This is a genomic window from Pseudomonas sp. M2(2023) (assembly GCF_030263955.1).
In the GTDB taxonomy this organism is placed as follows: domain Bacteria; phylum Pseudomonadota; class Gammaproteobacteria; order Pseudomonadales; family Pseudomonadaceae; genus Aquipseudomonas; species Aquipseudomonas asiatica.
Map to the genome: position 1 here is coordinate 4491374 of NZ_CP127114.1, position 113806 is coordinate 4605179.

Consider the following 113806-nt stretch of genomic DNA (forward strand, 5'->3'; position numbering starts at 1 on the left):
CGAACACACCAAACGCATCTGGAGAATCATTAAATGCCATCTGCACCCAGCACCGAAAAAGTTGACGCCACCGAACTTCCACCTATCAAGGTAAAGGCACTCCCGAGAAGTTCCTTGCGGTTCCATGAAAGTTGCAACATGGACTGGAGCGCGATACTGCCGCGCGGCACCACAAAGGAAACGGCCGTCTTGTCAGCCCTATGGTCCGTAAATAGCGACCAGTTCCACAGTTTTGACCACATCCATTGTATTTGGGAGGATCGCTCCGCCTACGCTGAACTCTTGGTGCTGGATGCAGGAAGAGGCTACGCCAATGTCGTCATGTTGAGTTATCACCCACTGCCAGCGCTGTTGGTAAGTGAGGCTGGCCTGCCGCCCGGATTCGAGTGCTTTTATGCAGGACCAATTGTCAACGACGAAGGCGGCTACCAAGTGAAGCGCCTGTGTGACGGCTGTTTGATCGTACGAGGCAAACCCAACAAAGAGGCCGCCATAGCCGCTTTGCTCGACCATGCGTCTTTGCGGTGACACGAAAATGAGAACTGCACTCGACGATGCCACCCAACTCATCTTACTTGCGCATATCCAGTTCGTCGCACGGTACTATTTCGCCTTAAGATGCCCACTGGACAAGTTGATCGAGTTCATCCGTTACAGCATCGGTGAAGCTGCCCCGGCAGCGGACCGTATCCGCACTTTCCTGCTGCGGGAAAGTACGCGGGAAACTCTAGAGTTGGACTACGAGACGGCACTCTGGCAATCGGCCGATAGAGCCAAGACATGGCGTCTGGTTTGTCTGGCAACGCCCGATGACCCGCAAGTTGCAGCGCGTCTGTTAAATCGACGCCCGCATTCAACGGACTGCTGCAACTTCTGCTTCCAGGACGAACGTGGCGTATACAACGCGCTGAAACCAGAATTGGACATATATGGAAACGTTGTCGCGGGCGTGAGTTTGCATCGGCAATGTTCCCGGCCGTGGAAACAACTTCGAAATCTGGTAGCGCGGAATCCGCAAACCACCGGCGAATCAGCCGGTGAAGCTAACGTCAGGGAGTCCCTGTTATGAACTCTTTCGAAATAGATGTTTACCGCCACTGCCTAACTATCGCCAAGCGCGAAGCGCGCAAGTTCACTTTCCCGCAATTTCTGCGCGCGGTGGACAAGGCCGATGCCGACATTGACGACAAGGCCGCCATTGCTTCGCTGATTAATGACGCGGATTTCCAGAAAGTTTTATATCAAGTGGGCACCAATCTGTGGGTGGGGCACGACCACTTGATCCGCGTAGTCGATACCCTTTCGGGGAATCAGGGCAGGCAGGAAGTGGGAAAGGGCATGTGTCGCCTCTGCCTGTGCGAGGAAGACGACCCCCGCGAACTGGTGCGCGTGGGCGATAAGAGTTGGGTCCACCACCTCTGCCGGGAGCGTTACGAGAAAATGCGCAACTGCCGCCGGGCATTGGCTTCCACCGGTGGAGGTCAGTTAGATGGCGAATGAACTCGATCTGTACGGCCCCGGTGACTTGGCGCCGTACTCGCCGGGCGGCCTTCAGCCCCTTGCACCGGCACCTTCAGCGGACTGGAACAGCGGCAACGACCTGTTACCCACCGACTACCATGCCCCCGGTGAAGGTCAGGTGCAGGTGTTCGGCCAGCCGTTGCCGCCCGGTGTCACGCTGGAGCAGGTGATGCAAGGCTATACCCAGCTTGGCGGGGTATTTGTCGGCGACATGATGAAGTTGCGGCATAACATCACCCATAGCCAGCTGGCGGTGAAGTGGTTCATGGACTCGATCACCAAAACGCCCGCCAGACAGGCGGCGCACCACCGCTATAACTTATACGAGCACGTTAACGACCCGATCTTTCAAGCCTTCGCCAACTATGCCCATGACCATGGCTTCAGCCAGAAACTGGTCACCGACACCGCATGGTGGGTGACGACCATGGGCCGCAAGTTGGCCGCGCAAAACCCCGGTTCCCAACATGGCACCCCGCCAAGGATGGCCCAATCAAAAGACCCCACCGACAGTTTAACGGATGCGCAATTTGAAGCCGTGGTGAAAGCCAACGACACCGCGAAAGCCAGCACGCAAACGTATCTGGAAAACCTGTGGGGCCAGAGCTACCAACAAAATATAAAACTCGTGGATTCGTACTACCAGTCACTGCCGTTAAACGAGCAGTTGGCCTTGGATAAATACACCACCGGTTGGATAAGGGGCACGAACACGCGGGAGGTGCTGTTATTTTTATTTAAACAAGCTATTGGAGCAGGAAGCCTGCCCAGCGGTGGCGGAAATATTCAGGCAGAAATTAATCAATGTGAGCTTGTCATGCGCACCAACCGTAAAGCGTGGCTGGCCGACAACCAGTTACAAGCAAGATACCGCCACCTGCTGACGCTTAGAGACGGGGGCTGATATGCAGCCTAAAAAGATCAAACGAATCGACAGCGTGCTCGCTAAAGAACGCGCACGCTGGCTTAAGAAGCAACGACGCAATAAAGCTAAAGAGGGCAAATAATCATGGCCAACGTACTAAGACCAAAGGCATCGAACCGCACCAGTGCAACGGTAACTTTAAGCACCGCTGCTGATGGTGCAAGTGAGCAAATTAACGTCACCGGACTTACCGTCGCGGGCATTTTAATGCCTGCCGCTTGGACGGATGCGCGCATCGGATTCCAGTGCAGTGTCGATGGTTCTACCTTTGCCTCGGTGTATAACACCGCTGGCGACCATTTGACATTTTTAACTAGTGCCAACCGCTATATGTCCTTCGACAATATGGATAACTTCGCCGGGCAACAGCTTATCAGGATCGTGTCCGAGACGTCGAATGGCGTGGCCGTGGCCCAGGCATCCGCCCGTACTTTGAAACTTGTACTGTCCGAGGGTTAATCAAAATGTTCGAAGATCACGCTGCAAACGGCAACATCTTGCTGAATGAAGCCCGTGAAGCCCGCAACAAAGTGGCTCTTATCGGTGGCCACGAACGCTTGCTGGCAAAGTTGGACGATCTACTTAACCGTTCCATGGGTTACCCACTGCATGGCGGCGAACAAGCCAAGCTTAAAAATCTGATTAAGCAGGTGAACGCATTATGAGTCCGAAACTTAACTTGATCGCCCGGCAGGTACACCGGCGCGAAGAGGCCCCCGCACCGGTGCCAGAAGCCTCGGGCGGTGTCGGCAATGCCATTGAGCAGATGATCGCCGCTGAAGTGGACCGGCGCGTCGGTGAAGCACTGGCTGAGCAGCGCCGCCAGCTGGAGGCCAGCCGACCACCAGCACCGACCTACACCGACTTCAAGCAGATTCCACCGGTGCCGCAGACGCGGGCGCGCAAGGCCATGCAGGGCACCGTGCAGCGCGACGGTGCCGGTGTGGCAAGGGCCATGGTCATCAACGGCAAGCGCTTGCTGCTGCAACGTGACGCGGCCGGGCAGCTGGTGGGCTTTGTCGATGAAGAGCAGGCGAGCGAAGTGAACTACAACGGCCTGCCCCCGGTGCCTGCTGACTTCAACCGGCCGCGCAAGCTGTACGGCAACGACGGGGCGGTGTAAGCCATGGCCACCCTGACGTTCTCCAGCAGCGATGACGCTGTGGTTGTAGCAGAAGCCCGCGCCCTGGCCACCACCCTGACCTTGTGGCTGCGCGAACAGGTACAGCCCGAAGCTGCACCACCGGCTGCTGCATCCTTCACCTATGGCGAGGACGGCAGTTTGAAGTCGGTCGTCGTGACCCTGGAGACCTGACCATGGCGACCCGAGGCAGAAAGCCAGGATCGCCCAAGGTGCCGGGGAGTGGCCGCGTGAAGGGTAAATCACTGGACCGTGGCGAAAGGCAGCTGGTCACGAGCCAGATGGCCGGGGATATCATGGCGGTGTACGAGGCCATGGGTGGGGTCGATTGGCTGCTCAAGTTCGCCCAGGCCAACCCCAAGGAATTTATCCAGCAAGGGCTGTCGCGTTTGTTCCCGGCTGCGCAGAAAGAAGGCGACGACACCGGTGGCGGCAACCACAACACCCAAAACAATTACTACATGACCCCGCTAGAAGCGGCACAAAGGGTGGCTTTTGCTTTATCGGTCGGTGCGCGGGAGCTAGAAAAGCAGGCTGTTACCATCGAGCACCGGCCAGCGAGCGACGACCCTGTGACTGTCGAACCCGAAATGTCGCCCCAGGAAGCCTGCCGCTGGGTGGCACCCGATCAGCCGAACCCGTCACCCCACCAAGACGACTTCCAGCGTGATATGGCACGGGACGCGGCCCGCCAGCGCTGGATTGATGAGCTGCCCCTGACCGATGAGCAGCGCGCCGACGCTGCTGTGGTGCGCGAGACGGTGGAGCGCGACATTACCAACTACCGGGGCGGATCATCTGCCGAGCAGTACGACGCGCCGCGTCGCCCTTCAGCCGACCGGCCAACCCCCGGTGATCGCCGCCGGGCCGTCATGAGCCGTCGCGGCCGCGACCTGTTATAGCGTCGTCCGACTTAATCAGCTTGGCCTAATCACATTCTTGGATCTTCCCATTGGAACTCTTCAACACCAAACTCAATACCACGCCCCAAGCCTTTTATATGCAAATCAAACTCATCATTGATGAACTCGCCCTCATCAGCTTCAAAAGACAAGTCCAGCTCGATAGAAAAATTCTTTTCCTCTTCTTCCTGGCGAGCGGTCGAGTCAAATGTATATAAAATATCATCTTCCTTGTCATAGTGGCCGGTCGTAGTGTCTGGGCCGCTAACATGCACCAGGAACTTTACATCCACGTCGAATGTGATCTGACAACTTTCATCGTCCAAATGAATTATTTGCGGCTCAAAATCTTCAATTTTAATGACTTCAAAACTATCTAATTCGGCGTCCTCCCATGTTGAAGAGTTATAGCCGTCTGCATCCTCTAGCTGAAATTTTATCTGCTGTATAATATCGTCTCTCTTGCGCTCCAAGAATTGCTCGACGAACCGAGTTCTCTCGTCGTTGTGCTTGTTGTAAATATCAAGCAATCCACTAAGCGTTTCAATATTTACGAATCGCTCATTAGCCTCGCAAAATGCTTTGTGGTCACCGTCACCCGAAACCACGTATACCTTTTCCTGCCCTTTCAAGGCAGAGCGTATTGCGAGAAGGGAGAATGCATCACGGAACTCGTTAGGTTTTTGGGCGCTGAATGGACTGGTTTGATTAAAGAACATCTCAACAATCTCATTGCCATCTACACCGGTCATGTCAACGATATTGGCGTTCGATGCATCAATAAATTCGTCAAACGCCTTTAATGCTTGCGCCTCTAAATCATCTTCATTGATTTCAGTAAAAAGGTTTTTTATATTCTCGTCATCATACTCTTTAAGAACGGCAGCTTTCCGCCGAAAATTCCTGATGCCTTTAAGCGCGTCTTTGATATGGTCAATAATTTTTCGCCGTACTTCATTCACCACAATAGTGCTTGTGATATGGTTCAGCTCATTGTTGGCGCACAGCTCCTCAAAGGCTTTAATCGTTCTAGAGCTGAAATCAAGATTTGCCTTGTAGAAGAATTCCGTGTCAATAAATACATTGCGAGTAACTAACGGCATTTTCCCTTTACCTTTTAATATTCAAGACGCTACTCTCGCACTAGAGCACAGAAAAGTCGATACCCATCAGTTATTCCCTAGCGTTTTACCGATTGTCGGCTGAAGGCCCAATGCCTGGACCGTGTGACCCTCGACGAAACCCGGCCAGAAACGATAAAGGCCTGCATCGCTGTAGGCCCACGGCCAGACGCCCGCAGCCCCACTCCCCATCACAACCGTTCGTCGGCAAATCCACCCGTCCCGCGCCAGCTTCGCCTACGCTCCAGACTCGTGGGTTTCACTTGTGACCAGATAGTCATTAGCGCAGTGGTAACTTCTAGTGGTAAGCGCGAAATGACAGACGGATGAAATCCAGCGAAATCAAAGCTTTAGGTTGATAACAACAAGGCTGCATGTGACTACCAAGTCACGACCGCAGTCGAAGACACTTTTTGCCGGCCACCCAGGGCCTCGATGCCTTGGGGCACGGCGAATTGCCCGCCAAAAACAATACCGTCGACGCACGTGCCAAGGATCGACACAGGGCCCCCCGGTTTCTCTTCAGGCAAATGCCTACCTGTCATAAAGAACGTGCACCCTAGGTGACGCGAATACCCTTTTTGCGCCAGGAGTCGATGACATGAGGCCAGAAATCGCTGTACTTGATATCCAAGGTCAGTATCGGGTTTACACGGAGTTCTATCGCGCGGATGCGGCCGAGAATACGATCATCCTGATCAATGGCTCGCTTGCCACCACGGCCTCGTTCGCCCAGACGGTACGTAACCTGCACCCGCAGTTCAACGTTGTACTGTTCGACCAGCCATACGCTGGCAAATCCAAGCCGCACAATCGCCAGGAACGCTTTATCAGCAAGGAGACCGAAGCGCATATTCTCCTCGAGCTGATCGAGCACTTCCAGGCAGACCACGTGATGTCGTTCTCGTGGGGTGGCGCAAGTACGCTGCTGGCGCTGGCGCACCAGCCGCGGGGCGTGAAGAAGGCAGTGGTGAGTTCGTTCTCACCGGTGATCAACGAACCGATGCGCGACTACCTGGACCGTGGTTGCCAATACCTGGCCGCCTGCGACCGTTATCAGGTCGGCAATTTGATCAACGACACCATCGGCAAACACCTGCCGTCACTGTTCAAGCGCTTCAACTACCGCCATGTCAGCAGCCTGGACAGCCACGAGTATGCGCAGATGCACTTCCACATCAACGAGGTGCTGCAACATGACCTGGGGCGGGCGCTGGATGGTGCACGCAATATCGACATCCCGGTACTTTTCATCAATGGTGACCGCGACGAGTACACCACGGTCGAAGATGCGCGGCAGTTCAGCAAGCACGTGGGCCGAAGCCACTTCAGCGTGATCCGCGATGCAGGCCACTTCCTGGATATGGAACACAAGGCCGCTTGCGAGGACACTCGCAGTGTCATGCTGGGGTTCCTGAAGCCAACCGTGCGTGAACCTCGTCAACGTTACCAGCCTGTAAAACAGGGGCAGCATGCATTGGCCATCTGAGCAACTCGGCGTCCTGTGGCTCAAACCCGCAAACCATGGGGCGCCGACAAGCTTTTTAATAACTTGGGCTTCTAATTCGTTGAGGGTTCTGGTAAAAAGTGCTGCGCAAACGCGGGTATAGTTTAGTGGTAAAACGAAAGCTTCCCAAGCTTTAGTTGAGGGTTCGATTCCCTCTACCCGCTCCACATCGCATTCCCGCATGGCGTTCCAGCAACGTCATCGCTGTCAAAAGGAGCCCAGGCTCCTTTTTTCGTTTCTCCCCCCTCCCTTTGACCTGCCCCATGGCCATTTGCCTGCCGATCCGCTTCAATGCGTGGATGGATTCGTGAAGCATTTCGAAAGGACGACGCATGTTTCTCTCCCGCTGGCTACCGGGCCTTGCCAACCTGCTGCACTACCGCCGCGAGTGGTTCCACGCCGACCTGCAGGCCGGCCTCTCGGTGGCGGCGATCCAGATTCCCATTGCCATCGCCTACGCGCAGATCGTCGGCCTGCCGCCGCAGTACGGCCTGTATGCCTGTGTGCTGCCGATGATGGTCTATGCCCTGATCGGAAGCTCGCGCCAGCTGATGGTCGGCCCAGACGCCGCTACCTGCGCGATGATCGCCGGCGCCGTGGCGCCGTTGGCCATGGGCGAGCCGCACCGGATTGCCGAGCTGTCGGTGATCGTCACCTTGCTGGTCGGGGTAATGCTGATCGCGGCTGGGGTAGCCCGGGCCGGGTTCATCGCCAGCTTCTTCTCGCGGCCGATCCTGATCGGTTATCTCAACGGTATCGGCCTGAGTCTGATCGCCGGGCAGTTGTCCAAGGTGGTGGGGTTCAAGATCGAGGGCGACGGTTTCATCCTCAGCCTGATCAACTTCTTCCAGCGCCTGGGCGAAATCCACTGGGTGACGCTGCTCATCGGCATCGCCGCACTGGGCCTGCTGATCTGGCTGCCACGACGCTACCCCAAGCTGCCTGCGGCGCTAACTGTAGTGGCGCTGTTCATGCTGCTGGTCGGCCTGCTCGGCCTTGACCGCTTTGGCGTCGCCATTCTCGGCCCGGTACCTGCCGGCATCCCGCAGCTGGCCTGGCCACACAGTAACCTGGCAGAAATGAAAAGCCTGCTGCGCGACGCCCTGGGTATCGCCACCGTCAGCTTCTGCAGCGCCATGCTCACCGCACGCAGCTTTGCCGCCCGGCACGGCTACGCGATCAACGCCAACCACGAATTCGTCGCCCTGGGCGTAAGCAACCTGGCTGCCGGGGTTTCCCAGGGCTTTGCCATCAGCGGCGCAGACTCGCGCACTGCGGTCAACGACATGGTCGGTGGCAAGAGCCAACTGGTGGGCATCATCGCAGCACTAGTCATCGCCCTGATCCTGTTGTTCTTCACCGCGCCGATGGCGTGGATCCCGCAGGCCGCGCTGGGTGCCGTGCTGCTGATGGCAGGCTGGGGGCTGATCGACATCAAGTCGCTGAAGCATATCCGCCGCCTGAGCCGCTTCGAGTTCTGGCTTTGCCTGCTGACCACGGTCGGTGTGCTGAGCCTGGGCGTGCTGCCCGGCATCGTGTTTGCCGTGACCCTGGCGATCCTGCGCCTGCTGTACAGCATCTATCAGCCCACCGACGCAGTGCTGGGCTGGCTGCCGGGCACCGAAGGCCAGGTGGACATCCGCAAACACAAGGATGCCCGCACCGTGCCAGGCCTGGTGGTGTACCGCTTCGACGACGCGATCCTGTTCTTCAACGCCGACTACTTCAAGATGCGCCTGCTCGAAGCGGTGCAGAGCCAGGAACGGCCCAGGGCCGTGCTGTTCGATGCCGAGGCGGTGACCAGCATCGACGTCAGCGGCATCGCCGCCCTGCGCGAAGTGCGCGACACCCTGGCCGCCCAGGGCATCTTCTTCGCCATCGCCCGTGCCCGCGGCACCTTCCTGCGCATGCTGGTGCGCTCGGGGATGGCCCGGGAGATGGAAGACAAACTGCTGTTCGGCTCGGTGCGGGCGGGCATTCGCGCCTATCGGGTTTGGCGTAACAGGAGTCGCGTTGGGCAACAGGCTGAACAAGGTTGAAGCGTTGCGTCGCTGCTACTGGCCATATCGCAGGCAAGCGGGCTCCCATAGGTACTGCACTGCTCTCAATGCCTGTGACGAACATGTGGGAGCTGGCTTGCCGGCGATAGGGCCAGTGCAGCCTGCACAAAGCAGTTGCCTGGACACCAACCCTCGCACGCCTTGCATGACATGCTAAAGTCGCCCCCGTTCCCGCTCCACCCAACGGACCCCAGCATGCCCGCACTAGACGCCACTCTCACCCCCTGGCCGGAACTCGCCGCCCGCCACCCTTGCGACGCCCTGCTGCTGGGCAACGGCGCCAGCCGCGTGCTGTGGAAGCCGTTCGGCTACTTCTCGCTGTTCGAGGAAACGCAACGTGCCGGGCGCAAGAAAGGCCTGGCCGTCAGCGACCAGGCACTGTTCAAGTCACTGGGTACGGAACTGTTCGAGCCGGTGCTCAGCGCCCTCAACACCACCGTGCGCACCAACGCCGCGCTGGCCATCAACTCCACCGCGCCGCTGAACCGCTACTACTCGATCAAGGAAGCGCTGATCCACGCCGTACGCACGGTGCACCTGCCGTGGCCACTCATGCCGGCCACGACCCTGGCAACCCTCAACCAGGCCCTGCGCGGCTACCGCAGCGTCTACACCAGCAACTACGACCTGCTGCTACCGTGGGCCGTGCAACACGCCCCGCAGGGTTTCGCCGAACTGTTCGACGAGCAAGGCTTCTTCGACGTGCGCCGCACCAACGGCGAAGGCACGCGGGTGCTGCACCTGCATGGCGGCCTGCACCTGCTCAAGCTGCCCGACGGTACCACCCGCCAACGCAGTGCCGACAGCGCCGAACTGCTTGATGGTTTTGCCGTGAACATCCCGGGCGAAGTGCCGCTGTTCGTCAACGAAGACCGCAGCGACGAGAAGCTGCGCGCCATCCGCAACTCTGACTACCTGGGCTGGTGCCTGGGGCAACTGGCGCGGGAAAGCCAGGGGCTATGCCTGTTCGGGCTGCACCTGGACAGCAGTGACCAGCATCTGCTCGAAGCCATCCGACAGGCCCGACCGACGCATCTGTCGATTGCCATAAGGCCGTTGAGCGAGGCATCGGTGATCAACCAGAAGCAGCATTTTGTCGACAGGTTCGGGGATATGCCGGGGACAATGCTGCACTTCTTTGATGCCAGTACGCATCCGTTGGGACAGGCAGAACTGGCTATCGAGGCGCCAGCTCGCACCTGATCGCTCAACGCAGTCAGTTGCAGGAGCTGCCTGGCGTCGTAACGTCAGAGCAACCCATCCGCACGCAACAACGTCTCCAGGCAATGCTCCTGCACCCCGTAAAAGGCCTTGAGCTGCCCGATCTTCTCCAGCAACGCGCCGTTGTCCCCTGCCTGGCGCCGCTTCACCGCAAGAATCATCTTGTTCTTGTTGGTGTGCTCCAGCGAGATGAACTCGAACACCTTGGTCTCGTACCCGCAGGCTTCGAGGTACAGCGCGCGCAGGCTGTCGGTCAGCATTTCGGCCTGCTGGCCCATGTGCAGGCCGTACTGCAGCATCGGTTGCAACAACCCCGGGCTGTGCAGTTGCGGGCGGATCTGCTTGTGGCAACACGGCGAGCACATGATGATCGCGGCGTTGCAGCGAATGCCGGTGTGGATGGCGTAGTCGGTGGCGATGTCGCAGGCATGCAGGGCAATCATCACTTCGATGGCCTCGGGCACCACGCTACGCACGTCACCACACTGGAACTCCAGGCCCGGGTGCTCCAGGCGCAAGGCGGCGGCGTTGCACAGGTCGACCATGTCCTGGCGCAGCTCGACGCCGGTTACCTGCGCTTCGCGGCCCAGGCTATTGCGCAGGTAGTCGTGCATGGCAAAGGTCAGGTAGCCCTTGCCTGAGCCGAAGTCGGCCACCCGTAGCGCCTGCTCCGCCGGCACCGGTGCACTGGCCAGGGCGTGGTCGAAGACTTCGATGAACTTGTTGATCTGCTTCCACTTGCGCGACATCGACGGTATCAGCGCGCCTTGTGCGTCAGTAACCCCGAGGTCACGCAGGAACGGCCGTGAAAGCTCCAGATAGCGCTTCTTCTCGCGGTCATGGCCGCTGCTGCTGGCAGCTTCGCGTGGCGCTTGTGCGCCGTGGCGCTGGAGCATGGGCTTGCCCTTCTTGCTGAAGGTCAACTGCACTTCACCGTCGGCATCGAACAGGTGCGCGTTGCGGAAGCTGTCCGGTAGCAGCTCGGCGACCAGCGCCTGGGCCTGCTCCAGCGCCAGATTGCGGGTGATGTCACGGGTCTGGTGGCGATAGACCAGCGACAGGCACGGCTGGCCCTTGACCTGCAGCGGCTTAGCAATGATCCGTTGCAAGGTCTGGTCGGCACCGACATGGCGCGCCAATACCAGTTTGACCAGGGTATTGCCATGCAGGGCGGCGTTCAGCAGGTCGAGAAACTGGGTGCGCGCATCCGGCGCGGATGGGGCAGAAGAACTGGCGGACATGGAAAAACGGTGCCTCGGGTAGCGGGGAGCGCATGGCGCAATGCACGCATTCTACAGGGTGGCTAACTTCCTGTGGGAGATCGCCCAGTCCTTTGGGCTGCGCTGTCGCGTAGGGAACCGAATTCGCAAGCGGTACGCGTACCCTGTGGGAGCGGCTTTAGCCGCGAAGAATCCAACGCGGTGCATGGCCCCGGCTGCGCCGGTGTTCGCGGCTAAAGCCGCTCCTACAGGGGGGCGCGTCAAGCCATCGGGGTTCGGCTCAATCGAGAATCACCAACCGGTTGGGCAACTCGTTACGTGCATGGGTAGGCGGCACATGTTCGCTGAGCAGTTCGCCGCATGCCTCGATGCACTCGACAAACCCCTGCAAGGTGCGGCCCTGGCGTACCTGTTCGGCAAGGCGGGCGACGATGGCCGCGCGGGCGGTGGCATCGAGATGGCGCTCAATACCGCGGTCGACCAGGATCTCCACATGCCGCTCTGCCTCGCTGACGAAGATCAGTACGCCCGTGGCACCAGCAGTGCGCTGCAGGTTCTGTTCGCGAAACTGCTGGCGGGCCAGGCGCGAAGCACGCCAGCGGCGCAGGGCCCGGGGGATCAGCCAGTCGGCCAGGCGCGGGCTGCGCAGCAGCAGGCACAAGCCTACGAACAGCAGCACATTGGCCACCAGCAAGCCACGCACTCCGGGCCAACCCAGCAGCCAGTGCAACAGGGCCGGCACGGCCAGCGCCAGCACGGCGGCCCAGAACAACGGCCAGTAGGCATAATCGTCGGCCCGGCGGGCCAGCACCGTCACCAGTTCGGCATCGGTGCGCCGTTCGGCACGGGCAATGGCTTCGGCGATCTGGCGCTGATGGTATTCGTCGAGGGGGGTCATGCCGTCGGTCTCTTGAGCGTTCTTATAGTTGTTGTCCCGGCATTCGGGGCTTCGTCCGCAGGCGACATATTCAGGCATAATCCGCCGCTGGAAGAAATGCCTGCGAATCGTACAACAATAGCCGCCTGAAAACTTCGGCCGCGCGCGTATCACCGTGGATACGGCACAGGCCTCACAACGGAATTGATGATGAAACTGTCTTTGCTGGGCCTGGCCATGGGCCTTGCCAGTCAGGCGGCACTCGCCGCCCCCTCCGCCCCGCCCCTGCAGGACAAGCAGGCGTTCATCGACCATCTGATCAGCCAGATGACCGAAGCCGAGAAGATCGGCCAACTGCGCCTGATCAGTATCGGGCCGGAAATGCCCAAGGATAAGATCCGCGAGGAAATTGCCGCCGGGCGCATCGGCGGTACCTTCAACTCACGCACGGCCCCCGAGAACCGCCCCATGCAGGACGCGGCGATGCGTAGCCGGCTGAAGATTCCGATGTTCTTCGCCTACGACACCGTCCACGGCGAACGCACCATTTTCCCGATCGGCCTGGGCATGGCCGCGACCTGGGACATGGACGCCGTCGCCAAGGTCGGCCGCACCGCCGCCATCGAAGCCGCGGCCGACGCCCTGGACATGACCTTCGCACCGATGGTCGACATCGCCCGCGACCCGCGCTGGGGCCGCACCAGTGAGGGCTTCGGCGAAGACACCTACCTGACCTCGAAGATCGGCCAGGTGATGGTCCGCTCGTTCCAGGGCAGCAGCCCGGCCAACCCCGACAGCATCATGGCCATCGTCAAGCACTTCGCCCTGTATGGCGCGGTGGAAGGCGGGCGCGACTACAACACGGTCGATATGAGCCTGCCGAAAATGTACAACGACTACCTGCCACCCTACCGCGCCGCGCTCGACGCTGGTGCCGGCGGGGTGATGGTGGCGCTGAACTCGATCAACGGCGTGCCGGCCACCTCCAATACCTGGCTGATGAACGACCTGCTACGCAAGGAGTGGAGCTTCAAGGGCGTGACCATCAGCGACCACGGTGCCATCCAGGAACTGATCCGCCATGGCGTCGCCCGCGACGGGCGCGAAGCCGCCAAACTGGCGATCAAGGCCGGCATCGACATGAGCATGAACGACACCCTGTACGGCGAAGAGCTGCCAGGCCTGCTGAAGTCTGGCGAAGTGACCCAGGCCGAACTGGACCAGGCAGTGCGCGAAGTGCTGGGTGCCAAGTACGACATGGGCCTGTTCGAGGACCCGTACGTGCGCATCGGCAAGGCCGAAACCGACCTGAAGGACTACTACGGCAACGACCGCCTACACCGCGATGCCGCGCGTGACGTGGCGCGCCGCAGCCTGGTACTGCTGGAAAACCACAACCAGACCCTGCCGCTGAAAAAGGCCGGCACCATCGCCCTGGTCGGCCCGCTGGCCGATGCGCCGATCGACATGATGGGCAGCTGGGCTGCCGACGGCAAACCGATGCACTCGGTGACCGTGCGCGAAGGCCTGCGCCGCGCCGTGGAGGGCAAGGCCAAGCTGGTCTACGCCAAAGGCTCCAATGTCACCGGCGACAAGGCGATGTTCGATTACCTGAACTTCCTCAACTTCGATGCTCCGGAAATCGTCGACGACCCGCGCCCGCCCGCGGTGCTGATCGACGAGGCGGTGAAGGCGGCGAAGCAGTCCGATGTGGTGGTGGCAGTGGTCGGCGAATCCCGCGGCATGTCCCACGAGTCGTCGAGCCGTACCACCCTGGAAATACCGGCCAGCCAGCGGGAGCTGATCAAGGCCCTGAAGGCCACCGGCAAGCCGCTGGTGCTGGTGCTGATGAACGGCCGCCCACTGTCGATTGCCTGGGAACGCGAGCAGGCCGACGCCATTCTGGAAACCTGGTTCGCCGGTACCGAAGGCGGCAACGCGATCGCCGACGTACTGTTCGGCGATTACAACCCGTCCGGCAAGCTGGCCATCACCTTCCCGCGTTCGGTCGGGCAGATCCCGATGTACTACAACCACACCCGTATTGGGCGGCCCTTCACACCGGGCAAGCCGGGCAACTACACCTCGCAGTACTTCGAGGAGCCGAATGGCCCGCTGTACCCGTTCGGCTATGGCCTGAGCTACAGCAGCTTCGAGCTGTCGGGGCTGAAGCTGTCGAACAAGGACCTCAAGCGTGGCGACACGCTGGAAGCCAAGGTGACGGTGAAGAACACCGGCAAGGTGGCAGGCGAGACCGTGGTGCAGTTGTACCTGCAGGATGTATCGGCATCGATGAGCCGCCCGGTGAAGGAACTGAAGAACTTCCAGAAGCTGATGCTCAAGCCTGGCGAGTCGCGCACGTTGAGCTTCCGCATCAGCGAAGAAGACCTGAAGTTCTACAATGGCCAACTGCAACGGGTTGCCGAGCCAGGGGAATTCAATGTCCAGGTCGGGCTGGATTCCCAGGCGGTGCAACAGCAGAGCTTTGAACTGCTGTAACTGACAGGTTTTGCCTGTACCGGCCCCTTCGCGGGCTTGCCCGCTCCCACAGGTACTCCGCAAGCAGATGGCCTGCGCGATACCTGTGGGAGCGGGTTCACCCGCGAAGAGGCCGGCCCTGATACCCCATTCATCCGGATCCGCCCCATGCCCTTTTCCGTTCGCGCCCTGCGTCTGGGGCTGATCTCCCTGCTGATCGTGCTGGGCACCGCCCTCAGCGCCGGCTGGGCCATGCACCAGGCCAAGCGCCAGGCCATGGAAGCCGACGCCCAGCGGGCCAGCCAGCAGTTGGGCCTGTACGCCAATGCCCTGCACACGCTGATCGACCGCTACCGCGCCCTGCCCGCCGTGCTGGCGCTGGACCCGGAACTGATCGCCGCCCTGCGCGGCCCGGTCAGCGAACCGATGCAGGACGCCCTGAACCGCAAGCTCGAACGCATCAACGGCGCTGCCAACTCCTCCACCCTCGAACTGCTCGACCGCACCGGCCTGGCCATCGCCGCCAGCAACTGGCGGCTGCCCAGCAGCTATGTGGGCTCCAACTACGGTTTCCGCCCCTACTTCAAGCAAACCCGCAGCCAAGGCAGTGGCCGCTTCTACGCAGTCGGTGTGACCAGTGGCGTGCCGGGCTACTTCCTCGCCAGCGCGGTGAACGACGAGCATGGCCGCTTCCTCGGCGCCATGGTGGTGAAGCTGGAGTTCCCCGAGCTGGAACGCGAGTGGCGCCAGGGCAGCGACATCCTGCTGGTCAGCGATGCCCGTGGCATCACCTTCATCGCCAACCAGGACGGCTGGCGCTACCGCGAGCTGCAGCCGCTCAATGGTGCCGACCGTGCCGAACTGGCCGAAACCCGTCAGTACGACAAGCAACCGCTGGTGCCGCTGCAGCACCAGGTGCTGACCCGCTTTGCCGCCAACAGCACCCTCAGCCGCGTGCAAGGCCCGGAGGGTAGCGCCGAGTACCTGTGGGAAAGCCTGCCGCTGGAAAGTGAAAACTGGACCTTGCATCTGCTGCGCAAGCCGCAGGTGGCCGCCGACGGTCGCAATGCCGCCCTCGGCGCCGCCGCCGTATGGCTGAGCCTGGTGTTCGCTGCGCTGTTCGTCAGCCAGCGCCTGCGCCTTGCCCGCCTGCGCCAGCGTAGCCGGGAGGAGCTCAAGCGCCAGGTCGAGGAACGCACCCGTGAGCTGCGCACCGCCCAGGAGGGGCTGGTGCAATCGGCCAAGCTGGCGGCGCTTGGGCAGATGTCGGCGGCCATGGCCCATGAAATCAACCAGCCGCTGACCACCCAGCGCATGCAGCTGGAAACCCTGCGTCTGCTGCTCGACCATGGCCGATATGACGAAGCACGCCAGGCACTGGAGCCGCTGGAGCAGATGCTCACGCGCATGGCCGCGCTCACCAGTCACCTGAAAACCTTCGCCCGCAACAGCCCGGTCGGCCTGCGCGAACGCCTCGACCTGGCCACCGTGGTCGACCAGGCACTGCACCTGCTGGAGGCGCGTATTCGCAGCGAAGAAGTGGAGGTAGCCCTGTACCTGGCGCGCCCGGCCTGGGTGCGCGGCGATGCCATTCGCCTGGAGCAGGTGCTGATCAACCTGCTGCGCAATGCCCTCGACGCCATGGCCGACAAGCGCTACAAACGCCTGGAAATCCGCATCGAGCCCGACGGCGAGCTATGGCGCCTGAGCGTGCTGGATTCGGGTGGCGGCATTGCCGAGGCCAACCTGGCCAAGGTCTTCGACCCATTCTTCACCACAAAGCCGGTGGGTGAAGGCCTTGGGCTGGGGCTAGCCATTTCCTACGGCATCGTCCACGAGGCCGGCGGCAAGCTGCAGGCCGAAAACCTGCCTGGCGGTGCGCGCCTGAGCCTTACCCTCCCCCGTGACCTGGAGCCTGCATGTTGAATTCAGTGATCGTCGTCGATGATGAAGCCAGTATCCGCACGGCGGTCGAGCAATGGCTGAGCCTGTCGGGCTTCAGCGTGCAACTGTTCGCCCGCGCCGAAGAATGCCTGGCACACCTGCCACGGCACTTTCCCGGGGTGATCATCAGCGATGTACGCATGCCGGGCATGGATGGCCTGCAGTTGCTCGAACGCCTGCTGGCGGACGACCCCGACTTGCCGGTGATCCTGCTGACCGGCCACGGCGATGTGCCCATGGCAGTGGAAGCCATGCGCAGCGGGGCCTACGACTTCCTGGAAAAACCTTTTACCCCGCAGCACCTGCTGGGCAGCCTGCGCAGGGCCCTGGAAAAGCGCCAGCTGGTCTTGGAAAACCGCCGGCTGCACGAGCAGGCCGATCTCAAGTCACGCCTGGAAGGCACACTGCTGGGTATGTCCCAGGGCCTGCAACAGCTGCGTCGGCAAGTGCTGGACCTGGCCAGCCTGCCGGTCAATGTGCTGATCCGCGGCGAAACCGGCAGTGGCAAAGAGCGCGTGGCCCGCTGCCTGCACGATTTTGGCCCACGCGCCGGCAAGCCGTTCGTCCCCCTCAACTGTGCAGCCATCCCCGAGTCGCTGTTCGAGGCCGAGCTGTTCGGCCATGAAAGCGGCGCTTTTACCGGTGCCCAAGGCAAGCGCATCGGCAAGCTGGAGTACGCCAACGGTGGCACGGTGTTCCTCGACGAAATCGAAAGCATGCCACTGGCCCAACAGGCCAAGCTGCTGCGGGTGATCCAGGAACAGAAGCTGGAACGCCTGGGGGCCAACCAGAGCATCAGCGTCGACCTGCGCATCATTGCCGCGACCAAGCCCGACCTGCTCGAAGAAGCCCGCGCCGGTCGCTTCCGCGAAGACCTTGCCTATCGCCTGAACGTGGCCGAGTTGCGCCTGGCGCCGTTGCGTGAACGGCGTGAGGACATTCCACTGCTGTTCGAGCACTTTGCCCGTGCCGCCGGCGAAAAGCTTGGTCGCGCAGCCCCGCCACTGTCGGGCGCGCAACTGGCGCAGCTGCTGTCGCATGACTGGCCGGGCAACGTGCGTGAGCTGGCCAACGCGGCGGAGCGGCATGCATTGGGGCTGGGCTCGCCGAACATCGAGGTGACGCCTGCCGGGCAGTCGTTGAGCGAACAGATGGAAGCGTTCGAGGCGCAATGCCTGCGCGCGGCGCTGCGCCAGCACGGGGGCGAAATCAAGGCGGTGATGGAGGCCTTGCAGCTGCCGCGGCGCACGCTGAACGAAAAGATGCAGCGGCATGGGTTGGTGCGCGAGGACTTCATCGAGCGGGAATGAGCGGAAATCCGCCTATCGTGCTCGCTCACTAAGCAAATAACCGCTCATTAGCAGGATTCTTTTGGGACTGCGTTGCAGCCCTTCGCGGGCACGCCCGCTCCCACAGGGAAACGCGAAGAGTCAGACGTCACGCGGTCCCTGTGGGAGCGGGTGTGCCCGCGAAGGGGCGCGCAGCGCCCCCATTTGAAGCCCAATGCACCCATTTGGCACACCTTCTGCAATCACCTGTGCAAGCTGCGCTACGGCGCGCTCCACAAAAACAACGAGAAGGTATCCCTGATGGATAATGCCACCTCCCTGCCAGCCGGGGCGTCCACCGCGCCTGCCACAGAAAAAACCACCGCCAGCCGCCTGAAGTCGATCTTCAGCGGGTCCATCGGCAACATGGTCGAATGGTACGACTGGTACGTCTACGCCGCATTCTCGCTGTACTTCGCCAAGGCCTTCTTCCCGGCTGGCGATTCCACCGCACAATTGCTCAATACCGCCGCGATCTTCGCCGTGGGCTTCCTCATGCGCCCGATCGGTGGCTGGTTGATGGGCCTGTACGCCGACCGCAAAGGCCGCAAGGCCGCATTGATGGCCTCGGTACTGCTGATGTGCGCAGGCTCGCTGGTCATCGCCCTGACCCCGGGTTACGAAACCATCGGAGTCGCCGCACCCATCCTGCTGGTCATTGCACGCCTGATGCAGGGCCTGTCGGTGGGTGGTGAATACGGCACCTCGGCCACCTACCTCAGCGAGATGGCCAGCAAGGACCGCCGTGGCTTCTTCTCCAGCTTCCAGTACGTCACCCTGATCTCCGGCCAGCTCATCGCCCTGGCGGTACTGATCGTCCTGCAACAGACCCTGACCACCGAGCAGCTGTATGCCTGGGGCTGGCGCGTACCGTTCGTGATCGGTGCGCTGTGCGCCGTGGTGGCCCTGTACCTGCGTCGCGGCATGGAAGAAACCGCCTCCTTCACCAAGAAGGAAAAGGCCAAGGAAAGCCTGATGCGCACCCTGCTGCGCCACCCCAAGGAGCTGATGACCGTGGTCGGGCTGACCATGGGCGGCACCCTGGCCTTCTACACCTACACCACCTACATGCAGAAGTACCTGGTCAACACCGTTGGCATGAGCATCAGCGACTCGACCACCATCTCGGCCGCCACGCTGTTCCTGTTCATGTGCCTGCAGCCGGTGATAGGCGGCCTGTCCGACAAGATCGGTCGACGCCCGATCCTGATCGCCTTCGGCGTGCTCGGCACCCTGTTCACCGTACCGATCCTCAGCACCCTGCACACCATCCAGACCTGGTGGGGCGCGTTCTTCCTGATCATGGCGGCGCTGATCATCGTCAGCGGCTACACCTCGATCAACGCCGTGGTCAAAGCCGAGCTGTTCCCCACCGAAATCCGCGCCCTGGGCGTGGGCCTGCCGTACGCGCTGACCGTGTCGATCTTCGGCGGCACCGCCGAGTACGTGGCCCTATGGTTCAAGAGCGCCGGCATGGAGAGTGGCTTCTACTGGTACGTGACCGCCTGCATCGCCTGCTCGCTGCTGGTTTACGCGACCATGAAGGACACCAAGCAGCACTCGCGGATTACCACTGAGTGAGTGTGAGCTTGCGGTAATGAAGAAGGGCGCCCCGTTTTCGGGGCGCCTTTTTTCATACATGCGAATGCGTCATGCAATCCAGGTGTACGGTTTGAGGGCTCCAGCGCATGCGAGACGCACCGCGCGGACGGCGCTTGGTTTCAGCAACAGCGCAAACAACAAGCCATACCTCCGAAGCCTTCTGATGAGCCGATTAGAAATCCTATTCGGCTCACAATGTGAGCCGAATAGCCCAATTAATCGGCTCACTGGTATCGGAAAGCAGGCTCAGGACATCTCCAACGCCTGACGCGGCTCACGGCGCTGGTACCAGGTGGCCATCAGCACCAGTACCAGCAACACCCCGCCCAGCACCGCCGAAGAGCCGACCGTGCCGAAGTCCAAACCGCCCTTCTCGTGGGGCTTGGTGAGGAAATCGCCCAAGGTGGCGCCGAACGGGCGGGTAAGCACGAACGCGACCCAGAACAACACCACGCCAGGGATGCGTGTCCAGTAGCGGGCCACCACTACCAAGGCGATGGCACTGCCTATCAACAGTGCGCCACCGGCAAAACCGAGCCCCGAGTCATCGGCCAGGTAATCACCCAGCGCCGTGCCGAGGGTGTTGGAAAACAGGATCGCCACCCAGTAGAACAATTCCCCCGTGCGGTTCTTGATGCGGGTGACATCCAGCGGGTTGCCGCTCAGGCGCCATACCAGGAAGGTCAGCAGCAAGATGCCGATGAGGATGGCCGAACCCGCGGCGTAGCCCAGGCCCAGGGTGCGGTCCATGAAGTCGGACATGGTGGTGCCGGCGGTGCTGGTGGAGAGGATCACCAGCCAGTACAGCATCGGGTGGTAGCGGCGCGAGTACAGCTGGCCGAGCAAGGTCAGCAGGAACACGCTGACAAGCAGCAACGAACTGAGGGCATAGCCGATGTTCAGGGTCATCGACAGCAAATCCCCCGCCGTTTCGCCAAGGGTGGTAGCGCAGATCTTCATGACCCAGAAGGCCAAGGTGATTTGCGGAAGTTTGTTCATTGTTGTGCCGCTCCGGTTTGAGGTGCGGCGATGGTGCTGAGCAGCATTTGAAAAATCGGTTGGTGATGTATGAAAAATGCGTTCAGCAGCCTTCAATGACAAATTTTTCATCCTTAACGCCCCATTAATTCCACCGCCTCAAGCTGAAATGGCTGGCAGAACGTCGGCGCATGGGCGGACACCTGAGCCAGAACCGCTGCCCGAGCCACAAGATGCATGCCAACACATATCGAACTATTCGATTTTTAAGCACTACTATTTGCGCTTTTTAATCAAATTAATCGGCGTAGGATTAAACCCATAGAAACAAAACAACCTCAAAAACCCCTGGAGCAACGACCATGAAAAACAAACTGATCCTTACCCTGGCCCTCTCGGTTTTCGCTGCTGGCGCTTTCGCCGAAGATGGCTTCAACCGCACCAACGCCCACACCTTCGCAGCGACCCAGAGCCAATCCGCTGCCTACGCTGAAGATGGTTTCGACCGTACTGGCGGCCAGCGCTTTGCTGAAGATGGCTTCGACCGCACCGGTGGCCAGCGCTTCGCTGAAGATGGCTTCGACCGCACTGGTGGTCAACGCTTCGCCGAAGACGGCTTCGACCGCACTGGTGGTCAACGCTTCGCCGAAGACGGCTTCGACCGCACTGGTGGTCAACGCTTCGCCGAAGACGGCTTCGACCGCACTGGTGGCCAGCGCTTCGCCGAAGACGGCTTCAACCGCACCAACGCCCACCGCATCAGCTGATCCCTGATGCGAGCACCCAGCCCGGCTTCGGCCGGGCTTGATCATTTTCAGGCGGGCACAGGCTTGGCACACTAGGCGCCTTGTCCACCAGGAGGTAGGGCCAGCAAGCCCAGCACAGATGTATTACTACGAACCCGCAAAAGGCCACGGCCTGCCCCACGACCCGTTCAACGCCATCGTCGGCCCCCGCCCTATCGGCTGGATCTCCTCACAGGACCGCGAAGGCCGCCTGAACCTGGCGCCCTACAGCTTCTTCAACGCCTTCAACTACATCCCGCCAATCATCGGTTTCTGCAGCGTCGGGCGCAAAGACAGCCTGAACAACATCGAGCAGACCGGCGAGTTCGTCTGGAACCTGGCCACTCGCACGTTGGCCGAGCAGATGAACCAGAGCTGCGCACCGGTTGCCGCCGAGGTAAGCGAATTCGAATTGAGCGGCCTCACCGCCACGCCATCAAGCATCGTCAATGTGCCGCGTGTTGGCGAAACCCCAGTGGCCTTCGAGTGCAAGGTCAGCCAGATCGTCCAGCTCAAGCGGGCCGACCAGGAACTGGTGCCCAGCTGGTTGATCCTGGGTGAAGTGGTGGCGGTGCACATTGCCGAGCACCTGTTGAAGAACGGTATCTACGATACCGCTGCCGCCGAGCCGATCCTGCGTGGTGGTGGCCCGGCAGACTATTTCGAGCTGGGCAACCTGTTCAAGATGGCCCGCCCACCGGCCTGATCACCAGATCAGCTCACCCTCTTCGCTGACGCCCTGCAGGCGTTGCAGCTCGGCCGTGGCCGCTTCATCGGCGGCCACGGCGCCCTGGAACACCTGGCCGTCGAGAATCTTGTGAAAGCGCGGCACACCGCCCATGCCCAGGGCCTTGACCGCGATGGCCGCGTTGTAGCCGCCACCTTCCACCGGGACCATCGCCGAAACCGCTTCGAAATACGGAAATTCCCTACGTGCCATATTGCTATCCGCTTCGTTGATCGGGGGCCGGCATTTTACCCTATTTGCCTGTACAGGCCCTATCGCCGGTACAGGCAACACCTCAATCAAAGGTATGCAGATCCAGGCTGCTGACCACCTGTTCCTGTACCAACTCACCAAACACTTCCAGTGTCGGCGAAGCAAAATAGCCACTCATCGCCTGCTGGTCCTGCCAGCTGCCACTGAGCAACCATAAATCGGCATCAGCCTGCGAACGCTGCACCGAAAAACTCAGGCAGCCCGGTGCCCGCAACGAGGGCTCGAGCAAGTCACGCAGGCGCGCGCCCAGCTCCGCCGAGCGCCCGCTGCTGGCACGGATGAAAGCAAGGTGGGTGACCTGTTGTGTCGGGGTCATTGCACAATCTCCTTGAAGCAGGCGGACGAAAAAGCCAGGCTGCCAAGGTTAGGGCCTCGCCCGCGCGACACGTTAGGCCATTACTGCACGCCGATTGCCTGATCCTGCAGCGCGGCAGGATCAGGCAATCGGCGTGCAGCTTTTGACTAGCGCCCGCCATTGCCCAAACCTATGCTGCGTCGGTCAGCAGAGGAAAGCCATCATGACCATCGCCACGTCCATCGACCCAAGCCTGGAACTGCAACGCCAGGAACTGGCCGAGCTGATCCGCCGCCACGCCGGGGAGCCTCATGGCCCGGCATCGGCCATTGATGACCTGTACCTGGTGCGCTACACCGAAAACGTGCGCTCGGTACCGACGCTGGCGCAACCCGCGCTGTGCATCCTCGCCCAGGGTAGCAAAAGCCTGTTCCTGGGTGACGAGCAGTACGCCTACGACCCGCTGCACTACATGGTGGTCTCGGTAACCTTGCCGCTTAGCGGCGTAAAGCTCGACGCCAGCCCCGAGCACCCGAGCCTTGGCCTGCGCATGGACCTGGACCCAGCCGAAATAAGCCAACTGATCGCCGAAAGCGGGCCGATGCTGGTGCCCAACCGGCCTTCCGGTCGTGGCTTGTATGTGGAGAGAACCGACGCCGCGTTGCTCGACGCCTTGCTGCGGCTGATACGCCTGCTGGACACCCCTCGCGACATCGCGATGCTGGCGCCGCTGTTCCGCCGGGAGATTCTGTACCGCCTGCTGCGCGGGCCGCAGGGCTATCGGTTGTACGAAATTGCCTTGGCCAACAGCCAGACCCACCGGGTTTGTCAGGCCATCACCTGGCTCAACCAGAACTACCAGCGGCCTTTGCGCATCGAGGATCTGGCGCGTGAAGTCAACCTCAGCACCTCGACCTTGCACCACCGGTTCAAGGCCGTGACGTCGATGAGCCCGCTGCAGTATCAGAAGCAACTGCGCCTGCAGGAGGCGCGGCGATTGATGCTCAATGACGGCCTCGAGGCAGCGGTGGCGGCCTACCGGGTGGGGTATGAAAGCCCGTCACAGTTCAGCCGTGAATACAGCCGGCTGTATGGCGCGCCGCCGATTCGTGATGTGGCCAGGTTGCGGGCGACTGCTGGCTGAGTTTGGCTTTGCCTGTGCCGGCCTCTTCGCGGGTAAACCCGCTCCCACAGGTTTTGCACAGATATTGATAACTGTGCAGTACCTGTGGGAGCGGGTTCACCCGCGAAAGGGCCGATACTGGCAATAGATTTACTTCAACCCGACACAGCTCCCTGCCACTGATTCTGGTCAACCTGGATCAAGGTCGGCCCCTTGCGCTCCACTGCCTGCCCCAACGCCACCTGCAGCTGCGCCACATCTGCCACCTGCTCCGCCGCCGCGCCCAAGGCCCGCGCCACACCGATGAAGTCTGGCGTATGGATATCCACCCCGACCGGCTCGATGGCCCGGTTGACCATGTACTTCTTTATTTCCTCGTACCCCTGGTTGTTCCACAGCAGCACGATCAACGGCACCTGCGCTTCCACCGCGCTGGCCAGCTCCGGCAAGGTGAACTGCAGACCGCCATCACCAATCAGGCACACCGCAGGGGCACGCTCACCGACCTGCTCCGCGCTGCCCAGCCAGGCGCCCATGGCCGCCGGCAATGCGTAACCCAAGGTGCCGTAGCCGGTCGAGGCATTGAACCAACGGCGTGGCTGGTCCATGTCCAGGGTCAGGTTGCCGGTGTACACCGGCTGAGTCGAATCGCCCACCAGAATGGCATTGGGCAGACGCTCAAGAATCGCACTCAGCAGACGCGTCTGGCTCAGGGTCGGCTGGTCCCAACCCGCCGCCAGTGCCTGGCGCAACTTGGCCACGCGGGTTGCCCCCCACGTGCTTTCACGCACGGGTTGCGGCAGTGGCTGCAAAGCGTCGAACAGCGCCTCGGCAGCCAATTCGGCGTCGGCCACCAGCGACAGCGTCGGCAGGTAATTGCGCACTGTCTGGTCCGCGTCGATGTCGATGCGCAACAGGGTGCCCGGGATCTCGAAACCACCTTTGAAGGTCACGTCATAGTCGGTTTCGGCCAGTTCGGTACCGATCGCCAGCACCACATCGGCCTCGGCCACCAGCGCCCGTGTGGCTGGCAGCGACTGGGTCGAGCCGATCTGCAGGGGGTGGCTGGCCGGCAGCAGCCCCTTGGCATTGATAGTCAGCGCCACCGGCGCCTGCAGGTGTTCGGCCAGGCGCGCCAGCGCAGCGCCCGCGGCCAATGCGCCGCCCCCAGCCAGGATCAATGGCCGCCGTGCATTGGCCAGGCGCTCGGCCATCTGCGCCACGGCCTGCGGCGCTGCCCCTGCCCGGCTACTGCGCACCACGCGCCCCGGCAGCAGGTGATCGGCCGGTTCGACCAGCACGTCGAGCGGGATCTCGATATGCACCGGGCGCGGTCGGGCGCCTTCGAACACGGCGAATGCCCGAGCCAGCACCTGCGGCAGGTCATCGGCACTCATCAGGGTGTGGGAAAACGCCGCCACACCCGACACCAGCGCGGCCTGGTTGGGCAACTCATGCAGCTTGCCACGGCCACCGCCCAACTGGTCGCGGGATTGCACGCTGGAAATCACCAGCATCGGGATCGAGTCGGCATAGGCCTGGCCCATGGCGGTGGTGATGTTGGTCATGCCCGGGCCGGTGATGATGAAGCACACCCCCGGTTTGCCGCGGGTCCGCGCATAGCCGTCGGCCATGAACCCGGCACCCTGCTCGTGGCGCGGGGTGACATGGCGGATGGACGAACCCGCCAGGCCGCGGTAGAGCTCCACGGTATGTACACCAGGAATGCCGAAGACATGGTCAACGCCATAGCCTTCAAGGAGTTTTACCAGTACTTCGCCGCAGGTCGCCATTGGGTTTCACCGTGAATCTTGGTTGGGTTATGCCCCTATTGGACCCAGCCACGGCTATCGCCACAATGCAAAAAAACACATACTAGCCATGTTCTGCAATCATGGCTCAGCACAATGAAACGCCTCCCGCCCCTGCCCGCCCTGCATACCTTCCTGGTCACCGCCCAGCACTGCAATTTCACCCGTGCCGGGCAGCAGCTGCATATCACCCAGGGCGCCGTCAGCCGGCAGATCGCGGCCCTCGAAGAGCATCTGGGCTATGCCTTGTTCCAGCGCCAGGCCCGTGGGTTGAGCCTGACCCGTGAAGGCCAGGACTGGCTGCCAAGGGTGCAACAGGTATTTGCGCTGATTGAACAAGGGGTGCGCGAGGTGGGTGGGCGCAGCGCTACGTTACAGCTCAAGGCACCGACCTGCGTGATGCGCTGGCTGCTGCCACGCCTGATGGAATGGCAGGCGCTACGCCCGGATGTACCGGTGGAGCTGACCACCACGGTGCAACATGGAGTGGACTTTCGCCGCGAGGGTTTCGATGCGGCGGTGGTGTATGGCGATGCGCCGAACCACGGGCTGCGCGTGCGCAAGCTGTTCGATGAGCAGTTGACGCCGGTGTGCGCGCCGTCACTGCGCGAGGGGCCGGTGCCGTTGCAGCAGGTCGAGGACCTGGCGCGACACATGCTGCTGCACCCCTCGCGGAATGAGCATGACTGGCGGTTATGGCTGCAGGCAGCCGGGGCAACGCTGGCCATTCAAGGTCCGAAGCAGCATTTCGAGACGCTGGACATGGCGATGGCCATGGCCTCGCAGGGCACCGGCGTGGCCATCGGCGACTGGTCGCTGATCGGCGATGACTTGCGCGGGGGGCGGTTGTGCATGCCGTTTGCGCTGAAGGTGATGACCGGCAAGGGGTATTACCTGGTGAGCCAGGCCAAGAGCTTGCCGCCGGGGTTGGGGGAGTTGCTGGATTGGCTGGAACACCAGGCCAGCCAGTGAGGGCCTCTTCGCGGGCACGCCCGCTCCCACAGGTACAGCACAGATTCCAAGACCTGTGCTTTACCTGTGGGAGCGGGCGTGCCCGCGAAGCAGGCGACTCAATAGCCGACAGTGAAACGCTGCCGCGAATGCGCCGGCTTTTCCAGTTCGTCGAGCATGGCAATCGCGTAATCGGCAAAGGTGATCCAGCTCTTGCCCTCCGCGCCGATCAACAGATGATCCTTGCCCAGCTTGTAATGCCCGCTGCGCTCACCTTCAACGAACTCCGCCGACGGCGACAGGAAGGTCCAGTCCAGGTTCGGCTCCCGTTGTAACGCTTCCAGGAAACGCACTCCGGCAGTGGCCTCGGCCTTGTATGCCTCGGGGAAGTCCGGGCTGTCGATCACCCGATGCCCAGACGGCAGCAAAAGGCTACCGGCCCCACCCACCACCAGCAGGCGCCTGACCCCGGCCCGTTTGACTGGCTCGATGATGGCGTGTGGCTCGATGGTCGAGAAATGCGCCGCACTCAGCACCGCATCCACACCCGCGACCGCCGCTTGCAGGGCTGCGCTGTCCTTGGCATCCAGCGCCTTGACGGTCACCCCCTCCCGCCCCTGCAACCGCGACGGGTCGCGGGCGATGGCCAGCACACTGTGGCCACGGCGCAGGGCCTCTTCCAGCAACTGGCTGCCAGCGCGGCCGGTGGCACCGATGATTGCAATCTTGCTCATGGGATACTCTCCATCAGTTGAACGGAACTACCACTTCATCTCGCCCTTGGCGACCTTGGCCCCCAGCTCCAGCGAGCTTTCATCGGCCAGGCTCGGGTAACGTCGCTTCATCGCCGCGATCAACGCACCGGCGTCTTTCGCCGGGGCGGTCTCGGCATCGAAATCACGAATGTAGTTCGCCGTGAAACGCACGGCCTGCAGCGAGCGGCTGCTGTCCCCCAGGTAATGCCCGGGTATGACCGTGCGCGGCGCCAGCGCTTCGATGTGCGCCAGGGTGCCGAGCCAGTCGGCGTGGGACTTGGCCGTTTGCGTGTCGGCCATCCATACATGAATGTTCTCCGACACCACCACGCCACCGACCACCGCCTTGATCGACGGGATCCACACAAAACTGCGGTCAGGTTGCGGGCCGTCCAGGCCGACCACCTCAAGGTCCTGCCCTTCCACCGTCAGGCGGTTGCCTTCGAGCACCTGTGGCAGCACCAGCCGCGCCGGCTTGTCCGCGCCCATCTGCGGGCCCCAGTAGGCCAGCTTGGCATCCTTGGTCTGGCGGATATGGGCAACCGTGGCGGCCGACGCCAGCACCTTGGCGTCCGGGAAGGCCTGGGTCAGGGTATCCAGGCCGAAATAGTAGTCCGGGTCGCCATGGCTGATGTAGATAGTGGTCAGCTGCTTGCCGCCTGCCCGCAGGCGCTGCACCAGTTGCTCGGCCTGGGCCTTGCCGAACTGGGCATCGACGAGGATGGCGTCGTGCTCGCCGCTGACGATCACCGAACTGACCGGGAAGATCGCCTCATGCCCGGGGTTGTAAACCTCCAGCCGCAAGGGGTCGGCAGCCAGCGCCGGGCCGGCCAGGGTCACACAGGCCAGCAGCAGGCCACGCAAGGGAGTGAAAAGAGACATCGCAAACGCCCGTCAAATGAACAATGCCCAACAGCTTAGTTGCCCAATCCGTGACAAAAAATGCGATGCTCGAACATAGTTTGTTTCTGAAACCGGGCAAATCATGGACCGTCTCAACGCCATGCGCGTTTTCGTCACCGTCGTCGACCTGGGCAGCCAGTCGGCGGCGGCGGATCATCTGCAACTGTCGCGGCCGGTGGTATCGCGCTACCTGGCAGAGCTGGAAGACTGGGTTGGCGCACGGCTGATGCAGCGCACCACACGCAAGCTCAGCCTCACCGCCGCCGGACAGGAAACCCTGCCCCGCTGCCGGCAATTGCTGGAATTGGCTGGCGACCTGCAGGCCGCGGTGCAGCAGCCGGATGACGCGCCCAAGGGCGCGCTGCGCATCAGCGTCAGCACCTCATTCGGCCAGGCCCAACTGGTGGATGCTGTGGCCGATTACGTCCGACGCTACCCTGGGGTGAAGGTGGAACTGCAGATGCTCGATCGCACGGTCAACCTGGTAGACGAGCGCATCGACCTGGCCATCCGCACCAGCAATGACCTGGACCCCAACCTTATTGCCCGGCGCCTGAGCGTATGCCGCTCGGCAGTGTGTGCGGCACCGGCCTACCTGCGCGAGCACGGCACGCCGCAACGGGTCGAGGAACTGAGCCGGCACAACTGCCTGACACATGCCTACTTCGGCCACAGCCTGTGGCATTTCGAGGTAGCCGGCCAGCAAGTCGCCGTGCCAGTGGCGGGGAACATCAGTGCCAACGAGGCGATGACACTGCAGAAGGCGGCGCTGGCCGGCGCAGGTATCGCCATGCTGCCGACCTACCAGGCAGCGCAGGCCCTGCGCCGGGGTGAACTGGTGCGCCTGCTGCCCGAAGCCAGCCCGCGCGAACTGAACCTGAATGCGGTGTACACCTCACGCAAGCACATGCCGGCGACCTTGCGCAGCATGCTGGATTTTCTTGTGCAGCGGTTCAAGGACGAACCGGAGTGGGATCAGGACTTGTAAAGCCGCTCCTACAGGAATGGCATTGTCACTCCTCGACGCTCATGTACTCCTTGGCCCAGCGGATGTAGTCCTCGGGCTGGGTGTAGGTGTGCGAGAGTTCGGTGGCGCTGAGGTTTTCCGACTTGTTCTGCTGGCCGCGCTGCAGCCGCAGGCAATCGTAGGTGGCCTTGATCGCGGCAAAGTAGGCCGCGTGACCATCGACCACGATGCGCACGCCCAGGCGTGCCAGGCGCTCGTCGTCACGCAGGTTCGGGTTGCCGTAGGTCACCAGCATCAGTGGCACCGTCAGGTGCTCGGCAATCTGCTCGAGTTGCTCGAAGTCCTTCACCCCCACCATGCAGATGCCATCGGCTCCGGCCTTCTGGTAGCTCTGGGTACGCACGATGATTTCTTCGGTGGTGAGCACGCCAGCGTTGGTCCGGGCAATGATCGACAGCGACGAATCGACCCGTGCCTCCAGCGCCGCACGGATCTTGCCGACGCCCTCTTCAACCGGGATCAGGTCGGTGGACTTGCGCCCGAACTGGGCAGGTAGCAGGGTGTCCTCGATGGTCAGGGCAGCCACGCCGGCGCGCTCCAGTTCGATGACCGTACGCATGACGTTCAGCGCGTTGCCATAGCCGTGGTCGGCGTCAGCCAGCACCGGCAGTTGTGCCACGCGACCAATACGGGTGGCCTGCTCGACGAACTCGCTGAGGGTGATCAGGGCGAAGTCCGGTGCAGCCAGTACCTGCAGCGAAGCGACGGAGCCACCGAGGATGCCGACCTCGAAGCCCAGGTCTGCGGCAATGCGTGCCGACATCGGGTCGAACACCGATGCGGTGTGATAACAGGAACCTGAAGCGAGCAGCTCGCGGAAGGCAAAACGCAGATCTTGATGGGAAGCCTTGGGCATGATCACTCCGCAAAATAAGTTGAAATTCGAACGGTAACTACCGACCCCTGTAATCGGGTCTACCTGGCCTGTTCCAACCGTCGCCATCTGGGCGGTCATGCTCGACATGCAGGCAGAGGAATAAAAGGTGTGGGAGACAGCGGCGCAAAAACCTGCGGCATAATGTTGCACCAAGCTGGTGCAAACCCCCGATTTTCGGCCTCTGTGGCATACCAACGATATCACGCAGCCATGCAGCACTGAATGAATGCGCCAATGCCGATCTTGCATAGGGGATGCAGATAGTGGATAGGAAGCTACCTAACTCAGGTTACAATTCGGGGACTTCATGCTGGCCTCTTCGCGGGTAAACCCGCTCCCACAGGGACCGCGCCGTCCTCAGGAGCGACACCGGACCTGTGGGAGCGGGTTTACCCGCGAAGAAGGCCGCCACCGTCATACAAGGTATCCCCGTGACCGCCGCCCTGCCCCCCACCACCCTGCGCAACGTGCTCACCGCCCTGATGCTGGCGATCTTCCTCGGCGCCCTGGACCAGACCATCGTTGCCGTCTCGCTGCCGGCGATCTCGGCGCAGTTCAACGATGTCGGCCTGCTGGCCTGGGTCATCTCCGGCTACATGGTGGCGATGACTGTCGCCGTGCCGATCTACGGCAAGCTGGGCGACCTGTACGGAAGGCGCCGGATGATCCTCACCGGCATCAGCCTGTTCACCCTGGCCTCGATCGCCTGCGCCCTGGCCCAGGACATGCAACAGCTGGTGCTGGCCCGGGTACTGCAGGGCATTGGTGCCGGTGGCATGGTCTCGGTGAGCCAGGCGATCATCGGCGACTTCGTCCCCCCACGGGAGCGCGGCCGCTACCAGGGATACTTCAGCAGCATGTACGCGGTGGCCAGTGTCGCCGGCCCGGTGCTGGGCGGTTGGTTGACCGAATACCTGTCATGGCGCTGGGTGTTCTGGATCAACCTGCCACTGGGGCTGGTTGCACTGTGGGCGATCCGCCGCGCCCTCGGCGGCATGCCGGTGCAGCGCCGCGAGGCGCAGGTGGATTACCTGGGTGCCGTTTTGCTGATTCTCGGCCTGGGTAGCCTGTTGCTGGGCATTACCCTGGTCGGCCAGGGCCACGCCTGGGTCGACCCGGCTGTGCTGGCCTTGTTCGCCTGCGCCGCGCTGGGCTTGATGCTGTTCATTGCCCATGAGCGCCGCTGCCCGGAGCCGCTGCTGCCGCTCGGCCTGTTCGGCAATCGCGTGGCGGTGCTGTGCTGGGGCGTGATCTTCTTCGCAAGCTTCCAGTCGATCTCCCTGACCATGCTCATGCCGTTGCGCTACCAGGGCATCACCGGTGCCGGCGCCGACAGTGCTGCCCTGCACCTCCTGCCGCTGGTGATGGGGCTGCCCATGGGTGCCTTCACCGGCGGGCGCATGACCAGCCTGACCGGGCGCTACAAGCCGCAGATCCTGGCCGGCGCACTGCTGATGCCACTGGCCATTTTCGCCATGGCGCTGACCCCGCCGCAGTCGGTCTTGCTCAGTGCACTGTTCATGCTGCTGACCGGCATCGCTTGCGGGCTGCAGTTCCCGACCTCGCTGGTAGGCACGCAAAGCGCGGTGGACAGCAAGGACATCGGCGTGGCCACCAGCACCACCAACCTGTTCCGCTCGCTGGGTGGGGCCATGGGAGTGGCGTGCATGTCCAGCCTGCTGCTGGCGCTGCTGCACCAGGGCGGGTTCGAGTCGCTGGGTAATCCGTTGCTGGGGAGCCTGAAGGCCGGAGAAGTGGACCTGGTGACACAGGGGCGGTTGCTGGAGACGTTCCAGCATTTGCTGATGGGGAGTGCCGGGGTAGCTGTGATGGGACTGTCTGCAGCGCTTGCATTGCCCGACCGGCAACTGCGTGGACGCTGAAGTCGGCCGCACCGTTGTGTGGGCTGCTGCCTCGCTGCAAACCTGCATCTTGTGCGATCCCTGTGGGAGCGGGTTCACCCGCGAAGAAGGCAGCGCGGTGAATGGCACCGGCTTCGCCGGTGTTCGCGGGTAAACCCGCTCCCACAGAGATCTCGGCGCGCCGGCAGAACCTGCACAGCTGAGCATTCCGAGAGCATTAATCCCCCCTTAACACAAAGGGGTAACACTCCCTCACAATCCTTAACAAAGTGTCATTTGCGCAGAGCCGGGCTCAAGCGCAGCATATCCAGCCCGGTGTCGACCCATTTTTCGACATCCTTCAACAAATCGACACTGTCAGGCAGCAACAGCCAGCGCCCGATCAGGCCATCGACATAGGCGAACATGGCCACCGCCGCGCGCTCGACATCAAGCTCGCCTGGCAACTGGCCCCGGCGCACGGCATTGGCCAACGCCAGGGTGATGCCCTTGTGGCAATCCAGCACAGCAGCCTGGCGCTGCTGGCGAATTTCACACATGTCATCGGTGAACTCGCACTTGTGATGCAGGATTTCGTTGATACGCCTGGTTCGGGCATCGAGCACCAGCTCGTTGAACACTTGCAGCAACAGCTTGCGCATGCAGCCAAGCGGGTCCACTTCGTCCTCGCTTTCGCTCGCCCGCGCCAGGTGGTCATGGGTTTCATGCAGGCTGTCGAGCAACGCCTGCACCAACTCGGCCTTGTTGTTGAAGTGCCAGTAGATCGCTCCTCGCGTCACACCCGCCAGTTCGGCGATGTCGGCCAGGGTGGTTCGCGCAACCCCGCGCTTGTAGAAGGCCTTTTCCGCCGCCTCGATGATCTGGGCGCGGGTTTCCTGGGCTTCTTCTTTGGTTCGACGGACCATGGCAGTACAAACCTCATCTGCCCCGAACGCGCGGCGCGTGCGGGTAACACTCCGGGGGCACCTCTGCAGGGTGCCTCGCGGGGGAGCTAATCAAGAGCTGTGGCAGTACCCGAGTACAACCCAGCGGTATTTACAAACAACCATGAATGTAAGTATATTCCTTAGCAAGCTATTTATCCACCGGATAGCAATTTTTCCAGATCAAGACTCTTCCATTACTCTTGAGCGTCTCCCAGCTCCAGCGACCCGAGGATCCTCATGCAATTCAAGCCAGCCGTTACCGCTCTGGTTTCCGCCGTCGCCCTGGCAACCCTGCTCAGTGGCTGTAAGAAAGAAGAAGCAGCGCCAGCGGCGCAGGCTCCTCAGGTCGGCGTCGTGACCATCCAGCCCCAAGCCTTCACCCTGACCTCGGAATTGCCGGGGCGTACCACTGCCTACCGCGTCGCCGAAGTGCGCCCGCAGGTCAACGGCATCATCCTCAAGCGCCTGTTCAAGGAAGGCAGTGAGGTCAAGGAAGGCCAGCAGCTGTACCAGATCGACCCTGCCGTGTACGAAGCCAACCTGGCCAATGCCCAGGCCAACCTGCAGGCCACCCGCTCGCTGGCCGAGCGCTACAAGCAGCTGATCGACGAACAGGCTGTCTCCAAGCAGGAATACGACGACGCCAATGCCAAACGATTGCAGGCCGAGGCTTCGCTCAAAAGCGCGCAGATCGACCTGCGCTACACCAAGGTCCTGGCACCGATCAGCGGCCGTATCGGCCGTTCTTCGTTCACCGAAGGTGCACTGGTGAGCAATGGCCAGGCCAACGCCATGGCCACCATCCAGCAACTCGACCCGATCTACGTCGACGTCACCCAGTCCACCGCCGAACTCCTCAAGCTGCGCCGTGACCTGGAAAGCGGCCAGCTGCAGAAGGCCGGCGACAACGCCGCCTCGGTGCAGCTGGTGCTGGAAGACGGCAGCCTGTTCAAGCAGGAAGGCCGCCTGGAGTTCTCCGAAGTCGCGGTCGACGAGACCACCGGCTCGGTCACCCTGCGCGCCCTCTTCCCCAACCCCGACCACACCCTGCTGCCAGGCATGTTCGTGCATGCGCGGCTCAAGGCCGGGGTCAACGCCAACGCCATCCTGGCCCCGCAACAGGGCGTGACCCGCGACCTGAAAGGCGCACCGACCGCGCTGGTGGTCAACCAGGAGAACAAGGTCGAACTGCGCCAGCTCAAGGCCAACCGTACCCTGGGCAGCGATTGGCTGATCGAGGAAGGCCTGAACCCGGGTGACCGCCTGATCACCGAAGGGCTGCAGTACGTGCGCCCGGGCGTCGAGGTCAAGGTCAGCGAAGCCACCAACGTCAAGAAGCCGGCCAGCCCTGTTCAGGCCAACGCGGCGAAAGCAGACGCCAAAGCGGAGTAAACCATGTCGAAGTTCTTTATCGATCGCCCGATCTTCGCCTGGGTGATCGCCTTGGTGATCATGCTGGTCGGCGCCTTGTCGATCCTGAAGCTGCCGATCAACCAGTACCCCAGCATCGCGCCGCCGGCCATCGCCATCGCCGTGACCTACCCGGGCGCCTCGGCGCAAACCGTGCAGGACACCGTGGTACAGGTGATCGAGCAGCAGCTCAACGGTATCGACAACCTGCGTTATGTGTCGTCGGAAAGTAACTCCGACGGCAGCATGACCATTACCGCCACCTTCGAGCAGGGCACCAACCCAGACACCGCGCAGGTGCAGGTGCAGAACAAGCTGAACCTGGCCACCCCGCTGCTGCCGCAGGAAGTGCAGCAGCAAGGTATCCGCGTCACCAAGGCAGTGAAGAACTTCCTGCTGGTGATCGGCCTGGTGTCCGAAGACGGCAGCATGACCAAGGACGACCTGGCCAACTACATCGTCTCCAACATGCAGGACCCGATCTCGCGTACCGCGGGTGTGGGTGACTTCCAGGTGTTCGGTGCGCAGTACGCCATGCGTATCTGGCTCGATCCGGCCAAGCTGAACAAGTTCCAGCTGACCCCGGTCGACGTCAAGACCGCCGTGGCCGCGCAGAACGTGCAGGTATCCTCCGGCCAGCTCGGTGGCCTGCCGGCCATGCCGGGTACCCAGCTGAACGCCACCATCATCGGCAAGACCCGCCTGCAGACTGCCGAGCAGTTCGAGAAGATCCTGCTCAAGGTCAACAGCGACGGTTCGCAGGTGCGTCTGGGTGATGTCGCCCAGGTTGGCCTGGGTGGTGAAAACTATGCCGTCAGCGCCCAGTTCAACGGCAAGCCGGCCTCCGGCCTGGCAGTTAAACTGGCTACCGGTGCCAACGCCCTGGACACCGCCAAGGCCCTGCGCCAGACCATCGCCGACCTGGAACCGTTCTTCCCGCCTGGGGTGAAAGCGGTATTCCCGTATGACACCACCCCGGTGGTCACCGAATCGATCAGTGGCGTTATCCACACCCTGATCGAAGCCGTGGTCCTGGTGTTCCTGGTGATGTACCTGTTCCTGCAGAACTTCCGCGCCACCATCATCACCACCATGACCGTACCGGTTGTGTTGCTGGGTACCTTCGGCATCCTTGCCGCTGCCGGCTTCAGCATCAACACCCTGACCATGTTCGCCATGGTCCTGGCCATCGGCTTGCTGGTGGACGACGCCATCGTCGTGGTGGAGAACGTCGAGCGGGTGATGTCCGAGGAAGGCTTGCCGCCCAAGGAAGCGACCAAGCGCTCGATGGAGCAGATCCAGGGTGCCCTGGTGGGTATCGCCCTGGTGCTGTCGGCAGTACTGCTGCCCATGGCGTTCTTCGGCGGCTCCACGGGTGTGATCTATCGGCAGTTCTCCATCACCATCGTCTCGGCCATGGGCCTGTCGGTGCTGGTGGCGCTCATCTTCACCCCGGCCCTGTGCGCCACCATGCTCAAGCCGCTGAAGAAGGGCGAGCACCATGTGGCCAAGCGTGGCTTCTTTGGCTGGTTCAACCGCAACTTCGACCGCAGCGTAACCGGCTACGAGCGCAGCGTGGGCACCATCCTGCGCAACAAGGTACCGTTCCTGCTGGCCTACGCGCTGATCGTGGTCGGCATGATCTGGCTGTTCGCCCGCATCCCTACCGCGTTCCTGCCGGAAGAAGACCAGGGCGTATTGTTTGCCCAGGTACAGACCCCGGCCGGCTCCAGTGCCGAGCGCACCCAAGTGGTGGTCGACCAGATGCGTGAGTACCTGCTCAGCGAAGAGGCCGACACCGTGGCTTCGGTTTTCACCGTCAACGGCTTCAACTTCGCCGGCCGTGGCCAGAGCTCGGGTATGGCATTCATCATGCTCAAGCCGTGGGATGAACGCTCCAAGGAAAACAGCGTGTTCGCCCTTGCCCAGCGTGCCCAGCAGCACTTCTTCACCTTCCGCGATGCGATGGTGTTCGCCTTTGCCCCGCCTGCGGTGCTCGAACTGGGTAACGCCACCGGCTTCGACGTGTTCCTGCAGGACCGCGGCGGTGTCGGCCATGCCAAGCTGATGGAAGCGCGCAACCAGTTCCTGGCCAAGGCCGCGCAGAGCAAGATCCTCAGCGCCGTGCGCCCGAACGGCCTGAACGACGAGCCGCAGTACCAGCTGACCATTGATGACGAGCGTGCCAGCGCCCTGGGCGTGACCATCGCTGACATCAACAACACCCTGTCGATTGCCTTGGGTGCCAGCTACGTCAACGACTTCATCGACCGTGGCCGGGTCAAGAAGGTGTACATCCAGGGCGAGCCGAACGCGCGGATGAGCCCGGAAGACCTGCAGAAGTGGTACGTGCGCAATGGCGCCGGCGAAATGGTGCCGTTCTCCTCCTTCGCCAAGGGCGAATGGACCTACGGTTCGCCGAAGCTGTCGCGTTACAACGGCGTCGAGGCAATGGAAATCCTCGGTGCTCCGGCCCCGGGCTACAGTACCGGTGAAGCCATGGCCGAGGTCGAGCGCATTGCTGGCGAATTGCCAAGCGGCATCGGCTTCTCCTGGACCGGCATGTCCTACGAGGAAAAACTCTCCGGTTCGCAGATGCCGGCACTGTTCGCCCTCTCGGTACTGTTCGTGTTCCTGTGCCTGGCAGCCCTGTACGAAAGCTGGTCGATCCCGATCGCCGTGGTACTGGTAGTACCGCTGGGTATCATCGGTGCCCTGATCGCCACCAGCATGCGCGGGTTGTCCAACGACGTATACTTCCTGGTCGGCCTGTTGACCACCATCGGCCTGGCGGCGAAAAACGCCATTCTGATCGTCGAGTTCGCCAAGGAACTGCACGAACAAGGCCGCAGCCTGTACGACGCGGCGATCGAGGCGTGCCGCATGCGTCTGCGCCCGATCATCATGACCTCGCTGGCGTTCATCCTCGGCGTGGTACCGTTGACTATCGCCAGCGGCGCCGGCGCCGGCAGCCAGCACGCCATCGGTACTGGTGTGATCGGCGGCATGATCAGTGCGACCGTGCTGGCTATCTTCTGGGTACCACTGTTCTTCGTCGCAGTGTCGTCACTGTTCGGCAGCAAAGAGCCGGAAAAAGACGTCACCCCTGAAACTCCACGTTATGAGGCTGGGCAATGACCAAGTCTTTGTTGTCCCTGGCAGTAACCGCTTTCATTCTTGGCGGCTGCTCGCTGATCCCTGACTACCAGACCCCGGAATCGCCGGTGGCTGCGCAGTGGCCGCAAGGCCCGGCTTACTCGCCGACGCAGTCGGCGGAGGTTGCCGCCGCCGAACAGGGCTGGCGTCAGTTCTTCCACGACCCGGCCCTGCAGCAGCTGATCCAGACCGCGCTGGTGAACAACCGCGACCTGCGCGTTGCCGCGTTGAACATCGACGCCTACCGTGCGCAGTACCGCATCCAGCGTGCCGACCTGTTCCCTGCGGTTTCGGCCAACGGTAGCGGCAGCCGCCAGCGCGTACCGGCGAACATGTCGCAGACGGGCGAAGCGGGCATCACCAGCCAGTACTCGGCCACCCTGGGCGTCAGCGCCTATGAGCTGGACCTGTTCGGCCGCGTGCGCAGCCTGACCGAGCAGGCCCTGGAAACCTACTTGTCCAGCGAGCAGGCGCGTCGCTCCACGCAGATCAGCCTGGTGGCCAGCGTGGCCAACGCCTACTACACCTGGCAGGCCGACCAGGCGCTGTTCAAGCTGACCGAAGAAACGCTGAAGACCTACGAGGAAAGCTACAACCTCACCCGCCGCAGCAACGAAGTCGGCGTAGCCTCGGCGCTGGACGTCAGCCAGGCGCGTACCGCCGTGGAAGGCGCCCGGGTCAAGTACTCGCAGTACCAGCGCCTGGTCGCCCAGGACGTCAACAGCCTGACCGTGCTGCTGGGCACCGGCATTCCCGCCGACCTGGCCAAGCCGCTGGAGCTCAATGCCGACCAACTGGCCGAAATACCGGCCGGCCTGCCGTCGGACATCCTCCAGCGTCGCCCGGACATCCAGGAAGCCGAGCATCTGCTCAAGGCCGCCAATGCCAACATTGGCGCGGCCCGCGCAGCGTTCTTCCCGAGCATCAGCCTGACCGCCAATGCCGGCAGTCTGAGCCCCGACATGGGCCACCTGTTCTCGGGCGGCCAGGGCACCTGGCTGTTCCAGCCGCAGATAAACCTGCCGATCTTCAACGCCGGCAGCCTGAAGGCCAGCCTGGACTACTCGAAGATTCAGAAGGACATCAACGTCGCCAAGTACGAAAAGACCATCCAGACCGCTTTCCAGGAAGTCTCCGATGGCCTGGCGGCGCGCAAGACCTTCGAAGAGCAGCTGCAGGCGCAACGCGACCTGGTGCAGGCGAACCAGGACTACTACCGCCTGGCCGAACGCCGCTATCGCATCGGTATCGACAGCAACCTGACCTTCCTCGACGCCCAGCGCAACCTGTTCAGCGCCCAGCAGGCACTGATCGGCGACCGCTTGTCGCAGCTGACCAGCGAGGTCAACCTGTACAAGGCGCTTGGCGGTGGCTGGTACGAGCAGACCGGGCAGGCCAACAACCAGCAGGCAGCTGTGGAAGCACCGAAGAGCTGATCAGCCCTGTTACAGCAAAGAGCCCACCTTTAACGGTGGGCTTTTTGTTTGTCGGTTGCCTGTACAGGCCTCTTCGCGGGTAAACCCGCTCCCACAATGTTTTGCATAAATGCTGAAGGCTGTGCAGTACCTGTGGGTGCGGGTTTACCCGCGAAGAGGCCAGTGCAGGAGAACAATTAACCAACCAGAACATTCCGTTCGATTATCGCCCGCTTCCGCTTGTGGCGAATTGCCTCACCCCCGCCACACCCCGCAACATCCTCCCACGCAACGTTGCCCCGGTTCATCCCAAAAGACCCGCACCTGCAGGCCGCATCCTGCAGCGTACCGGCTCGCCCATAAAAACAAGAGATCCACGACAGATGAGCACTTTGCAACCCGCACGCCAGCTGCTGCCCGGCCTGTTGGCCATGTCCTGCGCACTCCCAGTGTTCGCCGCCGACCAAGGTGGTTTCCTGGAGGACGCGAAGGCCACCCTCAACCTGCGAAACTTCTACATCAACCGCAACTTCGTCGACCCGGCCCATCCGCAGGCCAAGGCCGAAGAGTGGACGCAGAGCTTCATCCTCGACGCCCGCTCCGGCTTTACCCAGGGCACCGTCGGTTTCGGCGTGGACGTACTGGGCCTATATTCGGTCAAGCTCGATGGCGGCAAAGGCACCACCAATACCCACCTGCTGCCGGTGCACGACGATGGCCGCCCCGCCGATGACTTCGGCCGCCTGGGCGTGGCACTGAAAGCCAAGCTGTCCGAAACCGAGCTGAAAGTGGGCGAGTGGATGCCGGTACTGCCGATCCTGCGCTCGGACGATGGCCGCTCGCTGCCGCAGACCTTCCGCGGCGGCCAGCTGACCTCGAAGGAAATCGCCGGCCTGACCCTGTACGCCGGCCAGCTCCGCGGCAACAGCCCGCGCAACGACGCCAGCATGGAAGACATGTCGATGAACGGCAAGGCAGCGTTCACCTCCGACCGTTTCAACTTTGGCGGCGGCGAATACACCTTCAACGACAAGCGCACCATGATCGGCCTGTGGAATGCCCAGCTCAAGGATATCTACCGCCAGCAGTACCTCAACCTGGTGCACAGCCAACCCTTGGGCGACTGGACCCTGGGCGCCAACCTGGGCTACTTCATCGGCAAGGAAGACGGCGCCGAACGCGCCGGCGAACTGGACAACCGCACGGCCTCGGCCATGCTCTCCGCGCGCTATCAGGGCCACACCTTCTACGTCGGCCTGCAGAAAGTCAGCGGCGACGACGCCTGGATGCGGGTGAACGGCACCAGTGGCGGCACCCTGGCAAACGACAGCTACAACTCCAGCTTCGACAACGCCAAGGAGCGCTCCTGGCAGGTGCGCCATGACTTCAACTTCGCCACCGTCGGCGTGCCAGGCCTGACCCTGATGAACCGCTACATCAAGGGTGACAACGTCACCGCGGGCGGCGTGGACGATGGCAAGGAATGGGCGCGGGAAACCGAGTTGGCCTATGTGGTGCAGTCGGGCAGCTTCAAGGACCTGTCGGTGAAGTGGCGCAACTCCACCATGCGCCGGGACTTCAGCACCAACTCGTTCGATGAGAACCGGTTGATCGTGAGTTACCCGCTGAATCTGCTTTGAATTCTTCGCGGCTGCCCCCTGGTCGACCGCGCCAGCAAAGCCCTGCCGCCCACCCCAGAAGGCCTGGTGGTGCTGCAACATGCCCGGCGCCTGGATATACCAGTGCGGGCTGCTGCCATTCGCTGAGCTGATGATGGTGGCGGGGGCGGGCTATCCTGAGCTATATCGGTCGCCTGTACCGGCCCTTTCGCGGGTAAACCCGCTCCCACAGGTCCAGCGCAGCCCTCAGGAGTTGTGGTGACCCTGTGGGAGCGGGTTTACCCGCGAAGAGGCCGGAACAGGCAATACACCTCGATCAGGCAACCAGGGAGGCAAAACAATGAAAACCCTCGTCGACCACCTGAGCCAATACGCCAGCTACCACCGCGACCCACGCAACATCGCCACCCACTTCGTCGGCATCCCGATGATCGTGCTGGCGGTCACTATCCTGCTGTCGCGCCCTGGCTGGGAGGTAGCCGGCATGTGGCTGTCCCCTGCCCTGCCGGCGGCGGCGGCCTCGGTCTGGTTCTACCTGCGCCTGGATCTGCGCTTCGGCCTGGTGATGGGGTTGTTGCTTGGGCTATGCCTGTGGGTCGGCCAGGTGCTGGCGATGCAGACGACAGCGCTGTGGCTCGGCACCGGGCTGGGGGCGTTCGTGGTGGGCTGGATCATCCAGTTCGTCGGCCATTACTACGAAGGCCGCAAGCCGGCGTTTGTCGACGATGTCAGCGGGTTGATCATCGGGCCGTTGTTCGTGGTGGCAGAAGCGGCATTCATGCTCGGCCTGTGCCCGGCCCTGAAACGCGCCGTCGAGGCCAACGCCGGGCCCGTGGTGGCGCGCTCTATGTAGGAGCGGCCTTGTGTCGCGATAGGGCTGCGAAGCGGCCCCGGCAATATTGGCTGCGAAGCTGAAGCCTAGGGGCCGCTGCGCGGCCCATCGCGACGCAAGGCCGCTCCTACAAGGGACCGCGTAGTGGTCAGGTACGCGACTCCACACCCAGCTCATCCCACACCGACTCAGCCATGTGGAAGGTGGCATTGGCCGCCGGAATGCCGCAATAGATCGCGCTCTGCATCAGCACTTCCTTGATTTCGTCGCGGGTCACGCCGTTGTTGGCCGCCGCGCGCAGGTGCAGCTTCAGCTCGTCGTTGCGGTTCATGCCAATCAGCATGGCGATGGTGATCAGGCTACGGGTATGGCGCGGCAGGCCAGGGCGAGTCCAGATGTCACCCCAGGCGTGGCGGGTGATCATCTCCTGGAACTCGCCGTTGAAGTCGTTGAGCTTCTCCAGGCTGCGGTCCACGTGGGCATCGCCAAGCACTGCGCGGCGTACTTGCATGCCGGCGTCGTAACGTTGTTTCTCGTCCATGGCGGTATCCTCAGTGAGCCTGCAGGAAGGCGAGCACTCGGCGGCTGAACGCCTCGCCGATCTCGACGTTGGACAGGTGCGCCGCCGGGAAGTCGACGTACTCGGCACCCGCGATACCGGCCTGCATGAAGCGGCCGTGCTCCGGAGTGGTCACCACGTCCTCGGTACCAGCAACGATCAGCGCCGGCACCTGGATACGGCCCAGTTGCTCGCGGTAATCGGCATCACGCACCGCCGCGCAGTTGCCGGCATAACCTTGCGGGCTGGTTTGCGCCAGCATCTGGCAGATGCGCTGGGCCTGCGCTGGCTGGGCCTGGGCGAAGCCCGGGGTGAACCAGCGGGCGATGGAGGCATCGCGCAGGTCGACCATGGCCTGCTGGCCGCCCTTGAGCACGGTGTCGATACGTGTGTTCCACACCTCGTCGTTGGCGATCTTGGCGGCGGTATTGCACAGGGTCAGGCTGTGCAGGCGCTCGCCTGCGTTGATGCCCAGCCACTGGCCGATCAAGCCGCCCATCGACAGGCCGACGAAGTGCGCCTTGGCGATATCCAGGCCATCGAGCAGGGCCAGCACGTCACGGCCCAGCTGATCGATGCTGTAGGGGCCTTCAGTGACCAGCGACCCACCGTGGCCACGGGTGTCGTAGCGCAGCACGCGCAAGTGCTGGCTCCACAGTGGTATCTGTGTGTCCCACATGCCCAGGTCGGTGCCCAGCGAGTTGGACAGGACCAGCACCGGGGCGTTTTCCGGGCCATCGATCTGGTAATTCAAAACGCCATCGGCCAGTTGCAAGTGCGCCACAGCGGTCTCCTTCAGGCAGTGAAACGTTGATGTTCGGACACGGCGCGCGCCACCCAGACGCGGGCCTGGCCCAGGTAATGGGCAGGGTCGAGCAAGCGATCGAGTTCTTCGGCGGACAGTTCGGCACTGACCTGCGGCTCTTCACCCAGCACGGTGCGCAAGTGGCGCTGTTCGGCCACAGCGCGCTGGCAGCACTGTTCCAGCAGGTGATGGGCGTGGTCGCGGCCCAGGCGCTGGGCGAGGACGATGCTCACCGCTTCGGCCAGCACCAGGCCCTGGGTCAGGTCGAGGTTACGGCGCATGCGCGCGGCATCCACTTCCATGCCCTCGGCAATCACCTGGGCCTGGCGCAGCGCACCAGAGACCAGGCAGCAGATGTCCGGTAGGGTTTCCCATTCGGCATGCCACAGGCCGAGGCTGCGCTCATGCTCCTGGGGCATGGCGGCGAACAGCGTCGAAACCAGCCCCGGCACGCGGGTCGCGGCGCCGATCAGCACCGCGGCGCCGACAGGGTTGCGCTTGTGCGGCATGGTCGAAGACCCACCCTTGCCCGGCGCGGAAGGCTCGAACAGTTCCCCCGCCTCGGTCTGCATCAGCAAGCTGACATCGCGGCCGAACTTGCCCAGGCTACCAGCGACCAGGCCTAGTACCGAGGCAAACTCCACCAGGCGGTCGCGCTGGGTGTGCCAGGGCTGCTCGGGCAGGGTCAGCTTGAGCTGCTCGGCCAGGGCTTCGGCCACCGGCATCGCCTTGCTGCCCAACGCCGCCAGGCTACCCGAGGCGCCGCCGAACTGCAGCACCAGCAAGCGTGGGCGCAGCTCCTGCAAGCGCTGGCGATGACGGGTCAAGGCGCCCAGCACACCGGCCAGTTTCATGCCCAGGGTCACGGGGGTGGCGTGCTGCAGCCAGGTGCGCCCCACCAGCGGCGTGTCGGCGTGCTGCAAGGCCTGACGCGACAGGGTATCGGCCAGCTTGCCGAGGTCGGCTTCGATCAGGTCGAGGGCAGCACGCAGCTGCAGGACCAGGCCAGTGTCCATCGCGTCCTGGCTGGTGGCGCCCAGGTGCACATAGCGCTCGGCTTCGGGCACGCCACTGGCAATCACCTTGCCCAACGCCTTCACCAGCGGGATCGCCGAGTTGCCAGCAGTGGCGATGGCATTGGCCAGCGCGCCAACGTCATAGCGCTCGGCGTGGCACGCCGCCTCGATGGCCGCTACCGCGCTATGCGGGACCAGCCCGGCAGCCGCCTCGGCCCGCGCCAGCGCCGCTTCGAAATCGAGCATGCCCTGCAGGCGGCCACGGTCGGAGAAGATCTCGCGCATGGCCGGTGCGGTGAAGTAGGCGTCGAACAGTAGGTTGGTCATGCCACGTCCTTAATTATCGTGGTGCAGGTACGCGGCCTGCTTCGGCAGGCGCAGGCTGAACAGGAAGGCAATCGCCATCATCGCCGTCACGTACCAGTAGAAAGTGTTTTCCATGCCCAAGGTCTTCAGGCCCAGGGCCACGTACTCGGCCGAACCGCCGAACGCCGCGTTTGCCACTGCATAGGCCAGGCCCACACCCAGTGCGCGCACCTGCGGCGGGAACATCTCGGCCTTCACCAGGCCGCTGATCGAGGTGTAGAAACTGACGATACACAACGCCAGGGAAATCAGCACGAAGGCCATGAAAGGGCTGCTCACGGTCTTCAGCGCCATCAGCAACGGCACGGTGAACAGCGTACCCAGGGCACCGAACAGCATCATCGAGTTACGCCGGCCGATGCGGTCGGAGAGCATGCCGAAGAACGGCTGCAGCACCATGAACAGGAACAGCGCGCCGGTCATCACGTAGCTGGCGTTTTTTGCGGTCATGCCAGCGGTGTTGACCAGGTACTTCTGCATGTAGGTGGTGAAGGTGTAGAAGATCAGCGAACCGCCCGCGGTATAGCCGAGCACGGTGATGAAGGCCGCCGCGTGGTCGCGGAACAGGCCCTTGATGGTGCCGGCGTCCTTGTCCTGGCGGGTTTCGGCGCTGCTGGTCTCATGCAGCGAGCGGCGCAGCATCAGCGAGATCAGGGCGGCAATGGCACCGACCACGAACGGAATGCGCCAGCCCCAGGCGCGCAGCTCTTCTTCGGTGAGCAGCTGCTGCAGGATCACCACCACCAGCACCGCCAGCAACTGGCCGCCGATCAGGGTCACGTACTGGAACGAGGCGAAGAAACCGCGCTGGCCGCGCAGGGCTACTTCACTCATGTAAGTGGCAGTGGTGCCGTACTCGCCGCCTACCGACAGGCCCTGGATCAACCGGGCCAGCAAAAGCAGCGCCGGGGCCCAGGTGCCGATGCTGGCATAGGTAGGCAGGCAGGCGATCATCAGCGAGCCGAAGCACATCATCAGCACCGAGATCATCAGGGAATTCTTGCGACCATGGCGGTCAGCGAGGCGGCCGAAGATCCAGCCACCGATGGGGCGCATCAGAAAGCCCGCGGCGAACACGCCTGCCGTGTTCAACAACTGCACGGTGGGGTCGTCGGAGGGGAAGAAAGCCGGGGCAAAGTAGATCGCGCAGAAGGCATAGACGTAGAAGTCGAACCATTCCACCAGGTTGCCCGAAGAGGCACCAACGATAGCGAAGATGCGTTTGCTGCGTTCTTCGCCGGTGTAATAGGTTGAGGTCATGGTGAGTTTACTCCTGGAGGGTCGCAGGTAATTCTAGACACACCTGGTAACACACTCGTTCCGCTATCTGGCTGGCAACTGGCCTTGAGTCGCATGTGCCGGCCTCTTCGCGGGTAAACCCGCTCCCACAGGGGATGCGTGGTTCCCTGTGGGAGCGGGTTCACCCGCGAAGAGGCCGGTACAAGTCAAACCCGCTCGATGGCCAGCGCCAAACCTTGGCCTACGCCCACACACATGGTCGCCAGGCCTTTACGCCCACCGCTCTTCTCCAGCTGGTGAAGCGCAGTCAGCACCAGCCGCGCACCGCTCATGCCCAGCGGGTGGCCCAGGGCGATGGCACCGCCGTTGGGGTTCACCTGCGGTGCATCGTCGGCCACACCCAGCTCACGCAGCACCGCCAGACCTTGGCTGGCAAAGGCTTCGTTGAGCTCGATCACATCGAAATCATTCACCGCCACACCCAGGCGCTCGGTCAGCTTGCGCACTGCCGGCACCGGACCAATGCCCATCACTCGCGGTGCAACACCGGCGCTGGCCATGCCCAGTACGCGGGCACGTGGGGTCAGGCCGTGTTTCTTCACAGCCTCGGCCGAAGCCAGGATCAACGCCGCGGCACCGTCGTTCACGCCCGAGGCATTGCCGGCGGTGACGGTCTTGTCCGGGCCGTTGACCGGCTTGAGCTTGGTCAAGGCTTCCAGCGTGGTTTCCGGGCGCAGGTGTTCATCACGCTCGACGATGGTCTCGCCCTTCTTGTGCGCGATACGCACCGGCACGATCTCTTCGGCGAAGAAGCCGGCGGCCTGGGCCGCAGCTGCCTTCTGCTGGCTGCGCAGGGCGAAGGCGTCCTGGTCGGCACGCGAAACCTGGTAATCGTCAGCCACGTTGTCGGCGGTTTCCGGCATGGAGTCCACACCGTACTGGCTCTTCATCAGCGGGTTGATGAAACGCCAGCCGATGGTGGTGTCTTCGAGCTTCATGTTGCGCGAATAGCCGCTTTCGGCCTTGCCCATGACGAACGGGGCACGCGACATCGACTCGACGCCGCCGGCAATCGCCAGCTCCATTTCGCCGCTGGCAATGGCGCGGAAGGCAGTGCCGATGGCATCCATGCCCGACGCGCACAGGCGGTTCAAGGTGACACCCGGAATGCTCTCCGGCAGGCCGGCCAGCAGCAGCGCCATGCGTGCCACGTTGCGGTTGTCTTCACCAGCCTGGTTGGCGCAGCCGAAGAACACTTCGTCAACCTGATCCCACTGCACGGTCGGATTGCGCTCGATCAGCGCCTTCAGTGGCACGGCGGCCAGGTCGTCGGCCCGCACGCCGGCCAGGGCGCCACCGAAGCGGCCGATCGGGGTGCGAATGGCGTCACAGATGAATACGTCGCGCATCAGGCTTCTCCTGCGACCTGGCCATGGGCCGCGGCGGTACGGGCTTCGAGGTCACGCAGGGCGGACAGCTCGACTTCGGTCGGTTCGGCGGTGGTCTGCACATCGTCGGCAAAGCGGATCGCCCAGCCAGTGGCGGCGATGATCTGCTCGCGGGTCACACCCGGGTGGATCGCAGTGACGACGAATTCGTGGGTGCCGGCTTCCGGCTCCATGATGCACAGGTCGGTGATTATGCCGACCGGGCCGTCGCCTGGCAGGCCAAGGCGTTTGCGCGAGTCGCCGCCTTCACCGTGGCCAACCGAGGTGATGAAGTCCAGCTTGTCGACAAAGGCACGCGGCGACTGCTTGAGGATGATCAGTACCTGCTTGGCGGAACCAGCGATTTCCGGTGCGCCACCAGCACCTGGCAGGCGGGTTTTCGGGGCGTGGTAATCACCGACGACGGTAGTGTTGATGTTGCCGAAGCGGTCGACCTGGGCGGCGCCGAGGAAGCCGACGTCGATGCGCCCACCTTGCAGCCAGTAGCGGAAGATCTCGCCGGTCGGCACCACGGTGTCAGCGGTTTCGGCCAGCTCGCCGTCGCCGATAGACAGCGGCAGCACGCTTGGCTTGGCGCCGATCGGGCCGGATTCGTAGATCAGCACCACGTCTGGCGAAGATGTCAGGCGCGCCAGGTTGGCAGCCTTGGACGGCAGGCCGATGCCGACGAAGCACACAGCACCGTTGCGCAGGCGACGGGCTGCGGCGACGGTCATCATTTCGGAAGTGGAGTAGCTCATTGTGCGGCCTCCGCAGTGCTGGCCAGCTTGGCCTTGAATTCGTTGAAATCGGCAGTGCCACGGATGTAGGTGTCGATCCAGGCGGTGAACGATTCGCGGCTACGCGCGATCGGGTCCCAGGCCTGGTAGAAGCGGTTGTCACGCTCGTAGTAGCCGTGGGCATAGGACGGGTGCGCACCGCCAGGTACCAGGCATACCGCGCTCAGGGCCCAGGTCGGCAGCACACAGGCGTTCATCGGGGCCTGCAGGTCGTCGACGATTTCCTCGACGGTGACGATGCAGCGCTTGGCGGCCAGGGCGGCTTCCTTCTGCACGCCGAGGATGCCCCACAGCAGCACATTGCCTTTGCGGTCGGCCTTTTGCGCGTGGATCACGGTCACATCCGGGCGCACCGACGGCACAGCTGCCAGCACTTCCCCGGTGAACGGGCAGGTGACGCTCTTGATCAGCGGGTTGACCTTCGGCAGGTCGGAGCCGGCGTAGGCACGCAGCACGGCGAACGGCAGGCCAGAAGCACCGGCGACATAGGCGTTTGCCAGGTCGGCATGGCTGTGTTCTTCAATTTCGATGGCGTGTGGCCACTGCTTCTCGACGGCATCACGCAGGCGGTGCAGCGAACCGACACCTGGGTTACCACCCCAGGAGAAGATCAGCTTGCTGGCGCAGCCGGCGCCGATCAGCTGGTCGTAGATCAGGTCCGGAGTCATGCGCACCAGGGTCAGGTCGCGCTTGCCCTGACGGATGATCTCGTGGCCGGCGGCAGTCGGGATCAGGTGGGTGAAACCTTCGAGGGCGACGGTATCGCCATCCTGGATGAACTGCTTCACGGCTTCGTGAAGCGGGAGAATTGCAGCCATTTGGAGACTCCTGGTCAGGGTGCTTCGGTGAGCTCAGATTAAGGAGACTGGTGGGTGGCTTACAATCCGATAATCGACTATTTGTGCGATTATCGAACCAATTATTGCATCCCTACCTATCTCCCCTCACTGCCTGTACTGGCCTCATTGCGTCAGGTAGCGTCAGCGTGGCTCACCAGCCCTTTCACGATCACACCCACGGTCGCCAGCCCCGCCGGCACCAGCAACGCCGTCAGCACCTGTTCGAAGTTCCAGCCCAGCCCCAGCAGCGTCGCACCACTCCAGGCCCCGAGAATCGCACCGAAGCGGCCGATACCCAGCATCCACGATACCCCTGTGGCGCGGCCCTGTGTCGGATAGAAGCGCGCCGCCAGCGAAGGCATCGCCGATTGGGCGCCGTTCACGCACATGCCGGCAACCAGCACCAGCGTGGCCAATACGGTGATGTTGCCCAGGCTCTGCCCCACGGCGTAGGCGAACACCCCGGCCAGCAGGTAGAAAATGCCGATCACCTTGTGCGGATTGAAGCGGTCCATGGCCCAACCCACACCGACGGCGCTCAGCACGCCACCGAACTGGAACAGTGCGCCGATGAAGGCAGCCTGTTCCATGCTCGCGCCGCTGTCGCGCATCAAGGTTGGCAACCAGCTGGTCAGCAGATAGACGATCACAAGGCCCATGAAATAGGTCAGCCACAACAGCATGGTGCCCATGCCGTAGGTACCGGAGAAGATCAGCGCAAACACGTTGCGCGCAGCCACTGCCTTTTGCTCCGGCACGCTGAAGCTGCCCGCCTCGGCCACCACCTGTGGCGCGATGGGCGACAAGGTCTTGCGCACCTTGTCAGTCCCCCGGTTGCGCACCACCAGGAACCGCGCTGACTCCGGCAGCCACACCATCAGCACCAGCGCCAGCAGCAACGGCAGCACGCCACCGATCACCAGCAGACTGTGCCAGCCGTAGGCCGGGATCATCTTGGCGGAAATGAAACCACCGCCGGCCATGCCCAGGTTGAAGCCGCAGAACATGCTGGTCACCAACAGCGACTTGAGGCGCTCGGGGGTATATTCAGACAATAGCGTGGTGGCGTTGGGCATGCCTGCACCAAGGCCCAGGCCAGTCAGGAAGCGCAACACCAGCAACTGATCGACGTTGGTGGCGTAGGCCGAGGCCAGGCTGAAGCCACCGAATACCAGCACTGCGCCCACCAGCACGCCCTTGCGGCCAAAACGGTCCGCCAGCGGGCCGGAGCCGAGGGCACCGAAAACCATACCGATCAATGCAGCACTCATGACCGGGCCGAGGCTGGCGCGGTCTATCCCCCACTCCTGCGAAAGGGCCGGGGCGATGAAGCCCATGGCGGCGGTGTCCAGGCCATCGAGGAAGACGATCAGGAAGCACAGCAACACCACCCGCCATTGGTAGCGGGACAGCGGCTGCTGATTGATGAACGACTGGACGTCGAGGCTATTGCCGACGTTGGTTTGCGCTTGATTCATTATTGTTTTCCAGAATGAGGGGCACAGCCAGCCCACTGCACGCGATCAAACGGTACAGAGGACGATGATTTGGGGAATGCGGCCGGCGTCAGCCTGGATATAACGGTACTGCGCGCGGGTGCGGCCGCGGCAGCGAGGGGACAGTATTCATGTTAAGTGCCTCTTATGTTTTTCTTGTTCGGTCGGCACAGCCGACCGTTGCGAGAGACATTAATCAGCGGGCGGAGGCGGCGCAATTCACCGCGAACGACACTGTGCGTTTATCGCACAGGAAAGGGTTTTTCCTGTTCTAAATTTGAAAGTGGCGCGCTGTGCGCCCTGCGGGGCTCAGCCAAACAACTGATGGCAAAGGTCCCGGCTGGCTGCGAGCAGGATCGGCAAGAACCGCTGCTCCAGCTCACTGCGCGTCACCCGCCCGACATGGGTACTCACATTCAACGCCGCCAGCACCTGCCCCGAGGCGTCATACACCGGCACCGCAATCGAGCGCAGCCCCTGCTCCAGCTCCTGGTCTACCACGCACCAGCCCTGGGCACGCACCTGCTGGATACAGGCGAACAGCGACTCGGGGTCGTGCAAGGTACGGCTGGTACGCGCCTTCAGGTCGGCACGCTCCAGGTATTCACGCAGGCTGGTGTCGTCCATGGCCGCCAACAGGATGCGCCCCATCGATGTGCAATAGGCCGGCAGGCGCCCGCCCACCGACAGGTCGACCGAAATCAACCGCTCCACGGTCGCCGAACGGGCTATATAAAGGATGTCGTCACCTTCGAGCGTGGCCATGTTGGCCGCCTCGTGCAGCTGGTCGCTGATGCGGTCCAGGTAAGGCTGGGCGGAAATCGCCAGCGGCGTCGACGACAGGTACGCATGCCCCAGCGTCAGCACTTTGGGCAACAGCGAATAGGTGCGCCCGTCGGTGGTGGCGTAACCCAGCTTGATCAACGTGTGCAGGCAACGGCGTACCGCAGCACGGGGGATTTCGGTGCGGTGGCTGATCTGGGCGATGGTCAGGTGACGCTTGCGTTCCTGAAAGGCCTGGATGACTGCCAGGCCTCGCGCCAGGGAGGTCATGAAGTCCGGGTCGCCGGTAAAGGCCTGGATGCGCTTGGCCGGTGACGCCACGATCGGCGGTGCCAGGGCTGCCGAGGCAGGTCGCCCCTGCTCCAGGTTGACCGACTCTGGATTGACGGAATCGCTGGCCAAGGTTTCGTCACTCATCGCACACCTCAAAAAAAACGCCCACTCGTGCGATTATCGAACAAACGGCCGATAATCGCAATTGACCGCTGACACTTTTACTTATACCTTTCTCATGCCACTTGTGGCTTCTTTGGAGAGACTGGTCAGGTACCCACCGTAGAAGTCCCCAGGCAACGGCCTCGCCTTTTGGCGAGGCCGTTTTTCATTACCCTCCCGCTCGACGGTCCCGCTGCTGCACTGCAACGAACTTTTGTCCGTATTGCCTTTCAAACTTGTACGAAAGGCCCAAACTGTCATCGAATGCATTCCATTACTTGCGTCTTGTGATGTCAGGGTTGGGTAAATTACGATGTTCGGCGAATATCGATTGCTATAATCGATTGCGCAGGCCTCGACGATGCCGTGGCAATGGAACCTTCCGCTGTATCAAACCGTTGCTGCCAGCAAGGCATGTGCACGCTGCACAACGCATAACAACTGTCATCAAACTTAATTCAGGTACTACTGTGACGAAAGATGAACTGCGCGCGGAACTCGAGCGCCAGGCTGAACGTTACAAGGATGTTTATGGTGGCGAAGTCACCACTTACGCCGCACAACCGGATCCGGAACGCAAACCTTGGCGCAAGCGCGCCAGCGTGCGCGACCAGGCCTTCAGCCAGGAACTGGAACGTATGGAAAAGGAACTGCGCAGCGACACTCCCTGACCCGGGACCACGCCAGCGCGTCGTCGCCCGGCCAGCCCGGGCGCGGTCGATCTTTACTGTCCGGCCGAAGGTGAAATGGAATTACACAAATTTCATACGCCCGTTTGAAAATAAGCGAAGCGGCTTTTTATCCAGCTTTTTGCCGGTTTTCGCCAGCTTTTACGCGCTTTAGCGGATATTTCCCTGCCGGCACGTTGCACCGTGCACATCACGCTCGCGTAAGGAAGATTGCCGTCGGTCTGTCGCAAATGCATCGATTGCCAACGTTTTCTGGCATAATCCCGCCCCCCTAAGATCGCCAGACAACCTTCATGATCGAATTATTCAGCGGACTGGATGCCTGGGTGTTGGTGAGCCTGCTGCTCGCCTTGACCTTCGTGCTCGCCTTCGAGTTCATCAATGGCTTTCATGACACCGCCAACGCGGTAGCTACCGTCATCTATACCAAAGCCATGCCGCCGCACCTCGCCGTGTTCTTCTCCGGCGTGTTCAACTTCCTTGGCGTTCTGCTCGGCGGTGTCGGGGTGGCCTATGCCATCGTGCACCTGCTGCCAGTAGAGTTGCTGATCAATGTGAACACCGGACACGGCCTGGCCATGGTCTTCTCGCTGCTGGCTGCGGCCATCACCTGGAACCTGGGCACCTGGTACTTCGGTATCCCCGCCTCCAGCTCGCACACGCTGATCGGCTCCATCCTCGGCGTCGGCCTGGCCAACGCCCTGATCAACGACATCCCGCTGGGCGACGGTGTCAACTGGCAGAAGGCAATCGACATCGCCATGTCGCTGGTGGTCTCGCCGATGGCCGGCTTCGCCGTTGCCGCTATGGTGCTGATCGGCCTCAAGTGGTGGCGTCCGCTGTCGAAGATGCACAAGACCCCCGAGCAGCGCCGCAAGCTCGACGACAAAAAGCACCCACCGTTCTGGAACCGCCTGGTACTGGTGGTTTCGGCCATGGGCGTGAGCTTCGTGCATGGTTCCAACGACGGCCAGAAAGGCATCGGCCTGATCATGCTGGTGCTGATCGGTATCGTCCCGGCCAAATTCGTCCTCGACCTGAACAGCACCACCTACCAGATCGAGCGTACCCGCGACGCCACCTTGCACATGAGCCAGTTCTACCAGCGCAACGCCGCCACCCTGGGCGAGTTCCTGGCCCTGGGCAAGGCCAAGTCCAGCGACCTGCCGGAGCAGTTCAGCTGCAACCCGCAGCAGACCGAGCCGACCATTGCCGCGCTGCAGTCCTCGCTGCAGGGCGTGACCGACTACCACAGCCTGAGTGCCGACAAGCGTGTCGAAGTGCGCCGCTACCTGCTGTGCCTGGACGACACGGCGAAGAAGGTCGGCAAGCTGCCGGGTCTGGAAGCCCGTGAAAAGGCCGATCTGGAAAAACTGCGCAAAGACCTGACTGCCACTACCGAGTACGCCCCGTTCTGGGTGATCGTGGCCGTCGCCCTGGCCCTGGGCCTGGGTACCATGGTCGGCTGGAAGCGCGTGGTACTGACCGTTGGCGAGAAGATCGGCAAGCAGGGTATGACCTATGCCCAGGGCATGTCGGCACAGATCACCGCGGCTTGTGCCATCGGCATGGCCAACATCTTCGCCCTGCCGGTATCGACCACCCACGTGCTGTCGTCCGGTGTGGCCGGCACCATGGTCGCCAACAAGAGCGGCCTGCAAGGCGGCACCGTGAAGACCATCCTGCTGGCCTGGGTACTGACCCTGCCTGCGTCGATGGGCCTGGCGGCCGGCCTGTTCTGGCTGGCGTCCAAAGCCATTGGCTGAGTGATACGGTTCTGAAAGAGGCGGCCTTCGGGTCGCCTTTTTTCTGTACCGGCCTCTTCGCGGGTAAACCCGCTCCCACAGGTAATGCACAGCTCTTGATATCTGTGATGAACCTGTGGGAGCGGGTTTACCCGCGAAGGGGCCGGTACAGGCAACCTACCTTTTCTTGCCCCCCAGCAACGACCCCATCAACCCTCGCACCAACTGCCGCCCCAACTGGTTGGCCGCCTGGCGCACCGCCGACTTGATGGCCTGCCCTGCCGCACTTTGCAAGAACTCACCAGCCTTGTCGGCAAAGCTTTCTTCATCCGCCTTGGGTTGCGGCGCGGGCTCCACCGGCTCGCCCTTGCGCTGGGTCAGCATCTCATACGCCGACTCACGGTCCACCGGCTTGTCGTAACGCCCTGCCAGCGGCGAATTGGCAATCAGCACACTGCGCTCAGCCGCGCTCAACGGCCCGATACGCGACTGCGGCGGTGCAATCAGCACACGCTGCACCATCGCTGGCGTGCCCTTCTCTTCCAGTGTCCCCACCAGCGCCTCGCCAATACCCAGTTCGGTCAGCACCGCCAAGGTGTCGAACGCCGGGTTGGGGCGGAAGCCATCAGCCACCGCCCGCAGCGACTTCTGCTCCTTGGCAGTGAACGCCCGCAAGCCATGCTGAATGCGCAAGCCCAACTGGGCCAGCACCGCATCTGGCAAGTCTCCCGGCGACTGGGTGACGAAGTACACACCCACGCCCTTGGAACGAATCAGCCGCACCACCTGCTCCAGACGATCCTGCAATGCCTTGGGTGTATCGTTGAACAACAAGTGCGCTTCATCGAAGAACAACGCCAGCACCGGCTTGTCGGCATCACCACGCTCGGGCAACTGTTCGAACAACTCGGCCAGTAGCCACAACAGGAAGGTCGCGTACACCTTGGGGGCATCGTGAACCAACCGGCTGGCGTCCAGCAGGTGGATACGCCCACGGCCATCCGGGTCTGGCCGCAGGAGGTCCTCAAGCTGCAACCCCGGTTCACCGAACAACGCCTCGGCGCCCTGCTGCTCCAGGGTCGCCAACCGGCGCAACAGCGCCTGAGTGGAGGCCGTGGTCATCAGCGCGCTGTCTTCGCCCAGCAGTTGCGGGTTGTCCTTCAGGTGCGCGAGCAGCGCCTTGAGGTCCTTGAGGTCGAGCAGCAGCAGGCCTTCACGGTCGGCCACCTTGAACGCCGCGTAAAGCGCCGCCTGTTGGCTGTCGGTCAGTTCCAGCAGGTTGCCCAGTAGCAGCGGCCCCATTTCACTGAGGGTGGTACGCAGCGGGTGGCCGGACTGCCCGGCAATGTCCCACAGGCTCACCGGGTAAGCCTGGGGCCTGTGCCCCAGCCAGGGCATGCCGGCGATACGCTCGGCCACCTTCCCCTGCGGCGCACCAGCAGCGCCCAGGCCGCACAGGTCGCCTTTGACATCGGCGGCGAACACCGCAACCCCGGCGTCACTGAACGCTTCCGCCAGATGCTGCAGGGTGACGGTCTTGCCAGTACCCGTAGCGCCCGCAACCAGGCCATGGCGGTTGGCCAACCTCATGGCTTGCCCAACCGGCTGGCCATCCGGACCAGCACCTACAACGATGGTCGAAAATTCCGACATCTCTTAAATCCTCTGCTCAAGCTTTACCGTAATTCGGCCGATACCTGTGGGTGATATTCGCCTTAATAGAGAGGAACAACCGAAAAGGGACTTTTTCGGGATATTGCACTGCTTTGCGACCCCACGCGTGCAAACGCCTGATATGAAACCTTAGCGGAACCGATTACGCCATGAACAAAAGCCTTCGTTTCAGCCACAAGATTCTTTTGGCAGCATCACTGATCGTGATACTCGCCTTCAGCCTTTTCACGCTCTACAACGATTACCTCCAACGTAATGCGATCCGCGAGGACCTCGAGAACTATCTGGCTGAGATGGGCGCTTCCACTTCGACCAATATCCGCAACCTGTTCGAAGGCCGTATCAAGCTGGTGGAAAACCTGGCGCAGAATATTGCCCAGAACCCGGCCAGCGCAGAAACCCTGATGAGCCAGAATGCACTGATCTCGAGCTTTCTCACAGTTTACGTGGGCAAGGTCGACGGTGGCTTCAGCGTGCGTCCTGACACGAAGATGCCAGACGGCTACGACCCACGCATCCGCCCCTGGTACAAGGACGGCATGAACGCCGCAGGCCCGATCCTGACCGAGCCATACATCGACATGGCCACCAACAGGATGGTCATCGGCATCATCAACAAAGTGTCCGGCAGTGTCGGTGTCGTCGGTGGCGACCTGGCCCTGGACGGCCTGGTGCAGATCATCAACTCGCTGAACTTCGGCGGCATGGGCTATGCCTTCCTGGTCAACGATCAAGGCAAGATCCTGGTGCACCCGGACAAAGACCTGGTGATGAAGTCGCTGTCGGACCTGTTCCCGCAGCACACGCCGAAACTGAGCGGTGAGTTGACCGAAGTGCAGAGCGACGGCCAGGCCCGCCTGCTGACCTTCACCCCGATCACCGGCCTGCCGTCGGCCAACTGGTACATCGGCCTGTCGGTGGACAAGGACAAAGCCTTCTCGATGCTGAGCACCTTCCGCACCTCGGCGGTAATCGCCACTCTGGTGGCGGTGGTGATCATCATCGGCCTGCTCGGCCTGCTGATCCGTGTGCTGATGCAGCCGCTGCACACCATGACCCGCGCCATGGAAGACATCGCCGAAGGTGAAGGCGACCTGACCAAGCGCCTGCGTATCCACAACCATGACGAATTCGGCATTTTGGGCAGCGCCTTCAACCGTTTCGTCGAGCGTATTCACAGCTCAATCCGCGAAGTGTCCTCGGCCACCGAGCAGGTCAACGAAGTAGCCCTGCGGGTCATCAGTGCCTCGAACTCGTCGATGACCAACTCCGACGAACAGTCCAACCGCACCAACAGCGTGGCCGCCGCCATCAACGAACTGGGCGCCGCCGCCCAGGAAATTGCCGGCAACGCCGCCCAGGCCTCGCAGCACGCCAGTTCGGCGCGGTTGCTGGCCGAAGAAGGACAGCAGGTGGTGGAACGCAACATTGCAGCAATGAACCGCCTGTCCGACCTGATCGTCACTTCCAGCGCGCACATCGAGACGCTGAACAGCAAGACCGTCAACATCGGTCAGATCCTTGAGGTGATCACCAGCATTTCCCAGCAGACCAACCTGCTGGCGCTGAACGCGGCCATCGAGGCGGCACGCGCCGGTGAAGCCGGGCGTGGTTTTGCGGTTGTCGCCGATGAAGTACGCAACCTGGCGCACCGCACCCAGGAGTCGGCGCAACAGGTGCAGACCATGATCGAGGAACTGCAGGTCGGCGCGCGCGAATCGGTCGAGACCATGGACCAGAGCCAGCGCCACAGCCAGGACAGCATGCAGATTGCCAACCAGGCCGGTGAACGGCTGGACAGCGTTACCGTGCGCATCGGAGAGATCGACGGCATGAACCAGTCGGTAGCCACCGCCACCGAAGAGCAGACCGCCGTGGTCGAAGCGATCAACATGGACATCAACGAAATCAACATGCTCAACCAGGAGGGCGTGGAAAACCTGCAGGCCACCCTGCGCGCCTGCTCCGACCTGGAGCAGCAGGCCGGCCGCCTGAAGCACCTGGTGGGCAGCTTCCGCATCTGATCTCAATCCGCGTCGCCTGCTTCGCAGGCTTGCCCGTTACCACAGGAACTGCACAGACCCTGAAGCCTGTGTAATCCCTGTGGGAACGGACAAGCCCGCGAAGAAGCCCACACCGATCCCCCGCCCCACCCAACCCCGATCGAACAAACTATCCTTCTGATAGGTCAACCTTTAGGCGCGTCATCGCCGGCCCGTTAACGCCGGATGACAGACCCGAAGACGATCCCGGAGGGATGCTGATCGTGCACATCGCCGACATCACCATGTTCTACGCCCCCGCCAGTGGTGGCGTACGTACCTATCTTGATGCCAAACACCACCGCCTCGACGCCATCCAGGGCGTCCGCCACAGCTTGCTGATACCCGGTGCCAGCGCCCAGCACGCCGATGGCATATACCAGGTGCCCGCACCGCCGCTGCCGTTCGGCAATGGCTACCGCTTCCCGGTACGCCTGGCCCCTTGGTGCAATGTGCTGCGCAGGCTCAAGCCCGACCTGATCGAAGTCGGCGACCCCTACCTGACCGCCTGGGCTGCGCTGGAAGCGCGGCGCAAGCTCGATGTGCCGGTAATCGGCTTCTACCATTCCGACCTGCCGCTGCTGGTCAGCAACCGCATGGGCAACTGGTTCACCCCCAATGTAGAGGCCTATGTCAGCAAGCTGTACGGCAATTTCGACCGGGTCCTGGCCCCCAGCCAGGTCATGGCCGACAAGTTGCGCCGCCTGGGCGTGCGCGATGTGCACGTGCAGCGCCTGGGCGTCGACCTGGCCACCTTCCACCCCAACCAGCGCGACCCGCAGCTGCGTGCCGAACTGGGTATTGCCGAAACCAGTCGCCTGCTGATCTACGCCGGCCGTGGCTCGCGAGAAAAGAACCTGCCGGTGCTGCTCGACTGCATGCAGCACCTGGGCCACCCCTACCACTTGCTGTTGGTGGGTTCGAACATGCCGGCCAACGTACCGCGGAACGTCAGTGTGATCGATCACTTCTGCCCGGCACCGGAAGTCGCCCGGCTGATGGCCAGCGCCGACCTGCTGGTGCATGCCGGTGACCAGGAAACCTTCGGCCTGGTCATTCTCGAAGCGATGGCCAGCGCCACGCCGGTAGTGGCCGTGCGCGCAGGTGCTTTCGGCGAAATCGTCAACGAACAGTGCGGGCGCTTGTGCCGCCCCAACGATAGCCAAGCCATGGCGACGGCCGTACAAGAGGCGTTCGAAGCCGGTGTGTGCACGCTTGGGGTACAGGCCCGTCGCCATGCCGAGCAGCACTATTCGTGGGACAACGTGGTCACCGGCCTGCTGCAGCACTACCAGGCTGTGCTCGGTCACCAGCCACAGGTACGTGCCCATGGCTGAGCCGCTACCGGCATCGCGCAGCCTGATGCTGGTGCTGCACGATGTCGCGCCCGAGACCTGGCCCGACTACCAGCCTTTCGTCCAGGCCGTCGACGCCATCGGCGGCATCCCAATGACCTGGCTGGTGGTGCCGGACTTTCACCACCGCAACCCGCTGCAACGCTCGCCTACCTTCTGCCGCTTGCTCGAACGGCGCCTGGCCCAGGGCGACGAGCTTGCCCTGCACGGCTTCTACCATGCCGACAGCGGGCCACCACCGCGCACACCCGGCGAATACTTCATGCGCCGCATCTATACCCACGAAGGGGAATTCTACGCCCTTGACCAGCAGCAGGCCCTGCAACGACTGGAGCACGGCCTGGCACTGTTCGCCCGGCAGGGCTGGCCAGTGGCAGGCTTCGTCGCGCCTGCCTGGCTGATGAGCGAAGGCACCCGCCAGGCACTGCGCCGTCTGCCGCTGCGCTACACCAGCACGCCACAGCACCTGTATCGTTTACCGGACTTCACCGCGATCAAGGCCCCAGGGCTTGTCTGGAGTGCACGCAGCGCCTGGCGCCGTGGCCTGTCACGGGTGCTGTGCGACTGGCAATGCCGGCGCTGGCGCGACGCCCAGACCCTGCGCCTGGGCCTGCACCCGGTGGACATGCGCCATCGCGTGTCCCGCGACTATTGGCTGAACACCTTGCACACGCTACTGGCACAGGGCCGCGAGCCGCTGACCAAGTCCACCTGGCTCGACCGCCAGGCCAGCGTATGAACCGCCTGGCCTGGCTGGCCCTGGCACTGCTGAGTGCCGTGCTGGTGCCAGCCCTGCTCGGTGGCAGCGAGCTGTTACCGAGGCTGCAGCGCTTCGCCCCCAGCCTGATGCTGACTCTACTGGGCATGATCCTGCTGTGCTGGGTCATCAACGCCATTCGCCTGCGCCTGCTGCTCGGCCAGCAAGGAGCAAGGCTTGGGCGCCTGCGCAGCCTGGGTGTGGTGATGGCTACCGAGTTCGCCATCTGTACCACCCCCGGCGGCAGCGGCGGCCCCTTGACCCTGATGGCCCTGCTGGCACGCGACCGGATCGGCCCAGCGCGCAGCGGCGCGGTGTTTGCCATGGATCAGCTGAACGATCTGGTGTTCTTTTTCTGCGCGATGCTGGCGATTGCCGGCTATGCACTGTTCCATAGCCTGGGCCGCAGCCAGGAAAGCATGTTGCTGGGCAGCGCGTTGCTGCTGTGCACGGCACTGGCCGGGGTGATCGGCCTGCTGCGCTACCGGCGCACGGTGATGCGCGTGAACGGCAGGTTGCTGCGCCGCCTGGGCATGAGCCGCCAGCGCAAGCGGCGCTGGGCACGCAAACTGCTACGCTTCATCGATGCACTGGCGCAGACCTGGCGCCTGCCCAAGCGTACGCTGACCTTGGTGTTCACCCTGACCTGCGCCCACTGGGGCCTGCGCTACAGCGTGTTGTATCTGGTATTGAGGGGGTTGGGGGTAGACCTGGCGTGGATCCCCAGCTTCCTGGTGCAGATGCTGTCGCTCAGTGCTGGCCAGTTCAGCCTGTTGCCGGGTGGTGCCGGCGCCGCCGAGCTGACTTCGGCCAGCCTGCTGACGCCACTGGTAGGCAGTTCGACCGCTGCTGCGGCGATCCTGATATGGCGGGCGGTCACTTACTACTTTTATCTGCTGGCGGGTGGGCCGGTGTTTGTGTGCCTGCTGGCGCGCCCGCTGCTGGAGCGTTGGCGGCGTCAGGCGGGTTGAGCTGCTGCCAGAGTTCGGCGGCGCCGGGGAAATCGGTGCCATCGGTGTCGGCCAGGGCTTCGGGGTCGTAGCGGGCCAGGCAGCCTTCACCGAGGGTGGGTGGGGGTGAGGCGGTGGGGTTATTGCGGGTCTTGGCCATTGCGTATGCCTCAGGATTGCCGGGGGCGCCTTGCGCCCCTTTCGCGACACAAGGCCGCTCCCACATGGAACGGGGTACACCATACCCTTGTGGGAGCGGCCTTGCGTCGCGAAAGGGCTGCGCAGCAGCCCCAAGATCTCACCGCCAACCCGACTCTGTCAGTCAAACACCACAGTCTTGTTGCCATGCACCAGCACCCGGTCTTCCAGGTGATAACGCAGGCCACGGGCCAGCACCATCTTCTCCACATCACGGCCAAAGCGGACCATGTCGTCGATACTGTCGGCATGGCTGACACGCACCACGTCCTGCTCGATGATCGGGCCGGCGTCCAGCTCTTCGGTTACGTAGTGGCAAGTCGCTCCGATCAGTTTCACACCACGAAGGGCGGCCTGGTGATACGGCTTGGCGCCGACGAACGACGGCAGGAAGCTGTGGTGGATGTTGATCACCTTTTCAGCATAGTCCTGGCACAGCTGCGGCGGCAGGATCTGCATGTAGCGGGCCAGCACCACCACGTCGGCGGCGTGCTCCTGCACCAGGCGCGAAACTTCGGCAAAGGCCGGTGCCTTGTCCTTGGGGTCGACCGGTACATGGAAGAACGGAATACCGTGCCACTCGACCATGCTGCGCAGGTCGTTGTGGTTGGAGATCACGCAAGGGATCTCGCAGTCCAGTTCATCGGTGTGCCAGCGGTGCAGCAGGTCGGCCAGGCAGTGCGACTCGCGGCTGGCCATCAGCACCACGCGCTTTTTCTGCGCCGAGTCGGTAATGCGCCAGGTCATGGAGAACTCTTCGGCGATCGGCGCGAACGCTTCACGGAAGGCTTCGATACCGAACGGCAGCGATTCGGCGCGGATTTCATGGCGCATGAAGAACCAACCGCTCTGCTCATCAGAGTGGTGGCTGGCTTCGTTGATCCAGCCATTGTACAAGGCCAGGAAATTACTGACTTTCGCCACGATGCCAACACGGTCGGGGCAGGCGATCACCAGACGATAGGTGCGCATGAATGAGACTCCAGAACTTCGCAAAGGCGCTCATTCTAGCGGCCCGCCAGGAAAAACGCAGTAATGATCGTAGCGGCCGTGGCCTGTGTTCCTGACCAGATGCACAGCCGAGATTCTATGACAGACGTGACGAAATGCAGGGTTAATTGTAAATTTTTGTTCACCTAGAGAAATGGTTGTCACAGCTTAGTTAACAGTTAATTGCCCAACAATATGTTTACTTGCGAGTATTGCCTGTCTATTATTGCCCCACACATTTCTGAACACGCATTAAGGAACACTCCATGTCCCTGATCAACGAGTACCGCGCTACCGAAGAAGCCATCAAGGAACTTCAGGCCCGCTTGGCCAACCTGTCGCAGGATGACAAGCTGAAGAAAGAACTGGAGTTCGAAGGCAAACTGCGCACACTGATGGGCGAATACTCCAAGTCGCTGCGCGACGTGATTGCCCTGCTCGACCCAGAGTCGAAACTGAGCAAGGCACCTCGTGGTGCGGTCAAGACTACCGCCACCAAGCGTGCACGCAAGGTCAAGCAATACAAGAACCCGCACAACAATGAAGTGATCGAAACCAAAGGCGGCAACCACAAGACCCTGAAAGAATGGAAAGCCAAGTGGGGTGGCGATGTGGTTGAAAGCTGGGCGACCCTGCTGGACTGATTGTCCGCACACGCCTGCTGCTTATCGCAACAAGAACGCCGGCATATTGCCGGCGTTTTTGTTTGTCCGCGTTTTGTGCCAGCGCTCAGCCAACTGCATACTGTGCCTGCAATTGCCGGGCATGTACCTGCCAGGCATCCAGCACACGCCGCCCGGCATCGTCAGCGCCCTCCCAGGCTTGCTGCCGCGCCTGTTCGAAGTCGCCCAGCGTATTCGGCGCGCCCCACTGCGGGTCGCTCAGGCGTTGCTGGCAGAAGCTGAACCAGCGTTGCCGCTCTTCGCCGCTCAGGGTCTCGGGGAAGTTGCGCGCCCGATAGCGGAACAACAGTTCAGGCAGGCGCGGGTCATCGAACATCCACTGCCCACGGCTCAACTGCGCCGGCTCCAGTGCACGAACTTGCTCGCATAAGCGGCGGTCACGGTCCCCCAGAAAACCGTCATACAATTGTTGTTCCGGGTCTTCACTCGGGGCAAAGTCTTCCTTGCCGTAGATGTGTTCCAGCTTGTCTTGCCATTGCGCCTGTTGCTCGGCCAATTCTTCGCCGCGCAATTGTAACAACGTCAAGTCCAGGCCCAACCGTTGTTGATCGGCCGGGCGCAATACCGAAAGTGGCGCCAGTACCGGGCAGCGATTGATCTGCACCAATTTGAGCGGCACGGGTAATTCGCCTTCGGCCAGTTCTTCATGGCGGGTATACAAACGCTGGCGTAGAACTTCAGCACTTTCCCGTAGTAACGGTAGGGTTTCCTGATGCAGGTCGCACACAATCAGTGCATTGCGATTACGCGGGTGCCAGGCCAGTGGCAATACGACACCAAGGTAATTGCGTGCCGCCGAGAAGCGCCCGGATATATGCACCAGTGGCTGCAACAAACTGATCTGCTCCATCACTTTATGCTTGCTGCGCAACTGAAACAGCCAGTCATACAACTTGGGCTGTTTCTGTCGGATCAGGCGGGCCAGGGCGATGGTTGCCCGCACGTCGGAAAGCGCTTCGTGGGCATGCCCGTGGTCGATGCCATTGGCCTTGCTCAGCAGTTCAAGACGCAGGCTGGTGCGCCCGTCCTGTTGCGGCCACTCGATGCCGTCCGGGCGCAGTGCATAGGCCGTGCGCACGATGTCGATCAGGTCCCAGCGGCTGTTGCCGCCCTGCCACTCTCGGGCATAAGGGTCGAAAAAGTTGCGGTACAGGCTGTAACGGGTCACTTCGTCGTCGAAGCGCAGGGTGTTGTAGCCGGCACCGCAGGTACCAGGGTGCGCGAGTTGCGCATGCACCCGGGTCATGAACTCCGCTTCGCACAAACCCTGCTCGGCCAGCAGGTGCGGGGTGATGCCGGTCACCAGGCAAGCCGCCGGGTGCGGCAGGATATCGTCGGAGGGCCGACAATAAAGGCTTATCGGCTCGTCGATTTCGTTGAGGTCGAAGTCGGTGCGCACGCCGGCCACCTGCAGCGGCCGGTCGCAACGCGGGTTGATGCCGGTGGTTTCGTAGTCGTGCCAGAAAATGCTGGAGGTCACGGGGTCGTCCTGTATCGAGGTCGACCCGATTCTAGCGCGATTCCAGTAGCTGGGCCCGGGGCTCAGCAGGTTCAGGCAGATGCGTTGGCGGGGCGGAAACTGAAATAGTCGCGCAACGAACGGACGAATTCATCGTACTCGCGGGGGGCCTGCAGCAGCATGAAACCGGAATCGTAGTGCCCGGGCGTCTGGTCTTCACGACACCACAGGCAGCTGGCGGTAAGGTTGACGAATTGATGCCCGCCACCAAGCAGCGGCAGGCGTAATTGCAGATCGTAGTCGGGCCCGACCAGCACAGGTAGCTGGCTTATCAGCATCAGCCCGTCTTCAGAGGCGTTACCCAGCTGGCCGATGGCCTGGCCGGTAATGCGATTGAACACCTTGAGAACACAAGGCAGCTGATGGCGTTCGATGTGGCGCTTGTTGAACATGATCGCAAGTGCAGTCCGTATCCGATGCCAGGAATACGTGGAACTGGCGGTTGTTGTAACAACTGAGTTACAGATTAGCGCAGCGCGCGCGGCAAATCCCGTGAAATAAATCACACCTTGGTGTTAACGCCAAGGTGCGGCGGTCACCGGGTTCGCCACGGCGGCTTCGGTGCCGCGCAAATGGCCGAGTTTCTCCAGGGTCTGCAGGCGTGCCTGGGCACGATACGCGTATTCATTGCCCGGGTACTGCTGGATCAGGTACTGGTAGGTCTGCGCCGCATCCACGTACAAGGCCTGGCGCTCCAGGCACTGGCCGCGCAGCAGCGACACCTCGGGGTGGATGAACGGTCGTGCACGGCTGGTGCGGTCGACCTGCGACAGCTCGAGCATGACCCGCGCGCAATCGCCACGGTCGTAGGCACGGTAGGCATTGTTCAGGTGGTGGTCCATGGACCAGCGGGTGCAGCCGACGGCGCTGGCCGCCAGGGCTAAAACGATCAGGGCTCGCATGGGGGTCTCCTTTGATGCCAGTGTATCGGCCTTTGCCGGCAAATCTTCACACCCTTTTGCAAGGATGCCCTGCCCGTTCAAATGCCACCCTGCCTCGGTCGCAGGTAGTGCAACGGAACAATGACTACAGCGAGATTCAGGAGTAGCCTTTCGCTGCGCTTCACTATAGGAGTCTGTGCATGAGCATCCGCCGTACCAAAATCGTCGCCACCCTTGGCCCCGCCAGCAACTCGCCGGAAGTGATCGAACAGCTGATCCTCGCCGGCCTGGACGTGGCACGCCTGAACTTCTCCCACGGCACTCCGGACGAGCACAAGGCCCGCGCGCGCCTGATCCGTGACATCGCCGCCAAGAACGGCCGCCATGTTGCACTGCTGGGCGACCTGCAGGGTCCGAAGATCCGCATCGCCAAGTTCGCCAACAAGCGTATCGAATTGAAGATCGGTGACAAGTTCACCTTCTCCACCGCCCACCCGCTGACCGAAGGCAACCAGGACATCGTCGGTATCGACTACCCCGACCTGGTCAAGGACTGCGGCGTTGGTGACGAACTGCTGCTCGACGATGGCCGCGTGGTGATGCGCGTCGAGACCGCCACCGCAGATGCCCTGCACTGCGTGGTGATCATCGGTGGCCCGCTGTCCGACCACAAAGGCATCAACCGTAAAGGTGGCGGCCTCACCGCACCGGCCCTGACCGAGAAAGACAAGGCCGACATCAAGCTGGCCGCGGAAATGGACCTGGACTACCTGGCCGTGTCCTTCCCGCGTGACGCCAGCGACATGGAATACGCACGCAAGCTGCGTGACGAAGCTGGCGGCAGCGCCTGGCTGGTGGCCAAGATCGAACGCGCCGAAGCGGTGGCCGACGACGAGACCCTCGACAAGCTGATCCTCGCATCCGACGCCGTCATGGTCGCCCGTGGCGACCTGGGCGTGGAAATCGGCGACGCCGAGCTGATCGCTATCCAGAAGAAGATCATCCAGCACGCCCGCCGCAACAACAAGGCGGTGATCGTGGCGACCCAGATGATGGAGTCGATGATCCAGAACCCGATGCCGACCCGTGCCGAAGTGTCCGACGTAGCCAACGCCGTGCTGGACAACACCGACGCGGTGATGCTGTCGGCCGAGAGCGCCGCCGGTGCCTACCCGATCGAAGCTGTCCAGGCCATGGCCCGCATCTGCCTGGGTGCCGAAAAGCACCCGACCAGCCAGAAGTCCAGCCACCGCCTGCACACTACCTTCGAGCGCTGCGACGAGAGCATCGCCCTGGCGGCCATGTACACCGCCAACCACTTCCCAGGCGTGAAGGCGATCATCGCCCTGACCGAGAGTGGCTACACCCCGCTGATCATGTCGCGCCTGCGTTCGCACGTGCCGATCTTCGCCCTGTCGCCGCACCGCGCTACCCAGGCCCGTGCCAACATGTTCCGCGGCGTGTACCCGATCGCCTTCGATCCGGCCTCGCTGCCGGCCGACAAGGTGAGTCAGGCAGCGGTCGACGAACTGCTCAAGCGTGGCCTGGTGGAGCAAGGTGACTGGGTAATCCTGACCAAGGGTGACAGCTACCACACCATCGGTGGCACCAATGGCATGAAGATCCTGCATGTCGGTGATCCGCTGGTCGGTTGATCCCGCCAAGGGGCCGCGCCATGGCCCCGTTCGCGGGCACGCCCGCTCCCACAGGGTTAGCAACAAGCCTGAGGCTAGCGCTGTACCTGTGGGAGCGGGCGTGCCCGCGAATGGGCCGGCACGATCAACACAAATGCCTCAGGCATGCTCGACAAACACATCGGCCAACACCTGCCCCCGTGGCACCCCGGCAATGAACAGCCGCCGGGCAAACCGCTCGACACTCCCCGGCGCCCCGCACACCAGCGCCACCGTCTGCCGCGATGACGGCCGCAACCCGGCCAACGCTTCATCCAGCCGCTCTGCCAGTACCAACTCGACATTCACATCCGCCATCTGGCGCAACGGCTCGACCAGATAATGCCCAACGCCCTCGCGCGCCACATGCATGACCCTGATTTCCCCTTGGTGCCCCTGCCGCAGAGCCTCGCGCAAGATGCCCCACAACGGCGCCAGCCCGGTCCCCGCCGCCAGCAACCACAGCGGCCGCTGCTGCCAGTCCGGGTCGTAGTGCAAGGCCCCACCCCTGAGCTCGCCCAGGCGCAGCACATCACCCAGCTGCAAGCCACGGGCCTTGTCACAAAAGGCGCCGGGGTGCTGGCAGTCGATATGAAACTCGAGGAAATCATCTTCGCCCGGCAGGCTGGCCAAGGAGTAAGGCCGCGCCACCGCGCCATTCCACAGCACCACATGCTGCCCCGCCTGGTAACGCATTGCCCGTTCGGGCCGCAGCCGCACGCGCAGCACATCGCCGAACCAGTCCAGGGCACAGACCTGCGCCGGCAGGCCATCTTGCTGCGGGTCGAACAGCGCCACGCGCAGATCTTCGACTACCCGACACTGACAGGCCAGCCGCCAGCCCTGGGCATGCTTGTCCGGCGCCAGGGCCTCGGGCATGGCATCCAGCGGTTGCCCGCCCAGGCAGTGCACCAGGCAGGCATGGCAACTGCCGGCGCGGCAACTGTAGGGTACGTTCAGCCCGGCCTCGTTCAAGGCATCGAGCAGGTTGCTGCCGGTCGGCACCGCCCAGCGGCGCTCGCCCACGCAAAGTTCGGGCATGGTCGGTCTTTCTCCACATATCACAGTGCACTTTAAGCCAAGCACGCAACGGCAGCAAAAAGGATGCCCAACCACTGCCGACCATGGTCCAGACCGACCGCAGGTGTGCCCGGCACGGATGCGCGCTATACTGCCGCGCCTTTTTCCGTCGGCCTGACCTGCCGGCGCCTTGCAAGGCGCTTCGACACGCTGGTCGGCACCGTCGAGCGCCGTAATGAATGTTCCCGTCTTTAAGAGGAGCGCGCTGCATGACCGTGATCAAGCAAGACGACCTGATTCAGAGCGTCGCCGACGCCCTGCAATTCATCTCGTACTACCACCCCGTCGATTTCATCCAGGCCATGCACGAGGCCTATCTGCGTGAAGAATCGCCTGCTGCGCGCGATTCCATCGCCCAGATCCTGATCAACTCGCGCATGTGCGCCACTGGCCATCGCCCGATCTGCCAAGACACCGGTATCGTCACCGTGTTCATCCGCGTGGGCATGGACGTGCGCTGGGACGGCGCCACCATGAGCGTCGACGACATGATCAACGAAGGTGTGCGTCGCGCCTACAATCTGCCTGAAAACGTCCTGCGCGCTTCGATCCTGGCCGACCCGGCCGGTGCCCGCAAGAACACCAAGGACAACACCCCGGCAGTGATCCACTACTCCATCGTCCCCGGCGACAAGGTCGAGGTCGATGTCGCAGCCAAAGGCGGCGGCTCGGAGAACAAGTCGAAGATGGCCATGCTCAACCCGTCCGACTCGATCGTCGACTGGGTACTGAAGACTGTCCCGACCATGGGCGCTGGCTGGTGCCCGCCTGGCATGCTCGGCATCGGCATCGGCGGTACCGCCGAGAAGGCCGCCGTCATGGCCAAGGAAGTGTTGATGGAGTCCATCGACATCCACGAACTGAAAGCCCGTGGGCCGCAGAACCGTCTGGAAGAAATCCGCCTGGAACTGTTCGAGAAGGTCAACCAGCTGGGCATCGGCGCCCAGGGCCTGGGTGGCCTGACCACCGTGCTCGACGTCAAGATCATGGACTACCCGACCCACGCCGCTTCGCTGCCGGTGTGCATGATCCCCAACTGCGCCGCCACCCGCCACGCCCACTTCGTGCTCGATGGCTCCGGCCCGGCCGAGCTGGAAGCGCCGTCGCTGGACGCCTACCCGGAAATCGTCTGGGAAGCCGGCCCGAGCGCCCGTCGCGTCAACCTCGACGCCATCACCCCGGAAGAAGTCGCGAGCTGGAAGCCGGGCGAAACCATCCTGCTCAACGGCAAGATGCTGACCGGCCGCGATGCCGCGCACAAGCGCATGGTCGAAATGCTCAACCGTGGCGAAGAACTGCCGGTGGACCTGAAAGGCCGCTTCATCTACTACGTTGGCCCGGTCGACCCGGTCGGTGACGAAGTGGTAGGCCCAGCCGGCCCGACCACCGCTACCCGCATGGACAAGTTCACCCGCCAGATCCTCGAGCAGACCGGCCTGCTCGGCATGATCGGCAAGTCCGAGCGCGGCCCTGCCGCCATCGAAGCGATCAAGGACAACAAGGCCGTGTACCTGATGGCCGTCGGCGGTGCTGCCTACCTGGTGGCCCAGGCCATCCGCAAGTCGAAGGTCCTGGCCTTCGCCGAGCTGGGCATGGAAGCGATCTACGAGTTCGAGGTCAAGGACATGCCGGTGACCGTCGCCGTGGACAGCAACGGTGAGTCGGTACACATCACTGGCCCTGCCCTGTGGCAGAGCAAGATTGCCCAGAGCCTGGCAGTCGAAGTGAAGTAAACCTGATGTAACGGCGGCGGCCTCTTCGCGGGCTTGCCCGCTCCCACAGGTAACGCGTAGCCCTCGGGCTTGCGCTGTACCTGAGGGAGCGGGCAAGTCCGCGAAGAGGCCGCCGCTGTTTTCACAGGACTCTGTCAAACTGCTCCGGCCAATCCCTTCGGGTAAACACCTGCCCTTCCCGCCTCACCCGCCGTACTTCCTCAAGGTCCACCTCACAGACCAGCCACTGACTGGTTGCAGGGCTCGATTCTTCACTCAAGGCCACCACCCCATCCCCCGGCATCCCATGATCCGGCGGCACGAACAGCCCTGCCCGGCCGATATTCTCGTCCAGCGCCGGCGACCAGGGCGCCAGCCCGACCGTGGGGCTCTGCAACACCGCAATCTGGTTCTCCAGCGCCCGCGCCTGGGCACCGATACGCACCCGGTGGTAACCCGCCTCGGTGTCGGTACAGCTCGGGGCGAGGATCAGGTCGGCACCACCCTCCGCCAGGCGCCGCGCCAGCATCGGGAATTCGTTGTCGTAGCAGATCAGGATCCCCAGGCGCCCCAGTTCGGTGTCGAACACCTGCAACCCCTGGCCTGCGGCTATATCCCATTGCTCGCGCTCGAAGCGGGTCATCATCAGCTTGTCCTGGTAACCCAGTACACCCTTGGGGCCGAACAGCCAGGCACGGTTGCGGTAGCGCCCATCGCTGTCCAGCACCGGTACGCTACCCGGTTGCAGGTAGATACCCCAGCGCCGGGCAAGGCTCTCGCACAAGGCCCTCCAGGGTTCGATCAGCGGCTGGATACCGGCGATGGAGGCCTTCAGGTCACCCCGCTGCTCGGCACTCAGTTGCCCGCTGAGCACCAGGCCGGCGTACTCCGGCAACAGCAGCAGGAGGGCCCCCGCGTCCACCGCCTCGGCGCACAGGGCTTGCAGATGATCGGCGTAGGCCTCCCAGGTTTCATGCAGCTCGATGGCGTACTGGCAGGCCGCCAGGCGGATCATATCGGCAGTTCCTTGAGCCAGAACGACATCAGCTTGTCGGAGCTTTCCTGTTCGTCCAGGTCGCGCCAGGCGTAGCTGGTGCGCAGCGACGGGTCGTGCAGGAAGCCGCGGTTACGCCAGAAGCCATGCAACGGTTTGTAGTCCGCAGGCCGCCGCGGATGCACACCTGGCCGCTCGACCGCACAGAACGCGCAATAGTCGAACTCGGCCAGCTTGTGTGCGTAGGACTCGCGCTCGATGAAAAAGCGCACCCCCAGGCCCTGGCCACGGTACTCGGGCAGTACCACAGATTCACCGAAGTAATACACGCTGGCCGGGTCGCGCCCCTGGGCCAGGAACGGCTGCTGGAACTCGGGGGCGACGTCCACCAGCGGCAGGCCGGTGGAGGCGCCGACCACCTTGCCGTCGTCCAGCGCCAGCACCACCAGGCTGCGCCCGGAGCGGGCATAAGTGGCCAGGTAGTCGGCCTCGTACTCCGGGGTGCCGTCATAAAGGTAGGGAAACTCGCGAAACACGGTAAGGCGCAGGCGAGCGAGGTCATCGATGTAAGGCGCGATAGCGGCGCCGTGCAACAGGCGTATTTCCATGCTTGGCGGTCGTTTTGTCGATGTGGATGACGCGCTCGGCTAAGCCGGGCTTGAGGGGAAACCCTATCATCCGGAGCGACGACCCGCCTTTTCCCTCCACGACAGGTATTGTTCCATGACCGCTACCGAACTGATAAATGCTTACTACGCCGCCTTCAATGCGGGCGACATGCCGGCCTTTCTCGCCCTGCTCAGCGAGGATGTGATCCACGACATCAACCAGGGCGAGCGGCAGATGGGCAAGGCCCGGTTTGCAGCGTTCATGGACAAGATGAACCGCTGCTACCGCGAGCGCCTGGCCGATATCGTGGTGATGCAGAACGCCGACGGCAGCCGCGCGGCGGCGGAGTTCACCGTGCATGGGGAATATCTGGTCGATGACGAAGGGTTGCCGGCGGCCAACGGGCAGACCTATGTGCTGCCGGCAGGGGCGTTCTTCTATATCCACTGCGGAAAGATTGCCCGGGTGACCAACTACTACAACCTCAATGACTGGGTCGAGCAGGTGGCCTGATCAGGGTGTATTGCTTGTGCTGGCCTATTCGCGGGCTCGCCCGCTCCCACAGGGATCCCGCACGACTTGAGAGCAGTGAGGTACAGGTGGGAGCGGGCATACCCGCGAAGAGGCCCTGTCAGGCAATACGGGTACCAAGCAACTTGAGAAAAGCCGCAAGCCACGCTGGATGCGCCGGCCATGCCGGTGCCGTCACCAGGTTGCCCTCCACATGCGCCTGGTCCACCGCGATATCGATGAACGTCCCGCCCGCCAAGCGCACATCCGGGGCACACGCCGGGTACGCACTGCATTCGCGCCCTTCCAGCACGCCAGCCGCCGCCAGCAACTGGGCGCCATGGCATACCGCCGCGATCGGCTTGCCCGCCTGGTTGAATGCGCGTACCAGCTCCAGCACCTTTTCATCCAGGCGCAGGTACTCTGGCGCACGACCACCAGGGATCAGCAGCGCGTCGTAACTCTCGGGCCGTACACGCACGAAGTCATAATTCAAGGCAAAGTTGTGCCCCGGCTTTTCGCTGTAGGTCTGTTCGCCCTCGAAATCATGAATCGCGGTACGCACCGTCTGCCCCGCGACTTTTTCCGGGCATACCGCATGCACCGTGTGCCCGACCATGCTCAGCGCCTGGAACGGCACCATGACTTCGTAATCTTCGACGTAGTCGCCGACCAACATGAGAATTTTCTTTGCCGTCATCGCACCCACTCCTTCGATTGCCTTGAGCCAATCACTGCACGATAGCTGGTCTCAGTCGCGACGGTCGAGCAAGTTGACCACCAACCGGTCCAGCCACCCCCACAACCGCTGCTTCACCCGGCGCCACAGCGGCCGGGCATTCCAGTGGCCCAGGTCGACCACCTCGCTCAAGGCGAAATCACGCTCGAAACTGGCCTGCACGGCAGCCGTCAGCGGCGGGTCGAGTGCCTCGATATTGGCCTCGAGGTTGAAGCGCAGGTTCCAGTGATCGAAGTTGCATGAGCCGATACTGACCCAGTCGTCGATCAGCACCATCTTCAGGTGCAGGAAACACGGCTGGTACTCATAGATGCGCACCCCGGCGCGCAGCAGACGCGGGTAATAGCGGTGCCCGGCGTAACGTACCGAGGGGTGATCGGTGCGCGGCCCGGTCAGCAGCAGCCGCACATCGACCCCCTTGCCGGCAGCCCGGCGCAGCGACCGGCGCACGCTCCAGGTCGGCAGGAAGTAAGGCGTGGCCAGCCACACTCGCTGCTTGCCGCTGTTGATCGCGCGCACCAGCGAATGCAGGATGTCCTGGTGCTGGCGGGCGTCGGCATAGGCCACCCGGCCCATGCCCTGCCCCTGTGCAGGCACCTTGGGCAGGCGCGGCAGGCCAAAGCCTTCGGCGGGGCGCCAGGCGGTGCGACGGTTGTTGGCGTGCCACTGGCGGTCGAACAGCAACTGCCAGTCGCTTACCACCGGCCCCTGCATCTGCACCATCACCTCGTGCCATTCACTGGTCGCCTCGCCCGGCGTCCAGAACTCGTCGGTGACGCCCGTGCCGCCCACCACTGCCCAGCGTTCGTCCACCAGCAGCAACTTGCGGTGATCGCGGTACAGGTTGCGCAAGCCACGCTTCCAGCGCAGGCGGTTGTACCAGCGCAGGTACACACCTGCGTCCAGCAGGCGCTGACGCAACTTGCTGTTGAAGGCCAGCGAGCCATAGTCGTCGAACAGGCAGCGCACCCGCACGCCACGTCGGGCAGCGTGCTCCAGCGCTTCAACCACCGCATCCGCGCAGTCACCGGCCTCGACCAGATACAGTTCCAGGTCGACCTGGAATTCGGCGCGCATGATCGCCAGGAGCATGCGCGGAAAAAACTCGGGGCCGTCGATCAGCAGTTCGAACTGGTTGCCATCCCGCCAGGGAAAGACCGGCCCCGGCATGTCAGCGGGCGGTGAAGATCAGCACCGCGCTAACCGGCACCGACGGGTTGATGGACTTGAGCCCGGCGAACTTGCGCAGGCGTTGCAGCCCCGGCAGCAGGCCGAAATCCTCGGCGCGCAGCACCAGGGGCTCCAGGGTCACCACCTGGAAGCGTCGCTCGTCCAGGCGGGTGGCCAGCAGCAGGGCGTTGTAGCTGTGGGACTGGCCATGCAGCGTCACGGTCAATGGCAGGCGCAGTTCGATCTGGGCACCGTTGGCCAGGTCGTTGATCGGCCGTAGGTCCAGTTGCGCCTGCACCTTGGCTTCGGCAAAGCGTTCGACCTCGAACAGGTCCTCGCGCATGCGTTCATCACGCAGCGGAATACCGCTGCTCACCGAGTCCATCTCGATGCTCAACCCGGCCACTCCCTTGCGGTCGACCGTGCCATGCAGCACCAGGAAGCGGTGCACTTCGGCGGTGTTACCGTTCTTGCCGGTAATGAACGAAAGGCGCGAAGACTCGCCATCGAGGTGCCAGTTGGCGTGGGCGGGCAGGCAAAAAGCCAGCAACAAGGCGGGCAGCAGGCGGGGCAGCTTGAACATGACAGATCTCGTGAAACCAGGCCGCCAACCTTACCCGCCCGCCTTCACGGCAGCAAGCGGCAGCCCTCGCGCGGGCCTTGCCAAGCAGCCTGATTGCGACGGCCCAGGCCTTCGGCGGTGACCTGCCGCTGTTGGCTGTCTTCCTCCAGCAGGCTCAGCGGCAGCCATTGCTTCACGTAGCCTTGGCAATACGCCGGCTCGAACCCCATGACGAAGCGGCACGAGCAATATTCCTTGGCCGAGTAGGCCGAAAGGATACCAGGGAAGTCCGCCAGGGCCTGGCGCTCATGCCAGGCCCAGTACACCACCCCCAGCAACACCACCAGCAGCACCCGCTTCATGCTCCCTCCCCAGCCAGCGCCGCGAGTATCCGCTTTAGCAGTTCATCGTGCTGGTAGCTGCCGTCGCGGTCATCGGCGTAACGCACGATCACCAGCTTTTGCGCGGGCAGCACGTACAGCGCCTGGCCCCAGTGGCCAAGGGCGGCATAGGTGTCTGCGGGAGCACTCGGCCAAGGCCGGGCAGCGCCGGGCAGCGGCTGGTTGAGCCACCAGTGGCCACCGGGGTTGGCCTCGCCGGGCAGCGCTTCGGCCTCAGCAAACGGCGTGCGGTTGAAGGTCACCCAGGGCTTGGGCAGCAATTGCCGATCCTGCCAACGCCCGTCGCGCTGCATCAGCAGGCCGATGCGCGCCAGGTCGCGAGCGCTGAGGTACAGGTAGGACGAACCCACATAGGTACCCGCGCGGTCCCGCTCCCATACCGCGCTGTCGATCCCCAACGGAATGAACAGCGCATGCCAGGGGTAGTCGTGGTACTGACCGGCATCGAGCATGCCGCGCAACGCGGCGGCCAGCAGGTTGCTGTCGCCACTGGAATAGAGAAACCGCTGGCCCGGGCTGGCCACCGCTTCCCGCGCCGCCGTGTAGGCCGCCATGTCCTCGCGGCCACGGGTATACAGCATGGCCACCACCGAGGACTTGAGCGGGGCGTATTCGTAGTCTTCCTGCCAGTCCAGGCCGCTGGCCCAATGCAGCAGATCGGCCATGCGCACGCCGGGATGGGCGTGCATGGCCGGGTAGAAACGGGTCACCGGGTCCTGCAGCTGGAAGCGGCCTTCGCCCTGGGCTACGCCCAATAGCGTGGCGAGTACGCTCTTGCTGATCGACCAGGTGAGGTGGGCGGTGGCGGCAGTGCTGGGGGCGGCGTAGCGTTCGTGGAGGATGCGGCCGTCGCGGATGATCAGCAGGGCGTCGGTGCGGATGCCGCTGCGTTCGGGGGTGGTGCGTGCGGGGAAGGCGTAGGCGTCGACGGCTTGCCAGTCGAGGGGGGTGTTGTCGATTGGCCAGTCCGGCGTTGGCCAGACCTCGGCTTTGGCGGTTCCCGTAGCCATGCAAAAAAGCAGCAGCAGACTTTTCAGCATCCCGTTTCAGGCTCGCAATTTTGGGGCTGCTGCGCAGCCCTTTCGCGACACAAGGCCGCTCCCACAGGGAACAGCGCTGCTCTTGCTTTTGTGGGAGCGGCCTTGTGTCGCGAAAGGGCCGCACAGCGGCCCCAGGATTCATCGGACCACAAAAACCTATCAGCCATTCATGACAATCCCGCAGCAGCCCAAGCCTTGTTCAGCCGCTTCTCCCGCGCCGCCGCCGCCAGCGCCATCACCCCCTGGTCACGCTGCCAGATCTGCGCCCACTGCGCCGGCCCCGCCGCCAACGCGGCATCGATCTCCCCTCGCAGCGCCTGGAACTGTGCAAACAATCCTCCCAGCAACAAATGGCAACCAACGCTATCGGCGCACTGCCGGCTACCTTCGGCACACCCGGCCAGCAGCCCAAGCAGCTGCAGGCGCAGGGCCTGCGGCCAGGCGCACTCCTGCCCCACGCCATATAACCAGGCCGTCAACGCCGTAAGCACATACAAGTCCTCCAGCGAACGGAACGGCTTCACATAGGCATCCCAACCATCACCGGCCAACAACTCGCACGCCGCGTGCTCCAGCACCAGTCGCCCATGGCCTACTTCCGGCATCAGCGGCAGCGTCGGCAGCGCTTCCAGCGTCACGCCTGGCTCCCCGGGGTAGACCACCGCCAGGTTCAACTGCGGTGCCGCGCCCGTCGCCTCGCAGCGCGCCGCCACCAGCAGCCATTCCGCCTCCAGGCCGGCAGTGACGAAGTCCTTGCTACCGGTCAGCCGCAAGCCGTCCAGGCGCGTGCGCATGTCCGCCGGCCGCACGCTGCGCCGTTCGGTGGCGCACAGGGCGCCGAGGCTGGGTGGAGCACTGGGCCACAGCATGCGCAAGGCGGCCTGGTAGCCGACCAGGAAGGCCAGGCCGGGGGTGGCCATCGCGCGCCCGCCGAGCACCGCCAGTTCGAACGGGGCAACCGGGCCAAGGCGCTCGAGCAGCGCAGCATAGGTTTCGCCCAGAGTGCCCGCCAGCGCTTGGCGAAGCGGGTCGTTGAGTCGTTGCAACCAGGCCATCGGTCGGCTCCTTGCTGAAGGGCTTTCAGTTGTGGCTCAGGGGGTGTCACGCAAGCATCACCAAAGATTCACAGGGGTGACACCCCATCTACCTAGGCTGACTTTGCACAACAAAGCCGACCGGCCGCAACCCTTCATGGCTGGCTTATGGAGACTCGTAATGACTCGGATCGCTCACGCTGGCGACAACAGCACCGAACGCCGTCTGCAAGCCGAACGCCTGGTTGGCGCCACGGCCCTGCAGGAAGCCCAGGCCCTGCGCTACAAAGTGTTCAGCGCCGAATTCAAGGCCAAGCTCAAAGGAGCCGAGCAAGGCCTGGACATGGACGACTACGACGTGCACTGCCGCCACATTGGCGTACGCGACCTGAGCACCGGCGAGCTGGTTGCCACCACCCGCCTGCTCGACCATCAGGCCGCCAGCAGCCTGGGCCGCTTCTATAGCGAAGAAGAATTCAGCCTGCATGGCCTGTTGCAGCTGCAGGGCCCGATCCTGGAGCTGGGCCGAACCTGCGTAGCTCCCGACTACCGCAACGGCGGCACCATCGCCGTGCTCTGGGGCGAACTGGCCGAAGTGCTCAACGAAGGCCGCTACAGCTACCTGATGGGCTGCGCCAGCATCCCCATGCAGGATGGCGGGGTACAGGCCCATGCGGTGATGCAGCGCCTGCGTGACCGCTACCTGTGCACCGAGCACCTGCGCGCCGAGCCGAAGAACCCATTGCCCAACCTGGCACTGCCGAACAACGTCATCGCCGAGATGCCACCGCTGCTCAAGGCGTACATGCGCCTGGGCGCGAAGATCTGCGGCGAGCCGTGCTGGGACGAAGACTTTCAGGTGGCCGACGTGTTCATCCTGCTCAAACGCGACGAACTGTGCCCACGCTACGCCCGCCACTTCAAGGCAGCGGTCTGATGCCGAAGCTGCGGGTAATGGCCCGCCTGACTCGACTGCTGCTGGTACTGCTGCTGGGCATGCTGATGGCTAGCGTGATCGCCCTGGGCGAACGCCTGGGGTTCAAGACGCCCATCGAGCGCCGCCAGCGCTGGACCTGCCTTTTCATGAAGCGCCTGGTCGCGGCCCTGCCCTTCGATGTGCGGGTGATCGGAGAGCTGCCCCAACGGCCAATGCTGTGGGTCAGCAACCACGTGTCCTGGACCGATATCCCGTTGCTTGGCATGCTGCTGCCGCTGTCGTTCCTGTCCAAGGCCGAAGTGCGGCACTGGCCGGTGGCCGGCTGGCTGGCGGAAAAGGCCGGCACCTTGTTCATCCGCCGTGGCGGGGGCGACAGCCAGCGCCTGCGTGAGCAGATCGCCAGGCAACTGGGTCTTTCCCGGCCGCTACTGATCTTCCCGGAGGGCACCACCACCAGTGGCCGTACCCTGCGCACCTTCCATGGTCGCCTGCTGGCAGGTGCCATCGACCGTGGCGTGGCGGTGCAGCCGGTCGCCATCCAGTACCTGCGCGATGGCCAGATCGACCCGATTGCACCGTTTATTGGTGACGATGACCTGGTGTCGCACCTGATGCGCCTGTTTGCCCTGCCGCGGGGCGAGGTATGCATTCACCTGCTGCAGCCGATCGGCAGCGTGGGCAAGGAGCGAGCGGTGCTGGCGTTGCAGGCGCAGCAGGCGATTCACCTGGCGTTGTTCGGGGTTGAAGAGGTTGAGCTGGCGCCACGGCGGCAGGCGCGGGCTGCCTGAGTTTTATGCACTGCCTGTTCTGGCCTTTTCGCGGGTGAACCCGCTCCCACAGGGATGGCGCTCATCCTGAGTTCTGTGGTGTACCTGTGGGAGCGGGTTTACCCGCGAAGAGGCCGGCAATGCCAACCCAGCACTAACTGTCAGACATCCGCCCCGCTGCAGCAAACGCCTGCAACTGTGGATAAAACTCCCTGAAGTCCGCCAGCAATGGCTCATACAGCCGCTCCAGCTCCCCCATCACCCCAACCATGCCCTCCGGCCGCGATAGGCGCCGGGCAATGCCGTTGAACACCTGCTCCAGCCTGGCAAAGTCGCCATACGCACCCAGCCAGTCATCCGCCGCCATGAACGGCGCTATCCGCGCCAGCCGCCCCGGCAACTCGGGCTCCGCAAGCAATACCCGATAAAAATCCCCGGTGAACTGCTCCAACGGCTGCTCGGCATAATCCTGCCAATGCCGGGCCAGGCAATGGTCGAAAAACACATCCAGAACGATGCCGGCAAAGCGCCGCCGCTCCCGCGGAAAGCGCGCCAGTGCCGCCAGCACCAACGGGTGCTGGTCGGTATAGCTGTCGATATGCCGGTGCAACCGGATGGCCGCCTCCAGCGCTGGCGGGAAGCGCCCTTCCAGCGAGCCTTTGACGAAGTCGCCATACAGGCTGCCAAGCTGTTGTTGCGGCGCCGGGCCGCCAAGGTGCAGGTGTGCGAGGTAGTTCATGAGCGCAGTCTAGCACCGCCGGCCCATATATCGTTATAACGCGATATAGCGATTCGTGCTCAGCTCAGAACCTCTTCATATTTGTATATCGGGAAACCACGATTTACATTTCGTCCTATCGCGATATACCGCTACAACGAGCCTCAACCCATGCCTCTCGATCTCGACGAAATCATAAAAGCGCTGGCCCACCCGGTCAGGCGAGAAATCCTCAGCTGGCTGAAGGACCCGGCTACGCAATTCCCCGACCAGTACCACAGCACCGAAAACGGTGTGTGTGCCGGGCAGATCGACCAACGCTGCGGCCTGTCGCAGTCGACCGTCTCCGCCCACCTGGCCACCTTGCAGCGCGCCGGGCTGATCAGCAGCCAGAAGATCGGCCAATGGCATTTCTTCAAACGCAACGAAGCCACCATCCAGGCGTTTCTCGAACAACTGCGCCAAGCACTCTGAACAGGCAGGTAACCGTCATGACCACGCTTTTCGATCCGATCACCCTGGGCGACCTGCAACTGCCCAACCGCATCATCATGGCCCCGCTCACCCGCTGCCGGGCCGACGAAGGCCGCGTGCCCAACGCGCTGATGGCCGAGTATTACGTGCAGCGCGCCAGCGCCGGGCTGATCCTCAGCGAGGCGACCTCGGTCAGCGCCATGGGCGTCGGCTACCCGGATACCCCCGGTATCTGGAACGACGAACAGGTGCGTGGCTGGAACAACGTGACCAAGGCCGTGCATGCCGCCGGCGGGCGCATCTTCCTGCAGCTGTGGCATGTTGGCCGCATCTCCCACCCCAGCTACCTGAACGGCGAGCTGCCGGTGGCCCCCAGCGCGATCCAGCCAAAGGGCCATGTAAGCCTGGTGCGCCCGCTCAGTGACTACCCCACCCCACGTGCGCTGGAAACCGAAGAAATCATCGACATCGTCGAGGCCTACCGCAGCGGTGCCGAGAATGCCAAGGCTGCCGGTTTCGATGGTGTGGAAATCCACGGCGCCAACGGCTACCTGCTCGACCAGTTCCTGCAGAGCAGCACCAACCAGCGCACCGACCGCTACGGTGGTTCGCTGGAAAACCGTGCACGGCTGCTGCTGGAAGTGACCGATGCGGCCATCGAGGTATGGGGCGCAAACCGCGTGGGCGTGCACCTGGCGCCGCGGGCCGATGCCCATGACATGGGCGATGCCGACCGTGCCGAAACATTTACCTACGTGGCCCGTGAGCTGGGCAAGCGTGGTATTGCCTTCATCTGCTCGCGGGAAAAGGAAGCCGATGACAGTATCGGCCCGCTGATCAAGGAAGCGTTCGGGGGCCCGTACATCGTCAATGAGCGCTTTGACAAGGCCAGTGCCAATGCAGCCCTGGCCAATGGCAAGGCCGACGCCGTGGCGTTTGGCGTGCCGTTCATCGCCAACCCTGATCTGCCGGCGCGGCTGGCGGCGGATGCGCCGTTGAACGAGGCGCGGCCGGAGACTTTCTATGGCAAGGGGCCGGTGGGGTACATCGACTATCCGCGGTTGTGATTCAAGGCCATTCGCGGGCACGCCCGCTCCCACAAGTACAGCGACAAGCTTGAAGATTGTGCTGACCCTGTGGGAGCGGGCGTGCCCGCGAAGAAGGCTCAGGTGACCTCAGGGCCGGGCATTGATCTGCTGCTGCAGGTTCTGGATCTGGCTCTGCAAGGTATTCAGGTTGCGTGTCGTCTGCGCCCGGAAGGCGTCGAATTCCTGCACCGAAGCACCACTGGACGCCGCCGCGGCCGGGCGGTTGTCGATCTGGCTCTTGAGCACCAGGATGTCCTGCTCCAGGTCCTGGATGGCCGCGCTCGGGTTACCCTGCTTCTTCAGCGCAGCAACCTCGCTGCCCAGGCTCTTGAGCTGCGCATCCAGCTTGGCGCCATCCACCTGTGCGGCCTTCAGCGCAGCAACCTGTTCGTTCAGGCCCTTGAACTGGGTATCCAGCTTGCCACCATCGACCTGGCCCGAGCGCAACGCGGCCAGCTCGCCATTCACCGCCTTCAACTGCGCCTGCAACTGGGTTTGCAGTTGGGTCACGACCTTCTGCTGTTCACGGGTATCAGCCAGTACCTGCTCCAGGCGCTTGCCCAGGTCGCCGGTCTGCCCGGCCACACCCTTCTGCAACTGGCGCAACTGCAGCTTCAACTCCTCGCTGTTGGTAGTCGCGCCGGATTCGCTGGCAGCCACCTTGCCGCTGATCGCTTGCAGGCGCCCGGCAGCCTCTTCGCTGATGCGAGCGAAGCTTTCCTGGGTCGCCACCAGTTGCTGCTCCATCAACGAGATCTGCTGGAAGCTCCACCAGCCAAGGCCCGCCAAGGCGATGAACGAGGCCCCGAGCAATGCCCACAGCGGCGCCGTGCTGGCACCGCGAGCGGCCTTCTGGCGGCTGCGCACCACGTGCGCCGGCATCAGTTCGTCATCGTCATGGGTGCCCGCCCGCAGGCTAGGCACGTCATCGTAGTCATCGTGAGCATGGTTACGCATGGATACATTCAACCGCGGTAGTCGCAAAGAGGCACGAGTATAAACCGCCAGCGCGGCGCGTTGATGACCATTGTCGGCCGGCCGGCTTTACTGCCCCGGCGGCTGGTGCTTCCACCAGGCACAGAATTCATCCAATGCCGTCCACAGGCTGACCTTGGGCTGGTAGTCCAGGTACTGTCGGGCGCGGCTGATATCCAGGGTGAAATCGCGGCTCATCACCTGCATCCCCAGGCGCGACAGGGTCGGTTGCGGGCGTCCCGGCCACAACATGCAGGCCGCCTCGTTCAGCGCGGCCAGGCTGTAGGCCAGGCCGTAGGAACGGTAACGGGTAACCTGCGGCAGCTGCATCTGGCGCATCACGTAGTTGACCACGTCCCACAGCGGCAGCGGCTGGCCGTTGCTGATGTTATAGGCTTGGCCCAGCGCCCGGTCATCGGCGAACAGGGCACTGAGCAGCGCTTCGTTAAGATTGTGCACGCTGGTGAAATCGACTTTGTTCAGGCCGTTGCCGATGATCGCCACGCGCCCCTTGCGCTGCATCTGCATCAGCCGCGGGAAGATACTGGCATCGCCAGCGCCGGTGACGAAGCGTGGGCGCAGCGCCAGCACCTCGAGGCCGAATTCCTGGGCACCGAACACTTTCTGCTCGGCCATGTACTTGGTCTGCCCGTAGTGGTCGTGGAAGCGGCGCGGCACCTGGTCTTCACGGATTTCCAGGCGCGAGCGGCCATTGAAGTAGATCGACGGCGACGACAGGTGTACCAGCCGCCGTACGTGCTCCTTCAAGCAGCCCTCGACCACGTTTTCGGTGACCACCACATTGCCTTGATAGAAGTCCTGGTAGCGCCCCCAGTTGCCCACTGCGCCGGCGCAGTGCACTACCGCCTCGACGCCCTGGCACAGGCGGCGGGCCAGCTCGGCATCCCCCAGGTCGCCGGGGATGAACTGGGCGCCGCGCTTGACCAGGTGCTCGACCCCTTCGGCTCGACGGCCGCTGACCCGCACGTCCAGGCCCTGCTCCAGGGCAAAGCGTGCAAAGCGCCCGCCAATGAAGCCACTCGCGCCGGTGACCAGAATTCGCATGTAAGACTCCGTCTAGATTTCAGATGCAACTGACGCCAGCCGTGGCTACAAGGGCACCAGCCATTGCCTTGCGGTGTGCCGCAGGTGGTCGGTCAGTTGCGCGAGCAGTTGCCCGCCATTGCGCCAATGATGCCAGTACAGCGGCACATCGATGGGGGTATCACTGCAGATTTCCACCAGCTGGCCGCTGGCCAGTTGCTCGCGGGCCTGCAGTTCGGGCACCAGGCCCCACCCCAGGCCGGCTTCGGTCATGCGCAGGAAGCCTTCGGACGACGGGCACAAGTGGTGCAGGAAGCCATCCTCGATGCCCAGCGATGCCAGGTAGCGGTGTTGCAGGAAGTCGTCCGGGCCGTAAACGATCGCCGGGGTACGGGCCAGGCGGCTGGCAGCGAAGCCCTGCGGAAAATGCCGCGCCATGAACCCGGGGCTGGCCAGCGCCCGGTAGCGCATGGCGCCCAGCGGCAGGCTGCGCGCGCCGGCCACCGGCCGCTCGCTGCCACACAGGCAGGCCGCAACTTCGCCCGCACGCATGCGTTTCAGACCCACTTCCTGGTCTTCCACCACCAGGTCGGTCAGCACATTCTGCTGCGCGCAGAAAGTGCCCACTGCCCCGGCCCACCAGGTGGCCAGGCTGTCGGCATTGAGAGCAATGCGCAGGCGCTCCGGCATGCCCTCCTCGTCCAGTGCCGGCACCTGGCGCTGCAGGTCGCGTTCGAGCAGGCGCACCTGCTGCACATGGTTGAGCAACTGGCGGCCGACTTCGGTCGGGCTTGGCGGTGTGGCACGCACCAGCACCGGCTGGCCGACCCGCGCCTCGAGCAGCTTGATGCGCTGGGAAATGGCCGACTGCGACAAGCCCAGCACCTGCGCCGCGCGTTCGAAACCACCCTGCTCGATCACGGCGGCGAGGGCGGCCAGCAGCTTGTAGTCGAACATCGTTTTTCCTAATGACGGATCAGCTCTATTTGTTTTTCTTATACAGCGTGGTTCATCACAATGGCCAGCATCTTTTAGACGCTTTGGAGAGCGCGCCATGTGGCAAAGCTATCTCAACGGCATGCTCGTGGCCTTCGGCCTGATCATGGCCATCGGTGCACAGAACGCTTTCGTCCTCGCCCAGAGCTTGCGCCGCGAGCATCATTTGCCGGTGGCGGCACTGTGCATCGTCTGTGACGCCATCCTGGTGGCGGCCGGAGTGTTCGGCCTGGCCACCGTGCTGGCGCACAACCCGACCTTGCTGGCGATCGCCCGCTGGGGCGGCGCGGTGTTCCTGATCTGGTACGGCGCCAAGGCGTTGCGCAGCGCCTGCTCCAGGCAGAGCCTGCAGCACCAGCAGGGCCAGGGTGCGCGCTCACGCCGCGCGGTGTTGCTCAGTGCACTGGCGGTGACCCTGCTGAACCCGCACGTGTACCTCGACACGGTGCTGCTGATCGGCTCGCTGGGCGCCCAGCAGGCTGCGCCTGGCGCCTACGTGGCCGGCGCTGCCAGTGCCTCGCTGCTGTGGTTCTCGACCCTGGCGATCGGTGCGGCCTGGCTGGCACCGTGGCTGGCCCGGCCGGCGACCTGGCGCATGCTCGACCTGATGGTGGCGGTGATGATGTTCGCGGTGGCGGCGCAGTTGATCTTCAACTGACATCAAGGGCCCTATCGCCGGCAAGCCAGCTCCCACAGAGATGTCACCAGGCCTGAGGGCGGTGATATCCCTGTGGGAGCTGGCTTGCCGGCGATGAGGCCCTTGCAGGCAACAGCTGACGCCACTGGTCGGCACAGCCCAACCGCTCTGGAACCTCTATTCCCTATCTTTGTTGCGTGGTTATGCGCCGGGCCCGGTGCTATGATCCAGCCCTTGCGTCGCAAAGAGTACAAACTCGTCGACGCACATCGGGCCGCCCGTGATCGGCCTTGCGCAAACCGCAAACAGACCTGAATCAGGAGATCCACCATGGCTTTTGAATTGCCGCCGCTGCCGTACGCCCACGATGCCCTGCAGCCGCACATCTCCAAGGAAACCCTGGAGTATCACCACGACAAACACCACAACACCTATGTCGTGAACCTGAACAACCTGGTCCCAGGCACCGAATTCGAAGGCAAGACCCTGGAAGAGATCGTCAAGAGCTCTTCGGGCGGCATCTTCAACAACGCCGCTCAAGTCTGGAACCACACCTTCTACTGGAACTGCCTGGCACCAAACGCCGGTGGCCAGCCGACCGGTGCCCTGGCTGACGCCATCAACGCCGCTTTCGGTTCCTTCGACAAGTTCAAGGAAGAGTTCACCAAGACTTCGGTTGGCACCTTCGGTTCCGGCTGGGGCTGGCTGGTGAAGAAGGCTGACGGTTCCCTGGCCCTGGCCAGCACCATCGGCGCCGGCTGCCCGCTGACCAGCGGCGACACCCCGCTGCTGACCTGCGACGTCTGGGAACACGCCTACTACATCGACTACCGCAACCTGCGTCCGAAGTACGTCGAGGCGTTCTGGAACCTGGTCAACTGGGCCTTCGTCGCCGAACAGTTCGAAGGCAAGACCTTCAAGGCCTGAGTCATCCAGCCTTGAGACACAACCCCGGCGCCACGCCGGGGCTCTTCGAAAATCCGATGCCAGTCCCCTGGTATCGGATTTTTCGGGGCATGCGAGGGGCCAGAACGCCCTGTTTTCAGGAAGCGTACCGATCAAGCCAGCCAAGGCTATCTACGGTGGCACCCGTAGGCCGATACTCACATCCAACCCACCCCGCATACCCGCGCTGCTCCAGCGCCGCCAACAACCCCGCAACATCCATCTGTCCCGTTCCCGGCTGATGCCGCCCCGGACAGTCGGCCACCTGCACATGCACCGTCCGTTCAAAGAACTGCGCCAACACATCGGCAGCATTTCCAGTCAGCAACTGTGCATGATAAAGATCAAGGATCAGCCCAATACCGGGATGCGCCTCCAGTACCTGCTGCGCCTTGCCGAAATCGGACATGTAATACCCCGGCATTGCCTGCGTGCAGATCACCTCGATCAATGGCCGCAGCCCCTGGTCCTCAAAATACTTCACGGCATAGTCCAGGTTGCTCGCATACACCTTGTCGGCGCCATCCTCGTGGGTTACCCCAGACATCAGGTGCACATCCGCACACGCCAGTGCGCGGGCATAGCTGACGGCCTGGCTTAACCCGTCACGGAATTCGAGCTCCTTGCCCGCCACAGCAGCAATGCCCTTGGAAACGCCGGCCGGCGCGGCAAACTGGACCAATGGCAACGCATATTGCGCCAGTTGATCAGCCAACAAACTCGCGTCGAATTCATAGGGTGACGGGAATTCCACCGCGCGAAATCCGGCGGCGGCAGCGGCTTCGATACGCTGCAGAAAAGGCAGTTCAGTGAACTGGAAGCCGAGATGAGCATTGAATTTGAGCATACGTATAGATCCATCCGTGTGTGGTATTTTCCTGTCCCCAGTCCGACCCGAATCTGCTGGATCGACTGAAGTTAACCATTCGGAATACAGCCTGTGATAAAGAAAGATCTCGCCCTGCAGTTGGCCCCTCGCGTCATCGAGATGATCCGCGCCCGGTCGATGAAGGCCGGCGAGCCATTGCGCGAGCAGACCTTCGCCCAAGCCTTCGATGTCTCCCGCTCCCCCATTCGCAGGGTATTTGCCCTGCTCGCCGAGTGGAACATCGCGGTGCAGGAGCCCAATCGCGGCTACTTTCTGAAACAGGACGCCGGGCAGATCCAGGAAACCACTGTACCGCCCACCTGCGACCCATTCGAAGACTTCTACCTGCGCGTGGTGGACGACATCCTCAGCGGGGAAATCCCTGCCGAATTCTTTGAGGCCCAATTACTGCGACGCTACTCCGTGCCCCGCGGGCAAATGCTCAAGGTCCTCAACCGGCTGGCAAGCGAAGCCATGGTCGAGCGCAAGCCCGGGCAAGGCTGGAGCCTTAACGAATTCGTACACAACGCCCAGACCCACATCCAGAGCTACCGCTTCCGCATGGCCATCGAGCCGGCCGCACTGCGCGAACCAGGCTACAAGGTCAACCAGGCCGCATTTGCCAAAGCCCGGGAGCAACAGCAGGCCATGCTCGACGGCGAAATTCACCAGCTCTCACGTGCCCAACTGTTCGAAATTGGCGCCCAGTTTCACGAAATGATCGTGCAGTGCTCGGGCAATCTCTTCTTCATAGATGCCATACGTCGGCAAAACCAGCTCAGACGCTTCATGAGCTACAAAGCCAACGTCGACCGCAGTCGCCTGATGACGCAATGCCTGGAGCACCTGCACCTGCTCGACTTGATCGAGTCCGGTCGGCGTGAAGAAGCCGCTCAGTTTCTCTGGAAACATCTGGACGAAGTCGGCCGGCTCAAGACCCGTCAGGATGCCTTGCTGGAAAGCCAGCAGGCGTAAACCCCTTCCCCCGCCTACCTTTCATTACCCGCGCGTTCAGATCAGGGAAGGCAGCTTAGACATTGCCTTCTTTTAACGCAAGATACAAAACAACCCTGAGATCCAGCGCCAGGATTGAATTTCGCGCCACTTATTGTATTTCATTGCAAGAATAAGCAATTATGCGCGCCGCTCGGACGCACTGTGGCACCGAATCACACAGGGATGATTGCAATGAAACAAGGAACGTTGGCTAACGGGACGGGGGTCTCCAGCCTGCTGTTCGGGGTGTACACGATTCTGCTGGCCCTGCTTGGCCTGACGCTGGCCTGTCAGGGAAGCACGCTGGTCAGTGCCGGCGGCTCGCCTTACTACGCAATGATGGGTACCGCATTGCTGCTGTCAGCCGCACTCATGGGCCTGAAGAAGTCGCTCGGCATCTATCTCTACGGTGCAGCATCCCTGGCCACCTACGGCTGGGCAATCTGGGAATCCGGCTACAACGGCTGGGCCTATATCCCACGTCTGGCATGGCTGGTACTTCTCAGTGTGATCTTTCTGGCCTTCTGGCCTCTTGTCCGGCGCGACTTTGCCAAAGTCAACAAGGCACTGTATTTCAGCATCATGGGGGGGATGCCGCTGCTGATGGCGGCCACCATCCTGACACCGCTGTTCTTCCCCAACACCGTTCACCTGGCCGACTCGCCCGCTATCACCGCGCATACACAGCAACCCTTCAGCCGCAGTAGGTGACCTCACCGGACGCCAATGTCGCCGCGTCCCACGACAAGACCAACTGGACCGCCTATGCCGGCTCCAACCTCGGCAACCACTATTCCGCTGCGGCGCAGATTACCCCAAGCAACGTTTCCGGCCTGGTCAAGGCCTGGGAGTATCATCATGGCGATGTGAAACAGCCTGGCGAAAAAACCAAGTATCTGAACGAGGCCACGCCAATCAAGGTTGGCGACTCGCTGTATACCTGCACGCCCAAGCAAATCATCATTTCGTTGAGCGCCACTACCGGCAAAGAGAACTGGCGCTACGACTCGAAAGTCGACCCGGACTATTTCGCCAACGGTGGTGCCTATTGCCGTGGTGTCTCGTACTACGAAGTATCCAATGCCAGTGGCCTATGCGCCAAACGCATCATCTGGGGCACCAACGACATCCGCCTGGGTGCAGTTGATGCGCTCACCGGGCAGGCCTGCCCAGATTTCGGCACGGCAGGCTTTGCCGACCTCAAGGACGGCCTGGGCACGTTCCGCAAAGGCTCCACCGGCATCACTTCTGCACCACTGGTAATCCGCGGTGTGGTCATTACCGGTGGCCGCGTGCTTGATTCGGATGTGCGCCCAGCGCCATCAGGTGTGGTTCGCGCCTACGACGCAGTCAGCGGCAAACAGAAGTGGGCCTGGGACCTCGGTCGCCCCGACAGCACTGCGCCTGCCGACGCCGATGAAACCTATACGCTCAGCACGCCCAACTCATGGGCGCCGATTTCCGCCGACGACGAACTGGGGCTGGTCTACATCACCACCGGCAATGCTGCAGGCGACTTCTATGGCGGTACCCGTACCGAACAGGAAGACAAGTTCAGCTCTTCACTGGTGGCCCTGGATGCGCTCACCGGCAAGGTCAAATGGCATTTCCAGACCGTCCATCACGACCTCTGGGACTACATGAGCGAAGGGCGGCAGTACGTTGTTGCCGTGGTCGGCGGGCATGACCGGATTCCGACCAAGCTGGGTGACAGCATCATTGCCTGGGCGCTGCCGGAAAAATAGCGCGCCCGCTGCGTAAAGGCGCTGTTCGGCACTGAAAGCCAGGCGCTGACATACCCGCTATCAACCAATCATCGACAGCCGATGGCGCGCCGTGCGCCGTCGGGTGGTAGTTGCCGTTCATCGCAGGGACCCGTCCGCTTCTCCAGCGGCGTGCAAATCAGACCCGCCCCACAGGCGCTACTCCATTTGGAGGAATGTGCCATGCCTGAGGGGGCGGGCTTGCCCGCGAAGCGGTCGACACGGTTTTCATCCACGCCCCACCCGCAAAACGCTTGCTCAGCCCGCATACCACGCTAACATCAAACCTCTGGAAGATTGTCACGGCGCATTCAAGTTGCGGGGTCAGGCAACCGATACACTTCTGATGGTCGGCCGATAGTGTATCGTCATCGTTGATGGCAAAATGATGCCATGCGCATGGATTAAGGAAACCCCCATTGAAGCTGGAATTGCGGAACAGCTTGTCGGTCAAGTTGCTCAGGGTCGTGCTGCTGTCGGCGCTAGCGGTCGGTGTCGTGCTCAGCTGTGCGCAAATCGTCTACGACACCTACAAGACCCGCCAAGCCGTGAACAGCGATGCCCAACGCATCCTCGACATGTTCCGCGACCCCTCGACCCAGGCGGTATATAGCCTCGACCGCGAAATGGGCATGCAGGTGATTGAAGGCCTGTTCCAGGACGAATCGGTACGCATGGCCTCCATTGGCCACCCCAACGAAACCATGCTCGCAGAAAAGTCCCGCCCGCTGCAGGACATGTCCATGCGCTGGCTGACCGACCTGATCCTCGGCCAGGAACGTACCTACAGCACGCAACTGGTCGGCCGCGGCCCCTACAGCGAATATTACGGCGACCTGAGCATCACCCTCGACACCTCGTCCTACGGCGAAGATTTCCTGATCAACGCCGTGATCATCTTCATTTCCGGCGTGCTGCGGGCCCTGGCCATGGGCCTGGTGCTGTATCTGGTCTACCACTGGCTGCTGACCAAACCGCTGTCGAAGATCATCGAGCACCTCACCCAGATCAACCCCGACCGCCCAAGCCAGCACCAGCTGCCGCTGCTCAAGGGCCACGAGAAGAACGAGCTGGGCCTGTGGGTAAATACCGCCAACCAGCTGCTGGCCTCGATCGAGCGCAACACCCACCTGCGTCACGAGGCGGAAAACAGCCTGCAACGCATGGCCCAGTATGACTTCCTCACCGGCCTGCCCAACCGTCAGCAACTGCAGCAGCAACTGGACAAGATCCTCGTCGACGGTGGCCGCCTGCAACACCGCGTGGCGGTGCTATGCGTAGGCCTGGACGACTTCAAGGGCATCAACGAGCAGTTCAGCTACCAGGTCGGCGACCAGTTGCTGCTGGCCCTGGCCGACCGCCTGCGCGCCCACAGCGGCCGACTGGGCGCCCTGGCACGCCTGGGTGGTGACCAGTTCGCCCTGGTGCAGGCCAATATCGAGCAGCCCTACGAGGCCGCCGAACTGGCGCAGAGTATCCTCGACGACCTGGAAGTGCCGTTCGACCTCGACCACCACCAGCAGATCCGCCTGCGCGCCACCATCGGCATCACCCTGTTCCCGGAAGACGGCGACAGCACCGAGAAGCTGCTGCAGAAAGCCGAACAGACCATGACCTTGGCCAAGGCCCGTTCGCGCAACCGCTACCAGTTCTACATCGCCAGCGTCGACAGCGAGATGCGCCGCCGTCGCGAACTGGAAAAGGACCTGCGCGAAGCCCTGCCACGCAACCAGCTGTACCTGGTGTATCAGCCACAGATCAGCTACCGCGACCACCGCGTGGTCGGTGTCGAAGCACTGCTGCGCTGGCAACATCCGGAGCTGGGCATGGTGCCCCCGGACCAGTTCATCCCCCTGGCCGAACAGAACGGCAGCATCATCGGCATCGGCGAATGGGTGCTCGACCAGGCCTGCCGGCAATTGCGCGAATGGCACGACATGGGCTTCAGCGACCTGCGCATGGCGGTCAACCTGTCCACCGTGCAGCTGCACCACAACGAGCTGCCGCGGGTGGTCAACAACCTGCTGCAGGCTTACCGCCTGCCACCACGCAGCCTGGAGCTGGAAGTCACCGAGACCGGCCTGATGGAAGACATCAGCACCGCTGCCCAGCACCTGCTGAGCCTGCGCCGCTCCGGAGCACTGATTGCCATCGACGACTTCGGCACCGGCTACTCGTCGCTCAGCTACCTGAAATCGCTGCCTCTGGACAAGATCAAGATCGACAAGAGCTTCGTCCAGGACCTGCTGGACGACGATGACGACGCCACCATCGTCCGCGCCATCATCCAGCTGGGCAAGAGCCTGGGGATGCAGGTAATCGCCGAAGGCGTGGAAACCGCCGAACAGGAAACCTACATCGTCGCCCAGGGCTGCCACGAGGGCCAGGGCTACCACTACAGCAAGCCGCTGTCGGCCCGTGAGCTGACCAACTTCCTCAAGCAGGCACAGCGAAACCAGGTTTCGATGTTCTGAGCCGCCTGCCCGATTACAGCCCGTGACCGGCATTTACACGAATTGCATGCCCGCCCCTTTACAGCAAATGCAAATCTTTCGCATGATGTTGTCGTTTCGCGTGCCACGGCGCACCGTCCACCCCTTGGTCCAACCACACGACGCAGGAAACCAATAATGATTCGAATGCCTCTGGCCTCCGCCAGTCTGCTGGCCATTGCCATCGCTCTCGCCGGTTGCGGTGAAGGCAAGGACGACAAGGCCGCCGCGCCGCAAGCCCAGGCACCTGCTGCCGCCAGCACCACCGCTGCAGCGCCCGGGGCTGTCGACGAAGCCGCCGGCAAAGCCGTGGTCAAGCATTACGCCGAGCTGGTCTACGCCGTGTACAGCGACTCGCTGAGCACCGCCAAGACCCTGCAGACCGCAGTCGACGCGTTCCTGGCCAAGCCGAACGACGAAACTCTGAAAGCAGCCAGGGAAGCATGGGTCGCCTCGCGCGTACCGTACCTGCAGAGCGAAGTATTCCGCTTCGGCAACACCATCATCGACGACTGGGAAGGACAGGTGAACGCCTGGCCGCTGGACGAAGGCCTGATCGACTACGTCGACAAGAGCTATGAGCACGCCCTGGGCAACCCGGCGGCCAACGCCAACATCATCGCCAACACCGAGATCCAGGTGGGCGAAGAGAAGATCGACGTCAAGGACATCACCCCCGAGAAGCTGGCCAGCCTGAACGAACTGGGCGGCTCTGAAGCCAACGTCGCCACCGGCTATCACGCCATCGAGTTCCTGCTCTGGGGCCAGGACCTGAACGGCACCGGCCCGGGCGCGGGCAACCGTCCGGCGTCGGACTACCTGGAAGGCAAAGGCGCCACCGGTGGCCACAACGACCGCCGCCGTGCCTACCTGAAAGCGGTCACCGACCTGCTGGTCAAGGACCTCGAAGAGATGGTCGGCAACTGGGCCCCGAACGTTGCCGACAACTACCGCGCCAAGCTGGAAGCCGAGTCGGTCAACGACGGCCTGCGCAAGATGCTGTTCGGCATGGGCAGCCTGTCGCTGGGCGAACTGGCTGGCGAGCGCATGAAGGTTTCGCTGGAGGCCAACTCGCCGGAAGACGAGCACGACTGCTTCAGCGACAACACCCACTACTCGCACTTCTACGATGCCAAGGGCATCCGTAACGTCTATCTGGGCGAGTACACCCGCCCGGACGGCAGCAAGGTGACCGGCCCGAGCCTGTCGTCGCTGGTGGCCAAGGTAGACCCGGCTGCCGACGCCACCCTCAAGGCCGACCTGGAAGCCACCGAAGCCAAGATTCAGGTGATCGTCGACCACGCGCTCAAGGGCGAGCACTACGACCAGCTGATCGCTGCCGACAACGCAGCCGGCAACCAGATCGTGCGTGACGCCATCGCCTCCCTGGTCAAGCAGACCGGTGCGATCGAGCAGGCCGCGGGCAAGCTGGGCATTGCCAACCTGAACCCGGATACCGCGGATCACGAGTTCTGATCCTGCTGTAGCGGTTCTGAAAGAGGCGGCCTTCGGGTCGCCTTTTTCGTTCAGGCAACACACCCCCTTGTAGGAGCGGCCTTGTGTCGCGAAAGGGCCGCAAAGCGGCCCCCCCGGCATTGTTTGCATCGGTGCCGAAATCCTGGGGCTGCTTTGCAGCCCTTTCGCGACACAAGGCCGCTCCCACAAGAGACCGAGCATGCCGACATGGCCAACTGACACCGATTTCATCCAGCAATTGCAAATTGCTCTTATTCAAACTCACTCACCCTGCTAAGCTTGCACGCCGGTTTTTCGCTCACGCCCAGGATTTTCGATGTCCTTGTCGCTGTCCCGACTCTCCCCCCTGCTGCTGGCCTTAGCCCTTGCCGCCTGCGACGACGCCCCGCGTTTCACCCAGGCCGAGCCCGGCGAAGCGTTGTCGGGCGGCAAAGCCACCGTGCAGCGTACTGACCGCAATGCCTATTCCCTGCCCTCGGCCAACCTCTCGCCCGAGCGGCGCCTGGACTTCGCCGTAGGCAACAGCTTCTTCCGCAACCCCTGGGTGATCGCCCCATCCACTACCACCGCACGTGACGGCCTGGGGCCGCTGTTCAATACCAATGCCTGCCAGAACTGCCACGTGCGCGACGGCCGCGGCCACCCGCCAGAGCCGGGCGACAGCAACGCCGTATCGATGCTGGTACGCCTGTCGATCCCCGACCAGCCCTACCTGGCCAAGGTGGTCGAACGCCTCGGCGTGGTGCCGGAGCCGGTCTATGGCACCCAGCTGCAGGACATGGCCATCCCCGGCGTGACGCCGGAAGGCAAGGTGCGGGTGAGCTACACCAGCGAAACGGTGTCGTTCGAGGATGGCCACCAGGTCGAGCTGCGCAAGCCGGCCCTGCAGATCACCCAGCTCGGCTATGGCGTGATGCACCCCGACACGCGCTTTTCGGCGCGAGTGGCGCCGCCGATGATCGGCTTGGGCCTGCTCGAAGCCATCCCCGAAGCCGACCTGCTGGCCAACGAGGATCCCGACGACCGCAACCGCGACGGCATCCGCGGCCGGGCCAACCGGGTGTGGGATGACGCCCAGGGCAAAACCGTGGTCGGCCGCTTCGGCTGGAAGGCCGGGCAGCCCAACGTCAACCAGCAGAACGTGCATGCCTTTGCCGGCGACATGGGCCTGACCACCACCCTGCAGCCCAACGACGACTGTACCCCGGCGCAGGCCGACTGCCTGGCCGCGCCCAACGGCGACGGTGCCGATGGCGAGAAGGAAGTCAGCGATAATATCCTGCGCCTGGTCACTTTCTACACCCGCAACCTGGCCGTGCCGGCCCGCCGCGATGTTGGCTCGCCGCAGGTGCTGGCGGGCAAGAACCTGTTCTACCAGGCCGGCTGCCAGGGCTGCCATACACCGCAGTTCACCACAGCCGCCAATGCCGCCGAGCCGGAGCTGGCCAACCAGTTGATCCGCCCTTACAGCGACCTGCTGTTGCATGACATGGGCCCGGGCCTGGCCGACGAGCGCACCGAATTCGCCGCCAACGGCCAGGACTGGCGCACCCCGCCATTGTGGGGCATCGGCCTGAGCGAAACGGTCAGTGGCCACAGCCAGTTCCTGCACGACGGCCGCGCCCGCAACCTGCTCGAGGCCGTGCTCTGGCACGGTGGCGAAGCCGAGTCGGCACGCAATTTCGTACTCACTTTCAATGCCGAGCAGCGTGCCGCGTTGCTGGCTTTCCTGAACTCACTTTAAAAAGCGCAAAGGAGCCGGGCATGTTCCGACCCAAACTGTTGTTCACCAGCCTCGCCGCACTCGCCCTCGGCGCCTGCTCGCCGCAGGACCCGCAAGCAGTCACCTCCGCTGCCATCGCCAAGCAGGTGATCCTGCCCACCTACAGCCGCTGGGTCGAAGCCGACCGCACGCTGGCCGCCAGCGCCCTGGCCTACTGCGAAGGCAAGGAAACCCTGGACAAGGCCCGTGCCGACTTCCTCAACGCGCAAAAGGCCTGGGCCGAGCTGCAACCGCTGCTGGTCGGCCCGCTGGCCGAAGGCAACCGCGCCTGGCAAGTACAGTTCTGGCCCGACAAGAAGAACCTGGTCGGCCGCCAGGTCGAGCAGCTGGTCAACGCAGACCAGCCGGTCGATGCCGCGGCCTTGGGCAAGGCCAGCGTGGTGGTACGTGGCCTGTCGGCCTACGAGTACATCCTGTTCGACAGCAAGCCGGACATCGCCACTGCCGAGCAGAAAGCCCGCTACTGCCCGTTGCTGGTGGCCATCGGTGAACACCAGAAAACCCTGGCCGAAGAGATCCTCAAGGGCTGGAACAGCACCGACGGCATGCTCTCGCAGATGACCAAGTTCCCCAACCAGCGCTACGCCGACTCCCACGAGGCCATCGCCGACCTGCTGCGCGCCCAGGTCACCGCTCTGGACAGCCTGAAGAAAAAGCTCGGTGCGCCGATGGGCCGCCAGAGCAAGGGCATTCCACAGCCACTGCAGGCCGAAGCCTGGCGCAGCCACAGCTCGCTCAAGAGCCTGGAGGCCAGCCTCAAGGCCGCCGAAGCGGTCTGGGTCGGGGTCGACAACCAAGGCCTGCGCGGCTTGCTGTCCAGCGATCAGAAAGCCCTGGCAGACAAGATCGACGCCGCCTACGCTGCCTCGCTCAAGCTGCTGGCCGACAACCAGAAAACCTTGGGCGAGCTGCTGGCCGACGACGCTGGCCAGCAAACCCTGAACCAGATCTACGACAGCCTCAACGCCGTCCACCGCCTGCACGAAGGCGAGCTGGCCAAGGCGTTGAACATCCAGCTGGGCTTCAATGCCAACGACGGTGACTGATCATGCTGCGACGCCAGGCCCTCAAACTCGGTAGCGTATTGCTCAGCGCCCTCACCCTGGGCGGCTGGAGCCTGTTCCGCAACAAAGGCAGCGAGCCCCTGCTACTGTCGGCGCGTGACGACGGCGACGGCAAGCACTATGCGGTCGGGTTCCGCTTGGACGGCACCCAGGTGTTCAGCACCCAGGTCGCCCAACGTTGCCATGCCATCATCCATCACCCGGACCTGCCGATCGCCCTGTTCGTCGCCCGCCGTCCCGGCACCGAAAGCTACCTGGTCGACCTGCGCGACGGGCGCCTGCTGCAAACCGTCACCTCGCAGCCGAACCGGCACTTCTACGGCCACGCGGTCATTCACAAAGGTGGCGAATGGCTGTATGCCACCGAGAACGACACCACCGACCCGGGGCGTGGCGTACTCGGCGTGTACCGCTTCGAAGGCGAGCGCCTGGTGCACAGCGGGGAGATTCCGACCCACGGCATCGGCCCGCACGAAGTGGCCTGGCTGCCGGACGGCGAAACGCTGATCGTGGCCAACGGCGGTATCCGCACCGAAGCCGAAAGCCGGGTGGAGATGAACCTCGACGCCATGGAACCGAGCCTGGTGCTGATGCAGCGCGACGGTACCCTGCTGAGCAAGGAAACCCTGGCCCAGCAGATGAATAGCGTGCGCCACCTGGCGGTGGGCAGCGATGGCACCATCGCCGCCTGCCAACAGTTCATGGGCGATGCCGATGAAACCGCCGAACTGCTGGCGATCAAGCGCCCGGGCGAGCCGTTCAAGGCCTTCCCGGTGCCGGAGCGACAGTTGCAGGCCATGGCCCAGTACACCGCCAGCGTGGCTATCCACAGCGAGCTGCGGCTGGTCGCGCTGACCGCGCCACGAGCCAACCGCCTGTTCGTCTGGGACCTGGACAGCGGCGCGGTGCGGCTGGATGCGCCAATGCCCGATTGCGCGGGGGTGGGCGCGGTACAGGACGGCTTTGTCGTCACCTCCGGGCAGGGCCGTTGCCGGTTCTATGATTGCCGCAAGGCCGAGCTGGTCGGGCAACCGATGAACCTGCCGTCCGGTTTCTGGGACAACCACCTGCATCTCGTCTGATTTTCGGGTTGGCTGTACTGGCCCCTTCGCGGCTAAAGCCGCTCCCACAGGAATAGCGCAACCCGCTGACTGCGCGGTCCCTGTGGGAGCGGCTTCAGCCGCGAAGGGGCCGGCCCAGGCATTCCACTCCCTTTCCCCCAAAAAACAGTCAATACTTCCCCCATCCACACGTGGGCAGGATCGCCCGTTGTCGTGTCTAAGCGAATAACAACCGCATCCAAGGAACCGGACCTATGCTGCGCCGCCGCATGCTCATCATGTTGGCCGTGGTTCTGCTGATCGTGCTGGCCCTGGGGGGCTACAAAGCCTTTTCGATCTACCAGCAGATCCAGATGTTCACTGCCCCCAAGCCGCCCATCACCGTGGCGGCCGCCTTGGCCGAACAGCGCCCGTGGCAAGAGCGCCTGCCCGCTGTCGGCAGCCTCAAGGCGCTACAGGGCGTTGAGCTGAGCCTGGAAGTGGAAGGCATCGTCAAGGCCCTGCATTTCGACTCAGGCCAGCAGGTCAAGGCCGGGCAACTGTTGCTGCAACTCAACGACGACCAGGAAACCGCCCTGCTCGGCACCGCCCAGGCCGACCTGGGCCTGGCCAAGGTAGATTTCGGCCGTGGCAGCCAGCTGGTCGGCGACTCAGCCATCTCCCGCGGCGAATTCGACCGCCTCACCGCCCAGTACCGGCGCAATCAGGCGGTGGTCGACCAGCTCAAGGCATCGAAGACCAAGAAGAGCATCAGCGCTCCGTTCAGTGGCACCATCGGCATTCGCCAAGTGGACGTCGGCGACTATCTGGCCGCCGGCACGGTGATCGCCACCCTGCAGGACACATCCAGCCTCTACGTCGACTTCAACGTACCGGAACAGGCCCTGCCGCACCTCAGCCTGGGCCAGCAGGTGCTGGTGCAGGTGGCCGCCTACCCGGGCCAGACCTTCCCCGCCAGCCTCAGCGCCATCAACCCCAAGGTCGAGGAAACCACGCGCAACCTGCTGGTGCGCGCAACCATGGCCAACCCGGACAGCAAGCTGCTGCCGGGCATGTTCGCCAGCCTGCTGATCCTGCTACCCAACCCGCAGCCACAAGTGGTGGTGCCGGAAAGCGCCATCACCTACACCCTGTATGGCAACTCGGTGTATGTCGCAACGCCGAAAAAGGACAAGGACGGCAAGCCACTAAACGACGACAAGGGCCAGCCGCAGCTCACCGCCGAGCAGCGCACGGTGCAAACCGGCGAGCGCCGTGACGGCGTGGTGGTGGTCAGCAAGGGCCTGCAGGCCGGGGAACAGGTGGTCACTGCCGGCCAACTGAAGCTCACCCCCGGTGCCGCGATCCGCATCGGCCAGGACAAAGCCCTGAAGCCCGCACCGGGCACGCCGGGCAAGGACTGACAGGAGGCTGGCATGGCGTTCACCGACCCGTTCATCCGCCGCCCGGTGCTGGCTAGCGTGGTGAGCCTGCTGATCCTGCTGCTGGGCTTCCAGGCCTGGAACAAGCTGCAGATCCGCCAGTACCCGCAAATGGAAAATGCCCTGATCACCGTAACCACCGCCTACCCCGGCGCCAACGCCGAGACCATCCAGGGCTATATCACCCAGCCGCTGCAGCAAAGCCTGGCCAGCGCCGAAGGCATCGACTACATGACCTCGGTGAGCAGACAGAACTTCTCGATCATTTCCATCTACGCCCGCATCGGCGCCGACAGCGACCGGTTGTTCACCGAACTGCTGGCCAAGGCCAACGAAGTGCGCAACAAGCTGCCCCAGGACTCCGAAGACCCGGTACTGAGCAAGGAAGCCGCCGATGCTTCGGCGCTTATGTACATCAGTTTCTACAGCAAAGAGATGAGCAACCCGCAAATCACCGACTACCTGTCGCGGGTGATCCAGCCCAAGCTGGCGACCCTGCCGGGCATGGCCGAAGCGGAAATCCTCGGCAACCAGGTGTTCGCCATGCGCATCTGGATCGACCCGGTGAAACTGGCGGGCTATGGCCTGTCTGCCATCGACGTGACCAATGCCGTGCGCCGCTACAACTTCCTTTCCGCGGCCGGCGAGGTGAAGGGTGAATACGTGGTCACCAGCATCAACGCCAGCACCGAGCTGAAGTCGGCCGAGGCGTTCGCCGCCCTGCCGGTCAAGACCAGTGGCGACAGCCGCGTGCTGCTTGGCGATGTGGCGCGGGTCGAGATGGGGGCTGAAAACTACGATACGGTCAGCTCGTTCGACGGCACCCCATCGGTGTACATCGGCATCAAGGCCACACCAGCCGCCAACCCGCTGGACGTCATCAAGGAAGTGCGGCGCATCATGCCCGAGCTGGAAAGCCAGCTGCCCTCGGCGCTGAAGGTATCGATCGCCTATGACGCCACGCTGTTCATCCAGGCCTCCATCGACGAAGTGATCAAGACCCTCGGCGAAGCGGTACTGATCGTCATCGTGGTGGTGTTCCTGTTCCTCGGTGCCCTGCGTTCGGTGCTGATTCCGGTGGTGACCATTCCGCTGTCGATGATCGGCGTGCTGTTCTTCATGCAGATGATGGGCTATTCGCTCAATCTGCTGACCCTGCTGGCAATGGTGCTGGCCATCGGGCTGGTGGTGGACGACGCGATCGTCGTGGTGGAAAACATCCACCGGCACATGGAAGAAGGCAAGTCGCCGTTCGACGCCGCCCTCGAGGGCGCCCGCGAAATCGCCATGCCGGTGGTGTCGATGACCATCACCCTGGCGGCAGTGTATGCACCGATCGGCTTCCTCACCGGGCTGACCGGCGCATTGTTCAAGGAATTTGCCCTGACCCTGGCCGGTGCGGTGATCATATCCGGCATCGTTGCGCTCACCCTGTCACCAATGATGTGCGCGCTGCTGCTGCGCCAGGAACAGAACCCCAGCGGCCTTGCCCACCGCCTGGACGTGCTGTTCGAACGCCTGAAGGTGCGCTACCAGCGCCTGCTGCACACCACCCTCGACAGCCGGCCCGTCGTGCTGGTGTTTGCCGTGATCATTCTGTGCCTGATTCCGGTACTGCTGAAGTTCACCCAGAACGAACTGGCACCCAACGAGGACCAGGGGGTGATTTTCATGATGAGCAGTTCGCCGCAGCCGGCCAACCTTGATTACCTCAACGCCTATACCGACGAATTCACTCCGCTGTTCAAGGCTTTCCCGGAGTATTACTCGTCGTTCCAGATCAACGGTTTCAATGGCGTGCAGACCGGCATCGGCGGCTTCCTGCTCAAGCCCTGGAACGAGCGCGAGCGCACGCAGATGGAGCTGCTGCCGCTGGTGCAGAGCAAGCTCGAAGAAATCAGTGGCCTGCAGATCTTCGGCTTCAACCTGCCGTCGCTGCCCGGCACCGGCGAGGGCCTGCCATTCCAGTTCGTGATCAACAGCGCTGGCGACTACCCGGCACTGCTGGATGTGGCCCAGCGCATCAAGGCCCGCGCCCAGGAATCAGGCAAGTTCGCCTTCCTCGACATCGACCTGGCCTTCGACAAGCCCGAGGTGGTGGTGGATATCGACCGGGCCAAGGCGGCGCAGATGGGGGTGTCGATGGACACCTTGGGCAGCACCCTGGCGACCTTGCTGGGCGAGGCGGAAATCAACCGCTTCACCCTCGAAGGCCGCAGCTACAAGGTGATTGCCCAGGTCGAGCGGCCTTACCGCGACAACCCCGGCTGGCTGAACAACTACTACGTGAAGAACGACCAGGGCCAACTGCTGCCGCTATCCACCCTGATCACCCTTACCGACCGCGCCCGCCCGCGCCAGCTCAACCAGTTCCAGCAGCTGAACTCGGCGATCATCCAGGGCGTGCCCATGGTCAGCCTGGGCGAGGCGCTGCAGACCGTACAGGGCATCGCCCGCGAGGAGGCTCCGGAAGGTTTCGCCTTCGACTATGCCGGCGTGGCGCGCCAGTACGTCCAGGAAGGCAGCGCGCTGTGGGTGACCTTCGGCCTGGCATTGGCGATCATCTTCCTGGTGCTGGCGGCGCAGTTCGAAAGCTTCCGCGACCCACTGGTAATACTGGTGACGGTGCCGTTGTCGATCTGTGGCGCGCTGCTGCCACTGTTCCTTGGCGTATCGAGCATGAACATCTACACCCAGGTCGGGCTGGTGACACTGATTGGGCTGATCAGCAAGCACGGCATCCTGATTGTCGAGTTCGCCAACCAGTTACGTGAGGAGCGCGGCATGCGTGTGCACGAAGCGATCGAGGAAGCCGCGGCGATTCGCCTGCGGCCGGTGCTGATGACCACGGCGGCGATGGTATTTGGCATGGTACCGCTGATCCTGGCGACTGGTGCGGGGGCAGTCAGCCGCTTTGACATCGGTACGGTGATTGCCACCGGGATGTCGATCGGCACGCTGTTTACCCTGTTCGTGTTGCCTTGTATCTACACCCTGCTGGCGCACAAGGCGGTTGCCAGGGAAACATCGGTTGCCTGAACCGGCCTCTTCGCGGATGAACCCGCTCCCACAGGTACGGCACCGGATCCGGAATGGGTGCAGTACCTGTGGGAGCGGGTTCACCCGCGAAGAGGCCGGCGAGGCAAATGCAAAAATGCCAAAGGCCCCGCAATCGCGAGGCCTCTGGCATTTCCATCTACACCGGATTCAACCGAACGGCCGCAACCCCTGGCGCATGCCGAACAGGAACAGCAACAGATCCTGATCCGGCGCGGCCTCGGCTTGTTGCTGCGGTTTCATTTCCCGCGGCAACGCGCACTGGTCGGCCAGTTCGGCCTTGCTGAACACTGTCGGCTTCGGCTCCTCCCAGGCAGCCACCGCCACGGTGGTCACCGCCAGGCCAGCTACCAGGAACAAAGCTCGAGCTATTTCTAGTTTCATTGCCCTAACCCTTTGACAGCGCTGCCAAACGCCATCTGGTAAAAGTAGAGCAGTGTTTGCCATTCCGCGTCATTCATCGACGAATGGCGGCGCAGCTGGCGCAGGTCATTGCCCGCCGCACGCTGGCAGCTGATGCGCCGACGGCATTTTTCCAGGTCCAGCAGCGCGACTTCGACCCGGGCCTGCTCGCCCTCGCCAATCACCTTGACGAACACATGCTTGCCATACAGACAACCGTGCTGCCAGTGCCCCAGGTGCATGCGCGCCAGGTTGTCCGCCAGGTCCTTGAGCATGCGCTCATGCACCACCTGCGGGTAACGCTCGCGGGCACCTTCGGCATGCCAGGTATCGAGTTCGACGAAACCGTCGAGTGCTTCGCTCACCAATAGCGCACGCCACTGCTTGTCGGCACCACGTTCGGCGCCACAGAAGACGATGCGCGGTACACGCACGCCCAGTTGCTCGAAGCTGTTCAACGCATCGAGCTCACGCAATACGGTCGGCCGGCCGAAAGGGTGCAGCAGGCTACGGTAGATATGCCCGACCTGGCGCTTGGCATACAGCAGCTTGCCATTGCCATCGTCGAGGCGTTGCACACCGCTCTCGCCACCACGGCGCTGGTTAGGCTCCTCGACCCACTCGCCCTGCTGGCGCCAGTAAAAATCGAACCGCGACTCCCCGCTCTGGGCTACAGCCATCAAACACTACCCCTTACGCAATACATATACCCGCCACATGGCATAGAACGGCAGGAAGTCGAGGCGTTCCTGGATTCTGAAGCCGGCGGCTCGGAATTCTTCTTCGACCGTGTCGGCCGGTAACACAAACCGGTTCTGGTAATTGTCCTGGTCGCCCTTCCTGGACCTGCGGCGCTGTTCCAGTTTTTTCCGGCGCCATGCTTTGAAATTACCATCCACCCACAATGACAGGATCACACTATCACGGCTAACCCGTTGAAATTCCGAAAGAATGGTCTTTCTGTGCGCCGCTTCGCCGATGTGGTGGAACAAGCGCATGCAGAAGATGCTGTCCACCGAATTGTCCGGCAAGTCGATGGCAAATGCCGAAGTCTGCAAAGGGCGTACCCGTGCCACCACCTCTGGCGCTTGCGCGGTACAGGCTGTCTCGATCATCGCTTCTGAGTTGTCGGCGCCGATGATCACCCGGTTGGGCTTTTCTGCCAGCAACGGCCAGAAGCGGCCAGCACCGCATGGCAGGTCGAGGACCAGCCCAGGCTCACCAGCCAATGCCAAGGCACGACGCGCCAGTTGCTCATCACGCTTGTGGGAAAGGCGTCGCGCAAGGCCATCCTGGTGCTTGAGAAAGTACTCGCGGGCATGTTCTTTGTCGTACTTCTCGGAAAATTCAAGCTTGATGGGGCTACGCATTGGGCATCTCCTGACTCCATTCCGCCCACATTAGGTAAGTAAGCGTAGGAATCAGGTCATGCTGATGTGAAAAATATGTTGAGCGCCGAATGGCCTGTAACAACAGATTACTCGACCAAAGCCTCTGGATCGCCCTTCACTGCGGTTTTGCTCAGGTCGACCACGAAACGGCAGCCGTGTGGCAAGGTTGATGTCAGGGTGACATGCCAACCTTGGTCATCGCAGATGCGCTGTACCAACGACAGGCCCAGGCCCAGGCCCTCACCGCGCCGCTCATCGCCGCGCACGAACGGCCGGAACATCGCCTCGCGCTGTTCCTCCGGGATACCCACGCCACTGTCCTCCACGCTGAAGCCGGTGGCTTCCAGGCTCAGGCGGATGTAGCCGCTGTCGGTGTAGTGCGCGGCATTACGCAGCAGGTTGCCCATTACCGACTGCAGGAAGGTGGCGTTGTACAGTACCGGGCTGGCACTGACGCGGCCATCGTAATACAAGGCCAGGCCCTTCTGCTCGATGGTGTCGCGCCAAACCCCGACCAGTTCGTCAGCCACCTCCCGCAGGGTGGCCCGCGATGCCACCGCACCCTCGTCGCGCTGTGCCCGGGCCAGCATCAGGAAGGTCTTGACCAGCTCGCGCATTTCTTCCGTGGCCCGCGCCACACGCTCCACCTGGCTGCGCGAGCGGGCGTCCAGCGTCGGGTTTTCCATCAGCAGCTCACACGAGGTGGCCAGCACCATCAAGGGTGTGCGCAATTCATGGCTGACGTCGCTGGTGAACAACCGTTCGCGGGTCAGGGCATCGCGCAGGCGGCCCAGGGTATCGTCGAAGGCTACCGCCAGCTGGCCGACTTCGTCTGCGGCATAGTCCGGTGCCAGCGGCGGGGCCAGCCCCAGCAACTGGTCACGGTGGCGTACCTGGCGCGCCAGGCGGATCACCGGCGCCATCACCCGGCGCGCCACCAGCCAGCCGAGGATCACCGCCAGTACCAGGCTGAGCACGAAGCCCACCACCACCACCGCGAACAGCAAGCGCTCGCGCTCTTCGAAGTCGCTCTGGTCCTGCAACAGCACATAGCGACGGCCATCAACGATCTCGACCATGGCGTGGTACGACAGTTGATCGCGGAATACCTCGTGGAAGCCGCGGTCAAGGTGGCGCAGGTCCTTGGGAAGTTCGAAGTCGTCGCGCCCGCCGCTGAAATAGAACAGCTGGTCGGGGCGGGGGCGGTGGCTCCAGTCGCTGACGCTGTCCATGCGCAGCAGGCGCTGCAGGTCACCGCCCAGCACCGACGAAATCAGCCGCTCCTCGACCAGGTGCACGGTGCCGACGATGCCAAAGGCGAAGGCCCCGGCCACCAGCGCGCTCATCAGGGCAAAGGCGATGATGATGCGCTGGGCAAGGCTTTGCTTAAACTCCATCACGGCCCTCGGCGAGGCGATAGCCGACGCCATGGACGGTATGCAGCAGCGGTTTTTCAAACGGCTTGTCGATCACCTGGCGCAGCTGGTGCACGTGGCTGCGCAGGCTGTCGCTGTCAGGGCAATCATCTCCCCAAAGGGCTTCTTCCAGCACTTCGCGACGCAATACGTGCGGGCTTTTCTGCATCAGCACCGCCAGCAGCTTGAGGCCGACAGGGTTGAGCTTGAGCAGGCGGCCCTGGCGGGTGACTTCGAGGGTGTCCAGGTCATAACTGAGGTCGGCCACCTGCAAGGTGCGGCGCCCGCCGCCCTGGGCCCGGCGCAGCACCGCTTCGATGCGGGCAGCCAGCTCCGACAGGGCGAAGGGCTTGAGCAGGTAATCGTCGGCACCGGAGCGGAAGCCCTGCAGGCGGTCGTCCAGTTGGTCGCGGGCGGTGAGCATGATCACCGGCGTATCGCGGCGGGCGTCTTCGCGCAGGCGCTTGCACAGGGTGTAGCCGTCGATGCCCGGCAACATGATGTCGAGCACGATCAGGTCGTAGTGCTCGGTGGCAGCCAGGTGCAGGCCGGACAGGCCATCCTGGGCACAGTCGACGGTGTAGCCCTTCATGCCCAGGTAATCGGCCAGGTTGGCCAGGATATCGCGGTTGTCTTCAACCAAAAGAATGCGCATCGGTTTCTCCTGTGCGGCGCTTCTCGCTGTGGTGCGCGGCAGGCGCAGCTTAAGGCCTATGCCTGCAGGGTGCCAGCCCCAGGGAAAATTCAGCGCACTTGACGGTTTTTTCACTGATCCTTCACGGACACAGGATAGCGGGCGGCCGACAATGCCCGATCTTTTTCGCGCCCTGGAGCCGTCATGCAGCAACCAACCCGCCCTCGCCCGATCAATTTCTGGCTGTACCTGGGGCTACCCCTGGCGACCGCGCTTGGCCTGATCCTGCTGGAACTGACCTCGGTCGACATGGACATTGCCAACCTGTTCTTCGACCCTGCTGCCGGGCAGTTCATCGGCCGCCACAGCTATTTGCTGGAGAACATCCTGCATGACAGGGTCAAGCAGGGGGTGATCCTGCTGGGAGTGATGTCACTGGTGACCTTTGCTGCCAGCTTCTTCTGGAAGCGCCTGTTCGGCTGGCGCCGTGAGCTGGGCTGCCTGGTACTGGCACTGGGCCTGTCCACGGCGTTTGTCACACCGCTGAAGAAAGTGACCCAGGTGCAATGCCCGTGGAGCCTGACCCAGTTTGGCGGGAAGGAAACCTACAGCAAGCTGCTGGAACCGCGGCCGGCGACCGACAAGCCCGGGCTGTGCTGGCCGGGCGGGCATGCCGCCACCGGGTTCTGCCTGTTCGGGCTGTTCTTCATGTTGCGTGATCGCAAGCCGAGGCTGGCACGGGTGGCGTTGACGGTGGCCTTCGTCGCCGGGTCGGTGCTGTCGCTGGGGCGGATGATGCAGGGGGCGCACTTCCTGTCGCACAACGTGTGGACGGCGGTGTTCTGCTGGCTGATCGGCTTGGGGTCGTATTACCTGGTTCTGTATCGTCGGGGAATGGCTGAGGTACCCGCCGCTGAGCGTAGCGTCGCCTGAACCCGGGGCCGCTTTGCGGCCCTTTCGCCGGCAAGCCAGCTCCTACAGGTAAAACGCCTGTCACAAGGTTGGCGCAAACCTGTGGCTGCACAGCAGCCCCAATGGCCCCAACAGGAATACAAAAAAGCCCCGGTTCTCGCGAACCGGGGCTTTTCATGGTGCAGGGGGTAAGGCTGGCTTACATCATGCCGCCCATGCCACCCATGCCGCCCATGTCAGGCATGCCAGCAGCTGGCTTGTCTTCCGGCAGGTCGGCAACCATGGCTTCGGTGGTGATCATCAGACCGCCGATCGAAGCAGCAGCTTGCAGCGCCGAGCGGGTGACCTTGGCTGGGTCCAGGATACCCATCTCGATCATGTCGCCGTATTCGCCGGTAGCAGCGTTGTAACCGAAGTTACCCGAACCTTGCTTGACCTTGTCAGCGACAACGCTTGGCTCGTCGCCGGCGTTGGCAGTGATCTGGCGCAGCGGCGCTTCAACAGCGCGACGCAGCAGGGCGATACCGACGTTCTGGTCTTCGTTGTCGCCTTTGAGGTTGGCAATGGCAGCCAGGGAGCGAACCAGGGCTACACCACCGCCAGGTACCACGCCTTCTTCAACGGCTGCACGGGTAGCGTGCAGGGCGTCTTCAACGCGGGCTTTCTTCTCTTTCATTTCAACTTCGGTGCCGGCACCGACCTTGATCACGGCAACACCGCCAGCCAGTTTGGCCAGACGCTCTTGCAGCTTCTCACGGTCGTAGTCCGAGGAAGTCTCTTCGATCTGGGCACGGATCTGCTTGACGCGTGCTTCGATCTCGGTATCGGCGCCAGCGCCGTCGATGATGGTGGTGTTTTCCTTGGACAGGATGACGCGCTTGGCGTTACCCAGGTGCTCCAGGGTAGCGGTTTCCAGCGACAGGCCGATTTCTTCGGAGATGACCTGGCCGCCAGTCAGGACGGCGATGTCCTGCAGCATGGCCTTGCGGCGGTCGCCGAAGCCCGGAGCCTTGACCGCAGCAACCTTGACGATGCCGCGCATGTTGTTGACTACCAGGGTAGCCAGGGCTTCGCCTTCAACGTCTTCGGCAACGATCAGCAGTGGGCGGCCGGCCTTGGCAACGGCTTCCAGAACTGGCAGCAGCTCACGGATGTTGGAGATCTTCTTGTCGACCAGCAGCAGCAGCGGGCCTTCCAGCTCGGCAACCATGGTGTCCGGCTTGTTGACGAAGTACGGGGACAGGTAGCCGCGGTCGAACTGCATGCCTTCAACGACCGACAGTTCGTTTTCCAGGCCCGAGCCTTCTTCAACGGTGATCACGCCTTCTTTACCGACTTTTTCCATGGCTTCGGCGATGATTTCACCGATGGAGTTGTCGGAGTTGGCGGAGATGGTACCTACCTGGGCGATGGCCTTGGAGTCGGCGCATGGCTTGGACAGGTTCTTCAGCTCGGCGACGACGGCAGCGGTGGCCTTGTCGATGCCGCGCTTCAGGTCCATCGGGTTCATGCCGGCAGCGACGGCTTTCAGGCCTTCGTTGACGATGGCCTGAGCCAGGACGGTAGCGGTGGTGGTGCCGTCACCGGCAGCGTCGTTGGCCTTGGAAGCAACTTCCTTGACCAGTTGGGCGCCCATGTTCTCGAAGGCGTCTTTCAGCTCGATTTCCTTGGCGACGGAAACGCCGTCCTTGGTGATGGTCGGAGCGCCGAAGCTCTTGGCCAGCACCACGTTACGGCCTTTCGGGCCCAGGGTCGCTTTTACCGCGTCAGCCAGAACGTTGACACCAACCAGCATTTTCTTACGAGCGGAATCGCCGAATTTTACGTCTTTAGCAGCCATGATCGTTTAATCCTTGGAATTCTTTGGAGTAACGGGAAGTCGGGGAAATCAGCCTTCGATAACGGCGAGGATTTCGTTCTCGGCCATGACCAGCAGGTCTTCGCCATCGACTTTCACGGTGTTGCTGCCCGAGTAAGGGCCGAAAACCACTTTGTCACCCACTTTCACGGCCAGTGCGCGAACTTCGCCGTTGTCCAGGATGCGACCGGTGCCGACGGCGACGACTTCGCCGCGGTTTGGTTTTTCAGCGGCCGAACCCGGCAGGACGATACCGCCAGCGGTTTTCGATTCTTCTTCGCTGCGACGGATAACGACGCGGTCATGCAGAGGACGAAGCTTCATTGTCGATCTCTCCCAAATTGTGGTTTTCATCGGCCGGTGTCGACACCGGCGGGTTGTTGCTGTCCGGCGTTGCCGGGGTGGCCCGCAATGGGCGAACCACCTGAGTTATGCCTGGTGTTGCCACCAGAAACCTTGCGGTGACCACATACATGAGGCCGCCATATTCAATTACAAGGCTTGCTTCAGAAAATTTTTCATTAGCGCCTTGGCCCCGCAAAAAGCTGGGGCCGCGTTGCGCCCCTTTCGCGACACAAGGCCGCTCCCACAGAAGGTATGCATTGCCTGTGGGAGCGGCCTTGTGTCGCGAAAGGGCCGCAAAGCGGCCCCCGGTTATTACTTGTCGCGGCGCTCGTACTCGCCTTCGATCACATTCGGCCTATGCCCGCCATCACGCGGCCGGGCCTGGAACGGGTCGTCCTGGAAGGCGCGCTGTCGCATGGCTTGGGCCTCGGCACGCTCGCGCATCTTGCGCGCGGCCAGATGACGGGTGAATGGCAGCAGGCACAGCAGGCCCAGCACGTCGCTGATGAAACCTGGCAGCAACAGCAGGCCACCACCAACGGTCAGCATCATGCCCTGGAACATGTCCTCGGCGGGCAGTTCGCCACGCTGCAGGCTTTCACGGGCGCGCAGTGCGGTTGCCAGCCCGGCCACGCGCATCACCAGCACACCCAGGGCGGAGCCGGCGATGATCAGCAGCAGTGCCGGGAAGAAACCGATGGCGGCACTGACCTTCACGAAGACGAACAGCTCCAGCACGGGAAACAGGAGAAACAGCAGTAGAAAAGCACGCATCAAAGCATTCCTCGTCGGAAGAGAACCTTCCTGTAAGACCAACAGATGGATGCGTGCGCTCGGCTTTTCAACCCTCGACTTCCGTCGCAACCGGCCACTGGTCGGCGCGAGCCAGCAAAACCAGGGCTTCGCGGACTTGTGTCGGCGTGTTGCAAGTACTTGGGAAGGGCAACCAGTAAACCGCCTGGCCAATACGCAGGTGCATGCCTTCACTGTCCACCCCGACCATCTGTACTGGCGCATGGCGTGGCAAATCGGTCAGTTCCACATAATGGGCGATGGCGTTGGCGTGGTCGTTGTTCATGTGCTCGACCATGCTCGTCTCGGCCTTGCCGGCGAACGGGTTGGCCAGGGTCACCTGATCGAGCCAGTGGATCGCGCCGAAGCCGCCGATGTAGCGGTGGCGCACCGGCTGCAGCACCCAGAAGTCGAAGTCGTGGGCCTTGTGGTAGTTGGCCGCGTCCGGGAAATAGCGGTAGTAACGCTCGGCGGCAGCCTCGATGGCGGCCTCTTCCACCAGCTTGTGCGCCTCGGCCATCACCGTCAGGCGCCCCACGGCCTGCACGTCCTCGGCTTCGCGCTCACCTACCAGCAGCGAGCACTTGGGATCCTTCTGCAGGTTGTGCGTGTGCTGGGCGATGCGGCTGATGAGGATCAACGGGTTGCCCTGGGCGTCCAGGCAGTACGGCACGACCGAGCCGAAGGGGTAGCCGGGCATCGACTTGGAATGGGTCGAGAGCACGCCGCGGTATTCCTTGAGCAGCAGCTCCCGGGCGGGACGGATGGCATTGGTACTCACTTGGGGGCGGCTCCTGATATCGGGCTGGATAGGACAAGATAAGCATTATCAGATCCAGTGCCAATGGGGCTGCTTTGCAGCCCATCGCGATACAAGGCCGCTCCCACATGGACCGACGTATATCTTGCCTTTGTGGGAGCGGCCTTGTGTCGCGATAGGGGCGCAACGCGCCCCCGGCGGTTTACCAGGTGACGCCGAAGCCTGCGGTATAGCGGGTCTTGTCCAGGTCACTCTCACGGGTACCGGTGATGATGTCCTTCTCCGCCTTGAGGTTGAGCGAGGCCCATTCAGTGACCTTGTAGCGCAGGCCAACCTCGGCATCAAGCGCATAGTCGGCCACGCCACCCAGCGGCTTGGCGAACTCGCCGTTGGTGAACAGTTGCACATTCTTGCCAATCAGGTAGCGGGTGTAGTCCCACTTCACCGCCGCAGAATAGAAGTTGTCCTTGGCGCCATCCTGGTATTCGAAGTCGGTGCGGTTGATCAGCGACCCCAGCGAAAACGCGCCCAGTTCGTTGTCCCAGAACTGGTAACCCGGGCCGGTACCCACGGTGCGCTGGCGGGCTAGGTCTTCGATGCGGTCGCGCTTGTACTCCATGCGCCCCTGCCAGAACCACTTCTCGGTGAGGAAGCGGTCCAGGGCGTACTCGGCACTCCAGTTGTCGGTGGTGGTGACGTCGTCCTTGGTCTCGCGGTTGTATTCGCCTTCAGCGTTGTGCCGCCAGCGGCCATGGCGGGCGCTGGTCTTGAAGCCGACGTCGTAGTCGTCGGTGTCGTTCTCGGCGCGCTTGTAGTCCAGCGCCACGTCGACGTTGCCCTTCCACACGAAGTCCTCGACCAGGGGCTTGGGCTTCATGATCTGCTCGATGCTGGCCAGCTCCACGGTCTTTGGCGCCTCGCCATTGGCCAAGGTCACCTTGCCGGGCTCGGCGGCCTTCAGCGACTTGGCGCGCTCACCGCTGTAGGCGTCCTGCTTGACCAGCATCTCCTGGTCGCTCTCCAGGGTCTGGACCTCTTTCCAGTCCAGGGCGATGGAACCGCCATAAGGGGTTTCCAGCAGCAGCTTGCCGCCGTCGAAGACTTTGATCTTGCCGCTGAGACGGTCACCGTTCTTCATCCATACGGTGTCGGCGAACACCGGGGAGGCGCAGAGGGAAACAGCAAGCAGGCACAACAAGGATCTAGAATACATAAGCGGGCTATGATTTGCGGACTACGGGTTCGATTTGGCGAAAAAAGCCGGGCATTATCCGGATAACGACGACCAGAGCAAGAAAAGACCGGGAGCATGCCGTTGAGTTCAACTCTCATTTGCCAGACCGCCGGTCCGGTTTCATCTGCAGCCCAGAGGGGGCCTGATGTCTGACGGATATGAGCACGCCCTCGACTCCGCCGAGGGCCGACGGACGGTGCTGTATTCGGTACTTGGCCAAGTTCCGGCCGGCAAGGTGGTCAGCTATGGCCAACTGGCCGAACTGGCAGGGCTTGGTCGGGCGGCACGCTGGGTCGGGCGTACCCTCGGGCAACTGCCCGCGGACACTCGCCTGCCCTGGCACCGGGTGCTCGGTGCAGGCGGCCGCCTGAGCCTGGCACTGGGTACCCCGTCTGGGGATGAACAACGGGCGCGCCTGCGTGCGGAGGGTGTAAATGTAACCAACAATCGTGTGGATATGACGCGCCATGGCTGGCGCCCGATGGAGCACAGCGGTTAGAGTGCGCGCTTTGTTTTCGCAAACTTGAGGCAGATGTTGGCCCATGCCCCGTAAAACCTGGCGCGCTGCGCTTGCTGCCTATGCCAGCCCGTCAACCTTGGTACTTTTGCTGCTCGGCTTCGCCGCCGGTCTGCCCTACATGCTGGTGTTCTCCACCCTTTCGGTGTGGTTGCGCGAAGCTGGCGTGGCCCGCGAGACCATTGGTTACGCCAGCCTGATCGGCCTGGCGTACGCCTTCAAGTGGGTGTGGTCGCCACTGCTCGACCAATGGCGCCTGCCGCTGCTCGGCAGCCTGGGGCGCCGGCGTTCGTGGTTGCTGCTGTCGCAAGCGCTGGTGGTGATCGGGCTGGTCGGCATGAGCCTGTGCGACCCGCAGCAGCACCTGTCATGGCTGATCGCCCTGGCGGTGCTGGTGGCCTTCGCTTCGGCCACCCAGGACATCGCGGTCGATGCCTACCGCCTGGAAATCGCCGACGACCAGCGCCAGGCTGCACTCGCCGCCAGCTACATGGCCGGCTACCGCGTGGCGGCCCTGCTGGCCACGGCTGGTGCCCTGTTCTTCGCCGAGTGGTTCGGCTCCACCGGTTTCAGCTACCTGCACAAGGCTTGGGCCGGCACCTACGTCATGTTCGCGGTGATGATGCTGCCCGCCGTGTTCACCACCCTGATCATGCGCGAACCGCCCGTACCCATGCGTACCCAGCTGTCGGCAGCGCGCTATGGGCTGGTGCACCAGCTGGCCTCGGTGTTCGTGCTGATAATCCTGCTGGTATCGGTACCGGCCAGCTTCACCCAGATGTTCAATACCGGCTGGTCCAGCGTCATCTCCGGTGATGCAACGCCACTGGACCTGCTGCTGGAAGACCGCGCCTTCCTGCGCCTGATCCTCTATGTGCTGCTGACCTGGGCGTGCCTGTCGAGCCTGGGCCGTCGCGGCCTCGCGCCGGTGCTGACCCCGGTCAACGACTTCATCGCCCGCTACCGCTGGCAGGCCCTGCTGCTGCTCGGCCTGATCGCCACCTATCGCATGTCGGACACGGTAATGGGCGTGATGGCCAACGTGTTCTACATCGACATGGGCTTCACCAAGGACCAGATCGCCAGCGTCAGCAAGATCTTCGGCCTGATCATGACCCTGGTCGGCGCCGGTGTTGGCGGCCTGCTGATCGTGCGCTTCGGCATCATGCCGATCCTGTTCATCGGCGGTGCGGCCTCCGCGGGCACCAACATTCTGTTCCTGATGCTGGCCGACATGGGCCCGAACTTGCAAATGCTGGTGGTGACCATCTCGCTGGACAACTTCAGCTCCGGCCTGGCCACCTCGGCCTTCGTTGCCTACCTGTCGAGCCTGACCAACCTGAAGTTCTCGGCTACCCAGTACGCGTTGCTCAGCTCGATCATGCTGCTGTTGCCAAGGCTGATCGGGGGTTATTCGGGGGTCATGGTGGAGAAGTTCGGTTACCACGACTTCTTCCTGATCACTGCCCTCCTTGGCGTGCCGACCCTGATCCTGATTGCCCTGCAGTGGCGCCAGGAAGCCGGGCCGGGCAAACCGGTTGCAGAGGAAGGTTCGGCGGCCGAGCGGCCCTGACAGGTTTGTATTGCCTGTACCGGCCTCTTCGCGGGTAAACCCGCTCCCACAGGGACTGCACTGCCCTCGAGAGCTGTGCAGTCCCTGTGGGAGCGGGTTTACCCGCGAAGAGGCCAGTTCAGGCAATAAAGTTTACCGAGCAACAGCCCCCTCACCAGGCCGTCCACCCACCACAAACCACAGCGGCCACAGCGCCAAGGCCCCCGCCACACCCGCCGCCAGGGCAAAGTGCAGCAAGCTGGCCCCGGCCCCAATCATCGCCAGCAGCGCCCCACCCAACCCCAGCAAGGCAATGGTGATCATCCCCAGCATGGCCGAGACCAGGCCCTTGCTCTGCTCGCTGGCGAACAGCGTCATGCGATACAGCACCGCGTTGGCCACGCCCAACCCCAGCGCGTACAGCGACATGCCCGCCACCACGCTGGTCACACTCGGCCAGTACCATGTCGCCAGTCCCATCAGGCACAGGCCGGCCAGGTATGGCCACAATGCACCGCGCACCAGCGCCGCCAACGGATAGCGATCGGCAATGCGGTTGATGATCAGGTTGCCCAGGATCAGCCCGCCAAACACCGGCAACTGCCACAAGGCGTACTCCATGGTGCTCAGCCCCTCGTCGTGGATCAGCAGCACCGGCGACAGGCCGATCCAGCCAATCAGCGGCAGACCGACCAGGCCCAGGGCCGCGCTGCCAGCGACAAAGCGGCGGTTGCCCAGCAACTGGCCGTAGCCGGCCAGCAGTGGCAGCAGGTGGATCGGCGTGAATGCCAGGCGCGAGCCGTCACGGCGCTCCACGCCCAAGGTCTCCGGCATCAGCCGGTACAGCAGCAGCCAGGCCACAACCGCGCCAATGGCGAAGGCCACGAACAGCCAACGCCAGTCCAGCCACTGCAGCAGCAAGGTGCCCACCAGCGGCCCGAGCAGTGGCGAGAGCAAGGCGATGTTGGCCAGCAGGGCCATCATGCGCACGGCGTCGGCTTCGCTGAAGGCTTCGTTCAGGGCCGGGTAGCTGACCGTGACCACAAAGCCCAGGCCGATGCCTTGCAGCAGGCGCAGCAAGTTGAACA

At 62.9% G+C, this 113806-nt stretch carries 106 protein-coding genes, 1 tRNA gene and 2 pseudogenes (1 of these 109 only partly in view); 59 read left to right on the plus strand and 50 right to left on the minus strand.

Annotated elements, in window-relative coordinates:
* Positions 1 to 33: 33 nt before the first annotated feature.
* From QN085_RS20635 to QN085_RS20675, 9 genes are all read left to right on the plus strand, one after another.
* Positions 34 to 528 (plus strand): hypothetical protein, encoded by a 495-nt coding sequence (locus tag QN085_RS20635; RefSeq protein WP_285688184.1) that lies wholly within the window; start codon positions 34 to 36, stop codon positions 526 to 528.
* Between the two features lie 7 nt (positions 529 to 535).
* A complete protein-coding gene (locus QN085_RS20640) occupies positions 536 to 1069 on the plus strand; it encodes a hypothetical protein (protein WP_285688185.1) in 534 nt (177 codons plus the stop codon).
* Positions 1066 to 1500, plus strand: a complete 435-nt coding sequence (locus tag QN085_RS20645; RefSeq protein ID WP_285688187.1) for an RING finger protein — start codon at positions 1066 to 1068, stop codon at positions 1498 to 1500. Before QN085_RS20640 ends, QN085_RS20645 begins: the two co-directional genes overlap by 4 nt.
* Entirely contained in the window at positions 1490 to 2425 is a 936-nt protein-coding gene (locus QN085_RS20650; protein ID WP_285688190.1) for a hypothetical protein, read from the plus strand. Before QN085_RS20645 ends, QN085_RS20650 begins: the two co-directional genes overlap by 11 nt.
* Before the next feature lie 105 nt (positions 2426 to 2530).
* Positions 2531 to 2905 (plus strand): hypothetical protein, encoded by a 375-nt coding sequence (locus tag QN085_RS20655; RefSeq protein WP_285688192.1) that lies wholly within the window; start codon positions 2531 to 2533, stop codon positions 2903 to 2905.
* Positions 2906 to 2910: 5 nt separating this feature from the next.
* The gene (locus QN085_RS20660) at positions 2911 to 3111 is read left to right on the plus strand and encodes a hypothetical protein (RefSeq protein ID WP_253230511.1); all 201 of its coding nucleotides are present in this window, start codon (positions 2911 to 2913) and stop codon (positions 3109 to 3111) included.
* Positions 3108 to 3569: a hypothetical protein gene (locus QN085_RS20665; protein ID WP_285688196.1), complete on the plus strand. Its 462-nt coding sequence runs from the start codon at positions 3108 to 3110 to the stop codon at positions 3567 to 3569. The genes QN085_RS20660 and QN085_RS20665 overlap by 4 nt, the downstream gene beginning before the upstream one ends.
* A gap of 3 nt (positions 3570 to 3572) precedes the next feature.
* Entirely contained in the window at positions 3573 to 3761 is a 189-nt protein-coding gene (locus tag QN085_RS20670; RefSeq protein ID WP_285688198.1) for a hypothetical protein, read from the plus strand.
* A 2-nt stretch (positions 3762 to 3763) separates the two neighbouring features.
* The gene (locus tag QN085_RS20675; RefSeq protein WP_285688200.1) at positions 3764 to 4489 is read left to right on the plus strand and encodes a hypothetical protein; all 726 of its coding nucleotides are present in this window, start codon (positions 3764 to 3766) and stop codon (positions 4487 to 4489) included.
* A 29-nt stretch (positions 4490 to 4518) separates the two neighbouring features.
* Here the strand turns inward: QN085_RS20675 and QN085_RS20680 are convergent, their stop codons facing one another.
* Positions 4519 to 5592 (minus strand): PIN domain-containing protein, encoded by a 1074-nt coding sequence (locus QN085_RS20680; protein ID WP_285688202.1) that lies wholly within the window; start codon positions 5590 to 5592, stop codon positions 4519 to 4521.
* A gap of 619 nt (positions 5593 to 6211) precedes the next feature.
* Here QN085_RS20680 and phaG point away from each other — a divergent pair.
* The 4 genes from phaG to QN085_RS20700 all read left to right on the plus strand — a co-directional run bounded on the left by phaG (position 6212) and on the right by QN085_RS20700 (position 10380).
* Positions 6212 to 7099, plus strand: a complete 888-nt coding sequence (gene phaG / locus QN085_RS20685; RefSeq protein ID WP_023662324.1) for a (R)-3-hydroxydecanoyl-ACP:CoA transacylase — start codon at positions 6212 to 6214, stop codon at positions 7097 to 7099.
* A 111-nt stretch (positions 7100 to 7210) separates the two neighbouring features.
* A tRNA-Gly gene (locus tag QN085_RS20690) sits at positions 7211 to 7284 on the plus strand.
* A 165-nt stretch (positions 7285 to 7449) separates the two neighbouring features.
* Positions 7450 to 9156: a SulP family inorganic anion transporter gene (locus QN085_RS20695; protein ID WP_013974017.1), complete on the plus strand. Its 1707-nt coding sequence runs from the start codon at positions 7450 to 7452 to the stop codon at positions 9154 to 9156.
* Between the two features lie 216 nt (positions 9157 to 9372).
* A complete protein-coding gene (locus QN085_RS20700; RefSeq protein WP_041505626.1) occupies positions 9373 to 10380 on the plus strand; it encodes a DUF4917 family protein in 1008 nt (335 codons plus the stop codon).
* A gap of 44 nt (positions 10381 to 10424) precedes the next feature.
* Here the strand turns inward: QN085_RS20700 and QN085_RS20705 are convergent, their stop codons facing one another.
* Together QN085_RS20705 and QN085_RS20710 are read right to left on the minus strand one after the other, a co-directional pair.
* Positions 10425 to 11639, minus strand: a complete 1215-nt coding sequence (locus tag QN085_RS20705; RefSeq protein WP_013974019.1) for a class I SAM-dependent methyltransferase — start codon at positions 11637 to 11639, stop codon at positions 10425 to 10427.
* A gap of 259 nt (positions 11640 to 11898) precedes the next feature.
* Positions 11899 to 12516 carry a TPM domain-containing protein gene (locus tag QN085_RS20710; RefSeq protein WP_041505625.1) on the minus strand — a complete coding sequence of 206 codons (618 nt, stop codon included), beginning with the start codon at positions 12514 to 12516 and terminating at the stop codon, positions 11899 to 11901.
* A 186-nt stretch (positions 12517 to 12702) separates the two neighbouring features.
* Between QN085_RS20710 and bglX the strand changes: the two genes are divergently transcribed.
* From bglX to QN085_RS20730, 4 genes are all read left to right on the plus strand, one after another.
* Positions 12703 to 14994 (plus strand): beta-glucosidase BglX, encoded by a 2292-nt coding sequence (bglX, locus tag QN085_RS20715; RefSeq protein ID WP_023660987.1) that lies wholly within the window; start codon positions 12703 to 12705, stop codon positions 14992 to 14994.
* A gap of 147 nt (positions 14995 to 15141) precedes the next feature.
* Positions 15142 to 16899, plus strand: coding sequence for a sensor histidine kinase (locus QN085_RS20720; protein ID WP_024087686.1), 1758 nt, complete (start codon positions 15142 to 15144; stop codon positions 16897 to 16899).
* On the plus strand, positions 16893 to 18227 hold the full coding sequence (mifR, locus tag QN085_RS20725; protein ID WP_285688209.1) for a two-component system response regulator MifR: 1335 nt from the start codon (positions 16893 to 16895) through the stop codon (positions 18225 to 18227). Before QN085_RS20720 ends, mifR begins: the two co-directional genes overlap by 7 nt.
* Positions 18228 to 18506: 279 nt before the next feature.
* Positions 18507 to 19826, plus strand: coding sequence for an MFS transporter (locus QN085_RS20730; RefSeq protein WP_003258436.1), 1320 nt, complete (start codon positions 18507 to 18509; stop codon positions 19824 to 19826).
* A 267-nt stretch (positions 19827 to 20093) separates the two neighbouring features.
* Here the strand turns inward: QN085_RS20730 and QN085_RS20735 are convergent, their stop codons facing one another.
* Positions 20094 to 20846, minus strand: a complete 753-nt coding sequence (locus QN085_RS20735) for a COG4705 family protein (RefSeq protein ID WP_013974024.1) — start codon at positions 20844 to 20846, stop codon at positions 20094 to 20096.
* 341 nt (positions 20847 to 21187) lie between these two features.
* Between QN085_RS20735 and QN085_RS20740 the strand changes: the two genes are divergently transcribed.
* Entirely contained in the window at positions 21188 to 21592 is a 405-nt protein-coding gene (locus QN085_RS20740; protein ID WP_003258434.1) for a hypothetical protein, read from the plus strand.
* 118 nt (positions 21593 to 21710) lie between these two features.
* Entirely contained in the window at positions 21711 to 22316 is a 606-nt protein-coding gene (locus QN085_RS20745; protein ID WP_013974025.1) for a flavin reductase family protein, read from the plus strand.
* On the opposite strand, the gene QN085_RS20750 is transcribed toward QN085_RS20745, so the two are convergent.
* Positions 22317 to 22550 (minus strand): hypothetical protein, encoded by a 234-nt coding sequence (locus QN085_RS20750; RefSeq protein ID WP_023660990.1) that lies wholly within the window; start codon positions 22548 to 22550, stop codon positions 22317 to 22319.
* An 82-nt stretch (positions 22551 to 22632) separates the two neighbouring features.
* On the minus strand, positions 22633 to 22926 hold the full coding sequence (locus QN085_RS20755) for a putative quinol monooxygenase (protein WP_023660991.1): 294 nt from the start codon (positions 22924 to 22926) through the stop codon (positions 22633 to 22635).
* A 202-nt stretch (positions 22927 to 23128) separates the two neighbouring features.
* Here QN085_RS20755 and QN085_RS20760 point away from each other — a divergent pair, with 202 nt between their 5' ends.
* Complete coding sequence (locus QN085_RS20760; protein WP_003258430.1) at positions 23129 to 24049, plus strand: AraC family transcriptional regulator; 921 nt, start codon at positions 23129 to 23131, stop codon at positions 24047 to 24049.
* A 134-nt stretch (positions 24050 to 24183) separates the two neighbouring features.
* On the opposite strand, the gene QN085_RS20765 is transcribed toward QN085_RS20760, so the two are convergent.
* Positions 24184 to 25821 (minus strand): 5-guanidino-2-oxopentanoate decarboxylase, encoded by a 1638-nt coding sequence (locus QN085_RS20765; protein ID WP_013974027.1) that lies wholly within the window; start codon positions 25819 to 25821, stop codon positions 24184 to 24186.
* Positions 25822 to 25935: 114 nt separating this feature from the next.
* Between QN085_RS20765 and QN085_RS20770 the strand changes: the two genes are divergently transcribed.
* Positions 25936 to 26811, plus strand: a complete 876-nt coding sequence (locus tag QN085_RS20770; RefSeq protein ID WP_013974028.1) for a LysR substrate-binding domain-containing protein — start codon at positions 25936 to 25938, stop codon at positions 26809 to 26811.
* 98 nt (positions 26812 to 26909) lie between these two features.
* Here QN085_RS20770 and QN085_RS20775 read toward each other — a convergent pair whose 3' ends face one another.
* Both QN085_RS20775 and QN085_RS20780 read right to left on the minus strand, forming a co-directional pair.
* Positions 26910 to 27524 (minus strand): NAD(P)-dependent oxidoreductase, encoded by a 615-nt coding sequence (locus QN085_RS20775; protein ID WP_013974029.1) that lies wholly within the window; start codon positions 27522 to 27524, stop codon positions 26910 to 26912.
* 27 nt (positions 27525 to 27551) lie between these two features.
* Positions 27552 to 28427 carry an MBL fold metallo-hydrolase gene (locus QN085_RS20780; protein ID WP_041505624.1) on the minus strand — a complete coding sequence of 292 codons (876 nt, stop codon included), beginning with the start codon at positions 28425 to 28427 and terminating at the stop codon, positions 27552 to 27554.
* A 103-nt stretch (positions 28428 to 28530) separates the two neighbouring features.
* Here QN085_RS20780 and QN085_RS20785 point away from each other — a divergent pair, with 103 nt between their 5' ends.
* Positions 28531 to 29436, plus strand: a complete 906-nt coding sequence (locus QN085_RS20785; protein ID WP_013974031.1) for a LysR family transcriptional regulator — start codon at positions 28531 to 28533, stop codon at positions 29434 to 29436.
* A gap of 25 nt (positions 29437 to 29461) precedes the next feature.
* On the opposite strand, the gene QN085_RS20790 is transcribed toward QN085_RS20785, so the two are convergent.
* On the minus strand, positions 29462 to 30331 hold the full coding sequence (locus tag QN085_RS20790) for an oxaloacetate decarboxylase (RefSeq protein ID WP_003259571.1): 870 nt from the start codon (positions 30329 to 30331) through the stop codon (positions 29462 to 29464).
* 452 nt (positions 30332 to 30783) lie between these two features.
* On the opposite strand from QN085_RS20790, the gene QN085_RS20795 reads away from it, so the two are divergent.
* Positions 30784 to 32235: an MDR family MFS transporter gene (locus QN085_RS20795; RefSeq protein WP_031324342.1), complete on the plus strand. Its 1452-nt coding sequence runs from the start codon at positions 30784 to 30786 to the stop codon at positions 32233 to 32235.
* A 251-nt stretch (positions 32236 to 32486) separates the two neighbouring features.
* Here the strand turns inward: QN085_RS20795 and ttgR are convergent, their stop codons facing one another.
* Complete coding sequence (gene ttgR, locus QN085_RS20800) at positions 32487 to 33119, minus strand: efflux transport transcriptional regulator TtgR (RefSeq protein WP_013974034.1); 633 nt, start codon at positions 33117 to 33119, stop codon at positions 32487 to 32489.
* Between the two features lie 258 nt (positions 33120 to 33377).
* Here ttgR and ttgA point away from each other — a divergent pair, with 258 nt between their 5' ends.
* The 6 genes and pseudogenes from ttgA (at position 33378) to QN085_RS20830 (ending at position 41593) form a co-directional block, all read left to right on the plus strand.
* Positions 33378 to 34532: a toluene efflux RND transporter periplasmic adaptor subunit TtgA gene (ttgA, locus tag QN085_RS20805; RefSeq protein ID WP_013974035.1), complete on the plus strand. Its 1155-nt coding sequence runs from the start codon at positions 33378 to 33380 to the stop codon at positions 34530 to 34532.
* A 3-nt stretch (positions 34533 to 34535) separates the two neighbouring features.
* Positions 34536 to 37688 carry a multidrug efflux RND transporter permease subunit TtgB gene (ttgB, locus tag QN085_RS20810; protein ID WP_013974036.1) on the plus strand — a complete coding sequence of 1051 codons (3153 nt, stop codon included), beginning with the start codon at positions 34536 to 34538 and terminating at the stop codon, positions 37686 to 37688.
* The gene (locus QN085_RS20815; RefSeq protein WP_023660874.1) at positions 37685 to 39142 is read left to right on the plus strand and encodes an AdeC/AdeK/OprM family multidrug efflux complex outer membrane factor; all 1458 of its coding nucleotides are present in this window, start codon (positions 37685 to 37687) and stop codon (positions 39140 to 39142) included. The genes ttgB and QN085_RS20815 overlap by 4 nt, the downstream gene beginning before the upstream one ends.
* Positions 39143 to 39504: 362 nt before the next feature.
* Positions 39505 to 40761, plus strand: a complete 1257-nt coding sequence (locus QN085_RS20820) for an OprD family porin (protein ID WP_023660875.1) — start codon at positions 39505 to 39507, stop codon at positions 40759 to 40761.
* A 9-nt stretch (positions 40762 to 40770) separates the two neighbouring features.
* A pseudogene (locus tag QN085_RS20825) lies at positions 40771 to 40854 on the plus strand (hypothetical protein); the annotation flags it as partial.
* Between the two features lie 226 nt (positions 40855 to 41080).
* Positions 41081 to 41593, plus strand: a complete 513-nt coding sequence (locus QN085_RS20830; protein ID WP_013974039.1) for an Mpo1 family 2-hydroxy fatty acid dioxygenase — start codon at positions 41081 to 41083, stop codon at positions 41591 to 41593.
* 127 nt (positions 41594 to 41720) lie between these two features.
* Here QN085_RS20830 and pcaC read toward each other — a convergent pair whose 3' ends face one another.
* The 9 genes from pcaC to pcaR form a co-directional block, all read right to left on the minus strand.
* Positions 41721 to 42113: a 4-carboxymuconolactone decarboxylase gene (gene pcaC, locus QN085_RS20835; RefSeq protein WP_013974040.1), complete on the minus strand. Its 393-nt coding sequence runs from the start codon at positions 42111 to 42113 to the stop codon at positions 41721 to 41723.
* Between the two features lie 10 nt (positions 42114 to 42123).
* Positions 42124 to 42915 (minus strand): 3-oxoadipate enol-lactonase, encoded by a 792-nt coding sequence (pcaD, locus tag QN085_RS20840; RefSeq protein WP_013974041.1) that lies wholly within the window; start codon positions 42913 to 42915, stop codon positions 42124 to 42126.
* Positions 42916 to 42926: 11 nt separating this feature from the next.
* A complete protein-coding gene (locus QN085_RS20845) occupies positions 42927 to 44279 on the minus strand; it encodes a 3-carboxy-cis,cis-muconate cycloisomerase (protein WP_024087692.1) in 1353 nt (450 codons plus the stop codon).
* A 9-nt stretch (positions 44280 to 44288) separates the two neighbouring features.
* The gene (locus QN085_RS20850) at positions 44289 to 45578 is read right to left on the minus strand and encodes an MFS family transporter (protein ID WP_013974043.1); all 1290 of its coding nucleotides are present in this window, start codon (positions 45576 to 45578) and stop codon (positions 44289 to 44291) included.
* 185 nt (positions 45579 to 45763) lie between these two features.
* Entirely contained in the window at positions 45764 to 46969 is a 1206-nt protein-coding gene (pcaF, locus tag QN085_RS20855) for a 3-oxoadipyl-CoA thiolase (RefSeq protein ID WP_169774743.1), read from the minus strand.
* Positions 46966 to 47745, minus strand: a complete 780-nt coding sequence (locus QN085_RS20860) for a CoA-transferase subunit beta (RefSeq protein WP_015271653.1) — start codon at positions 47743 to 47745, stop codon at positions 46966 to 46968. Before QN085_RS20860 ends, pcaF begins: the two co-directional genes overlap by 4 nt.
* Positions 47742 to 48602, minus strand: coding sequence for a CoA transferase subunit A (locus tag QN085_RS20865; RefSeq protein ID WP_015271654.1), 861 nt, complete (start codon positions 48600 to 48602; stop codon positions 47742 to 47744). The genes QN085_RS20860 and QN085_RS20865 overlap by 4 nt, the downstream gene beginning before the upstream one ends.
* Positions 48603 to 48754: 152 nt before the next feature.
* Positions 48755 to 50101: a 4-hydroxybenzoate transporter PcaK gene (gene pcaK, locus QN085_RS20870; RefSeq protein ID WP_023660978.1), complete on the minus strand. Its 1347-nt coding sequence runs from the start codon at positions 50099 to 50101 to the stop codon at positions 48755 to 48757.
* A 327-nt stretch (positions 50102 to 50428) separates the two neighbouring features.
* Positions 50429 to 51319 carry a pca regulon transcriptional regulator PcaR gene (gene pcaR, locus QN085_RS20875; protein ID WP_013974048.1) on the minus strand — a complete coding sequence of 297 codons (891 nt, stop codon included), beginning with the start codon at positions 51317 to 51319 and terminating at the stop codon, positions 50429 to 50431.
* Positions 51320 to 51807: 488 nt separating this feature from the next.
* Here pcaR and QN085_RS20880 point away from each other — a divergent pair, with 488 nt between their 5' ends.
* Positions 51808 to 52008, plus strand: coding sequence for a hypothetical protein (locus tag QN085_RS20880; protein ID WP_003259583.1), 201 nt, complete (start codon positions 51808 to 51810; stop codon positions 52006 to 52008).
* 311 nt (positions 52009 to 52319) lie between these two features.
* On the plus strand, positions 52320 to 53792 hold the full coding sequence (locus tag QN085_RS20885) for an inorganic phosphate transporter (RefSeq protein ID WP_013974049.1): 1473 nt from the start codon (positions 52320 to 52322) through the stop codon (positions 53790 to 53792).
* Positions 53793 to 53948: 156 nt separating this feature from the next.
* On the opposite strand, the gene QN085_RS20890 is transcribed toward QN085_RS20885, so the two are convergent.
* The gene (locus QN085_RS20890) at positions 53949 to 55424 is read right to left on the minus strand and encodes a helicase HerA-like domain-containing protein (RefSeq protein ID WP_013974050.1); all 1476 of its coding nucleotides are present in this window, start codon (positions 55422 to 55424) and stop codon (positions 53949 to 53951) included.
* A gap of 314 nt (positions 55425 to 55738) precedes the next feature.
* Here QN085_RS20890 and QN085_RS26045 point away from each other — a divergent pair.
* The 5 genes and pseudogenes from QN085_RS26045 to gpgF all read left to right on the plus strand — a co-directional run.
* Positions 55739 to 56563 (plus strand): annotated as a pseudogene (locus QN085_RS26045) (PDC sensor domain-containing protein); the annotation flags it as partial.
* Between the two features lie 141 nt (positions 56564 to 56704).
* The gene (locus tag QN085_RS26050; protein WP_370464237.1) at positions 56705 to 57469 is read left to right on the plus strand and encodes a methyl-accepting chemotaxis protein; all 765 of its coding nucleotides are present in this window, start codon (positions 56705 to 56707) and stop codon (positions 57467 to 57469) included.
* 233 nt (positions 57470 to 57702) lie between these two features.
* Positions 57703 to 58824, plus strand: a complete 1122-nt coding sequence (gene gpgS, locus QN085_RS20900) for an N-acetylglucosaminyl phosphatidylglycerol synthase (RefSeq protein ID WP_013974052.1) — start codon at positions 57703 to 57705, stop codon at positions 58822 to 58824.
* On the plus strand, positions 58817 to 59581 hold the full coding sequence (gene gpgD / locus QN085_RS20905) for an N-acetylglucosaminyl phosphatidylglycerol deacetylase (protein ID WP_013974053.1): 765 nt from the start codon (positions 58817 to 58819) through the stop codon (positions 59579 to 59581). Before gpgS ends, gpgD begins: the two co-directional genes overlap by 8 nt.
* On the plus strand, positions 59578 to 60570 hold the full coding sequence (gene gpgF, locus QN085_RS20910; RefSeq protein ID WP_013974054.1) for a glucosaminyl phosphatidylglycerol flippase: 993 nt from the start codon (positions 59578 to 59580) through the stop codon (positions 60568 to 60570). The genes gpgD and gpgF overlap by 4 nt, the downstream gene beginning before the upstream one ends.
* A 297-nt stretch (positions 60571 to 60867) precedes the next feature.
* On the opposite strand, the gene purU is transcribed toward gpgF, so the two are convergent.
* Positions 60868 to 61719, minus strand: a complete 852-nt coding sequence (purU, locus tag QN085_RS20920) for a formyltetrahydrofolate deformylase (protein ID WP_023662871.1) — start codon at positions 61717 to 61719, stop codon at positions 60868 to 60870.
* A gap of 284 nt (positions 61720 to 62003) precedes the next feature.
* Between purU and mvaT the strand changes: the two genes are divergently transcribed.
* Positions 62004 to 62381: a histone-like nucleoid-structuring protein MvaT gene (mvaT, locus tag QN085_RS20925; protein WP_003259590.1), complete on the plus strand. Its 378-nt coding sequence runs from the start codon at positions 62004 to 62006 to the stop codon at positions 62379 to 62381.
* 85 nt (positions 62382 to 62466) lie between these two features.
* Here the strand turns inward: mvaT and sbcB are convergent, their stop codons facing one another.
* The 3 genes from sbcB to QN085_RS20940 all read right to left on the minus strand — a co-directional run bounded on the left by sbcB (position 62467) and on the right by QN085_RS20940 (position 64841).
* The gene (sbcB, locus tag QN085_RS20930) at positions 62467 to 63900 is read right to left on the minus strand and encodes an exodeoxyribonuclease I (RefSeq protein WP_013974056.1); all 1434 of its coding nucleotides are present in this window, start codon (positions 63898 to 63900) and stop codon (positions 62467 to 62469) included.
* A gap of 71 nt (positions 63901 to 63971) precedes the next feature.
* Positions 63972 to 64331 carry a PilZ domain-containing protein gene (locus tag QN085_RS20935; protein ID WP_003259592.1) on the minus strand — a complete coding sequence of 120 codons (360 nt, stop codon included), beginning with the start codon at positions 64329 to 64331 and terminating at the stop codon, positions 63972 to 63974.
* Between the two features lie 123 nt (positions 64332 to 64454).
* Positions 64455 to 64841 carry a tol-pal system YbgF family protein gene (locus QN085_RS20940; RefSeq protein WP_003259593.1) on the minus strand — a complete coding sequence of 129 codons (387 nt, stop codon included), beginning with the start codon at positions 64839 to 64841 and terminating at the stop codon, positions 64455 to 64457.
* Positions 64842 to 65020: 179 nt separating this feature from the next.
* Between QN085_RS20940 and pyk the strand changes: the two genes are divergently transcribed.
* On the plus strand, positions 65021 to 66475 hold the full coding sequence (gene pyk / locus QN085_RS20945; protein ID WP_013974057.1) for a pyruvate kinase: 1455 nt from the start codon (positions 65021 to 65023) through the stop codon (positions 66473 to 66475).
* Positions 66476 to 66613: 138 nt separating this feature from the next.
* On the opposite strand, the gene QN085_RS20950 is transcribed toward pyk, so the two are convergent.
* A complete protein-coding gene (locus tag QN085_RS20950) occupies positions 66614 to 67534 on the minus strand; it encodes an iron-sulfur-binding ferredoxin reductase (RefSeq protein ID WP_024087696.1) in 921 nt (306 codons plus the stop codon).
* Positions 67535 to 67782: 248 nt separating this feature from the next.
* Here QN085_RS20950 and QN085_RS20955 point away from each other — a divergent pair, with 248 nt between their 5' ends.
* Complete coding sequence (locus QN085_RS20955) at positions 67783 to 69306, plus strand: fumarate hydratase (protein WP_013974059.1); 1524 nt, start codon at positions 67783 to 67785, stop codon at positions 69304 to 69306.
* A 121-nt stretch (positions 69307 to 69427) separates the two neighbouring features.
* On the opposite strand, the gene QN085_RS20960 is transcribed toward QN085_RS20955, so the two are convergent.
* Positions 69428 to 70300 carry a carbon-nitrogen hydrolase family protein gene (locus QN085_RS20960; protein ID WP_024087697.1) on the minus strand — a complete coding sequence of 291 codons (873 nt, stop codon included), beginning with the start codon at positions 70298 to 70300 and terminating at the stop codon, positions 69428 to 69430.
* Entirely contained in the window at positions 70297 to 70887 is a 591-nt protein-coding gene (locus QN085_RS20965) for a GNAT family N-acetyltransferase (protein ID WP_013974061.1), read from the minus strand. The genes QN085_RS20960 and QN085_RS20965 overlap by 4 nt, the downstream gene beginning before the upstream one ends.
* 115 nt (positions 70888 to 71002) lie before the next feature.
* Between QN085_RS20965 and QN085_RS20970 the strand changes: the two genes are divergently transcribed.
* The gene (locus QN085_RS20970) at positions 71003 to 71401 is read left to right on the plus strand and encodes a nuclear transport factor 2 family protein (protein ID WP_013974062.1); all 399 of its coding nucleotides are present in this window, start codon (positions 71003 to 71005) and stop codon (positions 71399 to 71401) included.
* Positions 71402 to 71519: 118 nt separating this feature from the next.
* Here the strand turns inward: QN085_RS20970 and QN085_RS20975 are convergent, their stop codons facing one another.
* The 6 genes from QN085_RS20975 to QN085_RS21000 all read right to left on the minus strand — a co-directional run bounded on the left by QN085_RS20975 (position 71520) and on the right by QN085_RS21000 (position 76365).
* Entirely contained in the window at positions 71520 to 72098 is a 579-nt protein-coding gene (locus QN085_RS20975) for a DJ-1/PfpI family protein (RefSeq protein ID WP_024087698.1), read from the minus strand.
* Between the two features lie 51 nt (positions 72099 to 72149).
* Positions 72150 to 73307, minus strand: coding sequence for a phospholipase D-like domain-containing protein (locus QN085_RS20980; protein WP_013974064.1), 1158 nt, complete (start codon positions 73305 to 73307; stop codon positions 72150 to 72152).
* A gap of 1 nt (position 73308) precedes the next feature.
* Positions 73309 to 73890, minus strand: a complete 582-nt coding sequence (locus tag QN085_RS20985) for a YceI family protein (RefSeq protein WP_013974065.1) — start codon at positions 73888 to 73890, stop codon at positions 73309 to 73311.
* Between the two features lie 44 nt (positions 73891 to 73934).
* Entirely contained in the window at positions 73935 to 74231 is a 297-nt protein-coding gene (locus QN085_RS20990) for a hypothetical protein (protein ID WP_013974066.1), read from the minus strand.
* A complete protein-coding gene (locus QN085_RS20995) occupies positions 74228 to 75310 on the minus strand; it encodes a serine hydrolase domain-containing protein (protein ID WP_041505623.1) in 1083 nt (360 codons plus the stop codon). Before QN085_RS20995 ends, QN085_RS20990 begins: the two co-directional genes overlap by 4 nt.
* A gap of 167 nt (positions 75311 to 75477) precedes the next feature.
* Complete coding sequence (locus tag QN085_RS21000; RefSeq protein WP_013974068.1) at positions 75478 to 76365, minus strand: acyl-CoA dehydrogenase middle domain-containing protein; 888 nt, start codon at positions 76363 to 76365, stop codon at positions 75478 to 75480.
* Positions 76366 to 76525: 160 nt separating this feature from the next.
* Between QN085_RS21000 and olsB the strand changes: the two genes are divergently transcribed.
* Together olsB and QN085_RS21010 are read left to right on the plus strand one after the other, a co-directional pair.
* Entirely contained in the window at positions 76526 to 77281 is a 756-nt protein-coding gene (gene olsB, locus QN085_RS21005) for an L-ornithine N(alpha)-acyltransferase (protein ID WP_013974069.1), read from the plus strand.
* Positions 77281 to 78069 carry a lysophospholipid acyltransferase family protein gene (locus QN085_RS21010; protein ID WP_013974070.1) on the plus strand — a complete coding sequence of 263 codons (789 nt, stop codon included), beginning with the start codon at positions 77281 to 77283 and terminating at the stop codon, positions 78067 to 78069. Before olsB ends, QN085_RS21010 begins: the two co-directional genes overlap by 1 nt.
* A gap of 133 nt (positions 78070 to 78202) precedes the next feature.
* Here the strand turns inward: QN085_RS21010 and QN085_RS21015 are convergent, their stop codons facing one another.
* Positions 78203 to 78787, minus strand: a complete 585-nt coding sequence (locus QN085_RS21015) for an acyl carrier protein phosphodiesterase (protein WP_023661203.1) — start codon at positions 78785 to 78787, stop codon at positions 78203 to 78205.
* 150 nt (positions 78788 to 78937) lie between these two features.
* Here QN085_RS21015 and QN085_RS21020 point away from each other — a divergent pair, with 150 nt between their 5' ends.
* Positions 78938 to 79240 (plus strand): ArsR/SmtB family transcription factor, encoded by a 303-nt coding sequence (locus QN085_RS21020; RefSeq protein ID WP_003258229.1) that lies wholly within the window; start codon positions 78938 to 78940, stop codon positions 79238 to 79240.
* 17 nt (positions 79241 to 79257) lie between these two features.
* On the plus strand, positions 79258 to 80307 hold the full coding sequence (locus QN085_RS21025; protein ID WP_013974072.1) for an alkene reductase: 1050 nt from the start codon (positions 79258 to 79260) through the stop codon (positions 80305 to 80307).
* 108 nt (positions 80308 to 80415) lie between these two features.
* On the opposite strand, the gene QN085_RS21030 is transcribed toward QN085_RS21025, so the two are convergent.
* From QN085_RS21030 to QN085_RS21040, 3 genes are all read right to left on the minus strand, one after another.
* Positions 80416 to 81285 carry a hypothetical protein gene (locus QN085_RS21030; protein ID WP_013974073.1) on the minus strand — a complete coding sequence of 290 codons (870 nt, stop codon included), beginning with the start codon at positions 81283 to 81285 and terminating at the stop codon, positions 80416 to 80418.
* 87 nt (positions 81286 to 81372) lie between these two features.
* Positions 81373 to 82368 (minus strand): NAD-dependent epimerase/dehydratase family protein, encoded by a 996-nt coding sequence (locus tag QN085_RS21035; RefSeq protein ID WP_013974074.1) that lies wholly within the window; start codon positions 82366 to 82368, stop codon positions 81373 to 81375.
* A gap of 45 nt (positions 82369 to 82413) precedes the next feature.
* A complete protein-coding gene (locus QN085_RS21040) occupies positions 82414 to 83304 on the minus strand; it encodes a LysR family transcriptional regulator ArgP (protein WP_013974075.1) in 891 nt (296 codons plus the stop codon).
* A 97-nt stretch (positions 83305 to 83401) separates the two neighbouring features.
* Here QN085_RS21040 and QN085_RS21045 point away from each other — a divergent pair, with 97 nt between their 5' ends.
* Together QN085_RS21045 and QN085_RS21050 are read left to right on the plus strand one after the other, a co-directional pair.
* Positions 83402 to 84001, plus strand: a complete 600-nt coding sequence (locus QN085_RS21045) for a LysE/ArgO family amino acid transporter (RefSeq protein WP_003258234.1) — start codon at positions 83402 to 83404, stop codon at positions 83999 to 84001.
* Between the two features lie 309 nt (positions 84002 to 84310).
* A complete protein-coding gene (locus tag QN085_RS21050; protein ID WP_013974076.1) occupies positions 84311 to 84907 on the plus strand; it encodes a superoxide dismutase in 597 nt (198 codons plus the stop codon).
* 115 nt (positions 84908 to 85022) lie between these two features.
* Here QN085_RS21050 and QN085_RS21055 read toward each other — a convergent pair whose 3' ends face one another.
* Positions 85023 to 85772 (minus strand): hydroxypyruvate isomerase family protein, encoded by a 750-nt coding sequence (locus QN085_RS21055; protein WP_013974077.1) that lies wholly within the window; start codon positions 85770 to 85772, stop codon positions 85023 to 85025.
* 93 nt (positions 85773 to 85865) lie between these two features.
* On the opposite strand from QN085_RS21055, the gene QN085_RS21060 reads away from it, so the two are divergent.
* From QN085_RS21060 to QN085_RS21105, 10 genes are all read left to right on the plus strand, one after another.
* Positions 85866 to 86768 carry a GntR family transcriptional regulator gene (locus tag QN085_RS21060; RefSeq protein WP_023660868.1) on the plus strand — a complete coding sequence of 301 codons (903 nt, stop codon included), beginning with the start codon at positions 85866 to 85868 and terminating at the stop codon, positions 86766 to 86768.
* Between the two features lie 213 nt (positions 86769 to 86981).
* Positions 86982 to 87500: a hypothetical protein gene (locus QN085_RS21065; protein WP_230397018.1), complete on the plus strand. Its 519-nt coding sequence runs from the start codon at positions 86982 to 86984 to the stop codon at positions 87498 to 87500.
* On the plus strand, positions 87497 to 88534 hold the full coding sequence (locus QN085_RS21070) for a PQQ-binding-like beta-propeller repeat protein (protein WP_230397017.1): 1038 nt from the start codon (positions 87497 to 87499) through the stop codon (positions 88532 to 88534). The genes QN085_RS21065 and QN085_RS21070 overlap by 4 nt, the downstream gene beginning before the upstream one ends.
* Positions 88535 to 88971: 437 nt before the next feature.
* Positions 88972 to 91026 carry a putative bifunctional diguanylate cyclase/phosphodiesterase gene (locus QN085_RS21075; protein WP_015271685.1) on the plus strand — a complete coding sequence of 685 codons (2055 nt, stop codon included), beginning with the start codon at positions 88972 to 88974 and terminating at the stop codon, positions 91024 to 91026.
* A 156-nt stretch (positions 91027 to 91182) separates the two neighbouring features.
* Positions 91183 to 92520 (plus strand): imelysin family protein, encoded by a 1338-nt coding sequence (locus QN085_RS21080; RefSeq protein WP_013974080.1) that lies wholly within the window; start codon positions 91183 to 91185, stop codon positions 92518 to 92520.
* Between the two features lie 316 nt (positions 92521 to 92836).
* Complete coding sequence (locus tag QN085_RS21085; protein WP_013974081.1) at positions 92837 to 94264, plus strand: di-heme oxidoreductase family protein; 1428 nt, start codon at positions 92837 to 92839, stop codon at positions 94262 to 94264.
* A 20-nt stretch (positions 94265 to 94284) separates the two neighbouring features.
* On the plus strand, positions 94285 to 95349 hold the full coding sequence (locus QN085_RS21090; protein ID WP_013974082.1) for an imelysin family protein: 1065 nt from the start codon (positions 94285 to 94287) through the stop codon (positions 95347 to 95349).
* 2 nt (positions 95350 to 95351) lie between these two features.
* Complete coding sequence (locus QN085_RS21095) at positions 95352 to 96449, plus strand: DUF1513 domain-containing protein (protein ID WP_013974083.1); 1098 nt, start codon at positions 95352 to 95354, stop codon at positions 96447 to 96449.
* Between the two features lie 233 nt (positions 96450 to 96682).
* On the plus strand, positions 96683 to 97831 hold the full coding sequence (locus QN085_RS21100; protein WP_013974084.1) for an efflux RND transporter periplasmic adaptor subunit: 1149 nt from the start codon (positions 96683 to 96685) through the stop codon (positions 97829 to 97831).
* A 12-nt stretch (positions 97832 to 97843) separates the two neighbouring features.
* Positions 97844 to 100888 (plus strand): multidrug efflux RND transporter permease subunit, encoded by a 3045-nt coding sequence (locus tag QN085_RS21105; RefSeq protein WP_023660869.1) that lies wholly within the window; start codon positions 97844 to 97846, stop codon positions 100886 to 100888.
* Positions 100889 to 101056: 168 nt separating this feature from the next.
* On the opposite strand, the gene QN085_RS21110 is transcribed toward QN085_RS21105, so the two are convergent.
* The 5 genes from QN085_RS21110 to colR form a co-directional block, all read right to left on the minus strand.
* Positions 101057 to 101290, minus strand: coding sequence for a hypothetical protein (locus QN085_RS21110; RefSeq protein WP_013974086.1), 234 nt, complete (start codon positions 101288 to 101290; stop codon positions 101057 to 101059).
* Positions 101287 to 101988 (minus strand): lipopolysaccharide kinase InaA family protein, encoded by a 702-nt coding sequence (locus tag QN085_RS21115; protein WP_013974087.1) that lies wholly within the window; start codon positions 101986 to 101988, stop codon positions 101287 to 101289. The genes QN085_RS21110 and QN085_RS21115 overlap by 4 nt, the downstream gene beginning before the upstream one ends.
* Before the next feature lie 6 nt (positions 101989 to 101994).
* Positions 101995 to 102678 carry a class I SAM-dependent methyltransferase gene (locus QN085_RS21120; protein WP_013974088.1) on the minus strand — a complete coding sequence of 228 codons (684 nt, stop codon included), beginning with the start codon at positions 102676 to 102678 and terminating at the stop codon, positions 101995 to 101997.
* 107 nt (positions 102679 to 102785) lie between these two features.
* Positions 102786 to 104096 carry a sensor histidine kinase gene (locus QN085_RS21125; RefSeq protein ID WP_013974089.1) on the minus strand — a complete coding sequence of 437 codons (1311 nt, stop codon included), beginning with the start codon at positions 104094 to 104096 and terminating at the stop codon, positions 102786 to 102788.
* Positions 104086 to 104769, minus strand: coding sequence for a two-component system response regulator ColR (colR, locus tag QN085_RS21130; protein WP_003255215.1), 684 nt, complete (start codon positions 104767 to 104769; stop codon positions 104086 to 104088). The genes QN085_RS21125 and colR overlap by 11 nt, the downstream gene beginning before the upstream one ends.
* Before the next feature lie 183 nt (positions 104770 to 104952).
* Between colR and QN085_RS21135 the strand changes: the two genes are divergently transcribed.
* Positions 104953 to 105681 (plus strand): phosphatase PAP2 family protein, encoded by a 729-nt coding sequence (locus QN085_RS21135; protein WP_013974090.1) that lies wholly within the window; start codon positions 104953 to 104955, stop codon positions 105679 to 105681.
* Positions 105682 to 105859: 178 nt separating this feature from the next.
* Here QN085_RS21135 and groL read toward each other — a convergent pair whose 3' ends face one another.
* From groL to QN085_RS21160, 5 genes are all read right to left on the minus strand, one after another.
* Complete coding sequence (gene groL, locus QN085_RS21140) at positions 105860 to 107500, minus strand: chaperonin GroEL (protein ID WP_013974091.1); 1641 nt, start codon at positions 107498 to 107500, stop codon at positions 105860 to 105862.
* Positions 107501 to 107548: 48 nt separating this feature from the next.
* Positions 107549 to 107842 (minus strand): co-chaperone GroES, encoded by a 294-nt coding sequence (locus tag QN085_RS21145; RefSeq protein WP_003260750.1) that lies wholly within the window; start codon positions 107840 to 107842, stop codon positions 107549 to 107551.
* Between the two features lie 333 nt (positions 107843 to 108175).
* Positions 108176 to 108637 carry an FxsA family protein gene (locus QN085_RS21150; RefSeq protein ID WP_023662441.1) on the minus strand — a complete coding sequence of 154 codons (462 nt, stop codon included), beginning with the start codon at positions 108635 to 108637 and terminating at the stop codon, positions 108176 to 108178.
* Positions 108638 to 108704: 67 nt separating this feature from the next.
* The gene (locus tag QN085_RS21155) at positions 108705 to 109436 is read right to left on the minus strand and encodes a HugZ family pyridoxamine 5'-phosphate oxidase (protein WP_023662442.1); all 732 of its coding nucleotides are present in this window, start codon (positions 109434 to 109436) and stop codon (positions 108705 to 108707) included.
* 181 nt (positions 109437 to 109617) lie between these two features.
* Entirely contained in the window at positions 109618 to 110628 is a 1011-nt protein-coding gene (locus tag QN085_RS21160; RefSeq protein ID WP_023662443.1) for a DUF481 domain-containing protein, read from the minus strand.
* 166 nt (positions 110629 to 110794) lie between these two features.
* On the opposite strand from QN085_RS21160, the gene QN085_RS21165 reads away from it, so the two are divergent.
* Positions 110795 to 111148, plus strand: a complete 354-nt coding sequence (locus QN085_RS21165; protein WP_003260756.1) for an MGMT family protein — start codon at positions 110795 to 110797, stop codon at positions 111146 to 111148.
* Between the two features lie 43 nt (positions 111149 to 111191).
* Positions 111192 to 112739 (plus strand): AmpG family muropeptide MFS transporter, encoded by a 1548-nt coding sequence (locus tag QN085_RS21170; RefSeq protein ID WP_013974096.1) that lies wholly within the window; start codon positions 111192 to 111194, stop codon positions 112737 to 112739.
* 132 nt (positions 112740 to 112871) lie between these two features.
* On the opposite strand, the gene QN085_RS21175 is transcribed toward QN085_RS21170, so the two are convergent.
* Positions 112872 to 113806: the 3' portion of an MFS transporter gene (locus QN085_RS21175; RefSeq protein ID WP_013974097.1), read on the minus strand. It continues 310 nt past the right edge of the window; only the last 935 of its 1245 coding nucleotides appear in the window; its start codon lies beyond the right edge, outside the window — the gene reads right to left on this strand; its stop codon occupies positions 112872 to 112874.

Coding starts and splice junctions, on each gene's coding strand:
- QN085_RS20635 (WP_285688184.1), top strand. CDS start 34: ATGCCATCTGCACCCAGCACCGAAAAAGTTGACGCCACCGAACTTCCA.
- QN085_RS20640 (WP_285688185.1), top strand. CDS start 536: ATGAGAACTGCACTCGACGATGCCACCCAACTCATCTTACTTGCGCAT.
- QN085_RS20645 (WP_285688187.1), top strand. CDS start 1,066: ATGAACTCTTTCGAAATAGATGTTTACCGCCACTGCCTAACTATCGCC.
- QN085_RS20650 (WP_285688190.1), top strand. CDS start 1,490: ATGGCGAATGAACTCGATCTGTACGGCCCCGGTGACTTGGCGCCGTAC.
- QN085_RS20655 (WP_285688192.1), top strand. CDS start 2,531: ATGGCCAACGTACTAAGACCAAAGGCATCGAACCGCACCAGTGCAACG.
- QN085_RS20660 (WP_253230511.1), top strand. CDS start 2,911: ATGTTCGAAGATCACGCTGCAAACGGCAACATCTTGCTGAATGAAGCC.
- QN085_RS20665 (WP_285688196.1), top strand. CDS start 3,108: ATGAGTCCGAAACTTAACTTGATCGCCCGGCAGGTACACCGGCGCGAA.
- QN085_RS20670 (WP_285688198.1), top strand. CDS start 3,573: ATGGCCACCCTGACGTTCTCCAGCAGCGATGACGCTGTGGTTGTAGCA.
- QN085_RS20675 (WP_285688200.1), top strand. CDS start 3,764: ATGGCGACCCGAGGCAGAAAGCCAGGATCGCCCAAGGTGCCGGGGAGT.
- QN085_RS20680 (WP_285688202.1), bottom strand. CDS start 5,592: ATGCCGTTAGTTACTCGCAATGTATTTATTGACACGGAATTCTTCTAC.
- phaG (WP_023662324.1), top strand. CDS start 6,212: ATGAGGCCAGAAATCGCTGTACTTGATATCCAAGGTCAGTATCGGGTT.
- QN085_RS20695 (WP_013974017.1), top strand. CDS start 7,450: ATGTTTCTCTCCCGCTGGCTACCGGGCCTTGCCAACCTGCTGCACTAC.
- QN085_RS20700 (WP_041505626.1), top strand. CDS start 9,373: ATGCCCGCACTAGACGCCACTCTCACCCCCTGGCCGGAACTCGCCGCC.
- QN085_RS20705 (WP_013974019.1), bottom strand. CDS start 11,639: ATGTCCGCCAGTTCTTCTGCCCCATCCGCGCCGGATGCGCGCACCCAG.
- QN085_RS20710 (WP_041505625.1), bottom strand. CDS start 12,516: ATGACCCCCCTCGACGAATACCATCAGCGCCAGATCGCCGAAGCCATT.
- bglX (WP_023660987.1), top strand. CDS start 12,703: ATGATGAAACTGTCTTTGCTGGGCCTGGCCATGGGCCTTGCCAGTCAG.
- QN085_RS20720 (WP_024087686.1), top strand. CDS start 15,142: ATGCCCTTTTCCGTTCGCGCCCTGCGTCTGGGGCTGATCTCCCTGCTG.
- mifR (WP_285688209.1), top strand. CDS start 16,893: ATGTTGAATTCAGTGATCGTCGTCGATGATGAAGCCAGTATCCGCACG.
- QN085_RS20730 (WP_003258436.1), top strand. CDS start 18,507: ATGGATAATGCCACCTCCCTGCCAGCCGGGGCGTCCACCGCGCCTGCC.
- QN085_RS20735 (WP_013974024.1), bottom strand. CDS start 20,846: ATGAACAAACTTCCGCAAATCACCTTGGCCTTCTGGGTCATGAAGATC.
- QN085_RS20740 (WP_003258434.1), top strand. CDS start 21,188: ATGAAAAACAAACTGATCCTTACCCTGGCCCTCTCGGTTTTCGCTGCT.
- QN085_RS20745 (WP_013974025.1), top strand. CDS start 21,711: ATGTATTACTACGAACCCGCAAAAGGCCACGGCCTGCCCCACGACCCG.
- QN085_RS20750 (WP_023660990.1), bottom strand. CDS start 22,550: ATGGCACGTAGGGAATTTCCGTATTTCGAAGCGGTTTCGGCGATGGTC.
- QN085_RS20755 (WP_023660991.1), bottom strand. CDS start 22,926: ATGACCCCGACACAACAGGTCACCCACCTTGCTTTCATCCGTGCCAGC.
- QN085_RS20760 (WP_003258430.1), top strand. CDS start 23,129: ATGACCATCGCCACGTCCATCGACCCAAGCCTGGAACTGCAACGCCAG.
- QN085_RS20765 (WP_013974027.1), bottom strand. CDS start 25,821: ATGGCGACCTGCGGCGAAGTACTGGTAAAACTCCTTGAAGGCTATGGC.
- QN085_RS20770 (WP_013974028.1), top strand. CDS start 25,936: ATGAAACGCCTCCCGCCCCTGCCCGCCCTGCATACCTTCCTGGTCACC.
- QN085_RS20775 (WP_013974029.1), bottom strand. CDS start 27,524: ATGAGCAAGATTGCAATCATCGGTGCCACCGGCCGCGCTGGCAGCCAG.
- QN085_RS20780 (WP_041505624.1), bottom strand. CDS start 28,427: ATGTCTCTTTTCACTCCCTTGCGTGGCCTGCTGCTGGCCTGTGTGACC.
- QN085_RS20785 (WP_013974031.1), top strand. CDS start 28,531: ATGGACCGTCTCAACGCCATGCGCGTTTTCGTCACCGTCGTCGACCTG.
- QN085_RS20790 (WP_003259571.1), bottom strand. CDS start 30,331: ATGCCCAAGGCTTCCCATCAAGATCTGCGTTTTGCCTTCCGCGAGCTG.
- ttgR (WP_013974034.1), bottom strand. CDS start 33,119: ATGGTCCGTCGAACCAAAGAAGAAGCCCAGGAAACCCGCGCCCAGATC.
- ttgA (WP_013974035.1), top strand. CDS start 33,378: ATGCAATTCAAGCCAGCCGTTACCGCTCTGGTTTCCGCCGTCGCCCTG.
- ttgB (WP_013974036.1), top strand. CDS start 34,536: ATGTCGAAGTTCTTTATCGATCGCCCGATCTTCGCCTGGGTGATCGCC.
- QN085_RS20815 (WP_023660874.1), top strand. CDS start 37,685: ATGACCAAGTCTTTGTTGTCCCTGGCAGTAACCGCTTTCATTCTTGGC.
- QN085_RS20820 (WP_023660875.1), top strand. CDS start 39,505: ATGAGCACTTTGCAACCCGCACGCCAGCTGCTGCCCGGCCTGTTGGCC.
- QN085_RS20830 (WP_013974039.1), top strand. CDS start 41,081: ATGAAAACCCTCGTCGACCACCTGAGCCAATACGCCAGCTACCACCGC.
- pcaC (WP_013974040.1), bottom strand. CDS start 42,113: ATGGACGAGAAACAACGTTACGACGCCGGCATGCAAGTACGCCGCGCA.
- QN085_RS20845 (WP_024087692.1), bottom strand. CDS start 44,279: ATGACCAACCTACTGTTCGACGCCTACTTCACCGCACCGGCCATGCGC.
- QN085_RS20850 (WP_013974043.1), bottom strand. CDS start 45,578: ATGACCTCAACCTATTACACCGGCGAAGAACGCAGCAAACGCATCTTC.
- QN085_RS20860 (WP_015271653.1), bottom strand. CDS start 47,745: ATGAGCTACTCCACTTCCGAAATGATGACCGTCGCCGCAGCCCGTCGC.
- QN085_RS20865 (WP_015271654.1), bottom strand. CDS start 48,602: ATGGCTGCAATTCTCCCGCTTCACGAAGCCGTGAAGCAGTTCATCCAG.
- pcaK (WP_023660978.1), bottom strand. CDS start 50,101: ATGAATCAAGCGCAAACCAACGTCGGCAATAGCCTCGACGTCCAGTCG.
- pcaR (WP_013974048.1), bottom strand. CDS start 51,319: ATGAGTGACGAAACCTTGGCCAGCGATTCCGTCAATCCAGAGTCGGTC.
- QN085_RS20885 (WP_013974049.1), top strand. CDS start 52,320: ATGATCGAATTATTCAGCGGACTGGATGCCTGGGTGTTGGTGAGCCTG.
- QN085_RS20890 (WP_013974050.1), bottom strand. CDS start 55,424: ATGTCGGAATTTTCGACCATCGTTGTAGGTGCTGGTCCGGATGGCCAG.
- QN085_RS26050 (WP_370464237.1), top strand. CDS start 56,705: ATGACCAACTCCGACGAACAGTCCAACCGCACCAACAGCGTGGCCGCC.
- gpgS (WP_013974052.1), top strand. CDS start 57,703: ATGCTGATCGTGCACATCGCCGACATCACCATGTTCTACGCCCCCGCC.
- gpgD (WP_013974053.1), top strand. CDS start 58,817: ATGGCTGAGCCGCTACCGGCATCGCGCAGCCTGATGCTGGTGCTGCAC.
- gpgF (WP_013974054.1), top strand. CDS start 59,578: ATGAACCGCCTGGCCTGGCTGGCCCTGGCACTGCTGAGTGCCGTGCTG.
- purU (WP_023662871.1), bottom strand. CDS start 61,719: ATGCGCACCTATCGTCTGGTGATCGCCTGCCCCGACCGTGTTGGCATC.
- mvaT (WP_003259590.1), top strand. CDS start 62,004: ATGTCCCTGATCAACGAGTACCGCGCTACCGAAGAAGCCATCAAGGAA.
- QN085_RS20935 (WP_003259592.1), bottom strand. CDS start 64,331: ATGTTCAACAAGCGCCACATCGAACGCCATCAGCTGCCTTGTGTTCTC.
- QN085_RS20940 (WP_003259593.1), bottom strand. CDS start 64,841: ATGCGAGCCCTGATCGTTTTAGCCCTGGCGGCCAGCGCCGTCGGCTGC.
- pyk (WP_013974057.1), top strand. CDS start 65,021: ATGAGCATCCGCCGTACCAAAATCGTCGCCACCCTTGGCCCCGCCAGC.
- QN085_RS20950 (WP_024087696.1), bottom strand. CDS start 67,534: ATGCCCGAACTTTGCGTGGGCGAGCGCCGCTGGGCGGTGCCGACCGGC.
- QN085_RS20955 (WP_013974059.1), top strand. CDS start 67,783: ATGACCGTGATCAAGCAAGACGACCTGATTCAGAGCGTCGCCGACGCC.
- QN085_RS20960 (WP_024087697.1), bottom strand. CDS start 70,300: ATGATCCGCCTGGCGGCCTGCCAGTACGCCATCGAGCTGCATGAAACC.
- QN085_RS20965 (WP_013974061.1), bottom strand. CDS start 70,887: ATGGAAATACGCCTGTTGCACGGCGCCGCTATCGCGCCTTACATCGAT.
- QN085_RS20970 (WP_013974062.1), top strand. CDS start 71,003: ATGACCGCTACCGAACTGATAAATGCTTACTACGCCGCCTTCAATGCG.
- QN085_RS20975 (WP_024087698.1), bottom strand. CDS start 72,098: ATGACGGCAAAGAAAATTCTCATGTTGGTCGGCGACTACGTCGAAGAT.
- QN085_RS20980 (WP_013974064.1), bottom strand. CDS start 73,307: ATGCCGGGGCCGGTCTTTCCCTGGCGGGATGGCAACCAGTTCGAACTG.
- QN085_RS20985 (WP_013974065.1), bottom strand. CDS start 73,890: ATGTTCAAGCTGCCCCGCCTGCTGCCCGCCTTGTTGCTGGCTTTTTGC.
- QN085_RS20990 (WP_013974066.1), bottom strand. CDS start 74,231: ATGAAGCGGGTGCTGCTGGTGGTGTTGCTGGGGGTGGTGTACTGGGCC.
- QN085_RS20995 (WP_041505623.1), bottom strand. CDS start 75,310: ATGCTGAAAAGTCTGCTGCTGCTTTTTTGCATGGCTACGGGAACCGCC.
- QN085_RS21000 (WP_013974068.1), bottom strand. CDS start 76,365: ATGGCCTGGTTGCAACGACTCAACGACCCGCTTCGCCAAGCGCTGGCG.
- olsB (WP_013974069.1), top strand. CDS start 76,526: ATGACTCGGATCGCTCACGCTGGCGACAACAGCACCGAACGCCGTCTG.
- QN085_RS21010 (WP_013974070.1), top strand. CDS start 77,281: ATGCCGAAGCTGCGGGTAATGGCCCGCCTGACTCGACTGCTGCTGGTA.
- QN085_RS21015 (WP_023661203.1), bottom strand. CDS start 78,787: ATGAACTACCTCGCACACCTGCACCTTGGCGGCCCGGCGCCGCAACAA.
- QN085_RS21020 (WP_003258229.1), top strand. CDS start 78,938: ATGCCTCTCGATCTCGACGAAATCATAAAAGCGCTGGCCCACCCGGTC.
- QN085_RS21025 (WP_013974072.1), top strand. CDS start 79,258: ATGACCACGCTTTTCGATCCGATCACCCTGGGCGACCTGCAACTGCCC.
- QN085_RS21030 (WP_013974073.1), bottom strand. CDS start 81,285: ATGCGTAACCATGCTCACGATGACTACGATGACGTGCCTAGCCTGCGG.
- QN085_RS21035 (WP_013974074.1), bottom strand. CDS start 82,368: ATGCGAATTCTGGTCACCGGCGCGAGTGGCTTCATTGGCGGGCGCTTT.
- QN085_RS21040 (WP_013974075.1), bottom strand. CDS start 83,304: ATGTTCGACTACAAGCTGCTGGCCGCCCTCGCCGCCGTGATCGAGCAG.
- QN085_RS21045 (WP_003258234.1), top strand. CDS start 83,402: ATGTGGCAAAGCTATCTCAACGGCATGCTCGTGGCCTTCGGCCTGATC.
- QN085_RS21050 (WP_013974076.1), top strand. CDS start 84,311: ATGGCTTTTGAATTGCCGCCGCTGCCGTACGCCCACGATGCCCTGCAG.
- QN085_RS21055 (WP_013974077.1), bottom strand. CDS start 85,772: ATGCTCAAATTCAATGCTCATCTCGGCTTCCAGTTCACTGAACTGCCT.
- QN085_RS21065 (WP_230397018.1), top strand. CDS start 86,982: ATGAAACAAGGAACGTTGGCTAACGGGACGGGGGTCTCCAGCCTGCTG.
- QN085_RS21080 (WP_013974080.1), top strand. CDS start 91,183: ATGATTCGAATGCCTCTGGCCTCCGCCAGTCTGCTGGCCATTGCCATC.
- QN085_RS21085 (WP_013974081.1), top strand. CDS start 92,837: ATGTCCTTGTCGCTGTCCCGACTCTCCCCCCTGCTGCTGGCCTTAGCC.
- QN085_RS21090 (WP_013974082.1), top strand. CDS start 94,285: ATGTTCCGACCCAAACTGTTGTTCACCAGCCTCGCCGCACTCGCCCTC.
- QN085_RS21095 (WP_013974083.1), top strand. CDS start 95,352: ATGCTGCGACGCCAGGCCCTCAAACTCGGTAGCGTATTGCTCAGCGCC.
- QN085_RS21100 (WP_013974084.1), top strand. CDS start 96,683: ATGCTGCGCCGCCGCATGCTCATCATGTTGGCCGTGGTTCTGCTGATC.
- QN085_RS21105 (WP_023660869.1), top strand. CDS start 97,844: ATGGCGTTCACCGACCCGTTCATCCGCCGCCCGGTGCTGGCTAGCGTG.
- QN085_RS21110 (WP_013974086.1), bottom strand. CDS start 101,290: ATGAAACTAGAAATAGCTCGAGCTTTGTTCCTGGTAGCTGGCCTGGCG.
- QN085_RS21115 (WP_013974087.1), bottom strand. CDS start 101,988: ATGGCTGTAGCCCAGAGCGGGGAGTCGCGGTTCGATTTTTACTGGCGC.
- QN085_RS21120 (WP_013974088.1), bottom strand. CDS start 102,678: ATGCGTAGCCCCATCAAGCTTGAATTTTCCGAGAAGTACGACAAAGAA.
- QN085_RS21125 (WP_013974089.1), bottom strand. CDS start 104,096: ATGGAGTTTAAGCAAAGCCTTGCCCAGCGCATCATCATCGCCTTTGCC.
- colR (WP_003255215.1), bottom strand. CDS start 104,769: ATGCGCATTCTTTTGGTTGAAGACAACCGCGATATCCTGGCCAACCTG.
- QN085_RS21135 (WP_013974090.1), top strand. CDS start 104,953: ATGCAGCAACCAACCCGCCCTCGCCCGATCAATTTCTGGCTGTACCTG.
- groL (WP_013974091.1), bottom strand. CDS start 107,500: ATGGCTGCTAAAGACGTAAAATTCGGCGATTCCGCTCGTAAGAAAATG.
- QN085_RS21145 (WP_003260750.1), bottom strand. CDS start 107,842: ATGAAGCTTCGTCCTCTGCATGACCGCGTCGTTATCCGTCGCAGCGAA.
- QN085_RS21150 (WP_023662441.1), bottom strand. CDS start 108,637: ATGCGTGCTTTTCTACTGCTGTTTCTCCTGTTTCCCGTGCTGGAGCTG.
- QN085_RS21160 (WP_023662443.1), bottom strand. CDS start 110,628: ATGTATTCTAGATCCTTGTTGTGCCTGCTTGCTGTTTCCCTCTGCGCC.
- QN085_RS21165 (WP_003260756.1), top strand. CDS start 110,795: ATGTCTGACGGATATGAGCACGCCCTCGACTCCGCCGAGGGCCGACGG.
- QN085_RS21170 (WP_013974096.1), top strand. CDS start 111,192: ATGCCCCGTAAAACCTGGCGCGCTGCGCTTGCTGCCTATGCCAGCCCG.